The sequence below is a fragment of the Trinickia camelliae genome, assembly GCF_053525655.1.
The window spans coordinates 628,391-743,733 of sequence record NZ_JBCHAA010000001.1; the positions used below are offsets into that span (position 1 = coordinate 628,391).

Annotated in this window: 92 protein-coding genes and 3 tRNA genes (1 of these 95 cut by a window edge); 53 read left to right on the forward strand and 42 right to left on the reverse strand. The window is 64.4% G+C overall.

Annotated elements, in window-relative coordinates:
* Positions 1-25: 25 nt before the first annotated feature.
* The 5 genes from AAHK20_RS02845 to AAHK20_RS02865 all read left to right on the forward strand — a co-directional run bounded on the left by AAHK20_RS02845 (position 26) and on the right by AAHK20_RS02865 (position 4,236).
* Positions 26-880, forward strand: coding sequence for an aspartate/glutamate racemase family protein (locus tag AAHK20_RS02845; protein WP_449179901.1), 855 nt, complete (start codon positions 26-28; stop codon positions 878-880).
* Positions 881-1,088: 208 nt separating this feature from the next.
* The gene (gene puuE / locus AAHK20_RS02850; protein ID WP_449179902.1) at positions 1,089-2,042 is read left to right on the forward strand and encodes an allantoinase PuuE; all 954 of its coding nucleotides are present in this window, start codon (positions 1,089-1,091) and stop codon (positions 2,040-2,042) included.
* Positions 2,039-2,560 carry a 2-oxo-4-hydroxy-4-carboxy-5-ureidoimidazoline decarboxylase gene (gene uraD / locus AAHK20_RS02855; protein WP_449179903.1) on the forward strand — a complete coding sequence of 174 codons (522 nt, stop codon included), beginning with the start codon at positions 2,039-2,041 and terminating at the stop codon, positions 2,558-2,560. Before puuE ends, uraD begins: the two co-directional genes overlap by 4 nt.
* A gap of 145 nt (positions 2,561-2,705) precedes the next feature.
* Positions 2,706-3,716 (forward strand): allantoicase, encoded by a 1,011-nt coding sequence (alc, locus tag AAHK20_RS02860; protein ID WP_449179904.1) that lies wholly within the window; start codon positions 2,706-2,708, stop codon positions 3,714-3,716.
* 7 nt (positions 3,717-3,723) lie between these two features.
* Entirely contained in the window at positions 3,724-4,236 is a 513-nt protein-coding gene (locus AAHK20_RS02865) for an ureidoglycolate lyase (RefSeq protein ID WP_449179905.1), read from the forward strand.
* A 186-nt stretch (positions 4,237-4,422) separates the two neighbouring features.
* Here AAHK20_RS02865 and AAHK20_RS02870 read toward each other — a convergent pair whose 3' ends face one another.
* The 10 genes from AAHK20_RS02870 to uraH form a co-directional block, all read right to left on the reverse strand.
* A complete protein-coding gene (locus tag AAHK20_RS02870; protein ID WP_449179906.1) occupies positions 4,423-5,091 on the reverse strand; it encodes a response regulator in 669 nt (222 codons plus the stop codon).
* A gap of 48 nt (positions 5,092-5,139) precedes the next feature.
* Positions 5,140-7,086 (reverse strand): type IV pili methyl-accepting chemotaxis transducer N-terminal domain-containing protein, encoded by a 1,947-nt coding sequence (locus AAHK20_RS02875; RefSeq protein ID WP_449179907.1) that lies wholly within the window; start codon positions 7,084-7,086, stop codon positions 5,140-5,142.
* 137 nt (positions 7,087-7,223) lie between these two features.
* Positions 7,224-7,907 (reverse strand): respiratory nitrate reductase subunit gamma, encoded by a 684-nt coding sequence (gene narI, locus AAHK20_RS02880; RefSeq protein WP_449179908.1) that lies wholly within the window; start codon positions 7,905-7,907, stop codon positions 7,224-7,226.
* Positions 7,904-8,581, reverse strand: a complete 678-nt coding sequence (narJ, locus tag AAHK20_RS02885; protein WP_449179909.1) for a nitrate reductase molybdenum cofactor assembly chaperone — start codon at positions 8,579-8,581, stop codon at positions 7,904-7,906. Before narJ ends, narI begins: the two co-directional genes overlap by 4 nt.
* A 25-nt stretch (positions 8,582-8,606) precedes the next feature.
* Entirely contained in the window at positions 8,607-10,172 is a 1,566-nt protein-coding gene (gene narH / locus AAHK20_RS02890) for a nitrate reductase subunit beta (protein WP_449179910.1), read from the reverse strand.
* Positions 10,169-13,894 (reverse strand): nitrate reductase subunit alpha, encoded by a 3,726-nt coding sequence (locus AAHK20_RS02895; RefSeq protein ID WP_449179911.1) that lies wholly within the window; start codon positions 13,892-13,894, stop codon positions 10,169-10,171. The genes narH and AAHK20_RS02895 overlap by 4 nt, the downstream gene beginning before the upstream one ends.
* 28 nt (positions 13,895-13,922) lie before the next feature.
* Positions 13,923-15,314 (reverse strand): NarK family nitrate/nitrite MFS transporter, encoded by a 1,392-nt coding sequence (locus AAHK20_RS02900; protein WP_449179912.1) that lies wholly within the window; start codon positions 15,312-15,314, stop codon positions 13,923-13,925.
* A 57-nt stretch (positions 15,315-15,371) separates the two neighbouring features.
* Positions 15,372-16,568 carry an MFS transporter gene (locus tag AAHK20_RS02905; protein ID WP_449180053.1) on the reverse strand — a complete coding sequence of 399 codons (1,197 nt, stop codon included), beginning with the start codon at positions 16,566-16,568 and terminating at the stop codon, positions 15,372-15,374.
* A gap of 388 nt (positions 16,569-16,956) precedes the next feature.
* Positions 16,957-18,147: a urate hydroxylase PuuD gene (locus AAHK20_RS02910; RefSeq protein ID WP_449179913.1), complete on the reverse strand. Its 1,191-nt coding sequence runs from the start codon at positions 18,145-18,147 to the stop codon at positions 16,957-16,959.
* Between the two features lie 81 nt (positions 18,148-18,228).
* The gene (gene uraH, locus AAHK20_RS02915) at positions 18,229-18,582 is read right to left on the reverse strand and encodes a hydroxyisourate hydrolase (RefSeq protein ID WP_449179914.1); all 354 of its coding nucleotides are present in this window, start codon (positions 18,580-18,582) and stop codon (positions 18,229-18,231) included.
* A gap of 550 nt (positions 18,583-19,132) precedes the next feature.
* Between uraH and AAHK20_RS02920 the strand changes: the two genes are divergently transcribed.
* The gene (locus AAHK20_RS02920) at positions 19,133-20,557 is read left to right on the forward strand and encodes an 8-oxoguanine deaminase (RefSeq protein WP_449179915.1); all 1,425 of its coding nucleotides are present in this window, start codon (positions 19,133-19,135) and stop codon (positions 20,555-20,557) included.
* Positions 20,558-20,648: 91 nt separating this feature from the next.
* Here the strand turns inward: AAHK20_RS02920 and AAHK20_RS02925 are convergent, their stop codons facing one another.
* Positions 20,649-21,581 (reverse strand): LysR substrate-binding domain-containing protein, encoded by a 933-nt coding sequence (locus AAHK20_RS02925; protein ID WP_137332571.1) that lies wholly within the window; start codon positions 21,579-21,581, stop codon positions 20,649-20,651.
* A 348-nt stretch (positions 21,582-21,929) separates the two neighbouring features.
* On the opposite strand from AAHK20_RS02925, the gene AAHK20_RS02930 reads away from it, so the two are divergent.
* The 4 genes from AAHK20_RS02930 (at position 21,930) to AAHK20_RS02945 (ending at position 26,920) form a co-directional block, all read left to right on the forward strand.
* Positions 21,930-23,531, forward strand: a complete 1,602-nt coding sequence (locus tag AAHK20_RS02930; RefSeq protein WP_449179916.1) for an ABC transporter ATP-binding protein — start codon at positions 21,930-21,932, stop codon at positions 23,529-23,531.
* 102 nt (positions 23,532-23,633) lie between these two features.
* Positions 23,634-24,737, forward strand: a complete 1,104-nt coding sequence (locus AAHK20_RS02935; protein WP_449179917.1) for an ABC transporter permease — start codon at positions 23,634-23,636, stop codon at positions 24,735-24,737.
* A gap of 68 nt (positions 24,738-24,805) precedes the next feature.
* Entirely contained in the window at positions 24,806-25,735 is a 930-nt protein-coding gene (locus tag AAHK20_RS02940; protein ID WP_449179918.1) for an ABC transporter permease, read from the forward strand.
* Positions 25,736-25,831: 96 nt separating this feature from the next.
* Positions 25,832-26,920, forward strand: coding sequence for a BMP family ABC transporter substrate-binding protein (locus tag AAHK20_RS02945; protein ID WP_449179919.1), 1,089 nt, complete (start codon positions 25,832-25,834; stop codon positions 26,918-26,920).
* 175 nt (positions 26,921-27,095) lie between these two features.
* Here AAHK20_RS02945 and AAHK20_RS02950 read toward each other — a convergent pair whose 3' ends face one another.
* Positions 27,096-27,305 (reverse strand): dodecin, encoded by a 210-nt coding sequence (locus AAHK20_RS02950; protein ID WP_449179920.1) that lies wholly within the window; start codon positions 27,303-27,305, stop codon positions 27,096-27,098.
* 126 nt (positions 27,306-27,431) lie between these two features.
* Between AAHK20_RS02950 and AAHK20_RS02955 the strand changes: the two genes are divergently transcribed.
* Positions 27,432-28,022 (forward strand): flavin reductase family protein, encoded by a 591-nt coding sequence (locus AAHK20_RS02955; protein WP_449179921.1) that lies wholly within the window; start codon positions 27,432-27,434, stop codon positions 28,020-28,022.
* A 103-nt stretch (positions 28,023-28,125) separates the two neighbouring features.
* Positions 28,126-29,010 carry an NAD(P)-dependent oxidoreductase gene (locus AAHK20_RS02960; RefSeq protein ID WP_449179922.1) on the forward strand — a complete coding sequence of 295 codons (885 nt, stop codon included), beginning with the start codon at positions 28,126-28,128 and terminating at the stop codon, positions 29,008-29,010.
* 59 nt (positions 29,011-29,069) lie between these two features.
* Here the strand turns inward: AAHK20_RS02960 and AAHK20_RS02965 are convergent, their stop codons facing one another.
* On the reverse strand, positions 29,070-29,552 hold the full coding sequence (locus AAHK20_RS02965; protein ID WP_449179923.1) for a hypothetical protein: 483 nt from the start codon (positions 29,550-29,552) through the stop codon (positions 29,070-29,072).
* A gap of 418 nt (positions 29,553-29,970) precedes the next feature.
* Here AAHK20_RS02965 and AAHK20_RS02970 point away from each other — a divergent pair, with 418 nt between their 5' ends.
* Both AAHK20_RS02970 and AAHK20_RS02975 read left to right on the forward strand, forming a co-directional pair.
* Positions 29,971-31,695 carry a sensor histidine kinase gene (locus AAHK20_RS02970; RefSeq protein WP_449179924.1) on the forward strand — a complete coding sequence of 575 codons (1,725 nt, stop codon included), beginning with the start codon at positions 29,971-29,973 and terminating at the stop codon, positions 31,693-31,695.
* Positions 31,696-31,738: 43 nt separating this feature from the next.
* Complete coding sequence (locus AAHK20_RS02975) at positions 31,739-33,727, forward strand: hybrid sensor histidine kinase/response regulator (protein ID WP_449180054.1); 1,989 nt, start codon at positions 31,739-31,741, stop codon at positions 33,725-33,727.
* Between the two features lie 34 nt (positions 33,728-33,761).
* Here the strand turns inward: AAHK20_RS02975 and mscL are convergent, their stop codons facing one another.
* Positions 33,762-34,208, reverse strand: coding sequence for a large conductance mechanosensitive channel protein MscL (gene mscL / locus AAHK20_RS02980; RefSeq protein WP_449179925.1), 447 nt, complete (start codon positions 34,206-34,208; stop codon positions 33,762-33,764).
* Between the two features lie 134 nt (positions 34,209-34,342).
* Entirely contained in the window at positions 34,343-35,746 is a 1,404-nt protein-coding gene (locus tag AAHK20_RS02985; RefSeq protein WP_449179926.1) for a methyl-accepting chemotaxis protein, read from the reverse strand.
* A 341-nt stretch (positions 35,747-36,087) separates the two neighbouring features.
* On the opposite strand from AAHK20_RS02985, the gene AAHK20_RS02990 reads away from it, so the two are divergent.
* Together AAHK20_RS02990 and AAHK20_RS02995 are read left to right on the forward strand one after the other, a co-directional pair.
* Positions 36,088-37,686, forward strand: coding sequence for a methyl-accepting chemotaxis protein (locus AAHK20_RS02990; protein WP_449179927.1), 1,599 nt, complete (start codon positions 36,088-36,090; stop codon positions 37,684-37,686).
* A 187-nt stretch (positions 37,687-37,873) separates the two neighbouring features.
* Complete coding sequence (locus tag AAHK20_RS02995; RefSeq protein WP_449179928.1) at positions 37,874-38,641, forward strand: class I SAM-dependent methyltransferase; 768 nt, start codon at positions 37,874-37,876, stop codon at positions 38,639-38,641.
* A 66-nt stretch (positions 38,642-38,707) separates the two neighbouring features.
* Here AAHK20_RS02995 and AAHK20_RS03000 read toward each other — a convergent pair whose 3' ends face one another.
* The 4 genes from AAHK20_RS03000 to AAHK20_RS03015 all read right to left on the reverse strand — a co-directional run bounded on the left by AAHK20_RS03000 (position 38,708) and on the right by AAHK20_RS03015 (position 43,261).
* Positions 38,708-40,213, reverse strand: coding sequence for a flavin-containing monooxygenase (locus AAHK20_RS03000; protein WP_449179929.1), 1,506 nt, complete (start codon positions 40,211-40,213; stop codon positions 38,708-38,710).
* Positions 40,210-41,382, reverse strand: coding sequence for a tetratricopeptide repeat protein (locus tag AAHK20_RS03005; protein ID WP_449179930.1), 1,173 nt, complete (start codon positions 41,380-41,382; stop codon positions 40,210-40,212). Before AAHK20_RS03005 ends, AAHK20_RS03000 begins: the two co-directional genes overlap by 4 nt.
* A gap of 233 nt (positions 41,383-41,615) precedes the next feature.
* Positions 41,616-42,296 (reverse strand): PspA/IM30 family protein, encoded by a 681-nt coding sequence (locus AAHK20_RS03010; protein ID WP_449179931.1) that lies wholly within the window; start codon positions 42,294-42,296, stop codon positions 41,616-41,618.
* A 413-nt stretch (positions 42,297-42,709) separates the two neighbouring features.
* The gene (locus AAHK20_RS03015) at positions 42,710-43,261 is read right to left on the reverse strand and encodes a plasmid mobilization protein (protein ID WP_449179932.1); all 552 of its coding nucleotides are present in this window, start codon (positions 43,259-43,261) and stop codon (positions 42,710-42,712) included.
* A gap of 509 nt (positions 43,262-43,770) precedes the next feature.
* Here AAHK20_RS03015 and AAHK20_RS03020 point away from each other — a divergent pair.
* A complete protein-coding gene (locus tag AAHK20_RS03020; RefSeq protein WP_449179933.1) occupies positions 43,771-46,242 on the forward strand; it encodes a penicillin-binding protein 1A in 2,472 nt (823 codons plus the stop codon).
* A gap of 221 nt (positions 46,243-46,463) precedes the next feature.
* Here AAHK20_RS03020 and AAHK20_RS03025 read toward each other — a convergent pair whose 3' ends face one another.
* From AAHK20_RS03025 to mfd, 3 genes are all read right to left on the reverse strand, one after another.
* Positions 46,464-47,477 (reverse strand): threonine/serine dehydratase family protein, encoded by a 1,014-nt coding sequence (locus tag AAHK20_RS03025; protein WP_449179934.1) that lies wholly within the window; start codon positions 47,475-47,477, stop codon positions 46,464-46,466.
* 61 nt (positions 47,478-47,538) lie between these two features.
* A complete protein-coding gene (gene argE / locus AAHK20_RS03030) occupies positions 47,539-48,795 on the reverse strand; it encodes an acetylornithine deacetylase (RefSeq protein WP_449179935.1) in 1,257 nt (418 codons plus the stop codon).
* Between the two features lie 268 nt (positions 48,796-49,063).
* Positions 49,064-52,552, reverse strand: coding sequence for a transcription-repair coupling factor (mfd, locus tag AAHK20_RS03035; protein WP_449179936.1), 3,489 nt, complete (start codon positions 52,550-52,552; stop codon positions 49,064-49,066).
* 243 nt (positions 52,553-52,795) lie between these two features.
* Here mfd and ispD point away from each other — a divergent pair, with 243 nt between their 5' ends.
* Both ispD and ispF read left to right on the forward strand, forming a co-directional pair.
* Positions 52,796-53,530 (forward strand): 2-C-methyl-D-erythritol 4-phosphate cytidylyltransferase, encoded by a 735-nt coding sequence (gene ispD, locus AAHK20_RS03040; RefSeq protein WP_449179937.1) that lies wholly within the window; start codon positions 52,796-52,798, stop codon positions 53,528-53,530.
* Between the two features lie 52 nt (positions 53,531-53,582).
* Positions 53,583-54,071 carry a 2-C-methyl-D-erythritol 2,4-cyclodiphosphate synthase gene (ispF, locus tag AAHK20_RS03045; RefSeq protein WP_449179938.1) on the forward strand — a complete coding sequence of 163 codons (489 nt, stop codon included), beginning with the start codon at positions 53,583-53,585 and terminating at the stop codon, positions 54,069-54,071.
* Positions 54,072-54,101: 30 nt separating this feature from the next.
* Here ispF and AAHK20_RS03050 read toward each other — a convergent pair whose 3' ends face one another.
* From AAHK20_RS03050 to ompR, 3 genes are all read right to left on the reverse strand, one after another.
* Positions 54,102-54,608 (reverse strand): peroxiredoxin, encoded by a 507-nt coding sequence (locus AAHK20_RS03050; protein ID WP_449179939.1) that lies wholly within the window; start codon positions 54,606-54,608, stop codon positions 54,102-54,104.
* A gap of 148 nt (positions 54,609-54,756) precedes the next feature.
* Positions 54,757-56,106 (reverse strand): ATP-binding protein, encoded by a 1,350-nt coding sequence (locus tag AAHK20_RS03055; protein WP_449179940.1) that lies wholly within the window; start codon positions 56,104-56,106, stop codon positions 54,757-54,759.
* Positions 56,107-56,152: 46 nt separating this feature from the next.
* Complete coding sequence (gene ompR / locus AAHK20_RS03060; RefSeq protein ID WP_449179941.1) at positions 56,153-56,887, reverse strand: osmolarity response regulator transcription factor OmpR; 735 nt, start codon at positions 56,885-56,887, stop codon at positions 56,153-56,155.
* 244 nt (positions 56,888-57,131) lie between these two features.
* Between ompR and AAHK20_RS03065 the strand changes: the two genes are divergently transcribed.
* The 3 genes from AAHK20_RS03065 to AAHK20_RS03075 all read left to right on the forward strand — a co-directional run bounded on the left by AAHK20_RS03065 (position 57,132) and on the right by AAHK20_RS03075 (position 60,711).
* A complete protein-coding gene (locus tag AAHK20_RS03065; protein ID WP_449179942.1) occupies positions 57,132-57,467 on the forward strand; it encodes a hypothetical protein in 336 nt (111 codons plus the stop codon).
* Between the two features lie 211 nt (positions 57,468-57,678).
* Positions 57,679-59,367, forward strand: a complete 1,689-nt coding sequence (locus AAHK20_RS03070) for a DUF1800 domain-containing protein (protein WP_449179943.1) — start codon at positions 57,679-57,681, stop codon at positions 59,365-59,367.
* Between the two features lie 105 nt (positions 59,368-59,472).
* On the forward strand, positions 59,473-60,711 hold the full coding sequence (locus AAHK20_RS03075; RefSeq protein WP_449179944.1) for a DUF1501 domain-containing protein: 1,239 nt from the start codon (positions 59,473-59,475) through the stop codon (positions 60,709-60,711).
* Between the two features lie 38 nt (positions 60,712-60,749).
* On the opposite strand, the gene AAHK20_RS03080 is transcribed toward AAHK20_RS03075, so the two are convergent.
* Positions 60,750-61,583, reverse strand: coding sequence for a squalene/phytoene synthase family protein (locus tag AAHK20_RS03080; RefSeq protein ID WP_449179945.1), 834 nt, complete (start codon positions 61,581-61,583; stop codon positions 60,750-60,752).
* Positions 61,584-61,834: 251 nt separating this feature from the next.
* Between AAHK20_RS03080 and AAHK20_RS03085 the strand changes: the two genes are divergently transcribed.
* The 3 genes from AAHK20_RS03085 (at position 61,835) to AAHK20_RS03095 (ending at position 63,974) form a co-directional block, all read left to right on the forward strand.
* Positions 61,835-61,921 (forward strand) — tRNA-Leu (locus tag AAHK20_RS03085).
* Between the two features lie 296 nt (positions 61,922-62,217).
* Positions 62,218-62,973 (forward strand): class II aldolase/adducin family protein, encoded by a 756-nt coding sequence (locus AAHK20_RS03090; RefSeq protein WP_449179946.1) that lies wholly within the window; start codon positions 62,218-62,220, stop codon positions 62,971-62,973.
* 5 nt (positions 62,974-62,978) lie between these two features.
* Entirely contained in the window at positions 62,979-63,974 is a 996-nt protein-coding gene (locus AAHK20_RS03095) for a 2-dehydropantoate 2-reductase (protein ID WP_449179947.1), read from the forward strand.
* 171 nt (positions 63,975-64,145) lie between these two features.
* On the opposite strand, the gene AAHK20_RS03100 is transcribed toward AAHK20_RS03095, so the two are convergent.
* Both AAHK20_RS03100 and AAHK20_RS03105 read right to left on the reverse strand, forming a co-directional pair.
* Entirely contained in the window at positions 64,146-64,598 is a 453-nt protein-coding gene (locus AAHK20_RS03100) for a MarR family winged helix-turn-helix transcriptional regulator (RefSeq protein ID WP_449179948.1), read from the reverse strand.
* Between the two features lie 99 nt (positions 64,599-64,697).
* Entirely contained in the window at positions 64,698-65,840 is a 1,143-nt protein-coding gene (locus tag AAHK20_RS03105; protein ID WP_449179949.1) for a glycerate kinase, read from the reverse strand.
* 607 nt (positions 65,841-66,447) lie between these two features.
* Here AAHK20_RS03105 and tig point away from each other — a divergent pair.
* The 8 genes from tig (at position 66,448) to AAHK20_RS03145 (ending at position 75,777) form a co-directional block, all read left to right on the forward strand.
* Positions 66,448-67,800, forward strand: coding sequence for a trigger factor (gene tig / locus AAHK20_RS03110; RefSeq protein WP_449179950.1), 1,353 nt, complete (start codon positions 66,448-66,450; stop codon positions 67,798-67,800).
* A gap of 145 nt (positions 67,801-67,945) precedes the next feature.
* Positions 67,946-68,599, forward strand: coding sequence for an ATP-dependent Clp endopeptidase proteolytic subunit ClpP (gene clpP / locus AAHK20_RS03115; protein ID WP_136896416.1), 654 nt, complete (start codon positions 67,946-67,948; stop codon positions 68,597-68,599).
* A 193-nt stretch (positions 68,600-68,792) separates the two neighbouring features.
* A complete protein-coding gene (gene clpX / locus AAHK20_RS03120; protein ID WP_449179951.1) occupies positions 68,793-70,064 on the forward strand; it encodes an ATP-dependent Clp protease ATP-binding subunit ClpX in 1,272 nt (423 codons plus the stop codon).
* 185 nt (positions 70,065-70,249) lie between these two features.
* Positions 70,250-72,667, forward strand: a complete 2,418-nt coding sequence (gene lon / locus AAHK20_RS03125; protein WP_449179952.1) for an endopeptidase La — start codon at positions 70,250-70,252, stop codon at positions 72,665-72,667.
* 267 nt (positions 72,668-72,934) lie between these two features.
* The gene (locus AAHK20_RS03130) at positions 72,935-73,207 is read left to right on the forward strand and encodes an HU family DNA-binding protein (RefSeq protein WP_007585907.1); all 273 of its coding nucleotides are present in this window, start codon (positions 72,935-72,937) and stop codon (positions 73,205-73,207) included.
* Positions 73,208-73,276: 69 nt separating this feature from the next.
* Positions 73,277-73,352, forward strand: a tRNA-Val gene (locus tag AAHK20_RS03135).
* Between the two features lie 322 nt (positions 73,353-73,674).
* Positions 73,675-73,751, forward strand: a tRNA-Asp gene (locus tag AAHK20_RS03140).
* Between the two features lie 94 nt (positions 73,752-73,845).
* Positions 73,846-75,777: a SurA N-terminal domain-containing protein gene (locus AAHK20_RS03145; RefSeq protein WP_449179953.1), complete on the forward strand. Its 1,932-nt coding sequence runs from the start codon at positions 73,846-73,848 to the stop codon at positions 75,775-75,777.
* 121 nt (positions 75,778-75,898) lie between these two features.
* Here the strand turns inward: AAHK20_RS03145 and AAHK20_RS03150 are convergent, their stop codons facing one another.
* Complete coding sequence (locus AAHK20_RS03150; protein WP_449179954.1) at positions 75,899-76,240, reverse strand: hypothetical protein; 342 nt, start codon at positions 76,238-76,240, stop codon at positions 75,899-75,901.
* A 135-nt stretch (positions 76,241-76,375) separates the two neighbouring features.
* Positions 76,376-77,005 (reverse strand): arylesterase, encoded by a 630-nt coding sequence (locus tag AAHK20_RS03155; protein ID WP_449179955.1) that lies wholly within the window; start codon positions 77,003-77,005, stop codon positions 76,376-76,378.
* A gap of 85 nt (positions 77,006-77,090) precedes the next feature.
* Here AAHK20_RS03155 and AAHK20_RS03160 point away from each other — a divergent pair, with 85 nt between their 5' ends.
* On the forward strand, positions 77,091-77,777 hold the full coding sequence (locus AAHK20_RS03160) for an ABC transporter ATP-binding protein (protein ID WP_449179956.1): 687 nt from the start codon (positions 77,091-77,093) through the stop codon (positions 77,775-77,777).
* A 96-nt stretch (positions 77,778-77,873) separates the two neighbouring features.
* Here AAHK20_RS03160 and pgi read toward each other — a convergent pair whose 3' ends face one another.
* The 3 genes from pgi to AAHK20_RS03175 form a co-directional block, all read right to left on the reverse strand.
* A complete protein-coding gene (pgi, locus tag AAHK20_RS03165; RefSeq protein WP_449179957.1) occupies positions 77,874-79,496 on the reverse strand; it encodes a glucose-6-phosphate isomerase in 1,623 nt (540 codons plus the stop codon).
* Between the two features lie 289 nt (positions 79,497-79,785).
* The gene (locus AAHK20_RS03170; protein ID WP_449179958.1) at positions 79,786-81,375 is read right to left on the reverse strand and encodes an NAD(P)H-hydrate dehydratase; all 1,590 of its coding nucleotides are present in this window, start codon (positions 81,373-81,375) and stop codon (positions 79,786-79,788) included.
* Between the two features lie 134 nt (positions 81,376-81,509).
* Positions 81,510-82,811, reverse strand: coding sequence for an FAD-dependent oxidoreductase (locus AAHK20_RS03175; protein ID WP_449179959.1), 1,302 nt, complete (start codon positions 82,809-82,811; stop codon positions 81,510-81,512).
* A 379-nt stretch (positions 82,812-83,190) separates the two neighbouring features.
* On the opposite strand from AAHK20_RS03175, the gene purL reads away from it, so the two are divergent.
* Together purL and AAHK20_RS03185 are read left to right on the forward strand one after the other, a co-directional pair.
* Complete coding sequence (purL, locus tag AAHK20_RS03180; RefSeq protein ID WP_449179960.1) at positions 83,191-87,261, forward strand: phosphoribosylformylglycinamidine synthase; 4,071 nt, start codon at positions 83,191-83,193, stop codon at positions 87,259-87,261.
* 5 nt (positions 87,262-87,266) lie between these two features.
* Positions 87,267-87,803: a GNAT family N-acetyltransferase gene (locus tag AAHK20_RS03185; RefSeq protein WP_449180055.1), complete on the forward strand. Its 537-nt coding sequence runs from the start codon at positions 87,267-87,269 to the stop codon at positions 87,801-87,803.
* A gap of 80 nt (positions 87,804-87,883) precedes the next feature.
* Here the strand turns inward: AAHK20_RS03185 and AAHK20_RS03190 are convergent, their stop codons facing one another.
* The 5 genes from AAHK20_RS03190 to AAHK20_RS03210 form a co-directional block, all read right to left on the reverse strand.
* On the reverse strand, positions 87,884-88,663 hold the full coding sequence (locus AAHK20_RS03190; RefSeq protein ID WP_449179961.1) for a peptidylprolyl isomerase: 780 nt from the start codon (positions 88,661-88,663) through the stop codon (positions 87,884-87,886).
* 81 nt (positions 88,664-88,744) lie between these two features.
* Positions 88,745-89,059 carry a BolA family protein gene (locus tag AAHK20_RS03195; RefSeq protein ID WP_449179962.1) on the reverse strand — a complete coding sequence of 105 codons (315 nt, stop codon included), beginning with the start codon at positions 89,057-89,059 and terminating at the stop codon, positions 88,745-88,747.
* Positions 89,060-89,062: 3 nt separating this feature from the next.
* Entirely contained in the window at positions 89,063-89,593 is a 531-nt protein-coding gene (locus AAHK20_RS03200; RefSeq protein ID WP_449179963.1) for a septation protein A, read from the reverse strand.
* 88 nt (positions 89,594-89,681) lie between these two features.
* A complete protein-coding gene (gene msrB, locus AAHK20_RS03205) occupies positions 89,682-90,110 on the reverse strand; it encodes a peptide-methionine (R)-S-oxide reductase MsrB (RefSeq protein ID WP_449179964.1) in 429 nt (142 codons plus the stop codon).
* A gap of 144 nt (positions 90,111-90,254) precedes the next feature.
* Positions 90,255-91,811 carry a protein adenylyltransferase SelO gene (locus tag AAHK20_RS03210; protein WP_498063343.1) on the reverse strand — a complete coding sequence of 519 codons (1,557 nt, stop codon included), beginning with the start codon at positions 91,809-91,811 and terminating at the stop codon, positions 90,255-90,257.
* 105 nt (positions 91,812-91,916) lie between these two features.
* Between AAHK20_RS03210 and AAHK20_RS03215 the strand changes: the two genes are divergently transcribed.
* The 5 genes from AAHK20_RS03215 (at position 91,917) to AAHK20_RS03235 (ending at position 99,398) form a co-directional block, all read left to right on the forward strand.
* A complete protein-coding gene (locus AAHK20_RS03215) occupies positions 91,917-93,563 on the forward strand; it encodes a 3-(methylthio)propionyl-CoA ligase (RefSeq protein ID WP_449179965.1) in 1,647 nt (548 codons plus the stop codon).
* Positions 93,564-93,772: 209 nt separating this feature from the next.
* Positions 93,773-95,869: a 3-hydroxyacyl-CoA dehydrogenase NAD-binding domain-containing protein gene (locus AAHK20_RS03220; RefSeq protein WP_449179966.1), complete on the forward strand. Its 2,097-nt coding sequence runs from the start codon at positions 93,773-93,775 to the stop codon at positions 95,867-95,869.
* 59 nt (positions 95,870-95,928) lie between these two features.
* Positions 95,929-96,558 (forward strand): bifunctional nicotinamidase/pyrazinamidase, encoded by a 630-nt coding sequence (pncA, locus tag AAHK20_RS03225; RefSeq protein ID WP_449179967.1) that lies wholly within the window; start codon positions 95,929-95,931, stop codon positions 96,556-96,558.
* Positions 96,559-96,663: 105 nt separating this feature from the next.
* Complete coding sequence (locus tag AAHK20_RS03230; RefSeq protein ID WP_449179968.1) at positions 96,664-97,842, forward strand: acetyl-CoA C-acyltransferase; 1,179 nt, start codon at positions 96,664-96,666, stop codon at positions 97,840-97,842.
* A 224-nt stretch (positions 97,843-98,066) separates the two neighbouring features.
* Positions 98,067-99,398 carry a hypothetical protein gene (locus AAHK20_RS03235; protein WP_449179969.1) on the forward strand — a complete coding sequence of 444 codons (1,332 nt, stop codon included), beginning with the start codon at positions 98,067-98,069 and terminating at the stop codon, positions 99,396-99,398.
* Here the strand turns inward: AAHK20_RS03235 and AAHK20_RS03240 are convergent.
* Positions 99,382-101,352 (reverse strand): APC family permease, encoded by a 1,971-nt coding sequence (locus AAHK20_RS03240; RefSeq protein ID WP_449179970.1) that lies wholly within the window; start codon positions 101,350-101,352, stop codon positions 99,382-99,384. The genes AAHK20_RS03235 and AAHK20_RS03240 overlap by 17 nt on opposite strands.
* A gap of 390 nt (positions 101,353-101,742) precedes the next feature.
* On the opposite strand from AAHK20_RS03240, the gene AAHK20_RS03245 reads away from it, so the two are divergent.
* The 3 genes from AAHK20_RS03245 (at position 101,743) to AAHK20_RS03255 (ending at position 104,310) form a co-directional block, all read left to right on the forward strand.
* Complete coding sequence (locus tag AAHK20_RS03245; RefSeq protein WP_449179971.1) at positions 101,743-102,696, forward strand: patatin-like phospholipase family protein; 954 nt, start codon at positions 101,743-101,745, stop codon at positions 102,694-102,696.
* 87 nt (positions 102,697-102,783) lie between these two features.
* A complete protein-coding gene (locus AAHK20_RS03250) occupies positions 102,784-103,281 on the forward strand; it encodes a PaaI family thioesterase (protein WP_449179972.1) in 498 nt (165 codons plus the stop codon).
* A 30-nt stretch (positions 103,282-103,311) separates the two neighbouring features.
* Positions 103,312-104,310 (forward strand): NADP-dependent oxidoreductase, encoded by a 999-nt coding sequence (locus AAHK20_RS03255; protein ID WP_449179973.1) that lies wholly within the window; start codon positions 103,312-103,314, stop codon positions 104,308-104,310.
* Here the strand turns inward: AAHK20_RS03255 and arcD are convergent, their stop codons facing one another.
* Positions 104,311-105,762, reverse strand: coding sequence for an arginine-ornithine antiporter (arcD, locus tag AAHK20_RS03260; RefSeq protein WP_449179974.1), 1,452 nt, complete (start codon positions 105,760-105,762; stop codon positions 104,311-104,313).
* Between the two features lie 192 nt (positions 105,763-105,954).
* On the opposite strand from arcD, the gene AAHK20_RS03265 reads away from it, so the two are divergent.
* The 3 genes from AAHK20_RS03265 to AAHK20_RS03275 are packed head-to-tail and all read left to right on the forward strand — an operon-like array spanning position 105,955 to position 108,291.
* Complete coding sequence (locus tag AAHK20_RS03265; protein ID WP_449179975.1) at positions 105,955-106,818, forward strand: SDR family oxidoreductase; 864 nt, start codon at positions 105,955-105,957, stop codon at positions 106,816-106,818.
* Positions 106,819-106,820: 2 nt separating this feature from the next.
* Complete coding sequence (locus AAHK20_RS03270; protein WP_449179976.1) at positions 106,821-107,780, forward strand: alpha/beta hydrolase; 960 nt, start codon at positions 106,821-106,823, stop codon at positions 107,778-107,780.
* Positions 107,781-107,835: 55 nt separating this feature from the next.
* Positions 107,836-108,291 (forward strand): GNAT family N-acetyltransferase, encoded by a 456-nt coding sequence (locus tag AAHK20_RS03275; RefSeq protein WP_449179977.1) that lies wholly within the window; start codon positions 107,836-107,838, stop codon positions 108,289-108,291.
* A gap of 38 nt (positions 108,292-108,329) precedes the next feature.
* Here the strand turns inward: AAHK20_RS03275 and AAHK20_RS03280 are convergent, their stop codons facing one another.
* Both AAHK20_RS03280 and ygfZ read right to left on the reverse strand, forming a co-directional pair.
* Positions 108,330-109,154, reverse strand: coding sequence for an NRDE family protein (locus AAHK20_RS03280; protein ID WP_449179978.1), 825 nt, complete (start codon positions 109,152-109,154; stop codon positions 108,330-108,332).
* Between the two features lie 10 nt (positions 109,155-109,164).
* Positions 109,165-110,253, reverse strand: a complete 1,089-nt coding sequence (ygfZ, locus tag AAHK20_RS03285) for a CAF17-like 4Fe-4S cluster assembly/insertion protein YgfZ (protein WP_449179979.1) — start codon at positions 110,251-110,253, stop codon at positions 109,165-109,167.
* A gap of 78 nt (positions 110,254-110,331) precedes the next feature.
* Here ygfZ and mltG point away from each other — a divergent pair, with 78 nt between their 5' ends.
* The 6 genes from mltG to AAHK20_RS03315 form a co-directional block, all read left to right on the forward strand.
* Positions 110,332-111,342, forward strand: a complete 1,011-nt coding sequence (mltG, locus tag AAHK20_RS03290) for an endolytic transglycosylase MltG (protein WP_449179980.1) — start codon at positions 110,332-110,334, stop codon at positions 111,340-111,342.
* A gap of 3 nt (positions 111,343-111,345) precedes the next feature.
* Positions 111,346-111,972 (forward strand): dTMP kinase, encoded by a 627-nt coding sequence (tmk, locus tag AAHK20_RS03295; RefSeq protein ID WP_449179981.1) that lies wholly within the window; start codon positions 111,346-111,348, stop codon positions 111,970-111,972.
* Between the two features lie 49 nt (positions 111,973-112,021).
* Complete coding sequence (locus AAHK20_RS03300; RefSeq protein WP_449179982.1) at positions 112,022-113,062, forward strand: DNA polymerase III subunit delta'; 1,041 nt, start codon at positions 112,022-112,024, stop codon at positions 113,060-113,062.
* Between the two features lie 96 nt (positions 113,063-113,158).
* Positions 113,159-113,677, forward strand: coding sequence for a GNAT family N-acetyltransferase (locus tag AAHK20_RS03305; protein ID WP_449179983.1), 519 nt, complete (start codon positions 113,159-113,161; stop codon positions 113,675-113,677).
* Between the two features lie 73 nt (positions 113,678-113,750).
* Complete coding sequence (locus AAHK20_RS03310; RefSeq protein WP_449179984.1) at positions 113,751-114,542, forward strand: TatD family hydrolase; 792 nt, start codon at positions 113,751-113,753, stop codon at positions 114,540-114,542.
* A 51-nt stretch (positions 114,543-114,593) separates the two neighbouring features.
* On the forward strand, positions 114,594-115,343 hold the 5' portion of the coding sequence (locus AAHK20_RS03315; RefSeq protein ID WP_449179985.1) for an ankyrin repeat domain-containing protein. It continues 30 nt past the right edge of the window; the window shows 750 of its 780 coding nt (coding positions 1-750); its start codon is at positions 114,594-114,596; its stop codon lies off the right edge, out of view.

Genomic DNA, 115,343 nt, shown 5'->3' on the forward strand with positions numbered 1-115,343 from the left:
ATTCACAGTCAAGCAGAGAACGGACATGCGAATCAAACTGATCAACCCCAATACCACCCAGCGGATGACCGAGGCGATGGGGCGCTGCGCCGCGAGCGTCGCGGCGAGCGGCACCGAGGTCGTGGCGGTGAGCCCGACGATGGGGCCGCCATCGATCGAAGGCTACTACGACGAGGCGCTCGCCACGCCGGGCCTGCTGGCCGAAATCAGCGCGGGCGAACGCGAGGGCTTCGACGGCTACGTGATTGCGTGCTTCGGCGACCCGGGGCTGTACGCGGCGCGCGAAACGGCGCGCGGGCCGGTGATCGGCATCGCCGAGGCGGCGATGCACGCGGCGAGCGTGCTGGCGCCGGGTTTCTCGGTCGTGACGACGCTTGCCCGCACCTGCGGGATGGCGTGGCATCTTGCCGAGCGCTATGGGATGGAGCGGTTTTGCCGCAACGTCCGCGCCACCGACGTGGCCGTGCTCGATCTCGACCGCCCCGGCTCGTCCGCGCGTCGGATCATCACCGACGAGTGCCGCCGCGCGCTCGACGAGGACGGCTCGGACGCGATCGTGCTCGGCTGCGCCGGCATGGCGGAGTTGTGCGCGGAAATCGAGGATGCGATCGGCGCGCCGGTCGTGGAGGGCGTGACGGCGGCGGTCAAATGGGTCGAGGCGCTCGTCGCGCTGAAGCTCTTCACGGCGAAGCGCGGCGACTACGCCCGGCCGCTGCCGAAGCGCTACGACGGCGCGTTCGAGCGCTTCAGCCCGGCGCCCGCGATCACGCGCCCGAAGGCAGTCGCGCATCGGGCCGCGCCGGTGGCGAAACCTGGGGAAAACCCGGCCTCAGGCCCAGCCGACAAGGCCGTTGCTGCGCCGCACATACACTCAGTCTGACCCGCACTATCCGTCCGGGTGTATGGGCGCACCCGGACCTTTTCGCTACACTGCCTCAATCCTGGTGCACCTCGAAAATGCCTGGATTTCCGCACATTTTCGAGGTGCACAAGCCCAGTTACACGGCCCTGGATTCCTGCGCGTCTCCCGTCCCGTGCGTATATCTGCAGTAAGTCTGCACTCAGCCCGCACTAAGGTTTTTCGAACCATGCCACTCGATCCCAACTATCCCCGCGACCTGATCGGCTACGGCCGCTATCCGGTGCAGGCCAATTGGCCCGGCCGCGCGCGCGTGGCCGTCCAATTCGTGCTCAATTACGAAGAGGGCGGCGAAAACTGCGTGCTGCACGGCGATCCGGGGTCCGAGCAATTCCTCTCCGAGATCGTCGGCGCGGCGTCTTATCCGGCGCGGCACATGAGCATGGAATCGATCTATGAGTACGGTTCGCGTGCGGGCGTCTGGCGCATTCTGCGCGAGTTCGAAAAGCGCAAGCTGCCGCTGACGGTATTCGGCGTCGGCATGGCGATGGAGCGTCATCCGGAACTCTCCCGCGCGTTCGTCGAACTGGGCCACGAGATCGCGTGCCACGGGCACCGCTGGATTCACTACCAGGACATGTCGCCGGAGCGTGAGGCGGAACTGATGCGCGTCGGCATGGAAACGATCGAGCGCGTGACCGGCGTGCGGCCGCTCGGCTGGTACACCGGGCGCGACAGCCCCAACACGCATCGCCTCGTCGCGGAATACGGCGGCTTCCTCTACGACTCCGATTACTACGGCGACGATCTGCCGTTCTGGATGGACGTCGAAGTGACGGGCGGCGAGAACAAGCCGCAACTGATCGTGCCGTACACGCTCGACACCAACGACATGCGCTTCGCCTCGCCGCAAGGCTTCAACACGGCGGACCACTTTTTCACGTACCTGCGCGACGCGTTCGACGTGCTCTACGAAGAGGGCGACGAAGCGCCGAAGATGCTGTCGATCGGCATGCACTGCCGGCTGCTCGGCCGTCCCGGCCGCTTCCGCGCGCTGCAGCGCTTCCTCGATCACATCGAAAAGCACGACCGCGTGTGGGTCACGCGGCGTGTCGATATCGCCAAGCACTGGCGCGAACATCATCCCTATCAATCCCAGACGAACGGCGGGGCAGCCGCATGAAAGCGATGCGATACACCTTGGAACAACTGAACACGATGTCGACCGACGCCTTTACGGCGGCGCTCTCGGGCATCTTCGAGCACTCGCCGTGGGTGGCGGTCGAAGCGGCGGGCAAGCGCCCGTACGCGAGTGTCGACACGCTGCACAAGACCATGTCGGGCATCGTCGAAGCGGCGGGTGAGGACAAGCAGCTCGCGCTCATCAACGCTCACCCGGAATTGGCGGGCAAGGCTGCGGTACGTGGCGAATTGACTGAGGAGTCGACGCGCGAGCAAAGCGGCGCCGGTCTCGCGCAATGCACGCAGGAAGAGTTCGACAAGCTGCAGAACCTGAACCGCGCGTATCGCGAGAAGTTCGGCTTTCCGTTCATTCTCGCGGTGCGCGGCTATGACCGTCACGGGATCATCGCCAACTTCGAATCGCGCGTGAACAACAGCCGCGCCGACGAAATGCGTGCGAGCCTGGACCAGATTTACCGCATCGCGCGTTTCCGGCTCGACGATCTGGCCGGCGCTTGACGACGCTTATTGACGTTTAACGACAGACGCTTAACGACGCTTGGATCGCCGCGCGGACTCGCGCGGCATTCACCGCGCCGGCTTCGCAGGACCCGCTCCACGCGGGTGTTTTCTCAAAGATAAACAGACTGGAAGGACGACAACAATGGCTCTCCCGACTCTCGACCCCAACGCTCCCGATTTCACGCGCCGCTATGTGAACCTGGCGGACCCGCGTCTCGGGGCACAGGCGCTCGAAGCAAGTGACGATTTCTTCGCGCCGAAAGACCGCATGCTGAACCCGGAGCCGGCTGTGTTCATCCCCGGCAAGTACGACGACCACGGCAAGTGGATGGACGGCTGGGAAACGCGCCGCAAGCGTACGACCGGCTACGACTGGTGCGTCGTGAAGCTCGCGCGTCCGGGCGTCATCAAGGGTCTCGACCTCGACACGAGCCACTTCACCGGCAACTTCCCGCCGGCCGCTTCGGTCGAGGCGGCGCGCGTCGTGGACGGCGCACCGAACGCGTCGACGCAATGGGTCGAGATCGTTCCGTCGACGACGCTCCAAGGCAATAGCCACCACTACGTGGACGTGACCGACACGGGCGCCTACACGCACCTGCGCGTGAACATCTACCCGGACGGCGGCATCGCGCGTCTGCGCGTCTACGGCCAGCCGCAAGTCGATTGGGCCGGCGCGAGCCGCAGCGAGCAGTTCGATCTGGCCGCGATGGAAAACGGCGCCTACGTGGTCGCCGCGAACAACCAGCACTTCGGCGTGGCGTCGAACATCCTGATGCCGGGCCGCGGCGTGAACATGGGCGACGGCTGGGAAACGCGACGCCGCCGCGAGCCGGGCAACGACTGGGCGATCATCGCGCTCGCGCAGCCGGGCATCATCAAGAAGATCGAAGTCGACACCGCGCACTTCAAGGGCAACTATCCGGACCGCTGCTCGGTCCAGGCGGCCTACGTGCAAGGTGGCACCGACAGCTCGCTCATCACGCAGGCGATGTTCTGGCCGGTTCTGCTTGGCGAACAGAAGCTGCAGATGGACAAGCAGCACTACTTCGAAAGCGAAGTCGCGGCGCTCGGCCCGGTTACGCACGTGCGACTGAACATCATCCCGGACGGCGGCGTATCGCGCCTGCGTCTGTGGGGCACGTTGGACTGAGGTGGACATGAAATCGCTCGCAATCGAACCGCTCACGCGCGAGGCGTTTGCGCCCTTCGGCGACGTCGTCGAACTGGAAGGCGCGAAGCAGATTCCGATCAATCTCGGCACGACGATCCGCTATCACGATCTCGCGAAAGTGGATGTCAACGACGAAGGTGGCCGCACGCTCGTGAACCTGTTTCGCGGGCAGCCGCGCACGCTGCCGTTCGAAATCAAGATGCTCGAGCGCCATCCGCTCGGCAGCCAAGCCTTCGTGCCGCTCAACGACAAGCCGTATCTCGTCGTCGTCGCGCCTGCGGGCGATCTCGATCCGGCCAAGATCCGCGCGTTTGTGACGAGCGGCTGGCAGGGCGTGAACTACGCGAAGGGTGTCTGGCACCATCCGCTGATTGCGCTTGGCGACGTGAGCGATTTCATCGTCGTCGATCGTGGTGGCGATGGGCTCAACCTGAACGAGCAGGATTTGGCCGAGTCGCTGTGGCTGACTGAAGATGCGTTGAGTGCGGTGACGGCTTGAGGCTCGTTAGCGGGCTGATGGCCCGCGTGTGAAGGATGAAGAGGCAGACGGCTTGCCTTCTTCTATAGCAGTGCGATCGACGCCCACGGTATGCCGTGGGCGTTTTTCATTGCTTCGCCGGTTCCTTATCGTCCTGGCTTGTCCCCGCATCGAGCGGATGCGCAGTGCGCGGCGCTCGCCTCGCCCTCAAGGTTGCGCATTGGCAGGCGCCAATTCGTGCTCGACGGCATAAAGCGCCACCTGAACCCGGCTAGTCAGCTGCAGTTTGCGCAGAATGTTGCGGACGTGAATCTTGACGGTGCTCTCGGCGACGTCGAGCTCACGTGCAATCTCCTTGTTGCTTGCGCCGCGAGCGAGGCCGCGCATGATGTCGCGCTCGCGAGGCGTGAGCGTATCGGCCGCGTTTTCCGGTGGCGTGGGAGGCGAGGCAGCGGGGCGGCGCATTTGCGCGACGAGCTTCGCCGTCATGTCGTCGGCGATGACCGCCTGCCCGCTCGCGGCCTTGCGAATCGCATCGGCAAGCGTCTCGGCTTCGATGCTCTTCAGCAGATAGCCGTGCGCGCCCTCCTGAAGCGCCATGGTCAGTTCGTCGATGTCCTCGGACACGGTCAGCATCACGACTGCGGATTCGGGCACGTCCTGCCTCAGCAACTGCAAGGTTTGGCGTCCGGAAAGCCCCGGCATGTTGAGGTCGAGCAGGATGACATCCGGGCGATGCTGCTTGGCGCGCTTGACGCCTTCGAGTCCATCCGCGGCTTCGTCGACGACACTGAAGTCCGCCTGCCGCTGCAGCAAGGCGCGCACGCCGGAGCGAAACAGCGTGTGGTCGTCGATCAGAAGAATGCGAATGGTCATGCTACCGCCTGCAAACGATGAATGAATGGGTTGAAGAAAGTCGCGAATCTAAGCGGCGTGACGCCGGCTCGCGGGTAACAACAGTTCGACGCGCGCCCCGCGCCCAGGCGTGCTGTCGAGACGCAGCGTCGCGTTCAGACGGCTCGCGCGTTCGCGCATGATGTGGAAGCCCACATGCGTCTCGCCGCGCGCCGCGATTTCGGACGGGTCGTAGCCTTGCCCGTCGTCCTCGACGACAAGCAGAAAATCGCGCGCGTTGACGATCTTCACGTCCACGTGTTGCGCCTCCGCATGCTTGCGCACGTTCGACAAGGTCTCTTGCAGAATGAACAGAACCTGTAATTGCAGATCGGGCGCAAGCGGCGGGCCGCCGCCTTCGTCGTAGTCGAGCTTCACCGCGAGGCCGGATTGGCGCTCGAAACGCGCCAGCGTATCCAGCACGGCAGGTTTCAATTCGCCGTTGGCGAGGCGGCTGCGGAAATTGAGCAGCAACTCGCGCACATCGTCGTAGCTTTCATCGAGGCCGCCGCGCAGAAGCGGAACGATTTCCCGTGTCTCGTCCAGATCCCCGCTGGTCACAGCGGCGTCGAGCAGATGAAGCTGCATTTTGAGGAAATTGAGCCCTTGGGCAATGCTGTCGTGCAAGCCCTGGGCAACGAGGTTGCGTTCCTCGGCGACCGCCAGCTGGCGCGCCACCGCGACGAGCCTGCGGTACTGCAAGGCGATGCCGAGGTGCTGCCCGAGCGTTTCGAGAAGTTGGCGCTCCGACGCGGGGATTGGTCGCTCGCGCCGGAAATGCAGCGAGAACGAGCCCAGTTGGTTCTCTTGGTACGCGATGCCGAACGCAGCGACGCTGACAAACCCCTCGTCGCGGCAATTCCGTGTGAGCCGAGCCGGTCGCGGTGGGGGAGTCCGGCGCATATCGTGAACGATCGCGACGCCGTTGTCGGCGGCTTCGCCGCACGTGCACGTACCCGCGGGCAGGCAATGTTCCACTTCGGCGAGTGCGTTCGAGAAGCCTTCCGAGGCGATCAGGTGCAGCCGTTTGTCGTCGGCCGAAACAATGCGCACCGAGCCCGCGTCCGCGTTGAACTGGTGCATCAGGCGTGTCAGGAACCCGCGGCACATCGCGTCGGCTTCGTGTGGGAGGCTGAGGAACGCAGTCATCTCATAAAGGGTCGTGAGTTCCCGGTTTTGGGCTTCGAGCTCGATGGTTTTGGCGTCGACGCGTGCTTCGAGGTCCTGATAGAAGGCCTGCAGGTCTTCGGCCATGCGATTGAAGCCATAGGCGAGATGGCCGAATTCATCGCGTGTGTCGACTGGCAGACGGACGCCGAATTGCCGCGCTTCGATCGACGAGAGCCCCGCCTGCAGGCGCTGCACCGGCATGATGAACCATAGGTACAGCAGGTAGACGATCGCGACGGTGCCGATGCACGACAACGCGGCCAGCGTGATCTGCGACATCCGCAACAGCGCGGTTTTCTGCGCGTTGTCGTGCTCGATCAGGCTGACGAGGGAATTGGCTTCGTCGATGAAGCCGCGGACCTCGGCGAGATAGCGTGACTCGGCGGTACGCTGGCTCAGGTCGGCGGCAATGGCCGGTTTGAGCTGCTGCTCCCATGAACGCACGACGCGTTCGAACTGCTCCTGAATGCGGCGGCTGCCCGGCAGGAGCAGAGGGCGCGCCGGGTCGCCGCGACGGAGGTGGACGAGCGTCGCGTCGACCTGCGCGATCTGCTCGCTCAGCTTGAATGCGTGTCCTGCGGCGGCATCGTCGAGCGCGAGCGCGATGATGCCTGCCCGCATGCGCAGACTGCCCGCGTCGTTGATGGCGGCTGCCGCGCCTTCGAGCTTCCACGAGAGCCAGAGCGTGCCGCCGATCATCGTCAAAACGAGCGCCAGTACGCATGTGGAAAGCGTGATGACGCGCGTCGAGAGCCGCTGTCGGAACGGAGGCGAAAAAGGCACATCGACGGGCGCAGGAGGGGACACGATCGGCTCACGCTCAGTTATCTGGCATATCGGTCCCCATTATGAGATGCCATATGCGTATGCGTAGAAGGTGGCCCCCAATTAACTTGATGTGAATCAAGGATTGGCGGCCTTGCTCAGGGGAGGCGCCGAGCGCCTTATCGGCTGCGCACGAGCTGCCACGCACGCGCCAGATAGGTCACCGATGCGAATCCGCTCCAGATATGCACGAGCCGCGTGAACGGGAAGATCACGAAGAGCGTCATGCCCATGAACAGGTGCAACCGGAACACGAGCGGCGCCTCGCTGACGTAGCTCGCCGCATCACCCCGGAACGTGACGACATGCTGGGCCCAGGTCATGAGCTGCACCATCATGTGACCGTCCATATGCCCGGCGGACGACGCGATCGTCGACAAGCCGAGCAGCAGCGTCAGAAAAATCCACAGCAGGAGCACCTTGTCGCCGACGCTGGTCATCGCGCGCAAGCGTGGGCTCGACAGCCTCCGGTGCAGCAGGATCAGGAGACCCGCAAGGCAGAGCGTGCCTATGACGCCGCCCGCGATCATCGCGACCGCTTGCTTGAAGCTGTGCTCGACGCCGAGCCAGTCCCACACCGCGACGGGCGTCAGGAGCCCGGCCAGATGCCCGAAAAAGAGCCCGAGGATGCCGATATGGAACAGGATGTTGCCAAGCCGCAGGTTGCCGCGTTCGACGAGCTGGGTGCTGTCGGTTTTCCACGTGTACTGCTCGCGCTCGAAGCGCGCGAGGCTGCCGAACAGAAAGATGGCGGCCGCGATATACGGATAGATGCCGAAGAAGAATTGATTGAGCGTGTTCATCGCGATTCCTTTTCGAGACGCGTGCGGTTTGCGTTGTTCGCACGCGGATAGAAGTGCAGGGTTTGCGCGGTGTTGGCGTTCAGGCCGGTTTTCAAGAGCGGTTCGATGCCGTCTGCACCAGGGCCGAAATGTTCGAGCGCTTCGTCCATGCTGCGGATCGGCGCGACGGGAGCGGGGCGCGGTTCGACGCGGCTCGCCGCGCGCAGCACGGCGAACACTGAGGCATACGGGCTTTCGTTGCGCTCCAGCCGCTCGCCGATGGCCGCAAGAATGTGGATCGCGTCGTCGAGCAGCGCGAGCGCGGCGGCTTCGTCGAGCGCACCGAGCACTTCGAGAAAGAGCGGCACGTAGTCGGGCAACTCGTTCGTCGCCATGTCGAAGCCGTGACGGCGGTACTCGTCGAGCAGGTCGACCATCGCCTGCCCGCGATCGCGGCTCTCGCCGTGGACGTGCTCGAACAGATGCAGCGAATGCGCGGGATTGCGGTCGAAGGTCGCGACGTAGTTCTGCTGCAATTCGATGAGCCGCTCGTCGCGCAACAGGGCGATGAGCGGCGCAAGCGTGCGCTTCGCATCGGGATAACCTTCAAGCGCCGCGTCGATTTCCGGCAGCGCGTCCACAAGCGGCGCTTCCGGGTAGGTGAGCAGCGCGGAGAGGATGGAATAGATCTGCATGGTGAATGCGTCCTGTATCGAGTGTTCAGCGGTCCGATCCATCGCCGCCCGCGACGGCCTTGCGCGATTTCGGCAAGTCCGCGTAGACGACGTCTGCGCGTTCCTTCTTGCCGAACAGCGACCCTGGCGATGTGCCGCCCGAGCAGCCGTTGCCGAACGTGAAGCCGCAGCTTCCTTTCTCGTCGAAGCTGTCTTCCGCCATCTCCTTATGCGATGACGGCACGACGAAGCGGTCCTCGTAATTGGCGATCGCCATGATCTGGTACATGTCCTCGACTTGCGCGGGCGTGAGGCCGGCGGCATGCAAAGGTGCTTCGTCCGCCTTGCCGTGAACGGTTTGCGCGCGCTTGTAGGCGCGCATCGTCAGCATGCGGCGCAGGGCGGAGCGCACCGGCGCCTCGTCGCCCGCCGTCAGCAGGTTCGCCAGATAGCGCAGCGGAATGCGCAGGCTATCGACGTCGGGAATGACGCCGTCCATGCCGATGTGCCCGGCGTCCGCGGCGGACTGGATCGGCGAGAGCGGCGGGATGTACCAGACCATCGGCAGAGTTCGGTACTCGGGATGCAGCGGGAACGCCACTTTCCATTCGCAGGCCATCTTGTAGACGGGCGAAGCGATGGCCGCATCGATCCAGCTTTGCGGGATCCCTTGGCTCAGCGCTTCCGCGCGGACCTTGGGGTCGTGCGGATCGAGAAAGAGATCGAGTTGGGCGCGGTAGAGGTCTGTCGTCTGCTCGGCCGATGCTGCGGCTTCGATCTTGTCGGCGTCGTACAGCATCACGCCGAGATAGCGGATGCGCCCGACGCACGTTTCCGAGCAGACCGTCGGCTGTCCAGCCTCGATGCGCGGATAGCAGAAGATGCACTTCTCGGCCTTGCCGCTCTTCCAGTTGAAGTAGATCTTCTTGTACGGGCACCCCGACATGCACATGCGCCAGCCGCGGCACTTGTCCTGATCGACGAGCACGACGCCGTCTTCCTCGCGCTTGTAGATCGAGCCGGACGGGCACGACGCGACGCACGTCGGGTTCAGGCAGTGCTCGCACAAGCGTGGCAAATACATCATGAAGGTGTTCTCGAACGTCGAGTACATCTCTTTCTGCACGTTCTCGAACAGCATGTCGCGGCTGCGCGAGCTGAATTCGCCGCCGAGGTCGTCTTCCCAATTCGGACCCCATTCGATTTTCGGCATCTTCTTGCCGGTCAGGAGCGATACCGGGCGTGCGGTCGGCGGTGTTTCGGAGAGCGGCGCCTTTTGCAGATGCTCGTAGTCGAATGTGAACGGCTCGTAGTATTCGTCGATGCCGGGCAGGTTCGGGTTGGCGAACAGGTTCGCGAGAATCTTGAGCTTCGGGCCTTGGCGCGGGGCGATCTTGCCGTCGGGGTTGCGTACCCAGCCGCCGTTCCATTTGTCCTGGTTCTCCCATTCCTTCGGATAGCCGATGCCGGGCTTGGTCTCGACGTTGTTGAACCATGCGTACTCGACGCCGTCGCGCGAGGTCCAGACGTTCTTGCAGGTGACCGAGCAGGTATGGCAGCCGATGCACTTGTCGAGATTCAAGACCATCGCGATTTGCGCGCGGATTTTCATGATTTCACCTCTTCGTTGAGCGGGCCTTCGAGCCACTCGACTTTTTTCATCTTGCGCACGATCACGAACTCGTCGCGATTGCTGCCGATGGTCCCGTAGTAGTTGAACCCGTACGCCTGCTGCGCGTAGCCGCCGATCATGTGCGTGGGCTTGAGCACGGCGCGCGTCACCGAGTTGTGAATGCCGCCGCGCATGCCGCTCGTTTCCGCGCCGGGCACGTTTACGATCTTTTCCTGCGCGTGATACATGAGGCACATGCCGCGCGGCACGCGCTGGCTCACGACCACGCGCGCCGTCAGCGTGCCGTTCACGTTGAACACTTCGACCCAGTCGTTGTCGACGAGGCCCGCTTCCTTCGCTTCGGCCTCGGACACCCACACGTGCGGGCCGCCGCGCGAGAGCGTGAGCATGCGCAGGTTGTCGCTATAGGTCGAGTGGATGCCCCATTTCTGATGCGGCGTGATCCAGTTCAGCACGAGCTCGCGCTCGCCGTTCGGCTTGAAGCCCTTCATCGGCTCGATCGTCTTCGTATCGATGGCCGGCTTGTAGCTGCACGAGCCTTCGCCGAAATCGAGCATCCAGCGATGGTCTTGATAGAACTGCTGGCGGCCGGTCAGCGTGCGCCAGGGGATCAGCTCGTGGACGTTGGTATAGCCCGCGTTGTAGCTCACTTCTTCGGATTCGAGGCCGGACCAGGTCGGCGCGGAGATGATCTTGCGCGGCTGTGCCTGCACGTCGCGGAAACGGATCTTCTCGTGCTCGCGGCCTTCGGCCAGGTGGGTGTGCTCGCGGCCCGTGATCTTCGAGAGCGCTTCCCATGCCTTCACGGCGACGTGACCGTTGGTCTCGGGCGCGAAGGTAAGGATCATCTCGGCGGCGTCGATCGCGGTGTTCAAACGCGGGCGGCCTTCGCTCACGCCGGGTTCGGTCACCGTGTGAGACAAGCAACCGAGTTCCGCAACTTCATGCTCGGTGTTCCAGTTGATGCCCTTGCCGCCGTTGCCGAGCTTGTCGAGCAGCGGCCCCACCGAGGTGAATTTCTTATAGACGTCGGCGTAGTTACGCTCGACAAGCGTCATCGCGGGCGCGGTCTTGCCCGGGATCAGCTCGCATTCGCCATGCTTCCAGTCCTTCGGCTCGAACGGCTGGCCAAGTTCGCCCGGCGTGTCGTGCATGAGCGGCGTGCAGACAAGGTCGGTACGCGTGCCGAGATAGGGGCCCGCGATCTCGGAGAATTTCTTCGCAATCGCTTTGTAGATTTCCCAATCGCTCTTGCTTTCCCACAGCGGCTGCACCGCTTCCGACAACGGATGGATGAACGGGTGCATGTCGGACGTGTTCAAGTCGTCCTTTTCGTACCACGTCGCGGTGGGCAGCACGACGTCGCCGTAGAGACACGTCGTGCTCATCCGGAAGTCGAGCACCGTCAAGAGATCGAGCTTGCCTTCGGCCGCGTCGCGCAGCTTCACTTCGGACGGCTTGATCGCATCGCCTTCGTCGCTGAAGAGCGCGTTCTGCGTGCCGAGCAGGTACTTGAGGAAGTACTCGTGGCCTTTGCCCGAGCTCCCAAGGATGTTCGAGCGCCAGACGAACATGTTGCGCGGGAAGTTCGCCGGGTTGTCGGGATCGTCGCAGGCGAAGTTCAGCGCACCGGACTTCAACTGATCGACGACGTAGTCGACAGGCGCCTTGCCCGCGCGCTTGGCCGCATCGACGACGTCGAGCGGGTTCGCGCCGAGCTGCGGCGCGGACGGCAGCCAGCCCATGCGTTCGGATTTCGCGTTGAGATCGAGCATCGACAAGCCTTCGTAGCGCGACTTGTCGGCGGTCGGCGCGAGGATCTCGTCGACGCCGATCTTCTCGTGACGCCATTGGCTCGTGTGGTTGTAGAAGAACGATGTGCCGTTCATCTGGCGCGGCGGACGCGACCAGTCGAGCGCGAAGGCCAGCGGCGCCCAACCGAATTGCGGACGCAGCTTTTCCTGGCCGACGTAGTGCGCCCAGCCGCCGCCGCTCTGACCGACGCAGCCGCACATCATCAACAGATTGATGATGCCGCGGTAAATCATGTCGTTGTGGTACCAGTGATTCAGCGCCGCGCCGACGATCACCATGCTCTTGCCGTGCGTGCGGTCCGCGTTGTCGGCGAACTCGCGCGCGACCTGGATCACGAGCTTGCGCGGCACGCTCGTGTGCTTTTCCTGCCAGGCGGGCGTGCAGGGCACGTCGTCGTCGAACGAGGCGGCGACGTTCGGGCCGCCGAGGCCCTGATCGACGCCGTAGTTCGCCATCTGCAAGTCGTAGACCGTCGCGACGAGCGCACGCGTGCCGTCGGCGAGCGTGATGCGCTTGGCCGGCACGCGCCGCGCAAGCAGCGCGTCGTGTTCGCCGCCGAAGTAGGCGAAGCCGACGTCGACGACTTCGTCATGCGCTTCGATGAGCGACAACCGGGGATCGATCGTGCGGCCGCTGCCTCCGTCCTTCATTTCGAGGTTCCAGCGCCCGGTTTGCTTGCCGTCGCCGTGATTCGCCTCGCCCCAGCGATAGCCGATCGTGCCGTTGGGCGTGACGAGCTCGTTCGTCGCGGCGTCGATCGCGAGCGTTTTCCACTGCGCGTTGTTTTCATCGCAGAACGGCGCGCCAAGCTGCGATGCGCGCAGGAACTGGTCGGGCACGCGCACGCCGTCCTGCTCGCGAAGCAATACGAGCATCGGCATGTCGGTGTACTGCTTCACGTAGTCTCGAAAGTAGGCCGATTTGCCGTTCGCGTGAAACTCCTTGAGCACGACATGGCCCATCGCCATCGCGAGCGCTGCGTCGGTGCCTTGCTTCGGCGCGAGCCAGATGTCGCCGAATTTGACCATCTCGCCGAAGTCCGACGACACCGCCACCGTCTTCGTGCCCTTGTAGCGGACCTCGGTGTAGAAATGCGCGTCGGGCGTGCGCGTTTGCGGGACGTTCGAACCCCACACCATCAGGTAGGTGGAGTTGTACCAGTCGGCGGATTCGGGCACGTCGGTCTGCTCGCCCCAAATTTGCGGCGAGGCGGGAGGCAAGTCGCAGTACCAGTCGTAGAACGACAAGCAGGCGCCGCCGATCAGGCTCAGGTAGCGCGCGCCCGCGGCATACGACACCATCGACATCGCCGGAATCGGCGAGAAGCCGATCACGCGGTCCGGGCCGTAGCGCTTGATCGTGTAGGCGTTGGCCGCGGCGACGATCTCGGTAGCGGTATCCCAGTCGGCGCGCACGAAGCCGCCGAGGCCGCGCACGCTCTTGTAGCGCTGCGCCTTTTCCGGGTCCTGGCTGATCGATGCCCACGCGGCCACCGGATCGAGCGTCTTGCGCGCCTCGCGCCACATCTCCATCAGCCGGCCCCGAATCATCGGATACTTCACGCGCTGCGCAGAGTAGACGTACCAGCTATACGACGCGCCTCGCGGGCAGCCGCGCGGCTCGTGGTTGGGCAGATCCGGACGCGTGCGCGGATAGTCGGTCTGCTGGGTCTCCCAGGTGATCAGGCCGTTCTTGACGTAGACCTTCCACGAGCACGAGCCCGTGCAGTTCACGCCGTGCGTCGAGCGCACGACCTTGTCGTGCTGCCAGCGGTTGCGGTAAGCGTCTTCCCATTTGCGGTCTTCGTTGACGACCGCGCCATGTCCGTTCGAGTAAGTCGACTTGATGCGGGACATGAATTTCAGCCGGTCGAGGAAATGACTCATTGATTTTCTCCAGGCAAGCGTTGCGCGATCAGCAGGGCATAGGCGCGTTGCGGCGCGCGTAGAAGAACCACGTGATCGCGACGCACGTGACGTAGAACACGATGAAGCAGACGAGCGCGCCGACGGGCGAACCCGTGAGGTCGAGCGAGGTGCCGAAGCTCTTCGGAATGAAGAAGCCGCCGTAGGCGCCGAGCGCGGCGGAGAAGCCGAGCACGGCGGCCGATTCCTTGCCTGCCTCGTGCTGCGCGTGCTTGCGGGCTGCTTCGTCCTTGCCGGCGGCTTCACGCTGCTTGAGTGTCGCGAAGATCACGGGAATCATCCGGAACGTCGAGCCGTTGCCGATGCCGGTCAGTGCGAAGAGCGCGATGAACATCGCGAGGAAGCCGGCAAAACTACCGCCCGTGCCGTTCGCGGGCAGGCACAGGATCACGCCGATCACGGCTGCGATCATCGCGATGAAGGTCCACAGCGTGACGCGGGCGCCGCCGAGCTTGTCGGAGATCCAGCCGCCGATCGGACGCATCAGCGCGCCGGCCAGGGGCCCGAGGAACGCGTAGGCGGTCGGATTGATCGAGGGGAACTGCGATTGCGTCAGAAGGGCGAGGCCCGCGGAAAAACCGATGAACGAGCCGAACGTGCCGACATAGAGCCAACACATGAGCCAGTTGTCCTTGCGCTTGAAAATGACGGCCTGCTCGGCGAACGACGCCTTTGCGTCGGCGATGTCGTTCATGCCGAACCAGGCGGCAATTGCCGACAGCGCAATGAACGGCACCCAGATGAAACCCGCGTTCTGCAACCAGAGGCTCTTGGTCACGCCGTCGGCGACGTAGGTCTGCGCGTCGCCCGCAAACGAGAACGCGCCGAATACCGCCGACGAAATCACGAGCGGCGTGACGAACTGCACGACCGACACGCCGAGGTTGCCGATGCCGGCGTTCAGGCCGGTGGCGAGCCCCTTCTGCGCCTTCGGAAAGAAGAAGCTGATGTTCGCCATCGACGAGCTGAAGTTGGCCCCGCCGAAACCGCACAGGAGCGCGAGCACGAGCAGCGTCGGATAGCCCGTGGACGGATCGCGCAGCGCGAAGCCCATGCCGATCGCGGGCACCAGCAGCGTTGCCGTGGAGATCGCTGTGAAGCGGCGTCCGCCGAAGATCGGCACGAGGAACGAATAGAAGATACGCAGCGTTGCGCCCGACAGCGCAGGCAGCGCGGTGAGCCAGAAGAGCTGGTTCTTGGTGAGATGGAAGCCGGCTTTGCCGAGGCTCACGACAACCACGCTCCACAGCGACCAGACCGCGAACGCGAGCATCAGCGCGGGGATCGAGATCCATAGATTGCGATTGGCGATCGACTGACCGCGCGATTGCCAGAAAGACTTGCTTTCGGGTTCCCAGGTAGTGAGGACGTATTTGGACATGAGGGTTCTCTGAGAGTGGCGCCGCGCGCGAATCCGGCACGCGCGGCGCGCATGAATTCAGTTCGCGGGTTCCTTCAGAGCGAGCTTGCCGGGCTTGCTTTGCGCGTGAGCGGCCGCCTCGGCGCGAAACGAGAAGTGCATCCAGACGAGCGCGATCGCGGTCGCGCCGAACATCAGCATGAAACAGGTGGTGCGCACGCCGGTCGCGTCGACGAGCAGGCCGAACAGGATCGGCAGCGCGAAGCCCGCGAGGCCGCCAGCCAGCCCGACCATGCCGGAGGCCGCGCCGATGTTGCCGGCGAACTCGTCGGAGACGAACTTGAACACCGACGCCTTGCCGATCGCCATCGCAATGCCGACGACGAACATCAGCACCGTGAACAGCACCGGTCCGATGGCGATATGAAGCGAGAGCGGACCGTGGGCCGCTTGCACGACGAAGTCGGTGTCGGGATAGCTGAGCAGGAAGAACGCGGCGAGCGAGACCCACATCACGGCCCAGGTGATTTGATACGCGCCGAAGCGGTCGGAAAGCCAGCCGCCGAGCGCGCGCAACACGCCGCCGGGCAGCGAGAAGCAGGCCGCGAGGAACGCCGCGGACTCCAGCGAGAAGTGGTACTGGTTCACGTAGTACTGCGGGAGCCACAGCGAGAGGCCGACGTAGCCGCCGAATACAACGGAGTAGTACTGCGAATAGCGCCAGACGGCCGGCTTCTTGAGCACGGCAAGCTGCGCGGCGAAGCTCGCGGAGCCTTGGCTCGCGTGCGAGGGATCGGTTGCGGTGCACAGCCAGAAGACGATCGCCGTGACGAGCATCGCGACGGCGTAGACGTGCGGCACGATGGTCCAGGTGCCGGCCGCGACGATCAGCACGGGTGCGACGAACTTGTTGATCGCGGCGCCCGAGTTGCCCGCGCCGAAGATGCCCATCGCGAAGCCCTGGCGCGCCTTCGGGAACCAGCGCGCGACATAGGGCGTGCCGACCGAGAACGACGCGCCCGCGATCCCGACGAAGAGGCCGAGCACGAGAAACTGCCAGAGCTGCGTGGCGTACGAGATGAGCCAGATCGGCACGATTGTGACGATCATCGTCAGGAAGAACACGATGCGGCCGCCGTAGCGGTCGGTCCAGATGCCGAGCGGCACGCGGGCGAGCGAGCCGGTCAGCACGGGCATGGCGGCGACGAGGCCGAACTCGGTGTCGGTCAAGCCGAGCTGGCGCTTGAGCGGAATGCCGAGGATCGCGAACGTCATCCAGATCGCGAAGCAGATCGTGAAGGCGAACGTGCTGGCGCCGAGCACGCGCCAGGCACGCGCGGTGGCGGTTGGGGGCGCGGTTGCCGGGCTGCTGATCGAGCCGCTGGGGGGCGTGGGAGGCGCGGTGGTCATGGCGCTTAACCTTGTTATCGGATAGGCACCAAGAGTAAAAAGCGCGATGCGAACTGACTATTCGCCGAACGGGAGGGGGTGACGAGGTGTCGCTCGTCTATTGGGAGTAGTTCGAACGGAGTAGTCCCGGCGGCATGAGTGCTCACCGAGCGGTGCGTATCAAACGAAAAGGCCCGCTACGAGAGCGGGCCTTGCATACCAGACATCAGCAACAACGGAGGGAGTTCAGCCCCCTCCGCACAACACATCGCGCTTACTTCGCGCCTTCCTGGAACCACGCGGCGATCTTCATGCGCTCGTCGTCGGTCATGTGCGTGACGTTGCCGAGCGGCATCGCCTTCAGCGTCACAGCCTGCTGATAGATGCGCTGCGCGTTCTTCGAGATCTCGTCAGGCGTATCGAGCAGCACGCCGGCGGGTGCGGCGCCCATCAGCGTCGGGTGTGCCGAGTGGCAGGCCACGCAGCGCTGCTGCAGCACGGGCTGGATATCGGCGACCTTGACGGTCGGCGCGTTCGCAGCTTGCGCTTCGGGCGTGATCGGGCGCGGCATCATCCACACGAGCGCGGCAGCCATCAGCGCGACGCCGCCCGCCGGCAGGTACCAGAGCACCTGGCCGCGGTGACGCATCACGAAGAACTGACGGATCATCGCGCCCGCAGCCATGATGATCGCGAGGATCGCCCAGTTGAACGGATGCGTGTACGTCATCGCGTAGTGGTTCGACAGCATCGCGAACACCACCGGCAGCGTGAAGTAGGTGTTGTGCACCGAGCGCTGCTTGCCGCGCTTGCCGTAGATCGGGTTCGGCTCTTCGCCCTTGAGCATCTTGTCGACCATCTTGCGCTGGCCGGGGATGATCACGAAGAACACGTTCGCCGACATGATCGTCGCCATCATCGCGCCGGTGATCAGGTAAGCCGCGCGGCCCGCGAAGATGTGGCACGCGAGCCAGATGGCGATCAGGACATACGTGGCGACGCAGACGCCGAGGATCTTGTCCTTGCCGACCAGCAGGCGGCACAGCGAGTCGTAGACGATCCAGCCGCCCATCAGGAAGCCGAGCGCCGAGAAGATCGCGACGACCGGGCCCATGTCGAGCACGTTCTTGTCGATGAGGTAGGTTTCCGGCGACAACAGATACAGCACGGTGAAGAGCCCGAAGCCCGACATCCACGTCGTGTACGAGGGCCACTTCGACCAGTGCAGGTCTTCCGGCATCTCGGGCGGCGCGACCGTGTACTTTTGCATGTTGTAGAAGCCGCCGCCGTGGACGTGCCACAGCTCGCCGAACACGCCGCGCTTGCGCAGGTTCGGGTCGGTCGGCGGTTTGAGACTGTTGTCGAGCGCGACGAAGTAGAACGATTCGCCGATCCACGCGATTGCGGCGACGACGTGCAGCCAGCGAAGGACCAGATTCAGTCCGTCAGTGATAAAGCCTTCCATTTAATGCCTCCAAACTCCTGATTTGTTATCTGCGCTCAATTGGAAAAAGGGGAGATGAGCGCCGTAAACAGCTGGTCTGTGTCAGCTGCCGCGATACGTGCTGTACGCCCACGGAGAAACCAGGAGCGGCACGTGATAGTGGGCGTTGGCATCGGCGATGCCGAAGCGCAGCGCGACGCGGTCGACGAAGCGCGGCTCGGGCACTTTCACGCCGATAGCGGCGAAGTAGTCGCCGGCGTGGAATACGAGTTCGTATTCGCCGGGGACGAGCGCGGCGCCTTCGAGCAGGGGCGCGTCGCAGCGACCGTCGTCGTTGGTGGTGGTGGTTTTGAGCGCGCGGCGCGCGTCGCCGTCAAGCGCAAAGAGTTCGACCTTGATGCCCGCGCCAGGGCGGCCATGCGAGGTGTCGAGCACGTGGGTAGTCAGCTTGCCCATTCGCAATTTTCCTTGTGATGAATGCGAGGTTTCGGCGGCGTCTCGATCCAATGACGATGTGCGGCGGATCGAGGCTCCACATCAGCTGTGGCTACATACCCGTCGGCGAATTGAAGCGAGCGCCGTGGGGGCAATTGTAGGAATTTGCAGCCGCCTGTGCGTGACCGATAAGAAAGATAATAGGCCGCGCATGACAGGGTGTCGAAAGCCTTGGCGGGCAAGGCGCCCGGGGGTGCCGGAGACATGGTAAACCCGCCCGTTTTCGATCCGTTCCTGATCCTATTCACGCCAAAATTCGATGAATATATTGAGGATGTGAGGGCGGGTATCGCACCGGCGCGCATTGTCATCGGTATTTTGGCTTCAGATCGTAGCGACATGCGCAGCAGCAGCACGGCTGCGCATCCCGAAGACGGCGCAGCACGCTGGGTAACCGGGCCAGTGCGTTCGAACGACACGAACGCGAGGGCACGGCAGGCGTGCTCTCGCTAATCGCGTTCGGACGGCTTTGCTTACCGCCTAGACAGGCACCTTTGAAGCGGAGACACGAATGACGATGGAGCAGCAAACCGGCGCGACGGCCGTTCACAACGGCGGCATTTCCGGAAAGAGTCGCGGCAAGACGATGCTCGTCAAGCACGCCGACGTGCTCGTGACGATGGACGGCGCGCGTCGCGAATTGCGCGACGCGGGCCTTTATATCGAGGACAACCGGATCGTCGCGGTCGGCCCCACGGCCGAGCTGCCGCAGACGGCCGACGAAGTGCTGGACTTGCGCGGGCATCTGGTGATTCCCGGGCTCGTCAACACGCACCACCACATGTACCAAAGCCTGACGCGCGCGATTCCCGCCGCGCAGGACGCCGAGCTGTTCGGCTGGCTGACCAACCTGTACCGGGTCTGGGCGAACCTGACGCCCGAGATGATCGAAGTCTCGACGCTCACCGCGATGGCCGAGCTATTGCTCTCGGGCTGCACGACCTCGAGCGATCATCTGTACATCTACCCGAACGGCAGCCGGCTCGACGACAGCATCGCGGCGGCGCAACGCATCGGCATGCGCTTTCACGCAAGCCGCGGCAGCATGAGCGTCGGACAGAAGGATGGCGGGCTGCCACCCGATTCCGTCGTCGAGCGCGAGGCCGACATTCTGAAGGACACGCAGCGCCTGATCGAGACGTACCACGACGAAGGGCGCTACGCGATGCTGCGCGTCGTGGTGGCGCCGTGCTCGCCGTTTTCGGTAAGCCGCGATCTGATGCGCGAGGCGGCGGTGCTCGCGCGCCAGTACGGCGTGTCGCTGCACACGCACCTGGCCGAGAACGTCAACGATATCGCCTACAGCCGCGAGAAGTTCGGCATGACGCCCGCCGAATATGCCGAGGATCTGGGCTGGGTCGGGCACGACGTCTGGCACGCGCACTGTGTGCAGCTCGACGAGCCCGGCATCGCGCTCTTCGCGCGCACCGGCACGGGCGTCGCGCATTGTCCGTGCTCGAACATGCGGCTCGCGTCCGGCATCGCGCCGATCCGCAAGATGCGCCTGGCGGGCGTGCCGGTGGGGCTGGGCGTCGACGGCTCGGCATCGAACGACGGCGCGCAGATGGTCGCCGAAGTGCGGCAGGCGCTGCTGTTGCAGCGGGTCGGCTTCGGTCCCGATGCGATGACGGCGCGCGAGGCGCTCGAAATCGCGACGCTCGGCGGCGCCAAGGTGCTCAATCGCGATGACATCGGCGCGCTCGCGCCCGGCATGGCGGCCGATTTCGTCGCGTTCGACCTGCGCCAGCCGCTCTTTGCGGGTGCGTTGCACGATCCGGTCGCGGCACTCGTGTTCTGTGCGCCGTCGCAGGTGGCGTATAGCGTGATCGGCGGGAAGGTGGTGGTGCGGGAAGGGCAGCTCGCGACGGTCGATCTGGGGCCGGTCATCGAGCGGCACAACCGCTTGGCGAAGGACTTGTTCGAAGCGGCGCGCTGAGAGCGAGTTGAAGACGCGTTGAGAGCGATTCGACGCCGGCGGCCCATGTGAGCCGCCGGCGTCGAACGCGAGCGGCTGGCCGCGGCTCGCGTCAGGGGCGATCGATCAGCGTCTTGGTCGCATCGGCGACGAGGCTGCGCAGCCAGCGCACTTCGTCGGAGTAGTGGCAGCGCTCGTGCCACAACTGGTAGTACTGCATCGGCGGAAAATCGAGCGGCGCCGGGACAACCGTCAACGGAAGGAACTTCGCGTAATGGTCGGCAAAGAGGCGGGTGGTCGTGAAGATCAGATCGGATTTGACGAGCACGTACGGCGCCAAATTGAAGTACGGCAGCGTCACGACCACATGGCGCTTGAGCCGCTCGCGCGCGAGGTGGACGTCGATCGCGCCACGCTGGCCGACCGAGTAGGGCGTCGGCGCGAGATGCGGGGCGTTCAGGTATTGGTCGAGCGTGAGGCTGCCGCGCTTCGCGAACGGATGCGTGTTGCTCATGAGGCACACGATCTGGTCGACGAACAGGTTCGACAAGTGCAGCTGCTCGGGCGGCTCGGGCCAGTTGCCGACGACAATGTCGAGCTTGCCGTCCTCGAGCGCGAGTTCGTAATCGAACGCCGGCCCGAGCGAATGAAATTCGAGCGTCGCGTTCGGCGCGGCTTGGCGGAAACGTTCGACGACCGTCGGCACGAACAGCACGTTCAGGTAGTCGGGGCAGCCGATCCGATAGCAGCGGATCGACGTGGCCGGATCGAAGTTGTGTTGCTGGAACTTGATGCGCTCGATTTCGCGCAGCGCGTTCTGCACGGGCTCGAGCAGACGCAGGCCGTATTCGGTCGGCACCATGCCGGATTTGCCGCGCACGAGCAGCGGGTCGCCGGTGATGTCGCGCAGGCGCCGCAGCGCCGCGCTGATTGCGGGTTGCGACTGATTGAGCTTGACGGCCGCGCGCGTCACGCTGCGTTCCATCAATAGGGTGTGCAAGACGCGCAGTAAATAAGTGTCGATCGCCTCGCGTTGCTGACTCATGATTTCTCCGGTTTATATATTTGGGCTGATCGAACAGGGGCGGGGGTATATCGTTTTTAATATGTTTATAAAGATGCGTCAAGGGAGGGATACCCGCAGAGCACGGCCGGGCGCGGCTCGGCGCGTTTTCCTCTGAGAATTTTGATGGCTCGACGGTATGGCCCGATTTGGGTATCGTCACCCGGCAATTGCGCCTGATGGCCACGCATGGCGGGGCGCGGCGGGATATTCGAGTCGATATTGGCTATTTCTTACTGTCTCATTTCATTTTCGATTCAAAGGCATTTCGCTTTGACTTGGATTCGTTGAATTACTCGAGTTGGTTTTAAGGCTAAACGACTGAATCACATGGGCGACTCTTCCACTCTCGACGGCCATACGGCGGCGCCAAGCGCGAATTCCGCCGTGCCGCGCCTCGCGCTCGCGGGCATCAGCAAGCAATACCCGGCCGTGCGCGCCAACGACAAAGTGAACCTCGTCGTCGCGCCTGGGGAAATCCACGCGGTGCTCGGCGAGAACGGCGCGGGCAAGAGCACGCTGATGAAGATCATCTATGGCGCGGTGCGGCCCGATGAGGGCGAGATCCGCTGGGAAGGGCAGGTCGTCGACATCGCGAATCCGGCCGCCGCGCGCAAGCTCGGCATCGGCATGGTGTTCCAGCACTTCTCGCTGTTCGAGACGCTGACCGTCGGCGAGAACATCGCGCTCGCGCTCGACGAGAAGTTCGACATGAAGGCGCTCGGCAAGCGCATCAAGGAAGTGTCGGCCGAGTACGGGCTCGATATCGATCCGCAGCGCCACGTGCACAGCCTGACGGTCGGCGAGCGGCAGCGCGTCGAGATCGTGCGCTGCCTGCTGCAGAACCCGCGCCTTTTGATCATGGACGAGCCCACTTCAGTGCTCACGCCGCAAGCGGTGCGGAAGCTCTTCGAGACGCTCCGGCGGCTCGCGGCGGAAGGCTGCAGCATCCTCTACATCAGCCACAAGCTCGACGAGATTCAAGAGCTTTGCGATACGGCTACGGTGATGCGCGGCGGACGCGTGACCGGCAACGTGAAGCCGCGCAACGAGACGCATGCGTCGCTCGCGCAGCTGATGGTCGGGCACTCGCTGCCCGACTACACACGCCGTCCGCATCAGCCGGGCGACGTGCTGTTGAGCGTGAAGCAGCTGTCGGTCGCAAGCGACGATCCGTTCGGTACGTCGCTCGATAACGTTTCGTTCGATGTCCACGCGGGCGAGATCTTCGGCATCGCGGGTGTGTCGGGCAACGGGCAGGCGGAATTGCTCGCGGCGCTGTCGGGCGAAAAACACGGCGGGGCGAACGCCGATGCCGTGACGATCTGCGGCAAGCCCGCAGGCAAGCTCGGCGCGGGCGGCCGGCGCAAGCTCGGCTTCGCGTTCGTGCCGGAAGAGCGCCTGGGGCGCGGCGCGGTGCCCGCGATGTCGCTGGCCGAGAACGCGTTGCTCACGGGACACCGCCAGCAGATGGTGCGCTCCGGCTGGATCAGCGCGAAGGCGATGCGCGGCTTTGCCGAGCGCTGCATTCAGGCGTTCGACGTGCGCTGCGGCGGGCCCGATGCGCTCGCGCAGTCGCTGTCAGGCGGCAACCTGCAGAAGTTCATCGTCGGGCGCGAGATGCTGCAGGCACCGAAGGTGCTCGTCGTCGCGCAGCCGACCTGGGGCGTCGACGTAGGCGCGTCGGCGTTCATTCGGCAGCAGCTGCTCGACTTGTCGGCGCGTGGCGTCGCGGTGCTTGTGATCTCCGAAGAACTCGACGAACTGTTCGACATCTGCGACCGGATCGCCGTGCTCGCGCGCGGCCGCCTGTCGCCGTCGCGCAAGACCGGCGAGACGAATGCCGAGGAAATCGGCCTGTGGATGGCGGGCCTGTTCGACGGCAAGGGCGGGGCCGTGCCGCCGCCTGCGGAAGAACCGGCGCATGCGTAGCGCTTGTCGCTACACATCACGCAGATGCACGGCGGCGAATGCCAAGGCGGTAAACGCCAACGCGCCTCGACACAGATAACGACACGCTACCTAGACCGAACCATGCACTTCCCCTATCAACTCGAAGCGCGCACCACGCCGTCCCGCAAGATGCAGCTCGCGGTGCCGCTGATCGCCGCGCTTTTGACGCTCGCGATCGGCTTTCTGATCTTCGGCCTCGTCGGCAAGGATCCAGTCGCTGCGATGCGCGCGTTCTTCATCGATCCGCTGTCGAACGTGAACGGCTGGTCCGAGCTGCTGCTCAAGGCGTCGCCGCTGTGCCTGATCGGCCTGGGTCTGGCGATCGGCTACCGCGCGAACGTCTGGAACATCGGCGCCGAAGGACAGATGCTGCTCGGCGGCATCGCGGCGAGCGGCGTCGCGATCTACTTCGATCAAGCGACCGGCTGGTGGATTCTCGCGCTGATGATGCTGGCGGGCATCGTCGGCGGCATGGTGTGGGCCGCGATTCCCGCGTTCCTGAAAAGCCGCTTCAACACGAGCGAAATCCTGACGAGCCTGATGCTCACCTACGTCGCGACGCAGCTCCTGATCTACCTCGTGAGCGGCCCGTGGCGCGATCCGCAAGGGATGAACTTCCCGCTCTCCGAAATGTTTTCCGGGGACGCGCTCTACCCGACGTTCGGCGGCGACTGGCATTGGCACTTCCTGCGCGGCACGCGTCTGAACGCGTCGATCTTCCTCACGATGATCGCGATCCCGCTGGTGTGGATCTTCATTCGCAAGAGCTTCGCCGGGTACCGGATGAACGTGGGCGGTCTCGCGCCGCTCGCCGCGCGCTACGCGGGCTTCTCGGACAAGAAGACGATCTGGACGTCGCTCCTCATCAGCGGCGGCTTCGCGGGTCTCGCGGGCATGGGCGAGATCGCGGGGCCCATCGGCCAGTTGCAGGCGACGTGGTCGCCGGGCTACGGCTTCACAGCGATCATCGTCGTGTTTGTCGGGCGGCTGCATCCGGTCGGCATCGTGCTCGCGAGCCTCTTGATGGCGCTCCTGTATCTCGGCGGCGAATCGGTGCAGACCTCGCTGCAATTGCCGCAAGCATTGAGCGGCGTGTTCCAGGGTCTCTTGCTGTTTTGCCTGCTCGGCGCGGACTTGTTCGTCAACTATCGCGTGCGGCGCAGAACGACTGCTGCAGCCCACTGACGCAACTCACGCGCAACGACCACCGTTCACCGCACCCGACACGACCAAGAAAGAACCCGATTCTCAATATGGACATTCAACAAGCCAGCACGCTCGCCTCGACCGCCGTCATCGCCGCAATTCCGCTGATGCTCGCCGGTGTCGGCGAACTCATCACCGAAAAATCCGGTGTGCTCAATTTGGGCGTCGAAGGGATGATGCTGATGGGCGCCGTCAGCGGCTATGCGGTTACCGCGATCACGGGCAGCCCGTGGCTCGGGGTCGTCGCGGCCATCGTGGCGGGCGTCGCGATGGCGCTCCTGTTCGCCTTCCTCACGCTCACGATGCTCGCCAATCAGGTCGCCACGGGCCTGTCGCTGACGATCTTCGGCATCGGCTTGTCGGCGTACGTCGGCAAGCCTTATACGTCGGCAGCGGTGCGCGCGACGATCGACGTCTGGCCGATTCCGGGTCTCTCGCACATTCCCGTGCTCGGGCCCGCGTTCTTCAGCCTGACGCCGCTCGGCTATCTCGCGTTCGCGATGTTCGGCGTGGTCGGCTGGTTTCTCTATCGCACGCGTGCCGGGCTCGTGTTGCGCAGCGTCGGCGAGTCGCCGCAGGTCGCGCATTCGGTCGGCTTTCCCGTGATCGGCGTGCGCTACGGCGCGGTGCTGTTCGGCGGCGGCATGGCGGGGCTCGCGGGCGGCTATTACTCGATCGTCTACCTGCATCTGTGGCAGGAGCAGTTGACGGCGGGCTACGGCTGGATCGCGCTCGCGCTCGTCGTGTTCTCGACGTGGCGGCCCGGGCGCCTCTTGATCGGCTCGCTCCTGTTCGGCGCGGTGATGGGCCTGCAGTTTTACGCGCAAGCGATCGGCGTGCCGGTGCCGACGCAGTTTCTCGCGATGCTGCCGTACCTCGCGACCGTCGTCGTGCTCGCCGTGATTTCGCGCAATCCGAACACGATCAAGCTGAATGCGCCGGCGTCGCTCGGCAAGCCGTTCTTTGCGACGAGCTGAGCTTGCTTGAGACATCGAGACGAGCTTCGCGTCGCTGAGTTTTTCAACCGTTTCGCATTTCATTTCGCACATCAATCACACGACTGGAGAATCCCAATGAGAAGAAAAGTGCTGACCACGTTCGCCGCGGCTGCGGTGCTCGCCTTCGGCGGTGCCCTTGCGCAGAGCGCACAAGCCGCCGACGCGCCGGGCGTCGCATTCGTCTACCTCGGCAACCCGGGCGACGCGGGCTGGACCTTCGCGCACGACGCCGGTTCGAAGGAAGCCGAGGCGAAGTTCGGCAACAAGATCAAGATCACGCGCGTCGAGAACGTGCCGGAATCGGCCGACTCCGAGCGTGTGTTCCGCGATCTCGCGAGCAAGGGCAACAAGATCATCATCGGCTCGAGCTTCGGCTATCAGGACTTCGAGCTGAAGGTCGCGAAGGATTTCCCCGACACCGTGTTCCTGCATGCGACCGGCTACAAGAAGGCCGCGAACTTCGGCACCTACGACGTGCGCATGTACCAGGGCGCGTATCTCGCGGGCGTCGCTGCTGGCTACGTGACGAAGACGAACACGCTCGGCTTCGTCGCATCGGTGCCGATCCCCGAGGTCGTGCGCAACATCAACGCGTACACGCTCGGCGCGCGCTCGGTGAATCCGAAGATCCATACGAAGGTCATCTGGATCAACAGCTGGTTCGATCCGGGCAAGGAAAAGCAGGCCGCCGAGACGCTGATCGGCCAGGGCGCCGACGTGCTCTTGCAGAACACCGATTCGAGCGCCACGCTCGCGACCGCATCCGAGAAGCACGTGCACGCGTTCGGCTGGGATTCGGACATGAAGAAGTTCGGGCCTGACGCGCACCTCGGTTCGGTGGTCGCGCATTGGGGCGTCTATTACGACGCTGCGATTCAGCAAGTGCTCGATGGCAAGTGGACGAACGCGCCGGTGTGGTGGGGCATTCCGCAGAAGGCCGTCAATCTCGAGGATCTGAACACGGCAGCGATTCCGGCGAATGCGCAGCAGGCGGTGGCCGCCAAGCGCGATGACCTCGCAAGCGGCAAGTGGGACGTGTTCACGGGCCCGATCAAGGATCAGACGGGCGCCGTGAAGGTGCCGGCCGGCAAGACGCTTGCCGATCCGGAATTGCAGCGGCTCAACTGGTATGTCGAAGGTGTAGACGGCGCGCTGCCGAAGTAAGCGCGCTTAGTTACCCTCGCGGCGTCGTTCACAACGGCGCCGCGCAGTTTTACCATTGCCGATGGCAACGGCTCATCCAAGGGCTGCGTCTTGAAGGGCGCGGCCCTTTTATGTTGCTCGTCAGTCATCGTGCGCGCTTGCCGCTCGATTTGCCGCACGCGCACGCGATGTGACGCTAATCGTCGATGCGCAGACCGACTTTGATCGTCACCTGCCAGTGAACGACTTTGTCGTTCTCGACATGGCCACGGGTGTCCGTCACCTGGAACCAATGCAGGTTGTGCAGCGTCTTCGACGCCTTCGCAATCGCGCAACGAATCGCGTCGTCGCTCGATTGCGTGGACGAGCCGGTGAGTTCGATCTGCTTGTAGACGTGGTCGCTCATGGTTGCCTCCTCCGTGTAGTGGTCATTTTAGAATGCCCCTCGAAGGGCTGCGGACTTTGTTCGACGGCCCGCAGATCGGTAACAATGCATACCGTTTCGAATGGCTTTCTTTCTGGAAAAAATGGCATGGATAGCTACATCGTTCCGGTCGAGCTGAAAAAAGCCCATCGGCTGATCAATCACGGCCCGACCGTGCTCGTGTCCGCCCGCTATGACGGCGTGGACAACGTGATGGCGGCGGCATGGGCGTGCGCGCTGGATTTCTCGCCGCCCAAGCTGACGGTCGTGCTCGACAAGACGGCGAAAACGCGCGAACTGGTCGAGAAAAGCGGCACGTTCGTGATCCAGGTGCCGACGGCCGCGCAACTGCAGCTGACGCACGAGGTGGGCACCGCGAGTCTCGCCGACGAGCCCGGCAAGCTCGCGCGCGCCGGCGTGGAGCTGTTCGGCATCGACGGCCATGACTTGCCGTTCGTCGCGGGATGCTCGGCGTGGCTCGCGTGCAAGCTCATTTCCGAACCCCACAACCAGCAGACGTATGACCTGTTTATCGGCGAAGTCGTCGGGGCGTGGTCCGATACGCGCGTGTTCGCGTCGGGTCATTGGCACTTCGAGAGCGCGGACCCTGCGTGGCGCAGTCTTCACTACGTCGCCGGCGGCCACTTCTACGCGATCGGCAATCCGCTGACGGCTCGCGGAAGCGAGCCGGTCGAATGAGCGAGATGGTGGCCCGTCGAGCGAAATCCGTCTCGAGGTATGTCCGATAGCGACCGGTACGATCGGCTCCGGTCATAGACGTTTACGAAGTCGAGGAGTGGGAATGGAAATTGGATTTTGCGGCCCCGGGCTCATGGGCGCGCCGATGATTCGGCACTTGCTGCGCGCGGGTCATACCGTGTGGGTCTGGAACCGGACCCGCGCGAAGGCCGAGGCGCTGGCTGCCGACGGCGCGCATGTCGTCGATACGCCGCGCGAGCTGGTGTCGCGCGTGGAAGCGGTGTTCCTGTGCCTGACCGACGCGCATGCGGTCGAGGAAGTCGTGTTCGGCATCGGCGGCGTGATCGGCGAGGACACGGCGGACGCCGGTGCGAGCCGCGTGCGCTGGATCGTCGACCATTCGAGCATTCCGCCGTCGGCCACGCGCGCGTATGCCGAACGCGCCGCAATCGCGGGCGTGGGCTGGGTCGACGCGCCGGTATCGGGCGGCGTCCCGGGCGCCGAGGCGGGCACGCTCGCGGTGATGGCGGGCGGCCGCGCGGACGATGTCGCGGCGCTCACGCCGGCCATTCGCGCCTACGCCGCGCGCGTCACGCACATGGGCGAGGCCGGCGCCGGCCAGACGACCAAGCTGTGCAATCAGGCGATCGTCTCCGCGACGATCGCGGCGATCGCCGAAGCGGTGAACCTCGCGCAACTCTCCGGCATCGACGCCGCACGTCTCGCCGAAGCGCTCGCGGGCGGATGGGCCGATTCGACGCTACTGCAGACGTTCGTGCCGCGCATGACGGGCACGGGCTTTGCGCCGATCGGCGCGCTGAAGACGTATCAGAAGGATGTCGACACGGTGGCCGATGCCGCGCGCGAAGTCGGCGCGGCGATGCCGGTGTCGGGGGCGGTGCAGCAGGTGCTGCGGCTCGCGGGGGCGATGGGTCTGTCGGACGCGGACTTCGCCGCGTTCATCGACGTGGTGCGGCCCAAGCGCTGAGCCGGCCGGTGAAGCGTTTCTAGCGATGCCTGGTTAACGGAGCGAACTACCAGAACGAACTACCGGAACGAACGCGGCGCCGCGTCTCCCGCATCCTGGCGCCGTGTGCCGCGCCGCACGGCGCCTGCACCGAACTCGGGCAAAATCCGCGCCCGCGCGCGGCTCGCGAACACGAGAAAACCGAATCCGTTGGCTTCGTACCAGTACCCGCCGTTTTCGAGCCCGTCGAGCGGCTGCTCGAGCGCGTTCGCAATCGATTCGATGCAGCGCCGGTGTAATTCGTCGATGGCCGGATAGGGCGGTTGCGCGCCGCGCACGCTACAGAGCAGCACATCCAGACCGGGCAGCACGTGGGCATAGAGAACTGGTTCGTCCTGGGCTCGCGCACGCGCGATCTTCGTATCGAGCTGGCCGAACGGCTTGAAATGACGCAGCACAGCGAGGAACGATTCCTCGTTGTCCACTCGCGCGCGCCTACGCTTTTTCGGGAAGGACATAAAAATTCGCCTGAAAAAGGATTGCAAGAAACACAGCGTCCTCATGCGACCACTCCCGGCTTCGCGCGCCGCACGTCGATCTTTTATAGCATACGAGAATGGCGGATTCACGGTGATTCGATGTCTCGCCCGTGCTCCCCGGATGCTCGCACGCTGCCTGCCGAATCGCCGCGGATCGCGCTCCCTGCTGTATTCGGCGTGTGTCTCAATAATAGGCCTGAGTTTCGTCCGCGTGCGCTTTCACGACATAAAAAAGCCATCTTTCTGTGCGGAGTCGCTTCTATTGGCTCCGTAGTAATATCTCAAAACTGCATCGATAATAGGCCGGTCCGGGCTCACGCGCGCCTGGTGCGCCGCCATGCCCGCGCGCGATCAGCGCCTTGCGGCTTCTTGGCTCAACTTCCGTATCGGCCAGCGGGCGGCTCATGCGTTGCGTGCGCGTCAAGAGGGTTGCCGAGGGCACATGAAACTGTTCACCAAAGGTTTGTTGCTGATTGCCGTGCCGAGCATCGTCGAGCTTGCGTTGCTCGGCGTATTGTTCGAGACGCAGGGGCAGGCAGCGCAGGCCGCGCTGTGGGCGTCGCGCAGCAAACAGGTGCTCTATCAGGCTTCCACGATCATGGATCCGCTGTTGCGCCAGGCATCGCGCCTGCGCGCGGCGATCATCGTCGACGATGCGTCGTTCATCGACCAGCACGCCGTCTGGATCGACTTGAATGACCGGCTCGCGCAACTGCAAAGCCTGGTCGCCGACAATCCGCTGCAGCTCGATCGCGTGCGCCGCATGCGCGAGGCGGTCGACGTCTACCGCGCACAGACCAATCAGGTTTACGAGGCCCTCTCCGACGGCGAGCGTCCGATCGTGCTCGCGGCCTTCGAAGGCACGCCGCTGCCGCCGCAAATCCAGGAGTTTCGCCAGCAGCTCGATGCGTTCATCGTCGAGGAATCGCGTCTCGACGGCGAGCGCAGCCAGGCGCTCGCAGCCACGCGCGACGAGCAGCGCAATGCGCTGATCGCGGCCGTCGCGGGCTCGATGCTGATCTGGGGGCTGGCGGCGCTCGCGCTCGCGGGCAATATCGGGCGGCGGCTCGGGGCGTTAACGGCCAAGGCGGAGCGCCTGGGGCGCGGCCAATCGCTCGGCACGCCGGCCTCGGGCGACGACGAGATCGCGCAGCTCGATGCGGTGCTGCACCAGACCAGCGAGCGGCTGCGCCAGGCCGAGGGCGAGCAGGCCGCGCTGAAAGACAAGTTGGAGGCGCGCGCCGAGGAGCTGACGCGTCTGAACGACGACCTGCGGCAGCAGACGCAGGACAACGAGATGTTCATCTACAGCGTGTCCCACGATTTGCGCTCGCCGCTCGTGAACCTGCAGGGTTTCTCGCGCGAGCTGCAGGTATCGTGCGATGAATTGCGCACGACGCTCGACGGCGCGCACGTGAGCGCGTCCGACCGTGCGCGCCTGGCGGAGGTGCTCGACGGCGACTTGAGCGAATCGCTGCACTATCTGCGCACCGCTGTGGCGCGCTCGGCGTCGATCATCGACGCGCTGTTGCGCATTTCGCGCGCCGGCCGCCTCGAATACCAGTGGCAGCGCGTCAACGTGGGGCGTGTGGTGGAGCGCATCGTCGAGCGGCTGCAGCCGACGCTCGACGAGCGCGGCGCGGCGCTCGAAGTGGCCGAGCTGCCACCGGCCTGGGGCGATGCGGGCGCGGTCGAGCAGATCTTCAGTCACCTGATCGGCAACGCCGTCAATTATCTCGATCCTGATCGGCCCGGCCGCATCGAGATCGGCACGCTTGACGCGCCCGAGGGCGAGGAGCCGGTCGAAGGCGGTGCGCAAGAGGCCGGCGCCGCGGTATTGACCGCCACAGCTCCGGCTGCCGCGGCGACGGCCGCCGTGGCATTGGCTGCGTCAGGGACGACTGCGTCGACGCCCGACGGCCCGCCGATGCGGACCTACTATGTGCGCGACAACGGGCTCGGCATTCCGGCCGCCTGCATGCCGAAGATGTTCAACGCATTCCAGCGGCTGCACGGCGACGTCGCGAAAGGGGACGGCATCGGCCTCGCGCTCGTGCGGCGCATGACCGAGCGGCATGGCGGGCGTGTCTGGGTCGAATCGGCCGAAGGCGCCGGCGCGACGTTCTTCGTCTCGCTGCCCGAGCAGCCGATGCGCGCGCCGTCATGACGAGCGCGCCGTGAAGACAAGAAGACGCAACGACAAGACCAACATGACCGACGAAGTCTCGTTTCCCGAACCGGCCCATGTGCTCGTCGTCGATGACGACGAGGGCATTCTGCGGCTCGCCCGTAAATCGCTCGAACGCGCGGGCTGCCGCGTGTTCGCGTGCGCGACCGTGAACGCCGCGCGCGAGTGCATCACGAACGACGCGCCCGATCTGCTCGTGCTCGATTATCAGTTGGGCGGCGCCGAAACGGGGCTCGATTTCTTCCGCCGTCTGCGCACCGAGGGGGTACGGCTGCCGGCGATTCTCGTCACCGGCTTCGCCGACGAATCGCGCGTGATCGAAGCGCTGCGCGCCGGTATCTCCGACGTCGTGCCGAAGTCCCAGGGCTATCTCGACTATCTGCCCGAGGCGGTCGAGCGTGTGCTGTCGCAAGTGCGGCTGCAGCGCGCGTCGGCGGAAGCGGCGCTGTTGCGCGAGCGCGAGCTGTTTTACCGCAGCTTGTCGGAGGCGCTGCCGCACCTCGTGATGACGTTCGACGCGAACGGCGATTGCGATTTCCAGTCGACCCAGTGGTACGAGTACACGGGCTTGGACGTCGACCTGTCGCGCGGTCTTGCATGGCTCGACGCGGTGCATCCCGACGACCGCGAGGAGATCCGCCGCACCTGGCTCGAGACGGTCCGCATGGACGCGTCCGACTACCGCCACGAGTTGCGCGTTCGCTCGCGCGACGGTAAATACCGCTGGTTCGACGCGCGCATCGTCGCGGTGCGCAACGCGGCCGGCCGCGTGAACAAATGGTTCGGTAGTTGCACCGATATTCATTCGCAGCGCGAGACGATCGAGGACCGCGAGCGGCTGCTCGCGGCCGAGCAAAGCGCGCGCCAATCCGCGGAAGAGGCGAATCGCGCGAAGGACCGCTTCCTCGCGATGCTCTCGCACGAGCTGCGCACGCCGCTCACGCCGGTGCTGGCCGGCACGCGCCTCTTGGAGCTCATGGGCGACTTGTCCGAGGCGGCGCGCTCGAACGTCAAGATGATTCGCCGCAACATCGAACTCGAGGCGCGGCTCATCGACGACTTGCTCGACTTGACTCGGGTCGCGAACGGCAAGCTGCGGCTCTCGCTCGAAACGGTCGACGTGCATGAGGTCATCGACTCAGTGCTCGATCTGTTCCGCAGCGAAATCCAGGTCAAGCAGCAGGACGTCCATATCGACAAACGCGCGGCGAATCACCATGTGCTCGCCGACCGCGCGCGTTTGCAGCAGATGTTCTGGAACCTCGTGCGCAACGCCGCGAAATTCACGCCGGACGGCGGCCACATCTACGTGCGCACGCGCGATTCGCGCATGCAGGTGGAGATCGAGATCGAAGACACCGGCATCGGCATCGCACCGGAGCAGATCGGCAAGCTGTTCAAAGCGTTCGAGCAGGGCAGCCAGACGATGACGCAGCAGTTCGGCGGCCTCGGGCTCGGCCTGGCGATCACGAAGGCGCTGACCGACGTGCACGGCGGCACGGTCAGCGCCGCGAGCCCGGGGGCGCACTGCGGCGCGACCTTCACGATCATGCTGCCGACCGCGCCCGAGCCGCCGCGCGAACCGGCGCCGGCCGTAGCCGCCGAGCGCCGCGCGGAAGAGCGGCTCGCGATCCTGTTGATCGAGGACCATGAGGACACGGCCGAGGTCATGGCGCAATTGATCCGCGGGCTCGGCCACGACGTGACCGTCGCCGGACGCGTGGCCGACGCGCTCGCGGCGGCGCACGCCGCGGTGTTCGACCTGATCGTGAGCGACGTGGGCTTGCCGGATGGCACGGGGCTCGATTTCATCGGTGCGTTCCGCGAGCGCTCGCAAGTGCCGGCGGTCGCGCTGACCGGCTTCGGCACCGACGACGACGTGCGTCGCTGCCTTGCTGCGGGCTTTACGTCGCATCTGACGAAGCCCGTGAACTTCAGTCAGCTCGAAGAGGTGATCCAGAGCACGGCGAGCGCGAAGGCGCAGGGGATGAGCGGCGCGGCGCCTGCGTGACGCCGCGCGCGTCAGTCTCGGATGTGAGTCGCAGTCAGCGCGGCGAATTTTTCAGCGAATCGCGGATCTCGCGCAGCAGCAGCACGTCTTCCGGCGTGGCCGGCGGCTCGGCCGGGGCAGCCTCGGCCGGTTTGCGCAGGTTGTTGATGAACTTCACCATCATGAAAATGATGAACGCGAGGATGATGAAGTTGATCAACACCGTGATGAACGAGCCATAGCCGAACACGGCGACGCCGGCCGTCTGCAGATCCTTGTACGACTCCGGACTGCCCTTGAAGCTCGCGGGGATGTCGCCCAGGCGGATGAACTTGTTGGAGAAGTCGAGCCCGCCGGTGGCCACGCCGACGATCGGCATGATCAGGTCTTTGACGATCGAGTTGACGATGGTCGAAAACGCGCCGCCGATGATGACGCCGACCGCCAGGTCCATCACGTTGCCCTTGAGGGCGAATTCCTTAAATTCTTTGACGATGCTCATAGGTGGCTTCCTCCGTGATGATGAACCGCACGCGGCAGCGCCCGGCAGGCCGCCCGTGCGTTGGCGGTCATGATAGCGAAGGGAGGCGGCGCAGGCGAAAACTTTTTTCGAATAAGCCGCCAGGGCAGGAGAGTCTATCCTCGGTAGCCGATCCGCACGCCGCCCCAATGCCGCCCGGCGACGAGAATCGGCGCTGAGGCATCTTTCATCATCGCGAAGACGCCGCCGCCCATGTCGCGGCGGTACGTCTGCAGCAGGAATGGCTTCGTATGCGAGCCGGCGGCGAGGCCCGTGCGGTCGTTGAAGAGGCGGCGGTTGCGGCAGTTCGCGGCGTTCCACACCGGGTCCGGACCTTGCGGTTGCGAGAACTTGCGGTTGTGCGTGGGCAGGTAGCCGCGCACGTCGACGGCCGCGCAGAACGCGACCCGTTCGTCGAGCGCGAGAAGCGGCTCCTGGATCGCGGGCAGCACGCGGTCGGTGAACGCGGTGAAACGCGTGAGGAACTGCGGCGGGTTCGTGTTCGGGATCGGCGCGTAGGTCTCGTCGAAGAGATCGCTCAGCATGATCTCGCCGCGCTCCACGGCGCGCTCGAAGACCTTCGCGATGGCTGCTGCCGTCTCTTGCGCGGCGGCGATGAAGCGCGAGTCGGGCGTCTCGACGCCGGTCGCGGCGGTCAGCTCGATCAGCGTCTCCGAAACCGACAGCAGGCTGCCCAAGCGGTCTTTCGCGCGCGCGAAGTTCTCGCTCGAATCCTCGACGCCGCTCGCCATCTCCAGCACCTGGGCTTCGAGGCCGTTGCATTGCGATTCGATTTCGCCGGTGAGCGTCGCGATCTCTTCGGCCTGCCCATGAAGCTGTGTGATCGCGTGGCCGGTCGCCTGCACGACGTCGCCGATCATCCGCGTGCCGTCCTTCACGCGATGCGCGCGCGCCGTGTTCTCGGTGCCTTCGGCGATCAGGCGATCGGTCTGCTGCGTGAGTTGCGCGAGCGTCGTTTCGATTTGCGCGGTGGCCTGCGCCGTCTTGCTCGACAGATTTTTCACTTCGGCCGCGACCACCGCGAAGCTCTTGCCCGAGTCGCCGGCACGCGCCGCTTCGATCGCGGCGTTCAGCGCGAGCAGGTGAGTCTGGCGGGCGATCAGCGAAATTTCTTCTGACACCTTGCTCACGTGCGCGAGCGCGGCGCGCAGCGAGCCGATCTGGCTCTCGATGACCGTCACGCCTTCCACGAGCCCATGAATGTCGGCGAGCGCGGCGTCCAGCGTCGCTTGCGACGCGCCGACTTCGGACGATGCCTCGGCGCTCACGACGCGCACCTGCCGCGCCGCTGCGGCGATCCGGTGGTTGCCCTCCATCGTCACCGCCGCGGATTCGCGCAAGGTCCGGCAGACCTGCGCCTGACCCGCGACGCGCGCGGCGACTTCGTCGACGTGCCCGGACACGTCGCAGATCTCGATCGAGAGCTTGCCCGCCTGCGCGGCGATGTCGCCGACGAGCGAGTTCGACTTGGCAGGGCGGAGAAAGCTGAAGCGCCGCATGGTGAGTAGTCTCCTTGGTGGCCTGGCGGGCCCGCTTGTTGTCATGTTTTCGTGCTTTTTCACGGTGGATGCGGGCTCTCTACATCGTATTTACGGCAGCTTTTTGCATGACTTGAGGGCGCTGAAACGCTAGAGACTTTCGTGCATTGCGCAATCGCGTGGAAACGCATAGATTGGGCGCCGCAAACATGCTCGCACGCACGACGCCGCCCATCAAACCGCTCGCAGCAGGCCGTGTCCGCCAACCCAGACGCTCCGTCAGAGAGCGCCCCGTGCGCGCAGACCACTACGGAGGGGAACGTGCGCCGCCTCGCTCAGGGCGCGGCCGCACGCCGATTGCCATGTTCAAACGCTTCACGATACGCGGCGGGCTCACGCTCACGATTGCGGGCTATACGCTCGCGCTGATTGCCACGATGGCGGTCAGCATGCTCGGACTCCAGCAAAGCAACGGGGCGCTCGAGCAGATGTACGCCACCGACACAGCCGCGCTCACGCATCTCAAGACGAGTTCCGAGCGCATGCTCCAGGTGCGCCTCGCGCTTGGCAACTTCGAGACGCTGTTTTCGATGGGGCGCGCGAGCGACGATTTGTTGCCGAAGGCGCACGGCGTGCTGAAGGACAGCGACGACAACTGGGCTGCGTATCTGTCCAAGTCGCGCACGGGTGAAGAGGCGCATCTGTCCGACGCGGTGCAGGCCGCGCGCGCCGCGCTCGTCTCGCAGGCAATCGAACCCGAGTTCCAAGCGCTCCAGCAAAACGACTTCAACACGTTCCGCACCATTCAGGCGCAGACCGCCGATGCGCTCTACGCCCGCTACGCTCAAGCGATGACGGCGCTCGAAGCGCTGCAGGTCGCGCATCAAAAAGCACGCTATGACGACGCGCAGACGCAGTTCCATCGGCTTTTGATCGCCGCGGCCGCGATCGCCGTGGCGGCGTTCGTGATCGGCGTGTTTGCGCGCGCGGCGCTCGTTGCGGCCGTCGTGCGGCCGATCGACGGGGCCGTGCGCCACTTCGAGCGCATCGCGGCCGGCGACCTGACGGGCGCGGTCAACGTGGCGCGCAACAACGAAATGAGCCGCTTGTTCTCGGGTATCGCGAGCATGCAGACCGCGCTTTCTTCGACCGTCGCGCAAGTGCGCGGCGGGTCGGCGGCGATCACGCACGGCGCGCGCGAAATCGCGTCCGGCAACGCCGATCTGTCGCAACGCACCGAGGAGCAGGCGGCGTCGCTGCAGCAGACCGCATCGAGCATGGAGCAATTGACGTCGACGGTGAAGCAGAACGCCGATCACGCGAAGCAGGCGAGCGAGCTGGCGTCCGATGCGTCTCAGACCGCCGCGCGCGGCGGCGAAGTGGTCGGCGAAGTCGTGCGCACGATGAACGAGATCGCCACGAGCTCGAATCAGATCGGCGATATCATCGGCGTGATCGAAGGGATCGCGTTCCAGACCAACATCCTCGCGTTGAATGCCGCGGTCGAAGCGGCGCGCGCAGGCGAGCAAGGGCGCGGCTTCGCGGTCGTCGCGGGCGAGGTGCGCAGTCTCGCGCAGCGCAGCGCGAGCGCCGCGAAGGAGATCAAGGCGCTGATCGTCGCGTCGGCGGACCGGGTGGAGGCGGGCGGAGCGCTCGTCGCGCGCGCCGGTTCGACGATGGACGAGGTCGTCGCGTCGGTGCGGCGTGTGACCGACATCATCGGCCAAATCAGCTCGGCGTCGACCGAGCAATCGACAGGGATCGAACAAATCAATCGTGCAGTCGCGCAAATGGACCAAGTAACGCAACAGAACGCCGCGCTCGTCGAGCAAGCGGCAGCGGCCGCGGCCTCGCTCGAGGAGCAGGCGGCGCAATTGGATGCGGCGGTGGCCGTGTTTCACGTAGGCGAGCACGCGGCCGATCCGCCGCGCTTGGCCGCGCCTCGCCGCCTGCTCGCGTGATCGATCCGCCAAGCGCCACAGGCTGGGATCAGCTCGTCAAGTTGTGGGAGCTGATCGTGCTGGTGATCCGGTTTCTGTGGCGCTTGCTGCAGCTTTTGGGGGGACGTTGATCCTCGCTGCAGATCCAGACCGCTTGCGGTAACGTTCCTCGTCAGCACCCAGATCCAGCCGACCGAGGACCCCGCCGATGACCAACGACTCCACCCAACGCTTCACCGACCGCGTCGCCGACTACGTCAAATACCGGCCGACCTATCCGCGCGAGATCGTCGAATTCGTGCGCGACACCTGCCAGCTCGCGGCTGACGCGCGCATCGCCGATATCGGCGCGGGCACCGGCATCTCGGCGAAGCTCTTTCTTGACGCGGGCCATCCGGTCGTCGCCGTCGAGCCGAACGATGCGATGCGCCAGGCCGCCGATCGGTGGCTCGCCGGCTTCATCGGTTATCGCAGCGTGTCCGGCACAGGCGAAGCGACGACGCTGCCCGATGCGAGCGTCGATCTCGTCATCGCCGCGCAGGCGTTTCACTGGTTCGATCCGCCGGCCGCCAAACGCGAGTTCGCGCGGATTCTGAAACCGGGCGGCTCGATCGCCTTGATCTGGAATTTCCGGCGCGTGACGGGCACCCCGTTTCTCGAAGACTACGAAGCGCTGCTGCGCCGCTATTCGCTCGACTACGCGCAAGTCGCTGACCGCTATCCGGGCGATGAGCCGATGTCAAAGTGGTTCGGTGAGGATTTCGTGAAGAAGGGCATGTTCGACAACGTCCAGCGGCTCGACTTCGACGGACTCAAGGGGCGGCTCGCCTCGTCGTCGTATGCGCCGAAACCTGGGCATGCGAACTACGAGCCGATGCTCGCGGCACTGCGCGAGCTGTTCGACAAGGATGCGAAAGACGGCTTCGTCGATTTTGTCTACGACACGCTCGTGTACGTGGGACGCAAACCGGCTTGAGCGGCGAGCGGGCACAGGGCGCGGCGTGTCGATCATCGCGTTCGTTACTTCATCGCGAGGCCGCGCTCACTGCCCGAATCGATCGAAGTGATAATCGGCCGCGCGCACGCGCCGCGTGCGCCGCCGGAACGTGAACGTGAAGCCGGGCCATAGCTGGGTGTTCTTGCCGCTTGTCGACAGATACCAGCTATGACAGCCGGTGGCCCACACCGAGCGTCGCGTGTCGTGCTGCAGCCGCTCGTTGAACGCGCGCTGCACTTCGTGCTTGAGCGACATCGTGCGCGCGCCGCGCCGGCGCATCGCGCGCAGGCAATCGGCGATGTACGCGATTTGCGACTCGATCATGTAGATCAACGAGTTGTGTCCAAGGCCCGTGTTCGGGCCCGTCAGCATGAAGAAGTTCGGAAAGCCCGCAATGCTCGTGCCGAGATACGCCTCGGGGCCGTGCTGCCGCCATAGCGCATCCAGATCCGCGCCTTGCGCGCCGATCACTTCAAATGGCGCGCCGCCGGCCTCGCCCATCTGAAAACCCGTGCCGCAGATGATGGCGTCGACGGGGTAGTGCAGGCCGTCATCGGTCACGACGCCGTCGGCGACGATCTCGCGTATCGGCGTAGTCACGACATCGACGTTGGGCTGGCTCACGGCCGGATAGTAGTCGCGCGACAACAGCACGCGCTTGCAGCCGAACGTGTAGTTCGGCGTGAGCTTCGCGCGCAGCACCGGGTCGGGGACGCGCCGCTCCAGGTAGCTCAGGCTGAACTTCGTCGGCCACTTCATCAGCTTCGGATGCGCGACGAAAGCTAGCGCGCGCGACTCGTGCTGCCAGTAGAGCGCATGGCGCACCAGACGCTGCGTGAACGGCAGGCGCTTGAAAAGCTGCTGCATGCGTTCGGTGAGCGCGCGATCGGGCTTCGGCATGATCCACGGCGCGGTGCGCTGGAACAGATGCAAGCGCGCGACGAGCGGCTGGATCTTCGGCACGAACTGAATCGCGCTCGCGCCGGTGCCGATCACGGCGACCGTCTTGCCTTCGAGCGGATAGTCGTGATCCCAGCGCGCGGAATGAAAGAGCTTGCCTTCGAAACGCTCGATGCCATCGATGCGCGGCAACGCCGGACGCGAGAACGCGCCGCTCGCGCATATCACGATGTCCGCTTCGATACTCGCCGGTTCCTGAGCTCCGCCGCCACTTCGTAGTTCAAGCAGTTCAAGTTGCCACACGCCTCGCGCGTCATTGAAGCGGGCCGAATTCACACGGGTGTTGCAGCGAATGAACGGCTCGATCCCGTACTTGCGGGCGCAGCCTTTGAGGTAGGCGAGGATTTCGTGCTGTTGCCCGAACGCGCGCGACCACGACGGGTTCGGCTCGAACGAAAACGAATAGAGATGCGAAGGAATATCGCAGGCGGTACCGGGATAGGTGTTGTCGCGCCAGGTACCGCCGATGTCGCCGGCCGCCTCGTAGACCTTAAACGACGTGATGCCGAGGCGTTTCAAGCGGATCGCCATGCCGATGCCGGCAAAGCCGCTGCCGACGATCGCAATGCGCGGCGATGGATGCTGCTTCACGTATCGGACCAGCCGCCCGAATCGTCGTTGCTGCCCATGTCGACGCCGCCGCCGCTGTTGTCGTCCCAGTTGTTCGAGCCCGTGCCGAAGTCGACGCCGCCATCGCCGCCTTGGTTGCCGCTGGCTTCGCGACGGCGCGTTTCGTCGTCGACGATCACGTCGCGCTCGACCACGCGGTCACGGTTGCCCGACAGCGCTTCGCCAAGCAGCACGCCGGTGAGCAGGCCGCCCATGCCGCCGCCGAAGCCGCCACCTTGCTGCACGACCACTTGCGGCTGTTGTTGCGGGGGATACTGAGGCGGATAGGGCGGCTGTTGCGACTGGCCGAAGCGCTCGGCTTCCTGCGCATAGGCGGACTGTCCGGGCGCGGGCGCCGCGTTCGGATCGGGCCGTCCTTCGGCGCGCGCCTTGAGGCTCGCCACCTGCTTTTCGAGGTCTTCGATCTGGTACGGCGGCACCGGGTTCTTGCTGTTCGAGAGCGCTTCGACGAGATCGCGCAACTGGTTCTCCGCGCCTTCGACTTCATTCGTGAGCGCCTCATGCCCCGGCGCCGTCGAAAGACGCACGTCGAGCTTGAGCGAGCGCACCGCGTTCAGCAACTCGGTCGCGCGCTTCAGTTGGGCGCGGCGATCGTCGTCGGCTCGGCCGTCTTCGGTCGAGCGGGCGCGGCGCAGCGTCCAGCGCAGCACGAGCGCGATCACCACGAACAGCAGCACGATGCCGATCCAAGCCGCCATCGACGGACCATGCCGCTCGCTCGTTTGCGGCAGCGCTTGCGTTTGCGTGAACGGATTCGACGTGCTCGACGTCACCGAGGAACGCGGCTGCGTCGTCACGCTGCCTGCGTTCGCGTGTGCCTGGATGCGAGCCTCGACCTGCGCGAAATTCGTCGGATTCGTGAACCGGATTTGCGGATCGAGCGTCTTCGCCTGCTGGATTTGCGCGAGCGCGTCGGCGTAGCGTCCCTCGCGATCGAGCACTTGACCGTAGAGGTAGTGCGCGTGCGCGTTGTTCGGATGCGCTTCGAGCACCTGGCTCAGTTCCGTATCGGCTTGCTGCCAGTTGCCCTGCGCCATCGCGCGCTCGACCTGCTGCGCGCTCGGCACGGCAAACGCCGCGGCCGATACCAGCATCAGCGACATTCCAGCGGCTGCGAGAAATTTCTTCATGATGCGGACCGGGCGCGAGCGCCCGTCTCCATGTCAGTGCGTGCCGGGCCGCCCCAAGCGCACTGACTGCCCCCTCGGGGGGAGCGAACGTAGCGAGCGTGGGGGCAGTTCCATTTCAATCGACATATTCATGCGACGGGCATCGCGTGCGAAAGTTCTGCGAGGCCGATGCCCGGAGGTAAATCGGCTGACGCATGCAGCGTCAGCGATGACGGCATGACGTCAGTGCGGCGTCATTCCGCCGGCGTATTCAACTGCTTTTTCAGCGCTTCGAGACGATCTTCCACCGACGGGCCGTGGTTCAGCGCGGCGAGCTTGTCGTCGAGCGCCTTGCCGCTGGCCGTATCGGCCGAATTCAGACGCGCATCGGAGCGCGCGTTTTGCAGCGTGACCTTGTCTTCGAGCTTCTGAAAGTCTTCCGACAGGTTCTTGCCACCGATGCCGCCAAGCGCGGTCGCGGCGACGTCCTTCGCCTGCGCGATTTCCTGCTTCGCCTGGAGGATGTTCGAGCGCGCGTTCAAATCGTTGCGGCGCTGGCGCATGTCGGCGATCTGCGACTTCAATTGATCGACCGACGGTTCGAGCTTGGCGAGTTCGCCCGCGAGCGCGTCGCGCTCGGCTTCGGCATTCGACTGCGCCGCGAGCGCTTCGCGAGCCAGACCTTCATCGCCCGATTGCAGCGCGCGCTTCGCGCCGTCTTCGTACTTCTTCGCCTTTTCAGCCGCGACATCGCGCTTGCTTTGCTGCGTGGCGACCTGCGCTTCGATCTCGATCAGCGAGTTTTCCGCCTTGGCGATGCTCTCGTCGAGCTCGCGCACGATCTGGCGCGCATCGCGCGACGGGTCCTGCACGGAATCGGCAGCGTCGTTCAAAAGACCTTTGACCGTGCGCGAAATGCTATCGAAAAGCGACATGAATTCCTCCGTGGATTGAAATCGGCCCCTAAGCCGAATAGCGCTGCGAGCAATCGATACTCTACGCGGGGTGCCCGTGCGACGCGGATGTCGGGGCAGGCGGGCGAATTGCAATAGTCATGTATCCATTTTATGAGGATGCCGTGACTGTTGCGCGTGAGTCCTGTGCGCAAGCGCCTACGCTATGGGTGCTTTACGCGGCGGATATTACAGCATGCGCTCGCTTAAAGAACGCTTAAACACATGTTGCGAATCGATTTCAGCGGATGACGAAATGCTGGAGTTTTTGTGTCGCGTAAATAAGCCAGGGGAGCGGGGAAAATACGCGACGCAATCAAGCATGAAAAACGAATGCTTTAACGAATTGCGGCTTAAGTGTGTTGCCGATGCTTTCGATTCTGAAAGGATGTGTGTCAAGCGAACCCGCCGCCATCGCCGGCGGAGCCTGCACCGTCATCGTCAGCCGAATTAGAGGTCACTTCGGAGCCGGAACCATCGGCATTGACCGGCGCTTTTGGCGTCGCCGCTTTCGCTCGTGAACGCGTCTGCTCCGCTGCTTTTTTCGACGTCACTCTTTCGACCGCCTCCTGTGTGAAGCGGGTGTCGTCGTTGGCCTTGGCGAGCGCTTGCGCGACCGACGCGCCAACCGATGTGCGCGGCGGCTTGCCGTCGCCAGGCGTCTCGCCCCGCATCTCGCCCGAAGCCGTCGGCACGACATGACGCCCGGCAGGCGCGGCGTTCGCCACGCGCCGCAGCGTCTCGTTCAGCGCATTCGGGGCTTGAGGGACATGAAGACGATCGACGATGCTCGCCGCCTTGACCTGATCGCCGGTCGCATCGAACTCGAGCACGGCGCGCCGGATCAATTCACTGACGCTGATTCCAAGCCGCTGCGCGCTCGTCGAGATAGCAAGTTTCTGCGCAGGCGTGACGAAGATGACGATGCGTTCACTGGACTTATTCATGGGCGGCTCGCTGGCATTCGTTCGAGACGGAAGCGCTTGACGTCATGCGCCTGGGGGCGGGCGGCGCAGAACCGTTTCCATCATAAGGCGAGAACCGGAGGCGCGAAACGTGCAGCCCTTGAAATGTCTGCACGATCAATGAGTTGATGACGTTGTCTGACTTTTTTCCACAGGGCTTTCAACATATTCTGTTGATAACTTAGGCCGATTTCGCGGCTATGTGCGCCATCTAGCGATTGGACGGCACAGGGTCCGAACGCTAGGGAATTCTTACAAAAAAAGTTCGTTGTCAACCTTCGGGTTTTATTAAAATGCGCTGTTGCATTGCACAGCTTGGCGTGGTGCAGCGGCTTTGCCGGGGGGCGGGCGCTGCGGGGCAGTCTCGAAAACGCGACCGGCCAAGCCTGACAGACACGCCACGCACGACGCCATGACGTCACGATCACGATCCACACGCGCGAGATACCGGCGCGCAACCGGCGCGGCACGCCGCGTCCACCTTTCCAGTCATGCCTATCATTAAACGACCGCAATCCTCGCACGAATCGGCAGACGACCGAGATTCCAACCGACGCAACACCGAACGCTCATCCGCGCCTCGCGGCCGCTCACTCGGCGCGAGCATCGCGCTCACGTTCATGGGTCTGTTCGCGACGCTCGCCGTGGTCGGCGCGCTGATCGTCGGCTATGCGCTCGTCGTGATGGCGCCGCAGCTGCCGTCGCTCGATGCCTTGACTGACTATCGGCCGAAGGTGCCGTTGCGCGTCTACACCGCGGACCACGTGCTGATCGGCGAGTTCGGCGAAGAGCGCCGCAGCCTCGTGCGCTTCCAGGACATTCCGGATCTTCAAAAGAAAGCGGTGCTGGCGATCGAGGACTACCGTTTCTACGAGCACGGCGGCGTCGACTTCATCGGCATTCTGCGCGCGGGCCTCACCGATTTCATGCACGGCGGCGCTTCACAGGGCGCGAGCACGATCACGATGCAGGTCGCGCGCAACTTCTTCTTGTCGAGCGAGAAGACGTACACGCGCAAGATCTACGAAATGATGCTGGCGTACAAGATCGAAAGCGCGCTCACGAAGGATCAGATTCTCGAGCTGTACATGAATCAGATCTATCTCGGCGAGCGCGCGTACGGCTTCGCCGCCGCGGCGCGCGTCTACTTCGGCAAGGACCTGAAGGACATCTCGCTCGCTCAGGCGGCGATGCTTGCGGGCTTGCCGAAGGCGCCGTCGGCGTACAACCCGATCGTCAATCCGAAGCGCGCGAAAATCCGTCAGGAATACATCCTGAAGCGCATGCTCGATCTGAACTACATCACGCAGGCTCAGTACGACGAAGCGGTCAAGGAGCCGATCCATACGAAGGCTTCGGGCAACGAGTACAGCGTGCATGCCGAGTACGTCGCTGAAATGGTCCGTCAGCTCATGTACGCGCAATACAAGGATGAGACCTACACGCGCGGCCTGACGGTCGTGACGACCATCGATTCGGGCGATCAGGACGCCGCCTATCGCGCGGTCCGCAAGGGCGTGATGGACTACGAGCGGCGCCACGGCTATCGCGGCCCTGAAGGCTTCATCCAGCTGCCGGGCGACGCCGACGACCGCGATCAGGCGATCGACGATGCGCTCGCCGATCACCCCGACAACGGCGAAATCGTCGCGGCCGTCGTGACCGAGGCGAGCCCGACTGCGGTGACCGCGCAGTTCGTCGACGGCACGTCGGCGACGGTGAAGGGCGATGGCCTCAAGTTCGTCGCCTCGGCACTGAGCCCGCGGGCGAACCAGGCGCAGCGCATCAAGCCCGGTTCGATCGTTCGCATGATGCCGGGGGCGAAGGACGGCGATTGGCAGATCACGCAATTGCCGCAAGTGGAGGGCGCGCTGGTGTCGCTGACGCCGCAAGACGGCGCGATCCGCGCGCTCGTCGGCGGCTTCGACTTCAACAAGAACAAGTTCAACCACGTGACGCAGGCATGGCGCCAGCCGGGCTCGAGCTTCAAGCCGTTCATCTATTCGGCCGCGCTCGACAAGGGGCTCGGGCCGGCGACGATCATCAACGACGCGCCGTTGTTCTTCCCGCCGAGCACGCCGGGTGGTGACGCGTGGGAGCCGAAGGACGACGATCAGCCTGACGGTCCGATGCCGATGCGCGTCGCGCTCGAGAAGTCGAAGAACCTCGTGTCGATTCGCATCCTCTCGTACATCGGCACGAAGTACGCGCAGGACTACGTGACGCAGAAGTTCGGCTTCGACGCGGACAAGACGCCGCCGTACTTGCCGATGGCGCTCGGCGCGGGTCTCGTGACGCCACTGCAGTCGGCGGGCGCGTATAGCGTATTCGCGAACGGCGGCTATCGGATCAACCCGTATCTGATCGCCGAAGTCGACGACGCGCGCGGCCAGCCGATCTCGAAGGCGCAGCCGATCGTCGCCGGACAGAACGCGCCGCGCACGATCAGCGCCGCGAACGACTACATCATGAACAGCCTCCTGCATTCGGTCGCGACGTCCGGTACGGGCGCAGGCACGAACGTGCTGAAGCGCTCGGATCTCTCGGGCAAGACGGGTACGACCAACGACGCGAAGGACGGCTGGTTCGCAGGCTATCAACCGACGCTCGTCGCAGTCGCCTGGATGGGCTACGACCAGCCGAAGAGCCTTGGCAGCCGCGAATTCGGCGCGCAGCTCGCGCTGCCGATCTGGGTCGACTACATGGGACGCGCGCTGCGCGGCGTGCCGCAGCAGCCGATGCCGATGCCCGATGGCGTGACGACCGTCGAAGGCGAGCTGTATTTCGCGGACATGGTGCCGGGCAACGGCTTCGTCGCGAGCATCGGTCTCGACTCGGGCAATGCGCTGGCGGCGGCGAGCGATGCGGTGGGCAGCATCGGGCCGGCGGGGCTTCAGACGCCGTCGGTCTCGCAAGGCGAAAAGCAGCAGATCATGAATATGTTCGAGGACAACAAGCCTTGATCTGAGCGCGCGGAGAGAATCCGCGCCAGGGAATGGGGAATAGGAAAAGGCCCGCGATGCGCACGCTTTTGCGCATCGCGGGCCTTTTGTTTGTCAGGGGAAGAATTCGTTGCGCGCTCAACCACTTACGCAGTTAGCCCAGAGCTTATCAACAGCCCTGTCAACAAAATCTGTGGATAAGGGGAAAACTCGTGCGCCGCTGTGCTGCGCGCAATCGCGCGTCAGGGCTTGGCGCTTTCGATCTGCGCCGCGAACGTCACGGGGTCCGTATTGGTCCCGCACAACAGCACGCCGACACGCTTGCCTTGCAGCGTCTCGCGCAGCGGCCCGAGCAAGGCCGCCGTGGCCGCCGCGCACGCGGGTTCCACCGCGAGCTTGAGATTCGCGAAGAGCTTGAGCATCGCCGAGCGCAGCTCGTCGTCCGATACGGTCACGAGGCGGTCGATGTGCCGCCGGCATAGCTCGTAGCTGTATTGCTCGGTGTACGGCGCCATCAGCGAATCGGCGATCGTGTGCATCGGCCCCATCTTGACCGTGTGATTGGCGGCGAAGCTCTTGCCCATCGCATCGGCGCCCTCGGGCTCGACGCCATACACGTGCACGCGCGGATTCGCGAGGCGCAGCGCCGTCGAGACGCCGGCCGCGAGACCGCCGCCGCCGATCGGCAGAATCACCGCGTCGAGATCGGGCGTTTGCGTGGCCCATTCGTAGCCGAGCGTCGCTGTGCCGAGCACGGTGCGGTAGCCGTTGAACGGATGCACGTAATAGCGGCCTTCTTCGGCTTCGATACGGCGCACGAGTTCGAATGCCTCGGCGGGCGTATCGGCCGTCACGACTTCCGCGCGATATTGCTTGCACAACGCGATGCGCGAGGAGCTCGCCGTGCGGAAGGTCACGACTTTCGCGCTGATGCCGAGGCGCATGGCAGCGTACGCCACGGCCGCCGCGTGATTGCCGCCCGAGACGCAGGTGACGCCGGCGCTGCGTTGCGCGGCGTCGAGCGCCAGCAGGTTCGTGAACGCGCCGCGGGCCTTGAAGCTGCCGCTTGCCTGGAGCAGTTCGAACTTGAAGTTGACGTGCGTCCCTTCGAGCGACGGAAAGTCCTGACGTTCGAACACCGGCGTGCGCGTGACCCAGGGTGTGAGCGCGAAGTGCTGCGTGGCGATCGCATCCAACGTGGGGATCGGTTCGCCGTCTATCGTGTGATTCGTGTGCTGCGGCGTGGCGGTGGACATGGGCGTGGGCGTGTCTCGATTCGTGGGAGATCGGCGGTGCTCGGTCTAACCCGCGCACGCGTTACGCGTGCGCCTCCACCGACATGCTGTGGATGAACTTGCGCAAGAAATTCTCGCAGGCGACCAGTTGCTCGAGTTCGACGTACTCGTTGGGCTTGTGCGCCTGTTCGATGTTGCCGGGGCCGCAGACGATGCTCGGCACGCCGGCTAGCGCGAAGAGGCCCGCTTCGGTCCCGTAGGCCACCTTGCGCTTCTCTTGATTCGCGGTGAGCGCACGCACGAGCTGCGTGATCGCGGCTTGTTCCGACGCGTCGAGACCAGGGGCCGCGGCGATCTTCGAAAACTCGATTGCAGCGTTCGGATGCTCGCGCTGCATCTGCGGCAGCAGCGTGCTCTTCGCGTAGTCTTCGATGCGCTTGAAGATCGGCTCGGGGTCGAGCGTCGGCAGATTGCGGAATTCGAACGCGAAGCGGCACTCGGCGGGCACGGTGTTGAGCGCGTTGCCGCCTTCGATCGTGCTGGTCTGCGCGGTCGTGAACGGCACGTCGTATTGGTCGTCGAACGGACCTTCCGCGCGGAAGCGATCGGCCATGTCGCGGATGTAGCAGATCAGGCGCGCGGCGTATTCGATGGCGTTCAATCCCTTCGGCGTCAGCGACGAATGCGCCGCGTGGCCGCGCACGCAGCATTGGTACGCGTTGATGCCCTTGTGCGCGATGATCGGGCGCATGCTCGTGGGCTCGCCGACGATGCAGCCGTCGGGCCTCACGCCGCGTTTTTGCAGATCGGCAATCAGGAGCGGCGCGCCGGCGCAGCCGATTTCCTCGTCGAACGACAGCGCGAAGTGAATCGGCTTCGCGAGCTTCGTCGCCTGCATCTCGGGCAGGAGCGCGAGTGCGGCGCCGATGAAGCCTTTCATGTCGCAGGTGCCGCGGCCATAGAGCCTGCCGTCGCGCGTTTCCGGCTTGAAAGGGTCGCTGTCCCATTGCTGGCCGTCGACCGGCACCACGTCCGTATGCCCCGACAGCACGATGCCGCCGTTCGTTTCGCCGTCGTGCGCGGGCACGGTGGCGAACAGGTTCGCCCATTGGCCGCGTGCGTCGTGCGTGAGCGTCGCTTGGATTCCGCGCTCGCGCAAGGCGTCGCGCACCGTTTCGATCAGGCCCAGGTTCGGCAGGCGGCTCGTTGTATTCATCGATACGAGACGCTCGACCCAAGGCAGGCTGACGGGCGACGAATCGGAAGAGGCGGGGGAGGAGGGCTGCGGATGCGAGGAAGCGGGGGAGACGAGATGCGCCGTTTCAGCGATCTGTGACATGAGGGGACTCCAGCTCATTAGTCTTTCGATCATACCGAAAAATCAGTGCGCGCCAAAGCGGTGGCGAGGCGCTTGCGCGCGGTGGCGAACGCTCCTTGCGCGGCGAGCGAGGTATAACGTTTGCGGGCAGCTGGGAGTTTGCGTCGGGCGGCGATCCGTGGGGCGGCCATCCGTAAGGCGAACTGGGCCGCGGGGCGGTGCGGCAACGCGCAAACAAGCCCCTTCCACGCACGCGGCTGACGGAAGGGGCCCGAGGTTGGCAGCGCGCTCAGCGCGCCGCGGCAGCCGCTTGCGCGCCTTGCTTTGTCGGCGTGCCGAGCGCGCGCAGCGTCTCCTTGACAGTCGAAACGCGCACCGCGAGATCGGGGCTGCGCGTTTCGATGCGCAGCTTGTCCTGGCCGGCGAGCTTGATGTGCTTGTGCTTCTGCACCATCTCGATGATCCGCATCGCGTCGATCGGCGGGTTCGGGATGAACTGCAAGCCGATCACGGTTTCGCCCGCGTCGATCTTCGAAATGCCGAGCGGCTTGGCCGCCAGCCGCAACCGGTGCGTTTCGATCAGCGCGTGCGCCTGTTGCGGCATCTTGCCGAAGCGGTCGATCAGCTCTTCCTGGATATTGTCGATCGCATCGTTGTGCTCGCAATTCGCGAGACGCTTGTAGAGCGACAAACGCTCCTGCACGTCGCCGCAGTAATCGGCGGGAAGGATCGCCGGCGCATGCAGGTTGATTTCGGTGGTGGCGGCGAGCGGCGCCGTCAAATCGGGCTCGCGGCCCTCCTTGAGTGCCCGCACGGCGTCGTTGAGCATGTCGGTGTAGAGCTGGAAGCCGATCTCCTGGATCTCGCCCGATTGCTTGTCGCCGAGCACTTCGCCGGTACCGCGAATTTCCAGGTCGTGCATCGCCAGATAGAAGCCCGAACCGAGCTCCTCCATCTGCTGAATCGCTTCGAGCCGGCGCTGCGCCTGCTTCGTGAGCGCCTGCGGATCGTGCACGAGCAGGTACGCGTACGCCTGGTGGTGCGAGCGCCCGACGCGCCCGCGCAATTGGTGCAATTGCGCGAGACCGAACTTGTCGGAGCGATGAATCAGGATCGTGTTCGAGCTCGGCACGTCGATGCCGGTCTCGATGATGGTCGTGCACAACAGCACGTTGGCGCGCTGCGCCACGAAATCGCGCATCACGCGCTCGAGCTCGCGCTCGTGCATCTGCCCGTGCGCGACGGCAATGCGCGCTTCGGGCACGAGTTCTTCGAGCATCGCGCGGCGGTTCTCGATCGTCTCGACCTCGTTGTGCAGGAAGTAGACCTGGCCGCCGCGCTTCAATTCGCGCAGCATGGCCTCGCGGATGACGCTCTCTTCCTCGCGCCGCACGAAGGTCTTGATCGCGAGCCGCTTTTGGGGCGCCGTGGCGATCACCGAGAAGTCGCGCAGCCCTTCGAGCGCCATGCCGAGCGTGCGCGGAATCGGCGTCGCGGTCAGCGTGAGCACGTCGACTTCGGCGCGCAGCGCTTTGAGCGCCTCTTTCTGGCGTACCCCGAAGCGATGTTCCTCGTCGATGATGACGAGGCCGAGCCGCTTGAACTGCACCTCCGACGACAGCAGCTTGTGCGTGCCGATCACGATGTCGACGCTGCCCTCGTTGATCTGCGAGATCGCCTGGTTCACTTCCTTGCCCGACTTGAAGCGCGACAGTTCGGCGACGCGCACCGGCCAATCGGCGAAGCGGTCGGAGAAGGTTTGCGTGTGCTGTTCGGCGAGCAGCGTCGTCGGCGAAAGAAGCGCGACTTGCTTGCCGCCCATCACGGCGATGAACGCGGCGCGCAGCGCGACCTCGGTCTTGCCGAAGCCGACGTCGCCGCAGACGAGCCGGTCCATCGGCTTGCCGCTCGTCATGTCGCCGATCACGGCGGCGATCGCCGCCGCCTGATCGGGCGTTTCCTCGAAGCCGAAGCTCTCGGCGAACTTCACGTAGTCGCGCGGATCGAGCTTGAACGCGTGACCTTCGCGCGCCGCGCGGCGTGCGTACAGGTTCAGCAGTTCGGCTGCCGTATCTCGAATCTGTTGAGCGGCTTTGCGCTTCGCTTTTTCCCACTGGCCCGAGCCGAGCGAGTGCAGCGGCGCGCTTTCCGGATCGGCGCCGCTGTAGCGCGAGATCACGTGGAGTTGCGCGACCGGCACGTAGAGCTTGCTGTCGCCCGCGTATTCGAGGTGCAGGAACTCGGTGTCGCCTTCGCCGAGGTCCATCGTCACGAGACCCATGTAGCGGCCGATGCCGTGCTGCGAATGGACGACCGGGTCGCCGACTTTCAGCTCCGACAGATCGCGCACCATCGAGTCGACGTTGCTCGCCTGCTCCTGGCGGCGCCGTCCGGCGCGCCGCGCGAGCGGGCCGTACAGTTCGGTCTCGGTGATGATCGCGTAGCCTTCGCCCGGCAGTGCGAAGCCGTTGGCGAGCGGCGCGACGCCGAGCGCGAAACGCTCGTCGCTGGTCAGCCAGTTTTCGAAGCTGTCGCTCGACGTGGGGCGCAGATGGTTTTCGGCAAGCAACTGCGCGATGGTCTCGCGGCGGCCGGCGGATTCGGCCGCGAACAGCACGCGGTTCGGCGTCGTGTCCAGATAGGCGCGCAGCGCGAGAACCGGATCGTCCGCGTGGCGGTCGATCGCGAGATTCGGCAAGGGGGTCGCCCATGCGCCGTCGCCGCTCGCGGGCAGCACGAGGCGCCCGAACGGCTTCGCCAGCGTGTAGAAATCGTCGTCGGTCAGGAACAGGCGCTGCGGCTCGAGGATCGGCCGCTCGCGGTCGTGCGACAGGAAGTTGAAGCGCTGTTTTGTATCGGCGGTGAAGCGCCGAATCGCGCTATCGAGATCGCCGACGAACGCGAGCTGCGCGCGTTCCGGCAAATAGTGAAAGAGGGTGGCCGTTTCGTCGAAGAAAAGCGGCAGGTAATACTCGATGCCCGCCGACGGCACGCCATTGCCGATGTCCTTGTAGATCGTCGAGCGGCTCGGGTCGCCTTCGAACTCCTCACGCCAGCGGCTGCGAAACGCCGTGCGCGCCGCTTCGTCGAACGGGAATTCGCGGCCGGGCAGCAGGCGCACGTCGCCGACCGGATAGAGGCTGCGCTGCGTGTCGGGATCGAACGCGCGGATCGAGTCGACCTGGTCGTCGAACAGGTCGATCCGGTACGGCAGCGGCGAGCCCATCGGATAGAGGTCGATCAGCGAGCCGCGCACGCAGTACTCGCCGGGGCGCACGACCTGGCTCACGTGCTCGTAGCCCGCGAGCGTCAGTTGCGCCTTGAGCTTCGTCTCGTCGAGCCGTTCGCCCTGGGTGAACGAAAACGTATACGCGGCGAGAAACGCCGCCGGCGGCATCCGGTAGAGCGCGGTCGTGGCGGGCACCAGCAGGATGTCACAGCGCCCCTCGCCGAGATCGTGCAGCGTCGCGAGCCGTTCGGACACGAGGTCCTGGTGCGGCGAGAACGTGTCGTACGGCAGCGTCTCCCAATCGGGCAGCACGCGGATGCGCGCGTTCGGCGCGAAATAGGCGATTTCCTGCGCGAGCCGCTGCGCGTCGACGGCGCTCGCGCAGACAACTGCGAGAAGCGGCACCTCTTCACGCCAGCTCAGGTGATAGCGGGCGATCAAGAGCGCGTCGGACGAGCCATGCGTGCCATCGAAGGCGAAACGCGTGCCGGCCTTGACGAGCGCCACGGGCGAGGAAGACGACGAAGACGGTGCGGCGTTTGGGGACATAGATGAAGAGGTGCGGCCGTTAATACTGGCAAAACTCACAGACGAAACTCGCAAGCGAACTCACGCGCAAAACGCTCGCTGGCGATCCGAGGGCGCTGGAGCTCGCGACCCCCGGCACCACCTGGCACAAGCGAAACCGGGAAGTCTACGCCGGTCTCAAGCAATCAGGCGAACGCCTATTATAAAATCCGTCCTTTAATTTTGACTTCGCGGCGCGCATCCCCTGCGGCCGCCTCGACCTCAGTGACCTCCGCAACCCCGCGTCTTTTCGCCCTGATTCCCTGCGCGGGCACCGGCAGCCGTTCCGGCGCGCCGATGCCCAAGCAATACCGGACCGTCGCCGGCCGCGACTTGCTGCACTACACGCTGGCCGCGTTCGACGCCTGCAGCGAATTTGCGCAGACACTCGTCGTCATCGCTCCCGACGACCAGCATTTCGACGCCCGCCGCTTCGCCGGCCTGCGCTTCGCGGTGCGCCGCTGCGGCGGGGCCTCGCGCCAGGCGTCGGTGCTCAACGGCCTGACCGCGCTCGCCGACTTCGGCGCAACCGACGCCGACTGGGTGCTCGTGCACGACGCCGCGCGCCCCGGCATTACGCCGGCGCTGATCCGTTCGCTGATCGCCGCGCTGAAGGACGATCCGGTCGGCGGCATCATGGCGCTGCCGGTCGCCGATACGCTGAAGCGCGTCGACGTCGAAACCGGCGAGCACATCGCCCGCACGGAGTCGCGCAACGGTTTGTGGCAGGCGCAGACGCCGCAGATGTTCCGCGTCGGCATGCTGCGCGAGGCGATCCTGCGCGCGCAGCAGGACGGCCACGACCTCACCGACGAAGCGAGCGCGATCGAATGGCTCGGCCACGCGCCGCGTCTCGTGCAGGGAAGCCTGCGCAACTTCAAGGTCACGTATCCGGAAGACTTCGATCTCGCGGACGCGATCCTCAACCGCTCCGCAAGCCACCACCCAACTGGCGGCTGAGCGCGTTTCCCGCCTCATTTTCCGCAACTCACTCGAATAAACGGACTCACGGATGGATTTCAGAATCGGACAAGGCTACGACGTGCACGCGCTGGTGCCGGGACGCCCGCTCATCATCGGCGGCGTGACGGTGCCTTACGACCGGGGGCTGCTCGGCCACTCGGACGCGGACGTGCTGCTGCACGCGATCACCGATGCGCTCTTCGGCGCGGCTGCGCTCGGCGACATCGGCCGCCACTTTCCGGACACCGACACGCGTTTTGCCGGCGCGAACAGCCGCGTGCTGTTGCGCGAGTGCGCGAAGCGCATCGCCGAGGCGGGTTTCGCGATCCAGAACGTCGACAGCACCGTGATCGCGCAGGCGCCGAAGCTCGCGCCGCACATCGACGCGATGCGCGCGAACATCGCCGAAGATCTCGGCTTGCCGCTCGATCGCGTGAACGTGAAGGCGAAGACCAACGAGAAGCTCGGTTATCTGGGCCGAGGCGAGGGGATCGAGGCTCAGGCGGCGGTGCTGCTTTTGCGGGCCTCGAAGGGGTGAGTTATCGCGGCTGATTGTTGCGGCGGACTGCTAGTCCGCTTGCAGGCCGCCCAGAATCCGCAGGATCTCTCTTGGGTTGCTGCCGACGCTCAGCGTGTTCACCGAAACGTGCTGGATGGTGTTATCCGGGTCGACGATGAACGTCGCGCGCAGGGCCACGCCGGCTTCCTTGTCGCGCACGCCGAGCTGGTCGATCAGTTCGCCTTTTACGTCGCCGAACGCGTAGTGGTTCAGCTTGTTCAGATCCTTGTGCTCGCGGCGCCAGGCCAGCTTCACGAACTCGTTGTCGACGCTGCCGCCGAGCAGCACGGCGTCGCGCTCAGCGAAGTCCTTCTGCAGCTTCGCAAACTCGATGATTTCCGTCGGGCAGTCGACCGCGAAATCCTTCGGGTAGAAATAGATGACCTTCCACTTGTCCGGGAACGACGTTTCCGTGATTTCTTCGAACGCCGATTGGCCGTTTTCTTCGTCGTGGTTAAAGCCGGGCTTGGCGGCCGTCACGGTGAAAGCTTCGAGTTTGTCGCCCACGGTCTTCATGCAAATGCTCCTGTGTGACGCTGAGGAAACTACCGAATCAAGCTAGGGGCACGTTATAACGGCAGCGGCAGATCGGTTGATCGCTGACTCTATTGAATTTCCCAATTGGTAGCTTTTATCTACCGATCTCCCAGCTCCGGACAGAGGCTCAGCCGCCTCGGGCGAGCGGGAACTCGATCGTGACTTCGAGTCCCGGGCCCGGCGACCGGTTGCGCAGCCGCAGCGCACCTCGGTGGCGGCCCACGAGCCGCTGCACGATCGCCATGCCGAGGCCGGTGCCGCTCGCCTGCGTGCGGGCCGTATCGACGCGGTAAAACGGACGGGTAACGAGCGGCAGCTGATCTTCGGGGATACCCGGGCCCTCGTCGAGCACCGACAGCTCCACGCGCGAATGCGACACGCGCGTCTCGAGCATGATGTGCGGGATGCCGTCGTTCTCGCTATGCCCGTACTTGCGGGCGTTTTCCAGCAGATTGCCGACCACGCGCCGCACATCGGTCGCATCGGCCTCGATGACCGCCGACGGCGCGAGCCGCGTGATCAGCCGCACGCCGTCTTCGCCTGCCAGGCGCGAGGCCATTTCGCCTGCGATCAGCGAAAGGTCGACAGGTTCCGGCGTGCGCTGCACCGGACGCGCGTAATCGAGGAAGCGGCCGATGATCATGTCCATCTGCTCGATGTCGTCGATCATCGCGTTCTTCGTCGCCTGGTCGGACGGGCTCATCTCCGTCTCCAGACGCAGACGCGCGAGCGGCGTGCGCAGGTCGTGCGAAATACCCGCCAACATCAAGGCGCGATCGGCGTCGAGCTGCTCGAGGTCGCGCACCATCTGGTTGAAGCTGCGGTTGGTTTCGGCCGCCACGCCCATGCCTCTTTCGGGCAGCGCCTCGGGCGATTGCCCCGAGCCGACTTTGCGCGCCGCGATCGCAAGACGCGCGAACGGCCGGTTCACGAGACTCGTGATGAACGCCGCGCCGAACAGCGACAGCGCGAGGGCAAAAATACCCCAGCCGGCCCATTGCAAGCCGGTGACGTTATCGAGCTGATCGCGGTCGAGGGCCACCCAGTAGTCGTCGTCGTCGATCTTGAAGCTGATCCACACGCCGGGGATGTCGTTGACCGATTGCGCGATGATCGTGTCTTCGCCCAGGCGCCCGCGGATGTCATGCTCGATCAGCCGGTTGAGCGACTCGTCGGGCTGCAGCTTGTACTTGTCGGTGGTTTCGCGCGGATAGACGCGCACGCCTTCATTGCTCTCCAGATCCTGCAGCAGCGCGCGCCGCAGATCGGGATCGGAATAGAGGAGTGCGGTGCGCGTGAGCTTGACGACCGCAACGAGCTGCAACGCGACGCGCTGGGCGCGCGGTTCGCGCTCGATTACACGAAAGCTCTGAAACCACGCGGCCAGGCTGACCGAGATCAGCAGTGCGATCAGCAGGAAGGTTCGCCAGAAGAGCCCGCCGAACGCGTGCGTCATAAGGCGCCGGTCGATGCGCATGGGCCCTTCTTATTGAGTGAGTGCGGCGAGTACGACGGGGAGCGCCTCAAGCCGCGCCGTCGGGAATGAAGACGTAGCCAAGGCCCCAGACGGTCTGGATGAAGCGCGGGCTGCTCGGATCGGGCTCGATCAGCTTGCGCAGACGCGAGATCTGCACGTCCAGGCTGCGGTCGAACACTTCGTACTCACGGCCGCGCGCAAGCTCCATCAGCTTTTCGCGTGACAGCGGCTGACGCGGATGGCGCGCGAATACCTTGAGCACCGAGAACTCGCCCGTGGTGAGCGGAATCTCCTGGCCGGACTTCGTGAGCGTGCGCGTGGCGAGATTCAAGGCGAATTCGCCGAACTCGAAGACTTCGGTCGTCTCCGACGGCGCACCCGGCAGCTCCGACGGCGACTGGCGACGCAGTACCGCGTGAATGCGCGCGACGAGCTCGCGAGGATTGAAAGGCTTTGGCAGGTAATCGTCAGCGCCCATTTCGAGGCCGACGATGCGATCGACGTCCTCGCCCTTGGCGGTCAGCATGATGATCGGCGTGCGGTCGTTGCTGCCGCGCAGACGCCGGCAGATCGACAGCCCGTCTTCGCCGGGCAGCATCAGGTCTAGCACGAGCAGATCGAAACGCTCGCGAACCCAAAGTTTGTTCATCGCCGGCGCGTTTTCGGCGACGTAGACGTTGAAGCCTTGTTCGCCGAGATAGCGCCGCAGCAAGTCGCGCAGGCGCGGATCGTCGTCGACTACAAGGATTTTCGAGGGGTTTTTGGTTTCCATGGTCGGCATCTTAGCGCGATTAGAAAGGTGAGCGCGGGCGCGGGATTTCTCGGGTTACAGTCAGTTACAAAATTTACCCGGCATATGGCACGGCGTAAAGCATGCTTGCGTACACTCCTTTACGGAACCCGGCCGTTCGGTAGATACTTCAATCCATATCACCCAATTCACATCATCCGATACACCCGACTTTCTCAGCGGGTTCGCACAAGTAATTCGAGGTAGCCGGTTGCCGCACGACGAAGGGAACAAGATGACCGGAGGGGTTTGGCCGAATGCGCGCATCAAAATGGTCGCGCTAGCTTTGGCCGGCGGACTCGCCAGCGCGGCCAGCCCGATCTGCGTCCACGCCGAGTCGTTCAGCGAACATCCTTCCCAATGGCATCAGGCATATCGCCGCAAAGTGGCTCAGCCTGTCCGTGCGGATCATCCCGCAGCGCCTGATCACCCCGCATCCGACGCCATCGTGCGCGCGGCCGTTCCGCCCGATCTCGATCGACAGCGCCGCGACGGCCACATGACGCCCGAAGAGCGCCGCCTGCTGCGCCAGCACATTGAAGACGCCGTGCGCGAGCTTTACAAGCGCTGATTCGATCCATCGGATATTGCGCAATTCAACTCCGAAAATTTCAATTCGCAAACGTTTAACTCCGCGAATTGCATGCCTGTAATCAGAGAAAAATTTCGTAGCAATTTCATCGTCAACTCGACGGCGAAACGCGCCGTTGAGTAGCACAATTCCCGTAGCGATTCGTGCGAGCCGGGCCAGACAATCAATCAGATGTTCTGAGCGACAGACGATGAAAATCCAATCCGCTTTGACGATCAGGCTATCGATCAGCGTATGTGTCCTGGCGCTCGCGGCCGGACTATCGGTGCTGGCGGTGCGCGACGCGCAAGCGCAAGCCGCGAGCGCCGTCCATCCGCTCAAGGCGAAGCGCCACAAAGCGCACGTCGTCGCGCCCGACGGCCCCGATCAGACGCTCCTCGATGCGAACGACGCACGCTTTTTCCTGACGCGCGTCGGCTTTGCTCCCGACGCCAACGAAGTCGCGCAATACGTCGGCCTTTCGCGCGAGCAGGCCGTCGACAAGGTGCTCGCAGGTGCGCGCACGCAAGCTGTCACGCCACTGCCGGTCTGGGCCAACGAGCCGATTCCGACGCGTGCCGAGCAGAAGGAATGGACGCCCGACGAGCGCCGCGCCGAGCAGCAGACGCGCAGCCAGCGCTACGAAGAACTGCGTGCGTGGTGGGTGCGCGAGATGGTGGTCACGCCGTCGCCGCTCACCGAACGGATGACGCTCTTCTGGCACAACCACTTCACGTCGGGCCAGGATAAGGTCGGCTACCCACAGGTAATGCTCGCGCAGGACGAGCTGTTGCGGCGCGAAGCGCTCGGCAACTTCGGCGTGATGCTGCACGACGTCGCGAAGGACCCGGCGATGCTGCTCTATCTCGATGGCGCGAGCAATCGCAAAGGACGGCCGAACGAAAACTTCGCGCGCGAGGTGATGGAGCTCTTCACGCTCGGCGAAGGCCATTACTCGCAGCGCGATGTGTCGGAAGCGGCGCGCGCGTACACCGGCTGGGGCGTCGATCCCGACACGCAAGCCTTCGTCTTCCGGCCGCAGTTGCATGACGACGGCTTGAAGACGGTGCTCGGCCAAACTGGCCCGCTCGACGGCGACCAAGTGCTCGACATCCTGCTCGCACAGCCCGAGACGGCGACGCTCGTGACCACCGAGCTTTGGCGCGAGTTCGTCTCCGAGACGCCCGATGCGGCGCAGATCGAGCCGATCGCCGATCGCTTCAGGACGAGCCACTACGACATCAAAGTGGCGCTGCGCGGGCTGTTCCTTTCCGACGCCTTCTGGAACGAGGACAACCGCGGTGTGCTGGTGAAGTCGCCGGTTGAGTTCGTCGTCGGGACGCTGCGCGAATTCGACGTGGCTTATGACGGTACCGAACCGTTCGCCGGCGCCATTCGCAATTTTGGCGAGAACCTGTTCTATCCGCCGAACGTGAAGGGCTGGCCGGGCGGGCAGACGTGGATCAACAGCTCGACGCTCCTCGCGCGCAAGCAATTTGTCGAGCAGCTGTTTCGCGCAACAGAAGCGGGGAAACCGCATCCGATGAAGATAGGCACGGCCGGTCTAGGCACGGCCGGCGTAGGTGGGGTCGCCTCAGGCACTGGCGGCATGAGCATGGCCGGTGGCGGCATGCTTGCCGCAAGCCGGACCACGGCGGCAGCCAACACGCAGGCGCAGAAGGCGATGGCGAAAGCCGGGCAGGGCGGCATGCGCTTCGACCTGGACGGCTGGCTCGCGCAGTTCGGCGCCGCGCCGAGCGGCAAGCCTGGCCTCTCGGCCGAATTGCAATTGCAGCATGCGGTTTTGCCGATTCCGCCTGTCGATGCGATCGATACCGATTCGACCGGCAGCGCCTATCTGGAGGCGTTGTTGATGGACCCGGCATATCAGCTGAAATAAGCCCGAGTGTGCGCTCGGCGCGCACGCACACAAAAACAACGATGGAAGCGCCGCGGCTGAATGTGGGCAGGCCGCGTGCGATGCAACGATCGAACGAGGTGCAGCATGAAGAGACGCGATTTTTTGGCGACAGCCGCCGCGACTGGCGCATCGCTCTGGTTGCCTAAGTCCTTCGCGGGTGAGCCGCCGCGCAATGCCGCGTTCGCGGCGCCGCGAACGTACCGCAACCTGCTGATCCTCGTCGAGCTCAAGGGCGGCAACGACGGGCTGAACACCGTCATTCCCTACGCCGATCCCGCCTACCGGACGCTACGCAAGAACATCGGCATCAAGCGCGAGCAGCTGATTCAGCTCGACGATCGCACGGCGCTCCATCCGTCGCTGCAAACGTTGATGCCGCTATGGCAGGCCAAGCAATTGGCGATCGTTCAAGGCGTCAGCTATCCGCAACCGAACCTGTCACATTTCCGGTCGATCGAGATCTGGGACACGGCCTCGCGCTCCGACGAATATCTGCGGGAAGGTTGGCTGACGCGCGCATTTGCGCAGGCGCCGGTGCCGTCGACGTTCGCGGCCGACGGCGTGGTGATCGGCAGCGCCGAAATGGGCCCGATGGCAAACGGCTCGCGCGCGATTGCGCTCGTGAATCCGACGCAGTTCGTGCGCGCCTCGCGTCTCGCCACGCCCGTCTCGCTACACGAGCGCAACCCCGAGCTCGAGCACATTCTCGACGTCGAGAACGACATCGTGAAAGCCGCCGACCGCTTGCGGCCCGCCGTCAACGGCGCGGCGCGCGACGGCGAGTATCAATTGAAGACTGCCTTTCCCGGCGGCGCATTCGGGACGTCGATCAAGACGGCGATGCAGGTGCTCGCTGCCTGCGATACGCCGCAGGGACGGCCGAAGGCCGGGCAGGGCGTCGCGGTGATCCGGCTGACGTTGAACGGTTTCGACACGCACCAGAATCAGCCCGGTCAACAAGCGGCCTTGCTCAAGCAACTGGCGGACGGCTTCGCGTCGATGCGCGCGGCGCTGGTCGAGCTCGGGCGCTGGGACAACACGCTCGTCGTGACCTACGCCGAATTCGGCCGGCGCCCGCGCGAGAACGAGAGCAACGGCACGGATCACGGGACCGTCGCGCCGCACTTCGTGATGGGCGGACTCGTGCGCGGCGGACTTTACGGCGTGGCGCCCGATCTCGCCCGGCTTGATGGAAACGGCAATCTGCCCGTCGGGGTGGACTTCCGGCAGATCTATGCGACCGTGCTCGGTCCGTGGTGGGGGCTCGACGCGCCGAGCGTGCTCGGAGAGCGCTTCGAGCCGCTGCCGTTGCTGCGGGTCTAGCGCGCTGGGCGAACGCGTTGTCGCAGGGCCCGCGACGGCTAGCGTTTGCGCGCCGCGCGCCACGCGATCCACAGCTTGCGGATCGGCGTCAACGCGATGCGCTGGTGCAGCACCTGGTAGCTGTCGCGTTCGATTTCGTCGAGCACGGACAGCGCAAGCGCGACTTGCGCACGCAGCGTGCGCTGGGTGTCGCGCTCGGCAATAGGGATCCCGGCCAGCGCCGCCTTCAGCGCGTCGCGCGCGCGGCTCGTCTGGAAGCGCATCAGTTCGGTGAACGCCGAGCTGTATTTCCGGTTGATCAGATCGGCCGCCGTCACCTGATAGCGCTGCAATTCGTCGATCGGAATATAGATGCGGCCATGGCGCGCGTCATTGCCCAGTTCCTGCACGAACTGCGCGAGCATCAGCGCATTGCCGACCGGCTTGGCCCATTGCTCGGCGCCTTGCGGATCGCGCGCGGTGGCACGCGCGACCGTCCCGGCGAAGGTCCCGCCGACCTGCTCGATGTAGCGGCGCAGATTCGGAAAATCGAGGTAACGCGCCTGATCGAGATCCATCTCGAAGCCGGCGACGAGCGTCTGCAGCGCGCCTTCTTCGACCCGCACGTCGCCGCAGTGCGCGGCGAGCGCGAGCGACACCGGATGCGAGGGCTGCCCCGCGACCAGCGCCGCCGTCTCCTTTTGCCACCATGCGAGCTTGGTGCGGCCGATGGTCGGGTCGCTCGTTTCCTTCACGGTTTCTTCGAGCTCGCGGCGCAACGCAAAGAGCGCGGTGAGAAGCGGCTGGCGCGCGAGCGGCGCCTGGCGTAGCGCGTAGTACGCGCTCGAGCCGGGCGGCGCCGCTTTTTGCTGGCAATATTCGTCGAAATTCACTTGAGCGGGGACTTGGAGGATGCGGATTGCGCCGCAAGGGGCACGATGTGGCTTAGCGGGCAGTCGAGGATTCTAGCATCGAGGCGTGTCGAGAGTTGCAGACAACGCCGTGTGAATCAGTTAGAATCTCGCGCTTGCACTTTTCGATGTGAGGGTTTGTCCGACCCGTTGTCCGGCCCGCGAGGGGCGGGCGGGAGCAGCGAAAAGCGCGCCATACAGCGGGAGCCGCGTGCAATGCGTGGCATCCGGTTGCGAGGGTGGCGAAATTGGTAGACGCACCAGGTTTAGGTCCTGACGCCCGCAAGGGTGTAGGGGTTCGAGTCCCCTCCCTCGCACCACGACTTTTGTCGGTCGAAATACTCCGCTAGTACTCCCGCTTGTCCCGATTTGCACGGCCCGCGCGCATGATGCGCGTGTGTCCAGTGCTTTCTGCCTTCTCCTAATATTCCGGTTGGCGAACGTGATCCGCGAGGTTTTTCCGAGCGGCACGGTCTCGCGTCAAATTAGTTGCGCGCACAACTAATTTGACCTATTCTGCTCCGATCGAAGCGCTGTTTCCACGTGCTGCACGCGACGCGTGCGAGCTTTGCATGGGACCCGAGTAAGCGCTAACTCGGATCGACAGGAGATCGAGATGGATATTGCGGAACCCGCGAACCAGGCCGCCGTCGAGCGCGCATTGCGCGTGCAATTGGCAGGCACCTACCGCATCTTCGCGATGCTCGGCTGGACCGAGCTGATCTACAACCACATCACCTTGCGCGTGCCCGGCCCCGACACGCACTTCCTGATCAATCCCTTTGGCCTGCACTACACGGAAGTCACCGCGTCGAATCTCGTCAAGATCGATCTCGACGGGCGCGTGGTCGGCGAATCGACGCATCGCGTGAATCCAGCGGGTTTCGTCGTGCATGCGGCGATTCATCGGGCGCTGCCGGATGCACATTGCGTCATGCACACGCATACCACCGCGGGGCTCGCCGTCGCATGCTCGGACGGGGGCCTCGATAATTCGAACTTCTATTCCGCGCAGCTCGAAGGGATGGTCGCGTATCACGACTTCGAGGGCATCACTGTGCGAGCCGACGAAGGTCCGCGACTCGTCGCCAACCTTGGCGACAAACGGCTTCTGATCTTGCGTAACCATGGTCTGTTGGCGATCGGCACGACGATCGCGCAGGCGTTTGCGCGGCTGTGGACGCTCAATCGCGCGTGCGAGATTCAGCTTGCGACCGCGGCGCTGGGTCCGGCACGGCACATCACGGCGGAGATCGCCTCGCGCTGCACGCGCGACTCGCTGCAATTCGATCCGAAATACGGCGCCGGCCAGGACGTGTTGGATGCACTGCTGCGCCAGGTCGAGCGGATCGACCCGTCTTACAAGGAGTGACACTCATGACGCCACAAGCAGGTCATGCAATGCGGACGACCGTGGTCGGAGCCGGGGCGATCGGCGGATTGCTCGCCGCTGCGCTCGCGCGCGCAGGGCACGATGTCAGCGTGCTCGCACGCGGCAAGACGCTCGCCGCGATACGCGCAAACGGTATTCGTATCGTCGACGGCGACAACGACACGAGCGTCGCAGTCAACGCGAGCGACGATGCCGCCACGCTGGGCGTGCAGGACTGCGTGGTCATCGCGCTCAAGGCGCAGGCGTTGCCGGACATCGCGGCAAATCTGCGTCCGCTCGTGGGTCCGCGCACGACGATCGTTGCGGCGATGAACGGCTTGCCGTGGTGGTTTTTCGACGGCGTCGACGAGCCGCTTGCGGGGCAGACGATCGACGCTGTCGATCCGAACGGCGTGGTGTCGGCGGCCTTGCCCTGTGCGCAATCGATCGGTTGCGTCGTGCACTTGTCGTCGTCTTCGGATGCGCCTGGCGTGATCCGGCGCGGCCGCGGCAATCGGCTGATCGTCGGCGCGTCGCGCGAGTCGCTGGCCGAGCGAACGCGGGAGCTGACTTCGGCGCTCGCGACCGGTGGCTTCGACGCGGTCCAGTCGGACGACATCCGCACCGAGATCTGGGCGAAGCTATGGGGCAACATGAACATGAACCCGCTCTCCGCATTGACCGGGTCGACGGCCGATCGCCTTTTGGACGATCCGCTCACGCATGCGCTGGTGCTGCGGATGATGGAGGAGGCCGAGGCGATCGGCGCGCGGCTGGGTTTGTCGACGGGCATGACGCCGCCTGAGCGCGTCGCGGTGACGCGCAAGCTCGGTGCGTTCAAGACTTCGATGCTGCAAGACATGGAGGCCGGGCGGCCGCTCGAAATCGAGCCGATACTCGGTGTGTTTCCGGAATTGGGTCGCAAGCTCGGCGTTCCGACGCCGTACTGCGACGCCGTGCTCGGCCTGCTGCGGCAACGCGTGGCGAATAGCGGCTTGTGACCGGCTGACCACGCTTGAACGATCTCGCTGTGGTTGCCCGAAGTAAGCGCTAAAGCGCTAACAGCTCTGCATGAGACCGGACTAGGCGCTAAAGCGCCAAGTCCGGATCGACATCGGGCCGACAAAGAAAAAGCGCGCCGAGGCGCGCTTTTCTATTGTTCGAGCGCCGCGTCACTCGTCATTGGCCAACGCTCGAGCGATCACCTTGTTGAGCGCGTGTCCGAATGCTTCGCGTTCTTTCTCGTCGAGGCAATCAAACAAATCGGCGTTCCATTTGCGTGCGATCGGCATGACCTTGCGATAGAGCGCGCGGCCTTCTTCCGTCAGCGAAATGAGCACGACTCGGCCGTCTTCGGCGCTCGTTTCCCGCTCGACCAACCCACGCTTGATCAGCGCCTCGGCGGCCCGGCTTGCCTGACTCTTGTCGAGGTTCGCATGCTTCGCGAGGTCCATGATCGAGAACGGGCCGAACGAACCGACCGATGCAATGACGCGTGCTTCCGGAAGCGTGATGTCGAGCTTGGTCTGATAGAGCTCACTGATACCGCGATCGGACAGCTTGTTCAGCACATGCATGCGATAGGTCAAGAACTGATCGAGCCCGGCTTTGGCGGCGGCCTTCATAGTGCTCCCGTTGGTCGTCTTGGTGGATGCGGCTAGCGGTGGAATTGTTGCTGCATCCGGTTGGCCGGTCAACGCACTATTTCACTAACGTCTTGAGCCTCATGAACCGTACTTCAAGCGCGTGAGCTGCTCGGCCTCGTTCGCAAGCAGCCGAGCGGCGTCGCGAATCGCGAACTCGAGCGTGATCGGGCCGGGCGCCGGCGAGAAGCAGCCGGTGAAATGCTCCGACAGCCGCGGCAGCGCGGCTGCATCGACTGCGCCCGACAACAGCGTTGCCGGCACGCCCGCCGCGCGCGCATGGCGGCAGGCGATGTAGGGCGCCTTGCCGTGCAGGGTCTGCACATCGGAGCGGCCTTCGCCGGTGATGAGCCAGTTCGCGCCTTCGAGGGCGGCGTCGAGCCCGACCTGCGTCGCGACGACCTCCGCGCCTGGCTCGAAGTGCGCGCCGAGCAGATGCAGCGCGAAGCCTAGCCCGCCCGCTGCGCCCGCGCCGGCCTGATCGCGCACGGTGCGCCCGAGCGCGGGCTCGATCAGATCGGCGAAGCGGGCGAGGACGTCGTCGATCGGCCCTACCTGTTCGGGCTTGACGCCTTTCTGCGGACCAAAGATGGCAGTGGCGCCGTGCTCACCCGTCAGGGGATTGTCGACGTCGGACATACCCACGAACGACGCCTGCGCCAGCCGCGGATCGAGCTGCAACACATCGACGCGTGCGAGGCCGGCCAGCTGCTCGGGCGTAGGAGCGAGTTCGCGATCGTTCGCGTCGAAGAACTTCACGCCGAGGCCGGCCAGGAGACCCGCGCCGCCGTCGTTGGTGCTGCTGCCGCCGAGCGCGACGAAGAACTTGCGCACGCCGGCATCGAGCAGCGCGCGAATCGCTTCGCCCATGCCGCGCGAGTCGCGCGCCTCGACCGGCACGCTCATGCCGACTTCGTCGGTAATGCCGACGATCTCGGCCGTCTCGACGATCGCGCTGCCGTCGGGCAAGAGCCCGGTAGCGGCGTCGCGCGCTGCGTCCGACGCGCCGCGCACGCGCAGCACGCGGCGTTCGCCGCCGCGCGCGAGCATCGCGTCGAGCGTACCTTCGCCGCCGTCGGCCATCGGGCACAAGCGCACCACGGCGTCCGGACGCGCGCGCCGGATGCCGTCGGCGATGGCTTGCGCGACTTGCTCTGCGGAGAGCGAGCCCTTGAAGGAATCGGGAGCGATGACGACGACGGGCGAGGGCGTTGGATTCGACATGGTGTCTCAGGATTGATTGGGATCGTTGCAAAACAAGGCCGGCGTGGCGTTGGACGCGGTTGCGACCATGTGCGCTAGCTTATCAGCCGCACATGCATCCACGAATAAGCCGGACGGCATAGCCGAGATTGCCGCTATATTGCGCGCCGCCTGCCGATTTGATTAGCCCGCAAGATGTAAAAACAGTCGGAACAACGCTCAATTCCGAGCGCGGGAGATGCGAGAACTCTGAATCTGGGCTTGCCGGATAAATAGTTTGCTAGAATATTTGATTCTTCCGATCCAAACCGTGCTGCCGTCAGCAAGGGAAGCGGGCGAAAAGCCGGTGACGGGTCCGATTAGTCCAAGACTACGCGGTAACCGTCAAAGGTAAATGGCAGGAAGGCGGCGAGAACGCCGCCCGCTAGAAACTAGCCCGAGCGATAGACGCAGACGTTGGGTAAAAGCCCGGCCGGCGGATTTGCGGCGCGTGCGGCGCACCAGGTTTTGCCCGGTGGCCCGACGCACATGCGAACGCTCCGCCACCGCGCAAAACTTGGCGCGACACATCAGCACGGCGCGGTATAGATAACTGATTCGCTTGAATAATTTTAGGACGATTGAAGCCATGGCTAACGTAGTAGAAAACCTCGGCAAGCTCGAACGCCGCGTAACGATTTCTCTGCCGAAAGAAGTCGTGCAGAAAGAAGTCGATTCGCGTATCCGCCAACTCGCGAAGAACGTTCGCATGCCGGGTTTCCGCCCTGGCAAGGTCCCGCTCAAGATGGTGACGCAACAGTATTCGGGCCAGGTCGAGGCCGAAGTGCTGAGCGACAAGGTCGGCAAGCAATTCTTCGACATCAGCCGCGCCGAGAATCTGCGCGTCGCTGGCCAGCCGAGCTTCAGCCCGAAGGAAGGCGCTGGCGACGAAGCGTTCGCGTTCGACGCCACCTTCGAGGTCTATCCGGAAGTGAAGCTGGGCGATGTGGCCGCAGCGGAAATCGAGCGCACCGTGACGACGATCACGGAAGCCGAAGTCGACCGCACGCTGGACATCCTGCGTAAGCAGCGCGTGCACTTCCACGCGCGCGGCGAAGCCGGCGAGCACGGTGACGGTGGCGCGGACGTCGCGGCAAAAGAGGGCGATCGTGTGACGGTCGACTTTGTCGGCAAGATCGACGACGTCGCATTCCAAGGCGGCAGCGCCGAAGACTTCAGCTTCGTGCTGGGCGAAGGCCGCATGCTGCCGGAGTTCGAAAAGGCGGCAACGGGCCTGAAGGCTGGCGAAGCGCGCGAATTCGACCTGACGTTCCCCGAGGACTACCACGGCAAGGAAGTGGCGGGCAAGACGGCGAAATTCACGATCACGATGAAGAAGATCGAGTGGCCGCATCTGCCGGAGATCAACGAAGAATTCGCGAAGTCGCTTGGCATCGTCGACGGCGATCTGACGAAGATGCGCGCCGAGATCAAGGAAAACCTCGAGCGCGAAGCGAAGCGCCGCACGCAAGCCATCGTCAAGAATCAAGTGATGGACGCGCTCCTGAAGATTGCGGAGCTCGACGTGCCGAACGCACTGATCGAGCAAGATCAAGAGCGTCTCGTCGAGATGGCGCGCCAGGACCTCGCGCAGCGCGGCGTGCCGAACGCAGCCAGCGCGCCGATTCCGGCGGAAATGTTCAAGGAACAAGCTGAGCGCCGCGTGAAGCTCGGCCTCGTGCTCGCCGAGCTCGTGAGGGAGAACAAGCTCGAAGCGAAGCCTGAGCAGATTCGTGCCGAAGTCGACGAATTCGCGAAAAGCTACGAAGACCCGAAGGAAGTCGTCCGCTGGTATTATTCCAACCAGCAACGCCTGGCCGAAATGGAAGCGTACGTCGTTGAGAGCAACGTCGTCGAATTCGTGCTCGGCAAGGCCAAGGTGACGGACAAGGAAGTGAGCTTCGAAGCACTGGCAAGCGCAACGGCGCAAGCGCAAGCTTAAGCGTCGATGCAACGGCGTGCCGGCTGTCGGAGCGACGGCCCGCACGCCATTTTTTTCTGTTGTGGCGTGGCGCGCAGTGTCTGCCGCAGAGTCGCTCGCCGCTTTGCTTGGCCGTCTAGACTAATTCCGAACAAGGACACATTGCATGACCTCACGCGCTCAATTGCTGGACACGTTGGCCTCCCACGCGCCGCGGGATCTGGAAGCGCAGGCGCTCGGGCTCGTTCCGATCGTCGTGGAAACGAGCGGCCGAGGCGAGCGTTCGTACGACATCTACTCGCGGCTCCTGAAAGAGCGCATCGTCTTCATGGTCGGTGAAGTGAACGACCAGACCGCGAATCTCGTGGTTGCGCAGTTGCTGTTCCTCGAAAGCGAAAATCCGGACAAGGACATCAACCTGTACATCAACAGCCCGGGTGGTTCGGTTTCGGCCGGGATGGCGATCTACGACACGATGCAGTTCATCAAGCCCGACGTGTCCACGCTGTGTATGGGCCTTGCCGCGAGCATGGGCGCGTTCCTGCTGGCAGCGGGCGCGAAGGGCAAGCGCTTCGCGTTGCCGAATGCGCGCGTCATGATCCACCAGCCGCTGGGTGGCGCACGCGGTCAGGCGTCGGACATCGAAATTCAGGCGCGTGAGATTCTGTATTTGAAGGAAAGGCTGAACCAGTTGCTCGCGCACCACACCGGGCAGCCGGTCGAGCGCATTGCGCGCGATACCGATCGCGATAACTTCATGTCAGGCGACGACGCGCAGGCTTATGGGCTCGTCGACCAGGTGATGCACAAACGCCCTTGATCCAGTCGACATTCGTCCCTAAATAGGGCGAATGCCGACTCAAGCGGCGCCATGAAATAGTCGATAATAGGTCTGAGCGCCGGCGGCAAGACGCCGTCATACGCACGTTTCGCCAATATGTACCGACCCCGAATTTGGAGAGGTCGGGAAACGGCGTACCAAGTCATTCGAGTGTCCGGAGGCTCATATATCCATGGCGGACAAGAAAGGTTCGAACAGCGAGAAGCTGTTGTATTGCTCGTTTTGCGGCAAGAGCCAGCATGAAGTCAAGAAACTGATTGCAGGCCCGTCGGTCTTCATCTGCGATGAATGTATCGATCTGTGCAACGAGATCATTCGCGACGAAGCAGCGGGCGCGGGTACCGACACGGGCCTGTCCAAATCGGACTTGCCGAGTCCGCAGGAAATTCGCGACATCCTCGATCAATATGTGATCGGGCAGGAACGCGCGAAGAAGATTCTCGCTGTGGCGGTGTACAACCACTACAAGCGGCTCAAGCACCTCGACAAGAAAGACGACATCGAGCTGTCGAAGAGCAATATTCTTCTGATCGGCCCGACCGGTTCGGGCAAGACGTTGCTTGCGCAGACGCTCGCGCGCCTTCTGAACGTGCCGTTCGTGATCGCGGATGCGACGACGCTGACCGAAGCCGGTTATGTCGGCGAGGACGTCGAGAACATCATTCAGAAGCTGCTCCAGAATTGCAATTACGAAGTCGACAAGGCGCAGCGCGGTATTGTCTACATCGACGAAATCGACAAGATCAGCCGGAAGTCCGATAACCCGTCTATCACCCGCGACGTGTCGGGTGAGGGCGTGCAGCAGGCGCTCCTGAAGCTCGTCGAGGGCACGATGGCGTCGGTGCCGCCGCAGGGCGGCCGCAAGCACCCGAACCAGGATTTCATTCAGGTCGATACGACCAACATCCTGTTCGTCTGCGGTGGTGCGTTCGACGGTCTGGAAAAAGTCATTACCGATCGTACGGAAAAGACCGGCATCGGCTTCGGCGCAACGGTGAAAAGCAAACAGGATCGCGACGCGGGCGAAGTGCTTCGTGAAGTCGAGCCCGAAGACCTGATCAAATTCGGTCTGATCCCCGAATTGATCGGCCGTCTACCGGTCGTCGCGACGCTCGGCAAGCTCGATGAAGCGGCGTTGATGAAAATTCTCGTCGAGCCGAAGAACGCGCTCGTCAAGCAATATCACAAGCTGTTTGCGATGGAGCGCGTCGAGCTCGAGATTCGGCCGGCGGCGCTGCAGGCCGTGGCGCGCAAGGCGATTCGCCGCAAAACCGGCGCGCGCGGGTTGCGCTCCATTCTGGAACAGGCATTGCTCGACGTGATGTACGAGTTGCCGACGATGAAAGGGGTCAGCAAGGTCATCATCGATGACAATGTCATCGACGGCGACGGTAAACCGTTATTGATCTATGAGGATGCGCCGAAGGTGGCGGGTTCTAACTGATCGGCTTTCGGTGAGTTTCATAAAAAAGCCGTTCATGGCAACGTGGACGGCTTTTTTCGTTTATCTTGTGGGTAACACTGACTGTTTGTTGACTGCACTGAACTTTTCCCACTCGCGATGGCTTGCAATACGTAGCGCTGGCCTCAACTACTGAAAGAACTTGATTCCACTCATGGGGAAATGAAATGTCAGGAACCCAACTCCTTCCTTCGGAGCGCACCACGCTCCCGCTGCTGCCGCTGCGCGATGTAGTCGTTTTCCCGCACATGGTGATACCGCTCTTCGTCGGCCGCCCGAAGTCGATTAAGGCGCTCGAAGTGGCGATGGAGGGCGGCAAGCACATCATGCTTGTTGCACAAAAGACGGCGGCCAAGGATGAGCCGACCGAAAAAGACATGTACGAAGTGGGATGTATCGCGAACATCCTGCAAATGCTGAAGCTGCCCGACGGTACGGTGAAAGTGCTCGTCGAGGGTCTGCAGCGTGCGAAGACGTTGTCGATCGAAGAGCAAGAGACGCAGTTCTCTTGCGAAGTGATGCCGCTCGAACCCGACCACGCCGACAGCGCTGAAACAGAAGCGTTGCGCCGTGCGATCGTGTCGCAGTTCGATCAATACGTGAAGCTGAACAAGAAGATCCCGCCGGAGATTCTGACGTCCCTGTCGGGCATCGATGAGGCCGGCCGCCTGGCGGATACGATCGCCGCGCACCTGCCGCTCAAGCTCGATCAAAAGCAGCACATCCTCGAAATGTTCCCGGTCATCGAGCGCCTCGAGCATCTGCTCGCACAGCTCGAAGCCGAGATCGACATTCTCCAGGTGGAAAAGCGCATCCGCGGACGCGTGAAGCGTCAGATGGAGAAGAGCCAGCGCGAGTACTACCTGAACGAGCAGGTCAAGGCGATTCAGAAGGAACTGGGCGAAGGCGAAGAGGGCGCGGATCTCGAAGAGCTCGAGAAGCGCATCAGCGCCGCGCGCATGCCGAAGGAAGCCAAGAAGAAAGCCGATGCCGAGCTGAAGAAGCTGAAGCTGATGTCGCCGATGTCGGCCGAAGCGACGGTTGTGCGCAACTACATCGATACGCTGATCGGCCTGCCGTGGCGTAAGAAGAGCAAGGTCAACAACGACCTTTCGAATGCGGAACGCGTGCTCGACGAAGATCACTTCGGTCTCGAGAAGGTGAAGGAACGCATTCTCGAATACCTCGCGGTGCAGCAGCGCGTCGACAAGGTCAAGGCTCCGATCCTGTGCCTCGTTGGGCCTCCGGGCGTCGGCAAGACATCGCTTGGTCAATCGATTGCGCGCGCAACCAATCGCAAGTTCGTGCGCATGGCGCTCGGCGGCGTGCGGGACGAAGCCGAGATTCGCGGCCACCGTCGTACTTACATCGGTTCGATGCCGGGCAAGATTCTGCAGAGCCTGACCAAAGTGGGCGTACGCAATCCGCTCTTCCTGCTCGACGAAGTCGACAAGATGGGTATGGATTTCCGCGGCGATCCGTCGTCGGCACTGCTGGAAGTGCTCGATCCGGAACAGAACCATACGTTCGCCGATCACTACGTCGAGGTCGATTTCGATCTGTCGGACGTGATGTTCGTCGCAACTTCGAATTCGCTGAACATCCCGCCGCCGTTGCTCGACCGGATGGAAGTCATCCGCTTGTCGGGCTACACGGAAGACGAGAAGGTCAGCATTGCGCAGCGCTACCTGCTGCCGAAGCAGAAGAAGAACAACGGTCTGAAGGAAGGCGAGATCGATGTCGCGGAACAGGCGATTCGCGACATCATTCGTTACTACACGCGTGAAGCGGGCGTCCGTTCGCTCGAGCGTGAAATCTCGAAGATCTGCCGCAAGGTCGTGAAGATGCTTCTGCTGAAGAAGGCCGAAGGCGCGGTGAAGGTCGATGGCAGCAATCTCGACACGTTCCTTGGCGTGCGCAAGTACGACTTCGGTCTCGCGGCGAAGGAAAACCAGATCGGTCAGGTCACGGGTCTCGCTTGGACGGAAGTCGGCGGCGATCTGCTGACGATCGAAGCGGCCGTGATGCCGGGCAAGGGCAACGTGATCCGCACCGGTTCCCTCGGCGACGTGATGAAGGAGTCGGTCGAGGCTGCGCGCTCCGTGGTGCGCTCGCGCTCGCGCCGTCTGGGCGTGAAGGATGAGGCGTTCGAGAAGCAGGACATCCACATCCACGTGCCGGAAGGCGCCACGCCGAAAGATGGTCCGTCGGCCGGTATCGCGATGACAACGGCGCTGGTGTCGGTGTTGACGGGCATCCCGGTGCGAGCCGATGTCGCGATGACGGGCGAAATCACGCTGCGCGGCGAAGTGCTGCCGATTGGCGGCTTGAAAGAAAAGCTGCTCGCAGCGCACCGCGGCGGTATCAAGCTCGTGCTGATCCCGGAGGAAAACGTCAAGGATTTGACGGAGATTCCGGACAACGTGAAGAACGCGATCGAAATCGTGCCAGTCCGTTGGATCGACAAGGTGCTCGAACTCGCGCTCGAGCGGGTGCCTGAGGCGTTGCCCGAAGAGGAGCCGAAAGCGACGCCCGTCGCCGAAGCTGCTACGGATGCCGGCGCTGCCGAAGTCGTGAAGCACTGATCGACAGTCGTTCTGGATGGAAAGCCCGGGGCTTGGCCCCGGGCTTTTTTTATTCTGTCAGCGAGAGCTATGCAGAGCATGACTTGCGTCCCGTGCAACGCTGTCAAACAAATCTAAAATAGGTATTCCAAATCCGGCGCAACCCTTGTTGACAGGGGTGTTTCGTCCACTTCTAATGGGCAAGCTCAGCGCCTGCTGTGCTCTATTCTCCCGCGCCTGATGGCGCTTTTTTCATGATTGCCCAACAACCATTCTCGGGGGCTTGGAATGAATAAGACGGAATTAATCGACCACATCGCGCAACAAGCCGACATTTCGAAAGCGGCAGCGGGACGTGCGCTCGATGCGGTGATAGGAGGAGTCAAAGGCACGTTGAAGAAGGGCGGCTCGGTGACGCTCGTCGGTTTCGGTACGTTCGCTGTCGGCAAACGCACGGCGCGCACCGGCCGCAATCCTCGCACTGGCGCGGCGATCAAGATCAAGGCAGCGAAAGTTCCGAAGTTTAGGCCTGGCAAAGCGCTGAAAGATGCGCTAAACTAGCGGGCTAGCTGGTTGACGGGGTAGCGTGGTTTGCTTCGATCGTCAGCCAGTGCTTGCGAAACACGGGATGGGTGCTTAGCTCAGTTGGTAGAGCGGCGCCCTTACAAGGCGTAGGTCGGGAGTTCGAGCCTCTCAGCACCCACCATTCTGTTTCGCCCGCGACGGTCCTGCGCGTCGTCGGTCATGCTAGAAACCCGCAAGGCTATTGGCTCTGCGGGTTTTTTATTTGCCGTCGTAATCGAGAGTGGCGCGTCCAATCACAGCAAACACTTCGTTCTACGTGGCAATGCGTTGATCCAACTCATGGATCGGATAGTTTGGTCGGCCAGCGCGGCACGGAGCTGACAAAGGCTTCGACGCAGTCCTCTTTTCGTCGTATACTGCTTGTTTCCTCGAGCGAATGCCTTGAAAAAAGGCTAAACGCAGAGGGCGACTCGCTCAAGTTGCAACGCAGCGCGCAAGTTCAAGGAGTGGTAGTTCAGTCGGTTAGAATACCGGCCTGTCACGCCGGGGGTCGCGGGTTCGAGTCCCGTCCACTCCGCCAGTCTGTTCAGAAGGTAGAAGGCGAACTTCGGTTCGCCTTTTTTTCTGCCCGCTGTTGTAATATCGGGCGTTTTGTCAATCGCATTCCTTCACGCATGCTCGATTTCTTCCGCAATCACAAGCGCCTGATGATGTTCATGCTCATCCTCGTCATCGTGCCGGGGCTGGGTTTCGTGGGCATCCAGGGTTTCCGTGGGTTCTTCGACGAAAGCGCGAATGTCGCGAGTGTCAACGGACACAAGATCACGCGTGTCGAGTACGACAACACGTTGCGCCAACAAGTCGATCAGGCGCGACAGGTTCTTGGCGCTCAGTTCGACATGAAAATGATCGATACGCCCGAGCGTCGCAAACAGATTTTGGATAGCTTGATTCAGCAGCGCTCGCTCGCCGACGAGGCGCAACGCGAGCATCTGACTGCGTCCGACGATGCCGTGCGCCGTGCGCTGCTCGCCGACCCGGTGATTTCGTCGCTGCGTAAGCCGGACGGTTCGATCGACGTCGACCGCTACAAGCAATTGCTCGCGATGCAAGGCATGACGCCGGAGCAATACGACGAGCGTGTGCGCTATGGCCTGTCGATGGAGCAGATCCCCGACAGCATCCAAGCGAGCGCATTCACGCCGAAGAGCCTCGCTCAGCATCTGGCTGACATCGCATCGCAGCAGCGTGCCGTGCAGGGTTTGGTGCTGCGCTCGAGTGACTATGCATCGAAGGTGCAGCCGACCGACGCTCAACTCGCGTCCTACTACGACAGCCATCGCAACGATTTCGCGACGCCGGAAACGGCGACGGTTCAGTATCTCGTGCTGTCGCCGGCGACGCTCGCAGCGTCGGTCCAGCCGAGCGACGCCGACGTGAAGAAGTACTACGACGACAACATCGCCCATTACCAGACTCAGCCGCAAATGCGTGCGAGCCTGATCCTGATCGCAGCGCCGCAAGGCGTGAGCGCGGACGACAAGGCAAAGGCCAAGCAAAAGGCTGACGCCTTGCTCACCGAAGTCAAGGCGCATCCCGACCAGTTCGCGAAGATTGCTGAACAGAATTCGCAAGATCCGCTGTCGGCCGCGAAGGGTGGCGATCTCGGTTACTTCGGCCCGAAGATGATGGCGGGCGGCGCCGCGTTCGACAATGCCGCATTCAAGCTGAAGAAGGATGAGATCAGCGATGTGGTAACGACCGACGTCGGCTACCTCATCCTGAAGGCGACGGACGTCAAGCCGTCCGTGACAAAGCCGTTCGATTCGGTAAAGGACGACATCGCGAAGGACCTGAAGACGCAACTCGCTGCCAAATCTTTCTCGGACGACTCCGACGGCTTCACGTCGACTGTCTACGAGCAGGCAAAGAGCCTTCAGCCCGCTGCTGACAAGTACAAGCTGACGATCCAGACGGCGACCGTATCGCCGAAGCCGAACGCCACGCTGCCGCCGGATAGCCCGTTGAACAATGCGAAGTTCCTGGCCGCCGTGTTCGCGAGCGATTCTGTGAAGGACAAGAACAACACGCAGGCAATCGATGTCGGCAACACCACGTTGATTGCCGCGCGCGTGACCGACTACAAACCGGCCGCAGTACCGGCGCTCGACACGATCAAGGACGCGGTGCGGCAGAAGTACATCGCCGAACAGTCGGTGGAATTGGCGCGCAAGGACGGCGCAGCGAAGCTCGCCGACTTGCAGAAGTCGAAGTCGACCGCGGGTTTCTCGTCCGAGGTGAAGGTGTCGCGTGCGGACGCGCAAGGCGTGCCGCCTACCGTGTTGAGCGCCGTATTCAAGGCCGATGCGCAGAAGTTGCCGGCGTATGTCGGCGTCGATCTCGGTGCCGACGGCTATGCGATCTATCGTGTTAACGCGGTGCTGCCGGGTCCGGCGATCGATCCGCAAAAGCTCGCGGCTGCCCAGCAGCAGATTGCGCAAGCGAACGCGCAATTGGAGATGCAGGCGTATATCGATTCGCTGCGCGCGCGCTCGAAGGTCAAGCTGTACGGCAATCTGGGTGCGTCGCAGAACAGCGACGAATGATCTTCCGGTCCAAGCGCTTCGTTAGAAGCGCTTGCGATCGCGGCACCCTATAAAAAAAGGTTCTTCACGACACTACGTGAAGAACCTTTTTTATTGCCGGTTTAGCGAATCGGATCAGGCGTTACAGGCACGCGCTAATGGCGCTGGTTGCGTCACCGCCAGCGGCGCCGCCCGAGCGGTAGCCCACCCATGTGCCCTTGCCGCTATTCGATGGACGGACCACGGCCGCTGCGCCCGACGGTGGCTGCTGGCCAGGCGCATAAACGTCCACGGCCATGTTGTTGGCAAGCGTGGCTTGCGAAATCACCTGCTGCTGCGAATTGTCGGCCCATTTCTTTGCGATGCATTGAGCGACGGCCTGTGGGGCTTGCTGGCTTTGTCCGACCGATTGAATGCCGGCCGGCGATTGAGCAAAGGCGGATACCGTGGCGGCCAGTGCGATGAGGGGAAGGTATTTCTTCACGCTTTCTCCTTTCTAAAACAAGCTCGTTCGAGCAGAAAAACAAGTCATACGAAAGTGAGAGCGTCGAATGAAAAGCGATGTTCCCCCGGATTTCGAAACAAAATGTTAGCGTCTCGTAATCCTGCTTAACGGGACTTAACGAGCCGCCGGGTGCAATAACGGCTTGAGCGTCGGCCATACGTTATTCAGCAACGCCGGTTGCGCCTGCTGCGTTGGATGAATCTGGTCGGCTTGGAACATCTCCGGTTTGTTCTCGATGCCGGCAAGCAAAAACGGCACGAGTGGCACGTGCATTTCCTTCGATAACGTGCCGTAGAGTCCGTGGAACTTCTGCGTATAGTCCGGGCCGTAATTTGGCGGGACGTACATCCCGATCAGCACGACTTTCGCGTGCCCTTGGCGCGCCTGCTCGATGATCGTGCGCAGGTTGTCTTCAGTCGTCGATAGCGGGACGCCGCGCAGCGCGTCGTTGGCGCCGAGCTCGACGATCACGATCGAAGGCTTCAGCCGCTCCATCAATTCGGGCATGCGCGCGCGTCCGCCGCTCGTGGTGTCGCCGCTGATGCTCGCGTTCGCGACGCTATAATCGATTCGCTCATCCGCAAGACGCTGGCGCATCAGCGCCACCCAGCCGGTGTCGCGCGGCAGCCCGTATTCGGCGGAGATGCTGTCGCCGAGCACGACGATGACAGGCTTGGCGGGCGCGGCATTGGCGGCGAGCGCGGCATGCGCCGCTGCCGGGCCGAACGCGATGCCGGCAAGCATGGTACAAAGCGTGGCGCACAATGCACGGCACGCGGAACGCCGCTTGCTCGATGAGCGGGGGCGCAAATCCAATCGACGCTTCTTCATGCTGAAAAATACCGATCCGATCATTGAAGTACGGGGTTTGTCCAAGAGGGTCAAGGATGCCACCGGCGAGCTGACGATTCTCGATGATATCGACTTGTCGATCATGCCGGGCAGCAGCGTGGCGATCGTCGGCGCGTCGGGCTCGGGGAAGTCGACGTTGCTCGGCCTGCTCGCGGGGTTGGACAGCGCGAGCTCGGGCTCGGTTCGGCTGCTCGGCCACGAACTGACGACGCTCTCGGAGGACGAACGAGCGGGCTTGAGAAACGGCTCGGTCGGCTTCGTGTTCCAATCGTTCCAACTCATGCCGCACCTCACGGCGCTCGAGAACGTGATGCTGCCGCTCGAATTGCAAAGCGGGATGTCGGCCCGCGATGCGTCGTCGCGCGCGCGCGAGTTGCTCGAGCACGTCGGCTTAGGGAAACGGACGACGCATTATCCAAAGCTGTTGTCGGGAGGCGAGCAGCAGCGCGTGGCGCTCGCGCGCGCATTCGTCACGCATCCGGCGATTCTCTTCGCCGACGAACCGACAGGTAGTCTCGATGCCGCGACCGGTCACGCCGTGATCGATTTGATGTTCAAGATGAACCGGGCGAACGGTGCGACGCTCGTGCTGGTGACGCATGACGTCGAACTCGCGCGCCGCTGCGATACGACGGTGACGATCGACGCTGGCCGCATCGTTTGAGCGACAAACACAACTCACCGCTCTCGACGAGCGCCGATAGAAAACGGGCGAGGGCCACAAGGCTGCCTCGCCCGTTGTGCTTCTCGCGCTAGAACTTCAGCGCTTGAGCGCCGCGCGAGCGCGCGCGATCAGCGCCGACGTCGACGAATCGTGTTTCTTCTCGTCGACCGAGGCGGCAGTCAGGTCCGCTTCGACGACCTTGCCCAAAATCTTCCCGAGCTCCACGCCCCACTGATCGAATGGGTTGATGTTCCAGACCGATGCCTGCACGAGCACCTTGTGCTCGTAGAGCGCGATCAGCGCGCCGAGCGAGCGGGCAGTCAGCGCGTCGAGCAGCAGGGTTGTCGTCGGGCGGTTGCCGGGGAAGACGAGGTGGGGCACGAGTTCAGGCTTGTCCGGGCCGGCCACCTTTTGCGCTTCCTCGACCGTGCGTCCGAGCATCAGCGCTTCGCTTTGCGCGAAGCAGTTCGCGAGCAGCTTCGGATGATGACTCGCGAGCGGATGCTCCGGCGTGAGCACGGCGATGAAGTCGATCGGCACGATCGTCGGACCCTGGTGCAGCATCTGGAAAAACGCATGCTGGCCGTTGGTGCCCGGCTCACCCCAGGTGACTGCGGAGGTTGGGTAGTCGACGAATGCGCCGTCGAGCCGCGCGGACTTGCCGTTGCTCTCCATCTCGAGCTGCTGCAAATACGACGGCAGAAAGTGCAGCGCTTCGGAGTAGGGTGCCACCAGATAGCTCTGCGAACCGAAAAAGTTCCGATACCAAATGCCGATCAGGCCCATGAGCACCGGCAGGTTGCGTTCGAGGGGCGCGTTCCTGAAGTGCTCGTCCATGTCGTTGGCGCCGGCCAGCAGTTCGTCGAACTGATCAGGGCCGATCGCGATCATGATCGACAAGCCGACCGCCGACCACAGCGAATAGCGTCCACCGACCCAGTCCCACATTTCGAACACGTTCTCCTTCGCGATGCCGAACTTGACCACCTCGGCCGGGTTCGCCGACACGCCGACGAAGTGCTTCGCAAGCGCGCTCTCCGGACAGCCGTTGGCAATGAACCAGTCGCGCAGCGAAAGCGCGTTGGTCATGGTTTCGAGCGTCGTGAACGTCTTCGAGACGATGATCGCGAGCGTTTCCTCCGGGTCGACTTGTTCGAGCACGCGCGCGAGGTCGGCGCCGTCGACGTTCGAGACGAAGTGCGTGGCGATCTCGGGCGTCGCCAGATGATGCAGCGCGTGCACGACCATCTTCGGCCCAAGGTCCGAGCCGCCGATGCCGATGTTGACGATGTGTCGAATGCGCTTGCCGGTGTAGCCGGTCCAGCGCCCGTCGCGCACCTGGTTCGCGAACGCGGCCATCTTCGCACGCTCGGCAGCGATTTCCGCGTGGAACGGGGCGCTTGCGCTCGTCGCGCGCAGCGCGGTGTGGAGTGCCGCGCGGCCTTCGGTCGGGTTGACGATTTCGCCCGCGAACATCGCGTCGCGGCGCGCCTCGACGCCCGCTTCGCGCGCGAGCGTCACCAGGAGGCGCAGGGTTTCGTCGGTGATGCGGTTCTTCGAGAAGTCGGCGGCAAGGCCCGCGCCTTCGATCGTGAAGCGCTCGGAGCGCGTCGGGGAGGCGTCCTGGCCGGCCGCGAACCAGTCGCGCAGGCGCGCGTCGCGAATCTGTTCGTAGTGTGCTTGCAGCGAGGACCAGGAGGGAAGCGTATTCAGCGTCATAAACTGTCCGTCTTGCGAAGGGGCTCGAAGGGAAGGCCGCGCATCCGGCTTGGCACGCGGTCCGTCGTCGTGAAGCAGCGCTGCGCCGCGCACGCTCTCGTGCTTCGATTGTGCTTGGATGGATCGTGCGTCCGAAGCGCAGGCTCGGGACGCGGTCGATGTACGGCGCAGTCGGTCAGTATAGCGGCGTCGTGTGTCGGCGCGTATGCCTTGATGGTGAACGGCGTGCGCTTGGCGCGTGCAGCATGGGCCGTGCCACTGCGTTCACAACGATCGAAAAGCGCGATCGTCAAGCGCGCCGCGAATAGATCAGCCGATTGAGCAGTTCGCGCACCACTGGCGCGAGTTCGCCCGCCGTGAGGCCCGCCGGGCCTTGACCGCGGTCAGTCAGGGTATCGGCGGCAAGGCCGTGCAGATAGACGCCCGCGAGTGCGGCCTCGTACTGAGGCAGCCGTTGCGCGAGCAGCGCGCCGATGATGCCGCCGAGCACGTCGCCCGTGCCGCCCGTCGCGAGCGCCGCGCTGCCCGTCGGATTGATCGCGACGCGGCCGTCCGGCGCGGCGATCACCGTGCCCGCGCCTTTGAGGACGATCACGCTCGAAAAGCGCGTCGCGAGCGCGCGTGCGGCGGCGAGCCGGTCTTTTTGGATCGTCGCGGCGTCGCATCCCAGCAAGCGCGCGGCTTCGAGCGGATGCGGCGTCAGCACGCAGACGTCGCGGGCCTTGCCGCGTGCGGCAACGGCTGCGGCCAACTCCGCTTCGCGCGCGACGAGGTTCAGCGCATCGGCGTCGATCAGCGTCGGTACATTGAGACGCAGCGCGCGGGCTAGCGCTTCGGCCGCGCGTTGTGTGTCGCCCATGCCGCAGCCGATCGCGAGGGCGTCCATCGCGTCGAGCCGCAGCGCGTCGGCCGAGTGCAGCATCAACTCCGGATGCGGCGGATCGTACGCCGGGCCGCCGGCGCCGATGAACGCGACGTGTACCTTGCCCGCGCCGGTATAAAGCGCGGCGCGCGCAGCGAGGATCGGCGCACCGCACATGCCGGTGTCGCCGCCGACGACGGCCAGGCTGCCGAACGTGCCCTTGTGGGTGGCGTGCGAGCGGGCGGGGAAAGCGGGGGTGAAAAGCGCCGGCGCATTCAGGCGGATCGGGCCGGGCGCGGCCGTGTTCATGTCGACGTCGAGGCTGAGCGGCGCCACGGTAACCGCACCCGCGAAATCGCGGCCTGAGCCCGTATAGAGCCCCGGCTTCGCGCCGATGAACGTGAGGGTCTCAGTGGCCGTCACGACCGTGCCTGGGCCGACTGCGTTGCCGGTGTCGCTGTCAAGGCCGCTGGGGACGTCCAGCGCCAGCACGCGACCGGCGTTGCGCGCACGTTCGCTCAGGCGCTCAGCCACTTGCGCAAATACGCCATCGAGCGGCCGAGCGAGGCCGATGCCGAACATCCCGTCGACGAGCCAGCCATAGGCATCGAAAGACGCAGGCGGCGCGGCCGATATCGTCACCCCGGACGTGCGCGCGACGCCCAGCGCCCAGCGCGCGTCGTCCGGTTTGACTTCGAACGGCATGAACACTTCGACGGCGATGCCCATGCGATGCAGCTCGGCCGCGGCAACGAGCGCGTCGCCGCCGTTGTTGCCCGGCCCGGCGATGATCCAGATGGGGCGATGCTCGGCCGACGAGCCGTCGTGCGTCGCGCGATCGGCGAGAAAACGCGCGGTGGCCGCACCGGCGCGCGCCATCAGCGTGTGCGCGGGAAGCCCCGCTTCGGCTGCCTTTTCGAGCGCGCGAAGTTCGGCGACGGTGTAGAGCGGCAGGGGACGGTCGTGAGGGGAGAGGAGCGGCTGGGAAGCTGAATCGAGCGGAGCGGTAGCGGTCATGTCGGGCGGCGCAAGCGAGGGCAAGTGCGAAACGCGCCTCCGGCTAGGCGCAGATGGCGCGGGGCGCCAGGACCTGGCTGATACATCAGGTCCGCGAGCCCGGCCGCCATGGAACCCGGCCGCAAACCGCGCGGTCAGCTCGCGAAACGATCGGGGCGGAGCGCCGCGAGCGTATCGGGCGGCACGCTGGGCGCGTTGCCGGAAACAAGATCTGCCACCACTTTAGCAGACCCGCACGCGAGCCCCCAGCCAGCCGGCCCGTGGCCGAAATTGACGAAAAGGCGCGGATGCGCCGCTTGTCCGACCACCGGCAGGCCGTCCGGTGAGAGCAGCTTCACGCCTTCCCACGCGAGCGCTGCCGAAATCTTGGCGGCGCCGGGAATCCAGTCGTGAGTGGCCTGGCCGAGCAGTGTCAGGGCGGCTTTCCTGAGCGGTTCGCCAAGCGGTTTCGTGCTCTCCCGCACGCCTTGCATCACGGCGCCGCCCGCGATGCGCAGGCGCTGGTTCATGCGCGACATGGTGATGCGCTTGATCACGTCGACCACGGCCAGATGCGGCGCGCGTTCTTCGTAGGCGATCGGCGCGGTCAGCGCGTGCAGCCGCAACGGGTGCAGCGGCAGATCGAGCCCGAGCCGCTGGATGAGCGGCAGACTGCCCGCGCCGGCGGCGACGACGACGGCATCCGCGGCGATCACGTCGACCTCGCGGGAGCGTGTGGACTCGCCTTCGCTGGGCGCGAGTTCGACGGCAGCGCGCTGATTGTCGACACGGATCGCCGTGACGCTGCGGCCGAACTTGAACTCGACGCCGCCGTTTTCGTCGAGCACCTGCTTGACGAGCTTGGCGAAGAGCGGGCAGTTAGCCGTGCGCTCGGTTTCGAACAGCACGCCGCCCGCGAACTCGGGCTCGGTCGGCACCGAGTGCTCGACGGCCGCGCATTCGGCCGGCGTCAGTACATGGTGTTGCATTTCGAATTCGCGCAGCAGGTCGAGCGCGCTTTGCAACTGTTCCCATTCACGCTGATGGCGCACCACGTGGAGCACGCCGCTTTGCTGTTCGAATTCGAGTTTGAAACGGTTCTCGATGTCGGCGATCGCCTCGCGCGATGCGTCGATGAGCGGCTTCAACCGCAGGCAATGCTCGCGGAACGCATCGGGCGCTTGCAATTGATCGAGCCGGCGCATGAACCTGCGCGCGCCCGAGTTGAGGCCAGGCTTGAACACGATGCCGCTTTTCGGGGCACGCCGGCTTTGCATGAAGGTCGGACCGAACCAGACGTCGAGCGGCGTCGGCAGCATCGCGCCGCCGTGCCCGAAGGTCGCGCCTTGCGCGACGGTCGCGTGGCGCTCGACGACGCACACGCGGTGCCCGGCCGCGCGCAGCTGATATGCGGTGGCGACCCCGACGATCCCGCCGCCAATGACAATGACATCCATGACTGATTCGATGCGAAGGAGCGCGAGGGGCGCTCCCTGATTCCCGTGTTCGCGTGACGTGCGGCGCTGTGCGAGGTGGCGCGCCGACGGATGAAGCCGTGCATGATACCGCCAAACGTGCCCAGCCGGTCGCGCGGACGGCGGCGGGCGTGGCGCGCACGCGTCGCCTCGGGCGGAGGCGCGCATCTTGAAATTGGGGCGAGCTAGCGGCGCCGGCGTGTTCTCCGCGCGCTCTAAACCGCCCGGCAAGCCGCGTCGCGCCACGCGCCCTAGGCCATTCGGCCAGCTTTTCGGGGGCCAACTCCAGGTATAATCTCGGTCTTCCTTTCGCCTCATGTCGCCGCCCCCACGCGCGACTCATCGACGTCACGTCTAGTCCATGGCCCACTTCTCGTGTTTCCCCGGCGCTTCGGCCCTTTCTGATTTCCGTCAAACCCGTCTGCTCGACACGCTCGCGAAAATCGACAGCAATATCGTCGGCGTTCGCGGCCAATATCTGCACTTCGTCAATTCGTCCGAGACGCTCACGAGCGAAGACAGCGCGAAGATCGAGGCGCTGATGCACTACGGCGCGCCGGTCGAAGCGGGCAGCGAGCGCGGCGCGGCTGAAACGTTCCTGGTGGTGCCGCGCTTCGGCACGGTGTCGCCGTGGGCGAGCAAGGCGACCGACATCGCCCATCACTGCGGCCTCACGCATTTGCGCCGTATCGAGCGCGGCATCGAGTACACCGTCGTTCTGAAAAGCGGCTTGCTCGGCGGCAAGAAGGCGCTCTCCGAGGAGGCGCGCGCGGCCGTCGCTACAGCACTGCACGACCGCATGACTGAAAGCGTGGTGCGCTCGCGCGACGATGCCCAGCACCTGTTCGACGAACTGCCGGCCAAGCCGCTTTCGAGCGTCGATACCCTGGCGCACGGACGCGCTGCGCTCGAAGCGGCGAACGCCGAGCTCGGCCTCGCGCTCGCGGACGACGAAATCGACTACCTCGTCGATGCGTTCGGCAAGCTCGGCCGCAATCCGACCGACGTCGAGCTGATGATGTTCGCGCAGGCCAACAGCGAACACTGCCGCCACAAGATCTTCAACGCGCAATGGACGATCGACGGCGAGCCGCAGGACATCTCGCTGTTCCAGATGATCAAGAACACCGAGAAGCTGAACCCGCAAGGCACCATCGTCGCCTATTCGGACAACTCGGCGATCATGGCGGGCGGCATGGCGGAACGCTGGTTCCCGCGCCCGGCCGCCGCGAATGGCGCAGCCGGCGAACCAGGCGAGCGCTATGGCCGCCACGTCGAGCTCACGCACACGCTGATGAAGGTCGAGACGCACAATCACCCGACTGCAATTTCGCCGTTCCCGGGCGCCGCAACCGGCGCGGGCGGCGAGATCCGCGACGAAGGCGCGACGGGCCGTGGCGCGCGTCCGAAAGCGGGCCTCACGGGCTTCTCGGTCTCGAATCTCGAGCTTCCCGACGCACGCCAGGCATGGGAAAACGCGCGCGATGCGGCAGTGCCGCCGGCGCAGCGCAATCCTGCCGATCAGCACGACGCCTACGGCCGTCCGGACCGCATCGCCTCGCCGCTGCAAATCATGATCGACGGCCCGCTCGGCGGCGCCGCGTTCAACAACGAATTCGGCCGGCCGAATCTCGGCGGTTATTTCCGTGTCTACGAGCAGAACGTCGGCGGCCAGGTGCGCGGCTATCACAAGCCGATCATGATCGCGGGCGGCATCGGCAATATCTCCGATCAGCACACGCACAAGCACGACCTGCCTGCCGGCTCGCTTCTGATCCAGATCGGCGGCCCCGGCATGCGCATCGGCATGGGCGGCGGCGCCGCGAGCTCGATGGCGACCGGCACGAACACCGCCGAACTCGACTTCGATTCGGTCCAGCGCGGCAACCCGGAGATCGAGCGCCGCGCGCAGGAAGTGATCAACTCGTGCTGGCAGCTTGGCGAGAAGAATCCGATTCTGAGCATCCACGATGTCGGCGCGGGCGGCTTGTCGAACGCGTTCCCGGAGCTCGTCGATGGGGCGAACAAGGGCGCGCGCTTCGAGCTGCGCAAGGTTCAGCTCGAAGAGAGCGGTCTGTCGCCGCGCGAGATCTGGTCGAATGAAGCGCAGGAGCGCTACGTGCTCGCGATTGCGCCCGCCGATCTGCCGATGTTCGAAGCGATCTGCGAACGCGAGCGCTGTCCGCTGGCCGTCGTGGGCGTGGCGACCGACGCCCGGCAATTGCAACTGATCGATGCCGACGCCGAGGGTAAGCAGGAACCCGTCGACATGCCGATGGAAGTGCTGCTCGGTAAGGCGCCGCGCATGCATCGCGACGTGAAGCGCGTGGCCGCCACGCGTGAGGCGGTCGACGTGACGGGCCTCGCGCTGTCGGAAGTCGCACTGTCCGTCTTGAAGCACCCGACCGTCGCCAGCAAGTCGTTCCTGATCACGATCGGCGACCGTTCGGTGGGCGGTACGACCGCGCGCGACCAGATGGTCGGTCCGTGGCAGGTGCCGGTCGCGGATTGCGCGATCACGGCCGCCGACTACGTCGGCTTCCGCGGTGAAGCGATGACGATGGCCGAGCGCACGCCGCTCGCCGTGATCGACGCGCCCGCTTCGGGCCGCATGGCGGTCGGCGAGGCGGTGACGAACATCGCGTCGGCGCCGATCGCATCTCTCGACAAGCTCAAGCTCTCGGCGAACTGGATGGCCGCGTGCGGCACCGCCGGCGAGGACGCCGCGCTGTTCGATACCGTGAAGGCGATCGGCATGGAGCTGTGCCCGGCGCTCGGCATCAGCATTCCGGTCGGCAAGGATTCGCTGTCGATGAAAACGAAGTGGGACGATCGCGGCGTCGCGAAAGAGGTCGTCGCGCCCGTTTCGCTGATCATCTCGGCCTTCGCGCCGGTCGAAGACGTACGCCGTCATTTGACGCCGCAATTGCAGAGCGCGAGCGTTGCCGGCGATACGACACTGATCGCGATCGACCTCGGACGCGGCAAGCATCGCTTGGGCGGCAGCATTCTTGCGCAGGTCACGCAGCAGGTCGGCGACCGTGTGCCGGATGTCGACGATGCCGAAGACCTCAAGCGCTTCTTTGCGGCGATCCAGGCGCTCAACGCCGACGGCAAGCTGCTCGCCTATCACGACCGGTCGGATGGCGGGCTGTGGGCGACGGTCTGCGAAATGGCGTTCGCGGGGCACGTCGGCGTGTCGCTCAACGTCGACATGCTCACGCTCGATTCGCAGCACGAGTTCGACTACGGCGATGCGAAGGATTGGGCGAAGCAGACGAGCGGCCGTCGCGAGGATCTGACGGTTCGCGCGCTCTTCACCGAAGAGTTGGGTGCCGTCGTTCAGGTCCGCGCAGCGGATCGCGACGCCGTGCTCGGAGTGCTGCGCGAGCATGGCCTCGGCGCCTGCTCGCACGTGATCGGCAAGCTGAACGAGCGCGACGCGATCGAGATCTACCGCGATGCGAAGAAGATCTACGAAGCACCGCGTACGGAACTGCATCGCGCGTGGAGCGAGGTGAGCTGGCGTATCGCGCGTCTGCGCGACAACCCGGCCTGTGCCGACTCCGAATACGACGTACTGCTCGAAGCGGACGACCCCGGCATCGCGCCGCATTTGACGTTCGACGCGAATGAAGATGTCGCCGCGCCGTTCATTGGCAAGGGTGCCCGCCCGCGTGTCGCGATCCTGCGCGAGCAAGGCGTGAACTCGCACTTGGAGACGGCCTACGCGTTCGATCGCGCCGGCTTCGACGCCCACGACGTCCACATGAGCGACTTGCTGTCCGGCCGTGCGACGCTCGCCGACTTCGCGGGCGCGGTCGCGTGCGGCGGCTTCTCATACGGCGACGTGCTGGGCGCGGGCGAGGGCTGGGCGAAGACGATCCGATTCAACCCGATGCTCGCTGATATGTTCGCCGCCTTCTTCGATCGCAAGGACACATTCGCGCTCGGTATCTGCAACGGCTGCCAGATGATGAGCAGCCTCGCGTCGATCATCCCGGGCGCCGAAGCGTGGCCGAAGTTCACGCGCAACAAGTCCGAGCAGTTCGAGGCGCGCTTTTCTTTGGTCGAAGTCCAGAAGTCGCCGTCGATCTTCTTTGCCGGCATGGAAGGCTCGCGCATTCCGGTTGCGATCGCGCACGGCGAAGGCTACGCCGACTTCTCGCAGCAGGGCGATGCCGCGCGTGTCGATATCGCGATGCGCTTCGTCGATCATCGCGGTCAGGCAACCGAGCGTTATCCGTTCAACCCGAACGGATCGCCGGCCGGCATTACGTCGGTGACGACCCCGGACGGTCGCTTCAGCGTGCTGATGCCGCACATGGAGCGCGTGCACCGCACGTTGCAGATGAGCTGGCATCCGGAAGGCTGGGGTGAGGCGAGCCCGTGGATGCGCGCGTTCCAGAACGCGCGCCGCTGGATCGGCTGAGCGGCATGCCGAATCAGGACACGCTGCAAATCCGCGCGGAGCGTGTCGCTGACGCAGCCGAGCGCGCGGCAATCTCGGAGGTGGTGCGCACCGCCTTCGAGAACGAACCGCATAGCGATCAGCGCGAGCATCTGCTGGTCAACGTGTTGCGCGACGATGGCGCGCTGACGGTTTCGCTCGTCGCCGAGTTGGCCGGGAAGATCGTTGGCTACCTTGCGTTTTCGCCGGTTCAGATCGGCTCGCGCGATGAGGGCAAGTGGGTCGGGCTCGCGCCGGTGGCCGTCGCCCCCGAGTGTCAGGGGCAAGGCATCGGCAGCGCCTTGATTCATGCGGGTCTTGCAGCGATTCGGGAGCAGGGCGCTCGAGGCTGCGTCGTGCTTGGGGATCCGGCGTACTACACGCGATTCGGCTTTCACCACGAACCGGGTATCGTGTTTCCCGGCGTGCTCGCTGAGTACTTCATGGCGATGAGCCTCGTAGGCGGGGATGCTTCGTTGCCGAAGGGTGAAGCGCGCTATCACCGGGAGTTCTATCCGGATTGAAAGCGTCACTTCGATTCGTCAGCGCATAGAAAAAGCCACCCTCGGGTGGCTTTTTCTGTTCCAGCAGCGAACAAAGCGCGTTATTGAACCTTCGCTTGCTTGCGCAAGCCTTCTTCGAACGCCTGCAGCTTTTCCTGCTGAATTTGCTGGACGATCTGCGTCTTCACCGAATCGAGCGGCGGCGGGGCGATGTCGCGAATATCGTCGACGCGAATGATGTGCCAACCGAACTGTGTATGCACCGGCTCGTCGGTCATCTGGCCTTTCTGCAGCTTTTGCGCCGCTGCCGCGAATTCCGGCACGTAGGACTTCGGATTCGCCCAGTCGAGGTCGCCGCCGTTCTTGCCCGAGCCCGGGTCCTTCGAATATTGCTTCGCGAGGTCTTCGAAGCTCGCGCCGGCCTTGATCTTCGCGATCAGGTCTTTCGCCTGCTGCTCGTTGTCGACGAGGATGTGGTGCAGGTGGTATTCGCGTCCGCCAGCTTGCTTCACGAGGTCGTCATAGCGCGCTTTGACTTCCGCGTCGCTCGGCGTGTTGTCCTTCACGAATTTCTCGATCAGCGCGCGCAGCACGACTGTCTGCTGGGCGACTGCGACTTGCGCCTTGACGTCCGCCTGTGAGGGCACGCCTTCGCGGATCGCTTCTTGCATCAGGATTTCGCGGTTGATCAGTTCTTCGCGCACGGCCTGCTGCAGTTGCGGCGAGTCTTGCTGACCCTGCTTGACGAGCTGGCTGACGAGCGCATCGGCGCGCGATTTGGGGATCGGCGTGCCATTCACGACGGCGATGTTCTGTGCGAAAGCAGGCGCGGCCGCAAAGGCGGCGAGCAGTACCCAGAGATGGGTTTTCTTCAAGGTCATCGGAAGTTCCTAACGTTCCTAATGGGGCCACTGAGAGGGCAACTGAGCGAACAACGGAGCGAGCAAAATCGGGGGCGGCATCTACGACGACGTCGAGGACAAGGCTGCGAATTCCTCGGGCGTATAAGCCATGATGGCAAGCGCATGGATGCCGCGCTGCATCGCATCGGCCAGCGCATCATACACCAAGCGGTGCCGCGCCACGCGGGCCTTGCCGGCGAACGCCGCGGCGACGATCGTCACCGTGAAGTGGCCGCCGGCCGAGGCGCCGGCATGGCCGGCGTGCTGCGCGCTATCGTCGCGCACGCTGATGGAAACCGGCGCGAGGGCGGCCGTCAAGCGCGTTTCGATCAGCGCGATGCGTTCGGTAGGAGACGCGTTCAGAAAGTCGCTCATCAGTCACTCTTCCTTCAAATACTTCGCGAGCCACAGGCTTTGCGCGACGATGAACACGACCATCGCGCCCGTCGTGCCGAATAGCTTGAAGTTGACCCATTGCGATTCGGTGAAATTGGCGACGACGTACAAGTTCGCGACGCCGAGCGCGACGAAGAAGAGCGCCCACGCGACGTTCAGCTTGTCCCAGATTGCTATGGGCAGCGAGAGCTGCTTGCCCATCATCTTCTCGATCAGGTTCTTCTGAAATGCGTAGCGCGCGACGATCAAGCCAACCGCGAAGAGCCAGTAGAGCGCAGTCGGCTTCCACTGGATGAACTTCTGGTTGTGCAGCACGAGTGTCGCGCCGCCGAACACGACGATCACGCCCAGACTTACCCAGAGCATCGTGTCCACCTTGCGGTGCCGGAACGCGACCCATGCCACCTGCAGCAACGTCGCGACGATCGCCACGGCCGTGGCGGTAAAGATCCCCCACAGCTTGAACGCGACGAAAAACAGGATGATCGGGAACAGATCGAACAGAAATTTCATTGATAGTCGGAACGTCGATGAGCGGCGCCTGCCGGCAAGCAGGCGCCGCGGATGACTGTGGGGCGTAAGCCTCGGCGAAGGCGCTACGTTACTTGGGGTCGAATTGTAGCGCAGCCGAATTGATGCAGTACCGAAGGCCGGTCGGCGCGGGACCGTCTTCGAAAACGTGCCCGAGATGCGCGCCGCAATTCTTGCAGCGGACTTCGATGCGCAGCATGCCGTGCGAGCGGTCGGTGAGTTCTTCGATCACTTCGCCGTTGATCGGCTTGAAGTAGCTCGGCCAGCCGCAGCCGGCGTCGAATTTGGTGTCCGATTCAAAGAGTTGGGTGCCGCAGCAGACGCAGTCGTAGATGCCGCGGTCCCAATGATCCCAGTAACGGCCGGTAAACGGAGGTTCGGTCGCGGCGTGGCGGGTCACCTGGTATTCGATGTTGGAGAGCTGGCTGCGGTATTCGGCGTCGGTTTTTTGCTCCGGATGCGTGGGCTGGCTTCGATCGTCGTCGAGGGGGCGGTTCATGGTCGGTTTGTCTCCGTGGAGTGAGGCGTCGCGGCGGGGCGTCGGGAAACGTTCCGTCGATGCGGCGCCAAGTCGAGTTCGTATGTACGTATCAGCAGAGCGTTCGGTTTCGATTTCGGGGGCAGGGGGGCAACGCCCACGATCTCATGACGAGCAACTCACTTCGAGCGACCCCGCCCAATCGGGCGGCAATGCGGCATAAGCCTCGTATTCCGGCTGCTCGTCGAATGGACGACGCAGCACGGCCGCCAGCCGCTCGAGCTCCGAAAAGTCCTTTTCCTTCGCGCGGCGAATCGCCGTTTCGGCGAGGTGGTTGCGCAATACGTACTTCGGATTCACGCGGTTCATCGCTTCGCGCCGTGCGGTGTCGTCGCGTGTTTCTTCGGACAGCCGCGCACGATAGTCGTTCGCCCAGAGATCGAACGCGGCGCGATCGAGGAACAGGTCGCGCGCGGGCGCGTCACCGCGAGCGTCGTGTTTCGACATGCGCGAAAGATGGCGGAAGGTCAGCGTGAAGTCGGCGCGGTTCGCGTGCATGATTTCGAGCAGCTTGTTCGCAAGCGCGTCGTCGCCGGGGCGTTCGGTTGTCAAGCCGAGCTTGTTGCGCAAGCGTTGTTCGAGCGCCGGCGCGAAGCGGTCTCTGAAGCCTTCGAGCACACGTTGCGCGTCTTCGACCGAGCGCTCGCCGCGCGACGCCTCGTCGTAGCGCGCGCCGAACAGCGGCAGCAGTGCCTGCGCCAGGCAGAAGCAGTTCCAGTACGCGACCTGCGGCTGCATCCGGTAGGCGTAGCGGCCGGCGGTGTCGGAGTGATTGCAGATGTGATTGGCGTCGAACCCGTCGACGAAGCCGAACGGACCGTAGTCGATCGTGACGCCGAGAATCGACATGTTGTCCGTGTTCATCACGCCGTGGCAAAAGCCGACTGCCTGCCATTGCGCGATCAGATCCGCGGTACGCCGCACGCTTTCGCCCAGCAGCGCGAGGTAGGGATCGTCCGCCTCGCGGCATTGCGGAAAGAAGCGGTCGATCACGTGATCGGCGAGCGCTTGCAACGCGTCCACTCGATCGTTCGAATAGAAGTGCTCGAAATGCCCGAAGCGCACGAAGCTCGGCGCGACGCGCGTGACGACCGCCGCTGTCTCGACCTCTTCGCGGCGCACCGGCTGGTCGGAGCCGATCACGCAAAGCGCGCGCGTCGTCGGAATGCCGAGGTGGTGCATGGCCTCCGAGCACAGGAACTCGCGGATCGACGAGCGCAATACCGCGCGCCCATCGCCCATGCGCGAATAGGGCGTGCGGCCGCTGCCCTTCAATTGCAGCTCGTAGCGGGCGCCGCCATGCTCGACTTCGCCGAGCCCGAGCGCGCGTCCGTCGCCGAGCTGGCCGGCCCACACGCCGAACTGGTGCCCCGAGTAGACGGAGGCATAGGGCAGCGCTTGCGACGGCCACTCGCGTGTGGTGTTGCCGCAGAAGTATTCGGCGAACGCGGGGTCGTCAGCGATCGATGGATCGAAGCCGAGCATGCGCGCCGTGTCGGCCGAGAAACCGACCGTGTAGGGAGCGCTAAGCGTCGCCGCCGGCAGGCGGGTCAGAAAAGCGCTGCCGAGCTGGGAGAACGAGCCGTCGCGTGGGTTGCCGATCGCGTCCGCGACCGACGACATCCGCTCCGACAGCCCGGTACTGAGTGGGGAAAACGACATATTGAGCGCCTCGGAATTAGCCGATATTGTAAGGCCGCGCCCTCAGGCGCGCTGGCGCCGACCAATACCGACCGATACCGCCCAAGAACAAGGAGACAAACGGAAATGACAACGCCGTTGCTGGGTCAAATGATGGACGTGCCGCTCAATGTGTCGTCGCTGTTGAAGCATGCCGCGACTTACGCGGGCGATACCGAGATCGTGTCGCGGCGCGTCGAGGGTGACATCCATCGCTATACGTACCGGGATTGCGAACAGCGAGCCAAGCGGCTCGCGCAGGCGCTGATCCGGCTTGGCGTGACGCCCGGCGAGCGCATCGCCACGCTGGCCTGGAACGGCTATCGCCATCTCGAGGCGTACTACGGCGTGACCGGTTTCGGCGCGGTGTGCCACACGATCAATCCGCGTCTCTTTCCCGAGCAGATCGCCTACATCGTCAACCATGCCGACGACCGCTACGTCCTGTTCGACACGACGTTTGCCGCGCTCATCGACGTCATCGCGCCGCAATGTCCGAACGTCAAAGGCTGGATCGCGCTCGCCGACGAGGCGCATCTACCGTCGATGGGCACCCCTGCCTTCAGCTACGAAACGCTGCTCGCCGCTGAAGACGGCGGCTTCGACTGGCCCGTGCTCGACGAGCGCTGGGCCTCCAACCTCTGCTACACGTCGGGCACGACCGGCAACCCGAAGGGCGCGCTGTACTCGCACCGCTCGTCGGTGCTGCATGCGTATGGCGCGGCGCTGCCGGACGCGATGGGCGTGTCCGCGCGCGATGCCGTGCTGCCCGTCGTGCCGATGTTCCATGTGAACGCGTGGGGCATCCCGCACGCCGTGCCGCTGACCGGCGCGAAGCTCGTGCTGCCCGGCAAGGATTTAGACGGCAAGTCGCTCCACGAGCTGATGGAGGCGGAACGCGTGACGTTCTCGGCCGGCGTGCCGACCGTCTGGATGTGCCTGCTCCAGTACCTGCGCGAAACAGGCCAGCGCTTTTCGTCGCTCGAGCGCACGGTGATCGGCGGCTCCGCGTGCCCGCCCGCGATGATTCGCGAGTTCGAGGACGTGTACGGCGTGCGCGTGATCCATGCCTGGGGCATGACGGAGATGTCGCCGCTCGGCACGCTCGTGCGGCTGAATTGGGAGCAGTCGCAACGTCCGCTCGACGAGCAGCACCGGCTGACGGAGAAGCAGGGCGTCCCGATCTTCGGCGTCGACATGAAGATCGTCGGCGACGAAGGGCGCGAGCTGCCGCGCGACGGCGTCGCGTTCGGCGACCTGCACGTGCGCGGCCCGTGGGTCATCGACCGTTATTTCCGCAGCGACGCGTCGCCGCTCGTCGACGGCTGGTTTCCGACCGGCGATGTCGCCACGCTCGACCCCGATGGCTTCCTGCATATCACCGATCGCAGCAAGGACGTCATCAAATCAGGCGGCGAGTGGATCAGCTCGATCGACGTCGAGAACGTCGCGGTCGCGCACCCGGCTGTGGCCGAGGCGGCCTGCATCGCGTGCGCGCATCCAAAGTGGACTGAGCGGCCGCTGCTTGTCGTCGTGAAGCGCGCGGGCGAGAACGTGACGCGCGAGGAACTGCTCGCGTTTTACGAAGGCAAGGTCGCGAAGTGGTGGATTCCGGACGACGTCGTCTTCCTCGAACAGTTGCCGCACACGGCGACCGGCAAACTCCAGAAGCTCAAGCTGCGCGAGATGTTGCGCGATCACGTGTTGCCGACGGCGAATGCGGGGGCGGTGTAGCGACGCTTTCCAGAGGTGGTCGGCGCGCCTTCAGGCACCCTGCGTTCGACGCAAGAACCGCGTGAAAACCCTAAAAGGCGCGAATATTTTTACAAATTGAACGACCGTTCGTTTTTGTGTATTCTAGCCTCCACTCGCCGGTACGCGGACAATCATCCGCGTACCCGGACGCATTCGGGCGCGCCTGCGCCCTCACTGGAGGCAGACAGATGTCAGTGGACTACACGACTCGCGACGGCGTCGCCGTCATCACGCTGAACAATCCGCCGGTAAATGGACTCGGACTGTCCACGCGTACCGGCATCATGGACGGCCTCGCGCGCGCCGAGCGCGATCCTGCCGTCGTCGCAATCGTGTTGACGGGCGCCGGCAAAGCGTTCTCGGGCGGCGCCGACATCACCGAATTCAATACCCCGAAAGCCATGCAAGAGCCGACGCTCGCGACGGTGATTCGCACCGTCGAAGCCAGCGCCAAACCGGTGGTCGCGGCGATTCACAGCGTGGCGATGGGCGGCGGTCTGGAACTGGCGCTCGGCGCGCACTATCGCGTGGCGGCGCCGGGCGCGCAGATTGCGCTGCCCGAAGTGAAGCTCGGCATCTTGCCGGGCGCAGGGGGCACGCAGCGTTTGCCGCGCGCGATCGGTCTCGAAGCGGCGCTCAACATGATCGTGTCGGGCACGCCCGTGATGTCGGAGAAGCTTGCGCAAAGCGGCCTCTTCGACGAGATGGCCGAAGGCGACGTGCTCGAAGCCGCGCTCGCTTTTGCGCGTCGCGTGGCGGCCAAGGACATGGGCGCGAGCGGTACGCATCCGCGCGTGCGCGATCGCAAGATTCAGCACGACAACGCGGCCGGCTTTATCCAGTTCGCGCGCAACAGCGTCGCGGCGGTTGCAAAAAATTTCCCCGCGCCGGGCAAGTGCATCGACGCGATCGAAGCGGGCGTGTTGAAGGGTTTCGACCAGGGCCTCGCGTTCGAGCGCGAATGCTTCATGGCGCTCGTGCAGACGCCCGAGAGCCGCGCATTGCGTCACGCATTCTTCGGTGAGCGGGCCGCGAGCAAGATCCCTGATGTGCCCTCGGACACCCCCGTGCGCGCGATCAAGCAAGTCGCGGTGATCGGCGCGGGCACGATGGGCGGCGGCATCGCGATGAACTTCGTGAACGCCGGGCTGCCGGTGACGCTCCTGGAGACGAAGCAGGAGGCGCTCGAGCGCGGCCTGGCGACGATCCGCAAGAACTACGAAACGAGCGTCAAGAAGGGCAAGCTGACGCAGGAAGCGCTCGAGTCGCGCATGGCGCTGATCAAGCCGACACTTTCCTACGACGACCTCGCGAGCGTCGATCTCATCATCGAAGCGGTGTTCGAGGAGCTTGGCGTGAAGGAGCAGGTGTTCCGGCGTCTCGACGAAGTCGCGAAGCCCGGCGCGATCCTCGCATCGAACACGTCGACGCTCGATTTGAACAAGATCGCGGCGTTCACGAAGCGTCCCGCGGATGTCGTCGGCATGCACTTCTTCAGCCCCGCGAACGTGATGAAGCTGCTCGAAGTCGTGCGCGGCAAAGACACGGCGAAGGACGTGCTCGCCACCGTCATGCAAATCGCCAAGCAGATCAAGAAGACTGCGGTCGTGTCGGGTGTCTGTGACGGCTTCATCGGCAACCGGATGATCGAGCAGTACGTGCGTCAGGCGCTCTTCATGCTGGAGGAAGGCGCGTTGCCCGGGCAAATCGACCGCGCGATCGAGCGCTTCGGGTTCGCGATGGGACCGTTCCGCATGAGCGATCTCGCGGGTAACGACATCGGCTGGGCGATCCGCAAGCGCCGTTATCAAGAGCAGCCCGACATGCACTACTCGAAGATCGCCGATCGCCTCTGCGAGACGGGGCGCTTCGGGCAGAAAACCGGCGGCGGCTGGTACGACTACGTGGCCGGCGACCGCAACGCGCGTCCTTCGGCGCTCGTCGACGAGATGATCGTCGCGCATTCGAACGAGATCGGCCACGCGCGGCGCAAGATCGGCGACGACGAGATCGTCGAGCGGCTCGTGTTCGCGCTCGTCAACGAAGGCGCGAAGATCCTGGCGGAAGGGATCGCGTCGAAGGCGTCCGACATCGACATGGTTTATCTGACCGGCTACGGCTTTCCGCTTTGGCGCGGCGGCCCGATGCTGTACGCGGACACGGTGGGTCTCTATAACGTCGAGCGCGCGATGGCACGTTACGCGTCGCAGCCTAATGGCGACGCATGGGACATTGCGCCGCTCGTCACGGAACTGGCGGCAGCGGGCAGGGGCTTCAACGCTTGAGCCGCTGATCGGCGAACGGCGTGGCGGTTCGACGCGCCGATATTTAGCGAGGTGACACGATGAAAAGCGCAGACCAAGTGCTGCTCGTTGTCGACGTGCAGAACGACTTCATGCCGGGCGGTGCGTTGGCCGTGACCGGCGGCGATCAGGTCGTGCCGGTGATCAACCGGCTCGCGAAGGGCTTCGAGCACGTGGTGCTGACGCAGGATTGGCATCCGGCCGATCACATCTCGTTCGCCGTGCATCACCCGCCACACCAGCCGTTCGAGACGATCGCGCTGCCGTACGGGCAGCAGGTGCTGTGGCCGGTGCATTGCGTGCAGGGCACGCCGGGCGCCGCGCTACATCGCGATCTCGACATTGGGCACGCGCGCCTCGTGATCCGCAAGGGTCATCACCGCGACATCGACAGCTACTCGGCGTTTCTCGAAGCCGACGGCACGACACGCACGGGCCTCGCCGGCTATCTGCGTGATCTCGGCGTGACGCGCGTCTTTTGCTGCGGGCTTGCCACCGACTACTGCGTGGCGTGGACCGCGCTCGATGCGCGTCTGGCCGGTTTCGAAGTCGCGGTGATCGAGGACGCCTGTCGCGCGATCGATCTCGACGGTTCGCTCGATAAAGCATGGAGCGAGATGCGCGCGGCCGGTATCGCAAGGGTGAACGCCGACGAAGTGCTCGCCGCGTAGGCGGCACGTGCGGACCTCAATCAGACACACAACCCATTTCGATCGCTGTGCATGGGATGGGAATAGGCGCCAAAGCGCCAACTTCCATCGACATTGGAGAGACATATGACGGACGCTGTAATCGTATCGACCGCACGCACCGGCCTCGCGAAATCGTGGCGCGGCGCCTTCAACATGACGCATGGTGCGACGCTGGGCGGCCATGTCACGCAGGCCGCGGTCGCGCGCGCCGGGATCGATCCCGCGCGCGTCGAGGACGTGGTGATGGGATGCGCGAATCCCGAGGGCGCGACGGGCGGCAACATCGCGCGGCAGATCGCACTGCGCGCTGGACTGCCGGTCAGCGTGCCGGGCATGACGGTCAACCGCTTCTGCTCGTCGGGCCTGCAGACGATCGCGCTCGCCGCGCAGCGCGTGATCGCGGGGGAAGGCGAGGTGTACGTGGCGGGCGGCGTCGAGTCGATCTCGTGCGTGCAGAACGAGATGAATCGCCACATGATGGCCGAAGGCTGGCTGCAGAAGAACAAGCCCGAGATTTACTGGTCGATGCTGCAGACGGCCGAGAACGTCGCGCAGCGCTACGGCATCTCGAAGGAGCGGCAGGACGAGTACGGCGTGCAATCGCAACTACGCGCCGCGGCGGCGCAGGAGGCGGGCAAGTTCAACGACGAGATCGTGCCTATGACGGTGCTGGCCGGCGTCGCCGACAAGGCGACCGGACGTCTCTATACCAAGGAAGTGACGATTGCCGCCGATGAAGGCATCCGAGCCGATACGACGCTCGAAGGCGTCTCGAAGATCCGTACCGCGTTGCCCGGCGGCGTGATCACTGCGGGCAACGCGAGCCAGTTTTCGGACGGTGCGTCGGCATGCGTCGTGATGAACGCGAAAGTGGCCGAACGAGAAGGCTTGCAGCCGCTCGGCATCTTCCGCGGCTTTGCGGTGGCGGGTTGCGAGCCCGACGAAATGGGCATTGGCCCGGTGTTCGCGGTGCCGAAGTTGCTGAAGCAAGCCGGCCTGAAAGTCGAGGACATCGACTTGTGGGAGCTCAACGAAGCGTTCGCGGTGCAAGTGCTCTACTGCCGCGATACGCTCGGGATTCCGAACGAGCGCCTGAACGTGAACGGCGGGGCGATCGCGGTCGGGCATCCGTACGGCGTATCGGGTGCGCGGCTCACGGGGCACGCGCTGATCGAAGGGCGTCGCCGCGGCGCGAAGCATGTGGTCGTGACGATGTGCATCGGTGGCGGCCAGGGCGCGGCGGGGCTGTTCGAAATCGTCTAACGGCGCGAGCTTGAGCCAGATCAGCAACGCGGGAAAAAAGCGCGGCATGTCGCGGGAACGTTGAGATAGGCCGCATGAGGCGGGGCAATTCCGAGATTGAGTAAGCGTTTGGCAAGTTACGATTGGGACCCGTGAAAATCGTGCCCTATCGTGGCCTATTGCAATCGCTTATGAGACCGCTGCCGTTCCTGTCCCGCGCCGGATCGAATCCGCGCATTGATATCTTGAAACGCATCGTGGGTCCGATCGGGCTCGCGAGTGCGTTTGTGCTGTCCGGATGCGCGACGGCTCCAAAACCTGCCCCAGTGGACCAATTTGGCGCAGCCAGGACCGACGCCGCCCACTACCGGCGCATCGCCTTGCTTCCGATGGACGGCAACGTCGGCGCCGAGGCGACCGACGATTTCCAGCGCATGCTCGCGTCGGTCCGCTACGAAGGGCGCCAGTATTTCACCATTTACGAATGGCGCGAGATGGACCCGGCGGTCGTGGACTTGATGCAGCAGTCGCTATCGCGCGGCAGCTTGCCGTCGGTGTCTGGCCTTGATCCGCAGTCGCTGGCTGGTTTCGATCCGAAATCGCTTGCGAACCTCGATCCGAAAACGCTGGCGAATCTCGATCCGAAATCCGTCGCGAACCTGGCGTCGGACTCGCTTTCGAGCCTCAACCCGTTGGATGCGGCAAACGTCGATGTGCCGTCGGCTTCAAGCCTCGCCCCCAATGTGAGTGCGCCATCGGTGCCAAGCGTTCCATCGGTCCCGAGCGTTCCCACGTCCTTACCAGATGCGGTTGGAGCCATTCCGGGCGTTCCCTCTGCCGTCCCGAAGGTGATGGGAGCGCTCTCGAGCCTTGCTCCCAAAACGGCTCCGAAGGGGGACGCGAGGTCCGTGCCGACATACGGCGCAATGACGCGCGCCGATGCGATCTATAGCGGCTCGGCCAACATCCCTCCGATCGTCACGGCGAGTTCCACCGCGGCGCGCACGTTCTGCCCATCGGGCAAGTCCTCGGATTGCGCCACGAAAGAGGTCCGCTGCACCACCAAGACGCTGACGTTCAAGCTGAATCCGCGCCTGGTTGAGTTCGGGAGCGGCAAAGTCGTCTATAACGAAACCAAAACCACGTCGGCGAGTTCGACGTGGTGTGACGATGCGGGTGTCGAAGCCTCGGATCAGGCGCTGAAGGCTCAGGCGATGAGCGAAGCATGGCAGCAGGTGCGCGAGGATATCGCGCCCTACGTGCACAAGACTGCGATCAAGTACAAGGACGACAAGGCAGGGCTCGATCCGCGGTCCGTCGAGCCTTTCAACCGCGCATTGGAATTTGCGCGAGCGGGTCGCTTCGATCAGGCGTGTCCGCTGTGGTCGTCGTTTGTAGCGTCGAATCCGGCCAATACGTCGGTCGCATTCAACGTGGCCGCGTGCGAGGAACGTTCCGGAAATCTCGACGCCGCGTTGAAGCGCTATCAGCAAGTGGACGAGGCCACGGGCAAATCCGATCCGGATGTACGCGAGGCAATCGCGCGGGTGAGCGAACAGCTCACCCCACGTTCATAGGCAGCAACACCATCTGCTTGCCCTGCAGATGCAAGCGTGTCTGAATTTCGACTGGCGTCTGGTTGTGCAGCCACGCCGTCAGGAAGTTGACGCGCTTGAAGATCAACTTGCTCGCAAAGCAGACGCTGTTTGGATACTCGTCCATGGTCGTTTCGGCGAGCTTCATGAATTCGCCGATCGGATGCGTGCCGAACGCGATCCGATAATCCGACGCCATGTCGTTGCGGCGGCAGTGCGCCACGTAATACTCGAGCGCCGTCGAGATCGTCTTCTGCAAGCGCTCCAAATGCTCTGCGCCTTCGTAGGCCTTCGCATCGACTTCGCCGACCGCCAGAAAGATCACATTCTTGAAGTGCCCCGGAAAGAGCCGGTTCACCCATAGGAGCGCGTGCATGCTCGCGCCGCGATGCTTGCCGACCAGCAGGATCGCGGTCGGCAGCGACGGGTCCGGCTTGCCCGGGCCAGGCTCGGCGACGGTGGGCGCGGCGCCGGCGAAGAGCGCATCTTCCTTTGCAAGTTGCGCGCGCGTATCCGTGTAGTGACGCTTGATGAGAAAGCACAGCGCGATCACCGCGCTCGTGACCAGCACCGTCAGCCAACCACCCGCCGTGAATTTCTCGATCAGCGTGATGACGAGCACCGTGGCCGTCACCGACAAGCCGAGCGCCGAGAGCGCAAAGTGCGTGAGCCAATGCTTGCCGTCGCGGCGGTGCTGCCACCAATACGTACACAAGCCGAGCAGCGACAAGCTGAACGTGAGGAACACGTTGATGCTGTAGAGCACGACGAGCACGTCGACGTTGCCGTGAGTCCAGCCGAGAATCAACAGGCTCGCGACACCCATCACGATGATGCCGTTCTGCCGCACGAGCCGCGTCGACAGATCGCGGAAGTGGCGCGGCACCCACGAATCCGACGCCATGTTCGACAGCACCGCGGGCCCGTCGAGGAAGCCGGTTTGCGCGCCGACGAGCAGCAAGCCCGCCTCGAACGCGAGGACCGCCGCGAGCAGCGCCTGCCGCGCGAACGACGAGCCAAGTCCCATATGATCGATCACGCTGCCGAAGACCACCGCGTTGAGCGTCTGTCCTTCGACCGGCTGCGCATTCCACAGCATGTAAAGCAGGATGATGCCGCCGGCGGTGAACGCGAGCGAGGTTGCCATGTAGAACATCGTCCACTTGCCGTTCGGCACGCGCGGCTCGGCGAGCATGTTGACGTTGTTCGACACGGCTTCGAGACCGGTATAGGTCCCGCCGCCGAGCGAGAACGCGCGCATCAGCAGCGCCAGCATCACGAGCGGACCGAACGCGTGCGACATGCTGTGCGCTTCGCTGAACGCGCCCGGCACGACCCCGCCCAGATGATTGCCGTGCACCGCCACGCCGTACACGATGAGCCCGAGATGCAGCACCACGAAGCCCATGAAGATCGGCAGCAGCACGAGGATCGATTCCTTCATCCCGCGGAAGTTGAGCCCCGTCATGAGCACGATGAGGATTAATTCGGTGGCGAGCTTGAACTCTTGAGCGCCGACTGGCAAAAGGCTGAAGAATGCATCGACGCCGCTCGCCAGCGAGGTCGCCACCGTCAGCACGTAGTCGACGAGCAGCGCCGCGCCCGACACGAGCCCGGGGCGCGGCCCCAAGAGCGCGGTGGCGACGCGATAGCCGCCGCCTCCGGTGGGGAACAGTTCGATGACCTGGTTGTAGCCGAGCGCGATGATGAAGACGGTTGCCGCCGTGGCGACCGCGAGAAAGAGCGCGAGTGGCGTGTGATGGCCGAGCGCGAGAAATGCCTCCTCGGGGCCGTAGCACGACGACGAGAGGCCGTCCGCGCCGAGCCCGACCCAGGCGAGGATCGGCGTCACGGCGATCGCATGGCGTGTGCGGGGATCGAGCGGATCGAGGGGTTTGCCGACGAGCAACTGCCACATCTTGCCGAAGGTGGCCATGGGATCTCCCGGTTTTGCCTCGAAATGTAGGGCAGTTCGGTAACGCTTGCCAGTCGGCGATACCCGGTCTTCGGAAGCTGACGAATTGAAAGCCGCGAGACCGTGACGAGCCGGCTTCCGGCGCCGGATTAGTAGCGCAGTTCGAGGCAGCCCATGAATCGTTTGTGTACGATTTCGAGCGGCAAGGATGGCAGTCGCCGCGAGCGGTTGGCACGCGCACATCGGGCATGCATCGAGCCGCATCGTATGTGCGGCAGCCAGCGCATCGCCGCGACAAGCGGCAGCGCGTATCGATATCCAGCGTCACAATACGGACATAACGATGAGTTTGAGCCTGTCATGCGTTTCTTTTCCCGACTTGGGGGTGATGAGCAGGCGGGAGGGCGCGGTATGCGACGTCTGACCCGCGCGCCCCGCATCGGACTTGTCTTGGGCGGCGGCGCCGCGCGAGGCTGGGCCCATATCGGCGCGATTCGCGCGCTGCTCGAAGCCGGCATACGGCCGGATGTCGTGTGCGGCACCTCGATCGGCGCGCTCGTCGGCGCCGTGTACGCGAACGGCGACCTCGACTGGCTCGAGGAGTGGGTGTCGCGCCTGACTTGGCAGACCGTCGTGCGGCTTCTGGATCTGCAGATTTCGGGCGGTCTGCTGGGCGGCAAGAAGGTGATTCAGGTCTTCGCGAATCGATTCAACGGATGCAAAATCGCCGAGCTGAAGATGCCGTATGCGGCCGTCGCGACCGAGCTCGATACCGGCCGCGAGATCTGGTTGCAGGACGGCAGCGTCGTGGACGCCGTGCGCGCGTCGATCGCGATTCCGGGGCTGTTTACGCCGGTGTGGCACGAGGGCGTGTGGCTCGTTGACGGCGGCTTGTCCAATCCGGTGCCGGTTTCCGCCGCGCGCGCGATGCGCGCCGATTTCGTGATCGCCATCGATCTGACCAACGACCTTCTGAACGGGCGCGATCTGGGCGGCATGATCGCCGAGCCGCCGGTAATCGATCCCGAGGCGCCGCCGCCGGGCAGCCTGCGGCGCAACGGCAGGCCGTGGCCGAAGTGGTTGCAGCCCAATCCGGACTATGTCGACGGCGACGTGGGAACGTCGCCCGAGCCGAACGCGCGCGCGCCGTCAGTGTTGAGCTCGATGGCGCAGAGCATCGACATCATGCAGGTGCGCATCACGCGCAGCCGCCTTGCGGGCGAGCCGGCCGACATCCTGATTCAGCCGCGCTTGGGCGGCATGAGCATCTTCGATTTTCATCGCGCGGCGCCGGCCATCGCGGAGGGTCGCGCGGCCGTCGAGCGGATGATGCCGGCGATCCGGGCGCACTTGGGGTTGGACTGAATTCGCCTGCGTTCCCCGCATGGGGATGCGGTTATCATTTGGCGAGTTGTTGAAACCATCACCCAGACAAAGCCTGACGATCCCGCGATGAGCGATCCGCACAACCCCGCCGAGCCCAAAATCCCGCAGCCGCCGCCTGCCATCGAAAGCCCGTTCGTCGATCACCTCGGCGTGCGTCTCGTTTCAGCGGCGAACGGCGCGAGCGAACTAGTGCTGCCGCTCGCCGGCACGCACTTGAACAGCTGGGACGTCGCGCACGGCGGGATCACGATGACCCTCGCCGACGTCGCGCTCGCCACCGCGGCGCGCAGTCTCGCGGACGAGGGCGTCGGCGTCGTCACCGTGGAAATGAAAGTGAACTTCATGCAGCCGGGCCGCGGCGAGTTGCGCGCGTTCGGCCGCGTGCTGCACCGTTCGACCACCATGGCCTATTGCGAAGGCGAAGTCCGCGACAGCGAAGGCCATTTCGTCGCGAAGGCGCTCGGCACGTTCAAGTACATGCGCCGGCTCGCGGTGGGCCGCGACGTCGTCCAACAGCGCCGGCGCCGCGCACCACCCGTCAAGCCCGGTCCGAGCGACGGCTGACACCAAAGAGGATGAAGGAGGAAGACTGCAATGACCCAAACCAATCGCCAGATTCTGCTCGTATCGCGCCCGCAAGGCGCGGTCACGCCCGACAACTTCAAGCTCGTCGAAACGCCCCTTGGCGCGCTCGGTCCCGGTCAGGTCCGCGTGCGCAATCACTTCCTGTCGCTCGACCCGTACATGCGTGGACGCATGAGCGATGCGAAGTCGTATGCCGAGCCGCAGCCGCTCAACGAAGTGATGATCGGCGGCACGGTGGGCGAAGTGGTCGAATCGAACAACCCTGCGTTCGCCGTCGGCGACAAAGTGGTTGGGGCGCTCGGCTGGCAGGAGTACGGCACGTCGGACGGCGTCGGCCTGCATAAAGTCGACGACACGCACGTGCCGCTTTCCGCCTATCTCGGCGTGGTCGGCATGCCGGGCGTGACGGCCTGGTACGGCCTGAACAAGATCATCGCGGCGCGCGCCGGGCAGACGATCGTCGTGAGCGCGGCGAGCGGCGCGGTCGGCGGCGTCGTCGGGCAGTTGGCGAAGCTGGAGGGCTGCCGCGCGGTCGGCATCGCGGGCGGGCCCGACAAATGCCGCTACGTGGTCGAGACGCTCGGCTTCGACGCCTGCGTCGATTACAAGGCCGGCAATCTGTACCAGGACCTGAAGGCCGCGACGCCGGACGGTGTCGACGGGTGCTTCGAGAACGTCGGCGGCGAAGTGTTCAACGCCACGGTCGCGCGCATGAATGCGTTCGGCCGGATCGCGCTCTGCGGGTGGATCGCGGGCTACAACGGCGAGCCCACGCCGATCACGCAGCCGTCCACCCTCCTGCGTTCGCGCCTCTTGATGCAGGGCTTCATCATCCTCGAGCACCTCGACATCTGGCCTGAAGCACTGCGCGAACTCGGCGGGCTCGTCGCGCAAAAGAAGCTGCAGTATCGCGAGACGATTTCGCAAGGTCTTGAGAGCACGCCGGAAGCATTCATGGGGCTCTTGACGGGCAAGAACTTCGGCAAGCAGCTCGTCAAGCTGATTTGATCAGAGCGTCAGGAATCCGCTGTAGAGACCATATGCCGCCGCGATGGCGGCGATCACCACGGCGGCGCAAATCGGCTTTTCCAGGCGGGTAAAAACGGGCCGGCCGTTTTCCCGCTTGGCGCGCGCGAACAGAATGGTGCCGGGCGCGTAGAGCAGCGCCGACAGCATCAAGTACTTGATCCCGCCCGCGTAGAGCAGCCAGAGCGCGTAGAGGACGGCGAGGGCCGCGATGGCGAGATCCTTAGCGCGGTCCTGCGGGTCGCGCTGGTAGGTCTCGCCGCGCGCGGCGAGCAAGAGACCATAGGCCGCCGACCAGAAGTAGGGAATGAGGATCATCGAAGTCGCGAGATAGATCAGCGACAGATAGGTGCCTTGCGAGAACAGCGTGACGATCAGAAAGACTTGCGTCATCGCGTTGGTGAGCCACACCGCGTTCGCCGGAACGCTGTTCTGATTTTCCTTGCGCAGAAACGCGGGCATCGTGCGATCCCGCGCGGCCGAGAAGAGGATTTCCGCGCACAGCAGCACCCACGACAACAGCGCGCCCGCCAGCGAGATCGCGAGACCGACGGCGATCAGAACCGCGCCCCAGTGGCCGACCACGTGCTCGAGCACGCCCGCCATCGATGGGTTCTTCAGCTTCGCGAGGTTCGGTTGCGTCATGATGCCGAGCGACAGCACGTTCACCAGCACGAGCACGAGCAGCACGACGCAAAAGCCGAGCACGGTGGCGCGGCCGACGTCGCTGCGTTTTTCCGCGCGAGCCGAGAAGATGCTCGCGCCTTCGACGCCGATGAACGCCCATACGGTCACGAGCATCATGTTGCGGACCTGATTCATCACGCTGCCGAGCGAGACGTTATGACGGCCCCAGATGTCCGCCGTGAAGATGTCGAGCCGGAAGGCGAAGGCGCAGATCGCGATGAAGAGGGCGATCGGCACGATCTTGGCGACGGTCGTGATTTCGTTCACGCGCGCCGCTTCCTTGATCCCTCGCAGCACGAGAAAGTGCAGGCCCCACAGCACCGCCGACGCGCACGCGATCGCAAGCGGCGTGTTGCCCTCGCCGAACGCCGGGAAGAACAGCCCAAGCGTGGAAAAGAGCAACACGAAATAGCCGACATTGGCGAGCACCGCGCTGACCCAGTATCCCCAAGCGGACGCGAAGCCCATGTAGTCGCCGAAGCCGGCCTGCGCGTAGGCGTAGATGCCGCCGTCGAGCCGCGGCTTGCGATTGGCGAGCGTTTGGAACACGAACGCGAGCATCAACATGCCGATGCCCGAGATGACCCAGCCGAGCAAAACGGCGCCGACATCGGCGGTGGCCGCCATGTTTTGCGGCAGCGAAAAAACGCCGCCGCCGATCATCGAGCCCACGACCAGCCCAGTCAACGCGCCGAGCCGCAATGTGTTCGTCTTTTCAGTCGCGGCGCGCTGCGTGAGTTCTGCCATGTTTGAATGGGATAGTCGGCGGGAGGGGTTGGAATTTTAACTTTGCGCCACCGATAAATCAGCGATTCCCATTCATTTTCACAGCAGAGACGCAATCGAAAAGCGCTTATCGACGACCATAGTTTCACCCGTTGAAATAAAGGATCGGCGTATCATTTGCGCCTTTACGAAACGAAACCGCTAGGAGACGAAATGGAGCACTTCGCAGGCAAGGTCGCGGTCATTACCGGCGCGGCGAGCGGTTTCGGTCGCGCATTCGCGGCGAAGGGCGCTGCGCTCGGCATGAAGCTCGTGCTGGCGGATGTCGATGCGAACGCGCTTGCCGAGGTCGTCGACGCGCTCAGCGCGCAGGGCGTCGAAGCGATCGGCGTGCCGACCGACGTCTCGAACGGCGACGCCGTCGAAGCGCTCGCGCAGCGCGCGCTCGACGCCTTCGGCAAGGTGCATTTGCTCTTCAACAACGCGGGCGTCGGCGCAGGCGGCTTCCTGTGGGAAAGCAGCGCGAAGGACTGGGCCTGGGTGTTCGGCGTCAACGTGATGGGCGTCGCGCACGGCGTACGCGTCTTCACGCCGATCATGCTGCGGCAGAACGAGCCGGCGCATATCGTCAACACGGCGTCGGTGGCGGGCTTGCTGTCGCCGCCGTCGATGGGCATCTACAACGCGTCGAAGCATGCGGTCGTCTCGTTGACCGAGACGCTCTTTCACGACTTGCGCAATGCGGGCGGTCCCGTGGGCTGCTCGCTGCTGTGCCCGGCCTTCGTGCCGACCGGCATCGCCGATGCGGAGCGCGCGCGTCCCTCCGAGTTGCGCAACGATGCGCCCGCGACGGCCTCGCAGGTCCTCGCCGGAAGGCAACTTCAGAAGGCGGTGCGCGGCGGCAAGCTGTCGGCCGACGATGTCGCCGAGCTCACGTTCGACGCGATTCGCGAGCGACGTTTCTACATCGTCACGCACCCGAGCATTTTGGAGAGCGTGCGGCTGCGTCATGAGGACATCGAACAGATGCGCGCGCCGACCGATCCGTATTCCCTCAAACCCGAAGTCCGCGATTAACGATGCCGCTGAACCGCAAGGTCGAGCAGGTGCTCGACATGATTGCGCGCGCCAAGCGTCCCGCCTATCACGACCTGACGCCGCAGGCCGCGCGCGCGTCCTATGAGAAGAGCGCGCCGATTCTCGAAATCGCCGCCGCAAAGATGTTTTCCGTCGACGATCTCGAGGTGCCGACGCGCGACGGTGCGCACATCCGTGCGCGTCTTTATCTGCCCACCGAGCCGAGCTGGGCGGAACCGTTGCCCGCGCTCGTCTACTTCCACGGCGGCGGCTTCACGGTCGGCAGCGTGGACACGCACGACGCGCTGTGCCGCATGTTCGCGCGCGATGCGCGTTGCGCTGTGCTGTCGGTCGACTATCGCCTGGCGCCCGAGCACAAGTTTCCGACCGCTGTCGACGATGCCTTCGACGCGCTCAGCTGGCTCGCCGAGAACGCGCTCACGTACGGCGTGGATGCGGCGCGCCTCGCCGTCGGCGGCGACAGCGCGGGCGGCACGCTGGCGACGGTGTGCGCCGTGCTCGCCCGCGACGCCGGGCTCGATCTGGCGCTGCAGCTCCTGATCTATCCCGGCACGACCGGGCACCAGGCGACGGATTCGCATCTGCGTCTCGGCGACGGTTTTTTATTGTCCGGCGAGACGATTCAGTGGTTTTTCGGGCAGTATCTGCGCGATGCGTCCGACCGCGACGACTGGCGCTTCGCGCCGCTCGACGGCACGCGCGATGCGCCGTCGTTTGGCGGCCTGGCTCCCGCGTGGATCGCGACGGCCGAATACGATCCGCTGTCGGACGAAGGCGAGGCGTACGCGGCCAAGCTTTCGGCGCTGGGCAACGTCGTGACGCTCAAGCGCTACGCCGGAATGATTCACGAGTTCTTCAAGATGGGCGGCTTCGTGCCGGAGGTGGCGCGCGCGCATGCCGAAGCGGCAGCGGCGCTGCGCATCGCGTTCGAGACGGATTGACGTTGGCAAAGACGGCGTTTGCCGCGCGTAGCGCGCGCGAGCCGGGGAGAGGTCGATGAGCAAAATCATCCTGCACGTAGGCGACTGGGCGACGCTCGGTCTCGACGCCGCGCGCGTGCGCGACGCCGTCTTCGTGCGCGAGCAGCAAATTCCAGCGGACCTCGAATGGGATTCGGCCGACACCGATGCGCTGCATGCCGTCGCGTACAGCGAACGGCTCGGTGAGCGTCATGCGGTCGGCACAGGGCGCTTGCTGCCGACGGGTGCGATCGGCCGCATGGCGGTGCTGCGCGAGGCGCGGCGCGGCGGCGTCGGTTCGCGCGTGCTCGAAACGCTGATCGGCCATGCTCAGCAGCGCGGCGACGGGCATGTCGAGCTTTACGCGCAGCGTTCAGCGGTGTCGTTTTATCTACGGCACGGCTTCGCGGTTATCGGGGAGGAGTTCGTGGAGGCCGGCATACCGCACGTGCAGATGCTGCGCGTGTTGCGCGGGCCCGAAGCGGAGGCTTGAGGGTTTCGAGCTCGGGTTTTGCCCTGCGCGAGCGCACTTTAATCGAGTGCGTTTCGCTCGATCTCGAACGCAAACGACCGCTCGAAGTTGCCGGGCCGCACGAGTTGGTGCGTGCCGTCGTCGTCGCTGCGCTCGGTGATATCAACCGAGAATCCTGCCTCGCGGGCATTCACCCGCAGCGCCGTCGTGCCGCGCGTGCCGTATTCCGGCGTCTCGATGAACGCGGCCGACAGCGCGCGCTCCCGCTCCAGCGGGAGGCCCGTGGACGGCAATTCGTCGTCGTGAGCGGTGCGCGGATCGCGCATCAATTCAATCAGCGCAGCAAGTGGCGGTGCCGCATCGCGCTCGAGCAGCTGGCGCAATTCATCGCGTTTCCTCACGAGCTTCGGCCACGGTGTATCGAGCACCGCGTTCGAGATCGCGTGCACGCCGGTATCGAGCAGGATCGGCGCGGCGGACGAGCGGTTGCAATACCAGCCCAGTTCGCGGCGCGTGAAATCGCCGGCGAGCAGATTGAATCCGTTGTAGGCCGCGCCGTTTTCGGCGACGCGATGGAGGTAGTCGAGCGGCGCGAGCGGGGCGCCCTGCAGATACGCCGACACGAGCGTGCCGCGCGTCGGCGCGTCCGGGAGCATGTCGTTCGGCGCGCGGTAGTTGGTCAGCGCCGCGAAGCGCCCGTCGCGCGACACGCCCAGCCAAGTGCCGCCCGCCGTGAGATCGCGCCCGGCGAGCAGAGCGGGCACGTCCGCCCACCACGCGAGCGGGTCGGCCGTGCGCCGAAGGTATTCGTCGCGATTGGCGCTCAGCGTGAAGAGCGGGCCGTGAACGGCGGCGGGGCGCCAGTCGAAGACGATCAGGCACATGGCGCTGATCTCAAACTTCGGCCGGCAACGAATACGGCAACGGCAGGAAACGCAGCGCGGGGCCGTCCGCCGCGCCCAGATGCACCGAGCCGCCTTCGAGCGCCGCGAGCTTGATCTCGACGAGCGCATCGACGCCGCCTTCGGGCGCCGACGCCGCATTGACGATCTGCCCGCACGGCTGGCTCGGGTCGTCCGAGTGGAAGAGTTCGCTGCCTGCGCGGATATCGGCCAATTCCCCGGCGACGTTCGCGAGCGCCATGCGCCGCTTGATCGTGCCCCGGTACTGGCTGCGCGCGACGATCTCTTGCCCGGGATAGCAGCCCTTGCGGAAATTGACGCCGCCGAGCACGTCGAAATTGACCATCTGCGGGACGAACTGCTCGATCACCGGTTGAGTGATGCGCGGTTCGCCCGCGCGAATGTCGAGCCAATCCCACACGGCAGGCGACACTTGTGTCAGCGCGCCCGCGAGCTTCGGCAGACTTGCAGCGACTTCCGCCTGAGGCCCGATCCAGAGGTAGCGCGGCCGGCCGGCCGCATCGGGCACGCGAATCAGCGATCCGGCAGGGCCGTCGACCTGAACGTGCACGGAGTCGGGCAACGCGTCGAAAACGTGCGACAGCGCCTTGCGGACGTCGCCCGCGAGGCCGACCACCGTCAGCTGCCCGCTCGCGTCCGCGAGCTTGGCTTTCGCGCGCAGCACGAACATCGACAGGCGCTTTTGCACCGACGTTTGCAGATCCTTCGAAATCAGGAGGCGAATCGTGTCGCCCGTGCGCCAGCTCAGGAACGACGCGAGCAGGCGTCCCTTCGGCGAGCAATAGCCGGCAAGGCGCGCCGTGGCGGCATCGAGGTGCTGGACGTCGTTCGTGAGCTGGCTATGCAGGAAGCTCGCGGCATCGTCGCCATGCACGTCGATCACGCCGAACTGCGTAAGCGTCGTGTAGGCGCCGCGTTCGAGGACCGCCTCGAATTCGGCGTCCGCGGGCCGGGGCAGGAGCGGCAACGGAGCGGCGGCCGCGTGGGTGGCTGCAGGGGTTGCTGCGTTAGGTGCCGTCACGGCCGGCGCGGGTGTCGCTGAAGCGTTGGGGAGATTCATGGAATCGGTGAGCAGTCAATCCTGACTTTGGCGTAGGCGAGCAGTTATTATATGAGGTCCACCTGAGTCACGTTCCGCATGTCCCTTCTGAAGAAATGCCTCGCTCTCGGGGCAGCCGTTGTCGTGCTTGCCGCCGCGGCCACCGCCGGCGGCTATTATTGGGCGGTGAACCCGCTCACGCTCGCACAGCCCCAGCTCGACGTCACGATCAAGCCGCACAGCACGGTGCGCAGCGTCACGCTGCAGCTCAATCGCGGCGGCGTGCCGGTCGAGCCCGAGCTGTTCATCGCGATGACGCGCGTTCTGGGCCTCCAAAGCGAGCTCAAATCGGGCAACTACGAATTCAAGACCGGCATCACCCCGTACGATCTGCTGCAAAAAATGGTGCGCGGAGACGTCAACGAGTACGTCGCGACGATCATAGAAGGCTGGTCGTTCAAGCGCATGCGCGCCGAGATCGACTCGAACCCCGCCATCAGGCACGACACCGTGGGCATGAGCGATGCCGACCTGCTCGCGACGATCGGCGCGACCGAAACGGGGCTGACGAACGCCGACGGTTTGTTTTTTCCCGATACGTATCTGTTCGACAAGGACACGAGCGACATCGACATCTATCGCCGCGCCTACAAGCTCATGAAGCTGCGCTTGAACGAGGCATGGTCGGGGCGCGCGGCGGGCCTGCCTTACAAGACGCCTTACGAGGCGCTGATCATGGCGTCGCTGATCGAAAAGGAAACGGGCAAGGCGGGCGACCGGCCGCTCGTCGCGGCGGTGTTCGACAACCGGCTGCGCATGGGCATGCCGCTGCAGACCGATCCGACGGTGATCTACGGCATGGGCGACGCCTATGCCGGCCACTTGAAGAAGCGCGATCTGCAGACCGACACTCCCTACAATACGTACACCCGCACCGGCCTGCCGCCGACGCCGATCGCCTTGCCGGGCGCCGCGTCGCTGCAGGCGGCGATGAATCCGGCGCCGAGCAGCGCGCTCTACTTCGTATCGCGCGGCGACGGCAGCAGCCAATTCTCAGACACGCTCGACGACCACAACAAGGCCGTCGACAAATACATTCGAGGTCAATAAACGATGGCGCGCGGGAAATTCATCACGTTCGAAGGCATCGATGGTGCGGGCAAGACCACGCATCTGAGTTGGTTTCGCGAGCGCCTCGACGCGTTGCTGGCGCCTTCGGGGCGCGCGGTGGTCGTGACTCGCGAGCCGGGCGGCACGCCGCTTGGCGAAGCGCTGCGCGAGATGCTGCTGCATCAGTCGATGACGCTGGAGACCGAGGCGCTGCTGATGTTCGCGGCGCGCAGCGAACACATGGCGCAAGTGATCGAGCCGGCGCTCGCACGCGGCGATTGGGTGCTCTCGGACCGCTTCACCGACGCGACCTTCGCCTACCAGGGCGGTGGCCGCGGCTTGCCGCGCGACAAGCTCGAAGCGCTCGAGCGCTGGGTGCAGGGCGGTTTCGGTCCGGATTTGACCGTGCTGTTCGACGTGCCGACCGAGACCGCGAGCGAGCGGCGCGGTGCGGCGCGCGCGCCCGACAAGTTCGAGAGCGAATCGGAAGCGTTCTTCACCCGAACGCGTGCCGAATACCTGCGGCGCGCGGAAGAGGCGCCGCACCGGTTTGCGATCGTCGACGCGACGCAGAGCATCCCGCGCATCCAGGAGACCCTCGAAGGCATCATCGCGAGCCTCGCGGCGTGATCCGCGGCCGTATTCCCCCGACCAACCGTCAAGCGAACGAAAGCCAAACATGATTTACCCGTGGCAAACCGACGACTGGAACCGCCTGCAACAGCTGCGCGCGCAGTGGCCGCATGCGCTCTTGCTCTACGGCCAAGCCGGCATCGGCAAGCTGCGCTTCGCGCAGCATCTCGCGCAAGGGCTCTTGTGCGAGGCGCCGACTGCGAACGGCGAGCCTTGCGGCACGTGCGTCGCATGCAACTGGTTCGCGCAGGGCAATCACCCGGACTACCGGATCTTGCTGCCGGAAGCGCTGGCCGCCGAGGCGGGCCCGGCCGCCGCTGCCGCTGCTGAAGAAAAAGCGGACGCGGACGACGGCAAGAAAACCAAGACGCCGAGCAAGGAGATCAAGATCGAGCAGGTGCGCGCGCTGCTCGATTTCGTCGGCGTCGGGTCGCATCGCGGCGGGGCGCGCGTGGTCGTCGTGTATCCAGCCGAAGCGCTGAACGTCGCGGCGTCGAATGCGCTGCTGAAGACGCTGGAGGAGCCGCCCGCTGGGGTCGTGTTCCTGATGGTGTCGGCGCGTGTCGACCGGCTGCTGCCGACGATCGTGAGCCGCTGCCGTCAATGGCCGATGTCGACGCCGGCTGCCGACGCGGCGGCGCAATGGCTCGCGGCGCAAGGCGTCGAAGATGCCGCCGCGCTCCTCGCGGAAGCGGGCGGTGCGCCACTCACGGCGCTCGCGCTCGCAGCCGACGAAAACCGCGTGCTGCGCGACTGGACCTTGAAGCAGCTCGCCGCCGGCGCCGATTGCGACGCCTTCGCGTGCGGCGAGACGCTGCAAAAGCTGCCGGTGCCGGTCGTGCTCGGCTGGATGCAGCGCTGGCTCTACGATTTGCTCGCCGAGCGCACGGCGGGCGCGCCGCGCTATTTCCCGGCGGCGTCGACCGCGCTCGCGCGTTGCTCGGCGCAGGTCGATGCGAATGCGTTCGCGCGCTTCATACGGACGGTCACGCGTCAGCGCGCGGTCGAGAACCATCCGCTGAACGCGCGCCTCGTCTTCGAAGAGCTGTTTATCGGCTACCGCGAGCTGTTTGCAGAACGCGCTTGAGCGGGCCTGGCAGCCGGCCGAGGCCGGCGCTGATTCGCCGGTCGCTTGAAGCCGCCACGACGCCGTTCCTCGTTACATTTTCAGAACCGTTTCCCCATGAGCCATTTCTACCGCGACGCCACGCTCGACGATTTGCCCGCCATCGTCGCCATCTACAATTCGACCGTGGCAGGACGCCAGGTGACGGCCGATCTCGAACCGGTCACGCTCGACAGCCGCGTCGCCTGGTTTCACGCGCATGGGCCGCAAGCGCGCCCGCTGTGGGTCGTCGAGGAAGCAGGGCGGGTCATCGCGTGGCTCAGCTTCTCCGATTTCTACGGGCGTCCCGCGTACTCGCGCACGGCCGAAGTGAGCATCTATCTGGACGAAAGCGCACGCGGCAAAGGGCTCGGCAAGAAGTTGCTCGCCGCTTCGCTCGATGTGGCCCCGAGACTCTCCATCGATACCGTGCTCGGCTTTATCTTCGGCCACAATGCACCGAGTCTCGCGCTGTTTCGCCATTTCGGCTTCGACGAGTGGGGGCGCTTGCCGCGCGTGGCGGTGCTCGACGGCGTCGAGCGCGATCTCGTGATCCTAGGGCGGCGGCTGACGGACGCCACCTCGGCGGCGGTCTGACCCTCTCGATCGAAGCGCGCGTTTTTTAGTCTCACCCCTCAGTCTCATCGTTATCGCAGCACAGGAACTCACGATGTTTGTCGACTCGCACTGCCACATCAACTTCGAAGGTCTCGGCGACCGCTTGCCCCAAGTGCTCGAAAACATGCGCGCGCACTCGGTATCGCATGCGCTGTGCGTATCGGTCGATCTCGAGACGCTGCCTTCGGTGCTCGATATCGCGCGCTCATATGACAACGTGTTCGCCTCGGTCGGCGTGCATCCCGATCACGAGGATGCGAAAGAGCCGAGCGTCGCCGAGCTGGTGGAGCTGGCCGAGCATCCGAAGGTCGTCGCGATCGGCGAGACCGGTCTCGACTACTACCGCCTCGAAGGCCGCACCATCGACGACATGGAGTGGCAGCGCGAGCGCTTTCGCACTCACATCCGGGCCGCGCACGCGACGATGAAGCCGCTCATCATCCATACGCGTTCGTCGTCCGACGACACGCTACGGATCATGGAGGAGGAGCGCGCAGGCGTGCCGGGCGGCGTGATGCATTGCTTCACCGAGCCGTGGGCGATTGCCGAACGCGCGCTCGCGCAGAATTTTTACATTTCGCTGTCGGGCATCGTCACCTTCAAGAGCGCGACCGATGTGCAGGACGTCGCGCGGCGCGTGCCGCTCGAGCGTCTTTTGATCGAAACCGACTCGCCGTACCTTGCGCCAGTGCCGTATCGCGGCAAACCCAATGAACCTGCGTACGTAAGTTATGTCGGACGCTTCATCGCGCAGCAGCGCGAGATAGCGGAAGCGGAGCTGGCGGCTGCCACGACGCAGAACTTCTTCCGCCTGTTCAAGAGCGCGGCGCCTGCCGCGTCTTGATTAAAAATGTCATTATTATCAAAGCACTGGGGAATGGAATTAAAGTTGAACATGAACAATATCACGACTGAATCGCAACCTGTCGCCACCCTTTCGAACCGCTCAGGCGCGCAGCGCCCCGGAATCGGCCGCCGCGCCGGACGCCTGACGCTCGCGCTCGCGGGCGGCCTGATGTGCGCGGCGCTCGCGTCGCCGAGCGCGTTTGCGACGCCGGCCGATACGATGATCAAGGCGGTCAAGTTCGACGACGTCAGCGAGGTCAACAAGCAGCTCGCGAACGGCATGGACCCGAACCTCGTCGACCAATACGGCATGCCGATTCTCGTGATCGCCGCGCGCGAAAAGTCCGACAAGGTCGCGGCCGCGCTGATCGCGAACCCGAAGACGGACATCGAAAAGCTCGACTCGGCCGGTGAAAACGCGATGATGCTCGCCGCGCTGAACGGCGACGCGGACCTCGTCAAGCTCCTGATCAGCAAGGGCGCCGAGGTCAACAAGAAGGGCTGGGCGCCGCTGCACTACGCCGCGACGAACGGCCAGGACGAAGTCGCGCAGGTCCTGATCGACCACTCGGCCTACATCGACGCCGGCTCGCCGAACGGCACGACGCCGCTGATGATGGCCGCGCGCGGCAACCACATCACGACGGTCAAGGTGCTGCTCGACGCGGGCGCCGATCCGACCGTCAAGAACCAGCTCGGCCTGACCGCGCTCGATTTCGCGAAGCAATATCACGCGAAGGACGTGGCCGAGGGCCTGACGGCGCGGCTGCAGAACATGCAGACCACCCCGTCCGGAGCC

Excerpts from the sequence above, each read along its gene's own strand:
- AAHK20_RS03145 (WP_449179953.1), top strand. The coding sequence starts at position 73,846 with ATGCTCGATTTCTTCCGCAATCACAAGCGCCTGATGATGTTCATGCTC.
- AAHK20_RS03090 (WP_449179946.1), top strand. The coding sequence starts at position 62,218 with ATGGATATTGCGGAACCCGCGAACCAGGCCGCCGTCGAGCGCGCATTG.
- AAHK20_RS03050 (WP_449179939.1), bottom strand. The coding sequence starts at position 54,608 with ATGAAGACCGTGGGCGACAAACTCGAAGCTTTCACCGTGACGGCCGCC.
- AAHK20_RS03280 (WP_449179978.1), bottom strand. The coding sequence starts at position 109,154 with ATGTGCCTGATCGTCTTCGACTGGCGCCCCGCCGCCGTTCACGGCCCG.
- AAHK20_RS02955 (WP_449179921.1), top strand. The coding sequence starts at position 27,432 with ATGGATAGCTACATCGTTCCGGTCGAGCTGAAAAAAGCCCATCGGCTG.
- AAHK20_RS02940 (WP_449179918.1), top strand. The coding sequence starts at position 24,806 with ATGGACATTCAACAAGCCAGCACGCTCGCCTCGACCGCCGTCATCGCC.
- AAHK20_RS03195 (WP_449179962.1), bottom strand. The coding sequence starts at position 89,059 with ATGAGCGACTTTCTGAACGCGTCTCCTACCGAACGCATCGCGCTGATC.
- pncA (WP_449179967.1), top strand. The coding sequence starts at position 95,929 with ATGAAAAGCGCAGACCAAGTGCTGCTCGTTGTCGACGTGCAGAACGAC.
- AAHK20_RS03250 (WP_449179972.1), top strand. The coding sequence starts at position 102,784 with ATGAGCGATCCGCACAACCCCGCCGAGCCCAAAATCCCGCAGCCGCCG.
- narH (WP_449179910.1), bottom strand. The coding sequence starts at position 10,172 with ATGAAAATCCGCGCGCAAATCGCGATGGTCTTGAATCTCGACAAGTGC.
- AAHK20_RS03065 (WP_449179942.1), top strand. The coding sequence starts at position 57,132 with ATGACCGGAGGGGTTTGGCCGAATGCGCGCATCAAAATGGTCGCGCTA.
- AAHK20_RS02865 (WP_449179905.1), top strand. The coding sequence starts at position 3,724 with ATGAAATCGCTCGCAATCGAACCGCTCACGCGCGAGGCGTTTGCGCCC.
- AAHK20_RS03095 (WP_449179947.1), top strand. The coding sequence starts at position 62,979 with ATGACGCCACAAGCAGGTCATGCAATGCGGACGACCGTGGTCGGAGCC.
- AAHK20_RS03190 (WP_449179961.1), bottom strand. The coding sequence starts at position 88,663 with ATGACCTTGAAGAAAACCCATCTCTGGGTACTGCTCGCCGCCTTTGCG.
- purL (WP_449179960.1), top strand. The coding sequence starts at position 83,191 with ATGGCCCACTTCTCGTGTTTCCCCGGCGCTTCGGCCCTTTCTGATTTC.
- AAHK20_RS02945 (WP_449179919.1), top strand. The coding sequence starts at position 25,832 with ATGAGAAGAAAAGTGCTGACCACGTTCGCCGCGGCTGCGGTGCTCGCC.
- pgi (WP_449179957.1), bottom strand. The coding sequence starts at position 79,496 with ATGACGCTGAATACGCTTCCCTCCTGGTCCTCGCTGCAAGCACACTAC.
- AAHK20_RS02970 (WP_449179924.1), top strand. The coding sequence starts at position 29,971 with ATGAAACTGTTCACCAAAGGTTTGTTGCTGATTGCCGTGCCGAGCATC.
- tig (WP_449179950.1), top strand. The coding sequence starts at position 66,448 with ATGGCTAACGTAGTAGAAAACCTCGGCAAGCTCGAACGCCGCGTAACG.
- AAHK20_RS02975 (WP_449180054.1), top strand. The coding sequence starts at position 31,739 with ATGACCGACGAAGTCTCGTTTCCCGAACCGGCCCATGTGCTCGTCGTC.
- AAHK20_RS02965 (WP_449179923.1), bottom strand. The coding sequence starts at position 29,552 with ATGAGGACGCTGTGTTTCTTGCAATCCTTTTTCAGGCGAATTTTTATG.
- narJ (WP_449179909.1), bottom strand. The coding sequence starts at position 8,581 with ATGCAGATCTATTCCATCCTCTCCGCGCTGCTCACCTACCCGGAAGCG.
- ispF (WP_449179938.1), top strand. The coding sequence starts at position 53,583 with ATGGATTTCAGAATCGGACAAGGCTACGACGTGCACGCGCTGGTGCCG.
- AAHK20_RS03305 (WP_449179983.1), top strand. The coding sequence starts at position 113,159 with ATGAGCCATTTCTACCGCGACGCCACGCTCGACGATTTGCCCGCCATC.
- AAHK20_RS03240 (WP_449179970.1), bottom strand. The coding sequence starts at position 101,352 with ATGGCCACCTTCGGCAAGATGTGGCAGTTGCTCGTCGGCAAACCCCTC.
- AAHK20_RS02925 (WP_137332571.1), bottom strand. The coding sequence starts at position 21,581 with ATGAGTCAGCAACGCGAGGCGATCGACACTTATTTACTGCGCGTCTTG.
- AAHK20_RS03070 (WP_449179943.1), top strand. The coding sequence starts at position 57,679 with ATGAAAATCCAATCCGCTTTGACGATCAGGCTATCGATCAGCGTATGT.
- AAHK20_RS03300 (WP_449179982.1), top strand. The coding sequence starts at position 112,022 with ATGATTTACCCGTGGCAAACCGACGACTGGAACCGCCTGCAACAGCTG.
- AAHK20_RS03265 (WP_449179975.1), top strand. The coding sequence starts at position 105,955 with ATGGAGCACTTCGCAGGCAAGGTCGCGGTCATTACCGGCGCGGCGAGC.
- AAHK20_RS03025 (WP_449179934.1), bottom strand. The coding sequence starts at position 47,477 with ATGTCCACCGCCACGCCGCAGCACACGAATCACACGATAGACGGCGAA.
- lon (WP_449179952.1), top strand. The coding sequence starts at position 70,250 with ATGTCAGGAACCCAACTCCTTCCTTCGGAGCGCACCACGCTCCCGCTG.
- argE (WP_449179935.1), bottom strand. The coding sequence starts at position 48,795 with ATGTCACAGATCGCTGAAACGGCGCATCTCGTCTCCCCCGCTTCCTCG.
- narI (WP_449179908.1), bottom strand. The coding sequence starts at position 7,907 with ATGAACACGCTCAATCAATTCTTCTTCGGCATCTATCCGTATATCGCG.
- mscL (WP_449179925.1), bottom strand. The coding sequence starts at position 34,208 with ATGAGCATCGTCAAAGAATTTAAGGAATTCGCCCTCAAGGGCAACGTG.
- AAHK20_RS02985 (WP_449179926.1), bottom strand. The coding sequence starts at position 35,746 with ATGCGGCGCTTCAGCTTTCTCCGCCCTGCCAAGTCGAACTCGCTCGTC.
- AAHK20_RS03170 (WP_449179958.1), bottom strand. The coding sequence starts at position 81,375 with ATGACCGCTACCGCTCCGCTCGATTCAGCTTCCCAGCCGCTCCTCTCC.
- mltG (WP_449179980.1), top strand. The coding sequence starts at position 110,332 with ATGTCCCTTCTGAAGAAATGCCTCGCTCTCGGGGCAGCCGTTGTCGTG.
- AAHK20_RS02900 (WP_449179912.1), bottom strand. The coding sequence starts at position 15,314 with ATGTCCAAATACGTCCTCACTACCTGGGAACCCGAAAGCAAGTCTTTC.
- AAHK20_RS03160 (WP_449179956.1), top strand. The coding sequence starts at position 77,091 with ATGCTGAAAAATACCGATCCGATCATTGAAGTACGGGGTTTGTCCAAG.
- AAHK20_RS03155 (WP_449179955.1), bottom strand. The coding sequence starts at position 77,005 with ATGCTTGCCGGCATCGCGTTCGGCCCGGCAGCGGCGCATGCCGCGCTC.
- clpX (WP_449179951.1), top strand. The coding sequence starts at position 68,793 with ATGGCGGACAAGAAAGGTTCGAACAGCGAGAAGCTGTTGTATTGCTCG.
- AAHK20_RS02960 (WP_449179922.1), top strand. The coding sequence starts at position 28,126 with ATGGAAATTGGATTTTGCGGCCCCGGGCTCATGGGCGCGCCGATGATT.
- tmk (WP_449179981.1), top strand. The coding sequence starts at position 111,346 with ATGGCGCGCGGGAAATTCATCACGTTCGAAGGCATCGATGGTGCGGGC.
- AAHK20_RS03310 (WP_449179984.1), top strand. The coding sequence starts at position 113,751 with ATGTTTGTCGACTCGCACTGCCACATCAACTTCGAAGGTCTCGGCGAC.
- ompR (WP_449179941.1), bottom strand. The coding sequence starts at position 56,887 with ATGCCGACCATGGAAACCAAAAACCCCTCGAAAATCCTTGTAGTCGAC.
- AAHK20_RS03055 (WP_449179940.1), bottom strand. The coding sequence starts at position 56,106 with ATGCGCATCGACCGGCGCCTTATGACGCACGCGTTCGGCGGGCTCTTC.
- AAHK20_RS02950 (WP_449179920.1), bottom strand. The coding sequence starts at position 27,305 with ATGAGCGACCACGTCTACAAGCAGATCGAACTCACCGGCTCGTCCACG.
- msrB (WP_449179964.1), bottom strand. The coding sequence starts at position 90,110 with ATGAACCGCCCCCTCGACGACGATCGAAGCCAGCCCACGCATCCGGAG.
- AAHK20_RS02920 (WP_449179915.1), top strand. The coding sequence starts at position 19,133 with ATGACGATGGAGCAGCAAACCGGCGCGACGGCCGTTCACAACGGCGGC.
- AAHK20_RS03255 (WP_449179973.1), top strand. The coding sequence starts at position 103,312 with ATGACCCAAACCAATCGCCAGATTCTGCTCGTATCGCGCCCGCAAGGC.
- AAHK20_RS03215 (WP_449179965.1), top strand. The coding sequence starts at position 91,917 with ATGACAACGCCGTTGCTGGGTCAAATGATGGACGTGCCGCTCAATGTG.
- AAHK20_RS02935 (WP_449179917.1), top strand. The coding sequence starts at position 23,634 with ATGCACTTCCCCTATCAACTCGAAGCGCGCACCACGCCGTCCCGCAAG.
- AAHK20_RS02995 (WP_449179928.1), top strand. The coding sequence starts at position 37,874 with ATGACCAACGACTCCACCCAACGCTTCACCGACCGCGTCGCCGACTAC.
- ygfZ (WP_449179979.1), bottom strand. The coding sequence starts at position 110,253 with ATGAATCTCCCCAACGCTTCAGCGACACCCGCGCCGGCCGTGACGGCA.
- AAHK20_RS03185 (WP_449180055.1), top strand. The coding sequence starts at position 87,267 with ATGCCGAATCAGGACACGCTGCAAATCCGCGCGGAGCGTGTCGCTGAC.
- AAHK20_RS03015 (WP_449179932.1), bottom strand. The coding sequence starts at position 43,261 with ATGAATAAGTCCAGTGAACGCATCGTCATCTTCGTCACGCCTGCGCAG.
- alc (WP_449179904.1), top strand. The coding sequence starts at position 2,706 with ATGGCTCTCCCGACTCTCGACCCCAACGCTCCCGATTTCACGCGCCGC.
- AAHK20_RS02910 (WP_449179913.1), bottom strand. The coding sequence starts at position 18,147 with ATGGAAGGCTTTATCACTGACGGACTGAATCTGGTCCTTCGCTGGCTG.
- AAHK20_RS03275 (WP_449179977.1), top strand. The coding sequence starts at position 107,836 with ATGAGCAAAATCATCCTGCACGTAGGCGACTGGGCGACGCTCGGTCTC.
- AAHK20_RS02845 (WP_449179901.1), top strand. The coding sequence starts at position 26 with ATGCGAATCAAACTGATCAACCCCAATACCACCCAGCGGATGACCGAG.
- puuE (WP_449179902.1), top strand. The coding sequence starts at position 1,089 with ATGCCACTCGATCCCAACTATCCCCGCGACCTGATCGGCTACGGCCGC.
- uraD (WP_449179903.1), top strand. The coding sequence starts at position 2,039 with ATGAAAGCGATGCGATACACCTTGGAACAACTGAACACGATGTCGACC.
- AAHK20_RS02870 (WP_449179906.1), bottom strand. The coding sequence starts at position 5,091 with ATGACCATTCGCATTCTTCTGATCGACGACCACACGCTGTTTCGCTCC.
- arcD (WP_449179974.1), bottom strand. The coding sequence starts at position 105,762 with ATGGCAGAACTCACGCAGCGCGCCGCGACTGAAAAGACGAACACATTG.
- AAHK20_RS03200 (WP_449179963.1), bottom strand. The coding sequence starts at position 89,593 with ATGAAATTTCTGTTCGATCTGTTCCCGATCATCCTGTTTTTCGTCGCG.
- AAHK20_RS03010 (WP_449179931.1), bottom strand. The coding sequence starts at position 42,296 with ATGTCGCTTTTCGATAGCATTTCGCGCACGGTCAAAGGTCTTTTGAAC.
- mfd (WP_449179936.1), bottom strand. The coding sequence starts at position 52,552 with ATGTCCCCAAACGCCGCACCGTCTTCGTCGTCTTCCTCGCCCGTGGCG.
- AAHK20_RS03220 (WP_449179966.1), top strand. The coding sequence starts at position 93,773 with ATGTCAGTGGACTACACGACTCGCGACGGCGTCGCCGTCATCACGCTG.
- AAHK20_RS02990 (WP_449179927.1), top strand. The coding sequence starts at position 36,088 with ATGTTCAAACGCTTCACGATACGCGGCGGGCTCACGCTCACGATTGCG.
- AAHK20_RS02895 (WP_449179911.1), bottom strand. The coding sequence starts at position 13,894 with ATGAGTCATTTCCTCGACCGGCTGAAATTCATGTCCCGCATCAAGTCG.
- AAHK20_RS03005 (WP_449179930.1), bottom strand. The coding sequence starts at position 41,382 with ATGAAGAAATTTCTCGCAGCCGCTGGAATGTCGCTGATGCTGGTATCG.
- clpP (WP_136896416.1), top strand. The coding sequence starts at position 67,946 with ATGACCTCACGCGCTCAATTGCTGGACACGTTGGCCTCCCACGCGCCG.
- AAHK20_RS02930 (WP_449179916.1), top strand. The coding sequence starts at position 21,930 with ATGGGCGACTCTTCCACTCTCGACGGCCATACGGCGGCGCCAAGCGCG.
- AAHK20_RS03230 (WP_449179968.1), top strand. The coding sequence starts at position 96,664 with ATGACGGACGCTGTAATCGTATCGACCGCACGCACCGGCCTCGCGAAA.
- AAHK20_RS03075 (WP_449179944.1), top strand. The coding sequence starts at position 59,473 with ATGAAGAGACGCGATTTTTTGGCGACAGCCGCCGCGACTGGCGCATCG.
- AAHK20_RS03245 (WP_449179971.1), top strand. The coding sequence starts at position 101,743 with ATGCGACGTCTGACCCGCGCGCCCCGCATCGGACTTGTCTTGGGCGGC.
- AAHK20_RS03270 (WP_449179976.1), top strand. The coding sequence starts at position 106,821 with ATGCCGCTGAACCGCAAGGTCGAGCAGGTGCTCGACATGATTGCGCGC.
- AAHK20_RS03020 (WP_449179933.1), top strand. The coding sequence starts at position 43,771 with ATGCCTATCATTAAACGACCGCAATCCTCGCACGAATCGGCAGACGAC.
- AAHK20_RS03100 (WP_449179948.1), bottom strand. The coding sequence starts at position 64,598 with ATGAAGGCCGCCGCCAAAGCCGGGCTCGATCAGTTCTTGACCTATCGC.
- AAHK20_RS03130 (WP_007585907.1), top strand. The coding sequence starts at position 72,935 with ATGAATAAGACGGAATTAATCGACCACATCGCGCAACAAGCCGACATT.
- AAHK20_RS03210 (WP_498063343.1), bottom strand. The coding sequence starts at position 91,811 with ATGTCGTTTTCCCCACTCAGTACCGGGCTGTCGGAGCGGATGTCGTCG.
- AAHK20_RS03175 (WP_449179959.1), bottom strand. The coding sequence starts at position 82,811 with ATGGATGTCATTGTCATTGGCGGCGGGATCGTCGGGGTCGCCACCGCA.
- AAHK20_RS02905 (WP_449180053.1), bottom strand. The coding sequence starts at position 16,568 with ATGACGTTCGCGATCCTCGGCATTCCGCTCAAGCGCCAGCTCGGCTTG.
- AAHK20_RS03105 (WP_449179949.1), bottom strand. The coding sequence starts at position 65,840 with ATGTCGAATCCAACGCCCTCGCCCGTCGTCGTCATCGCTCCCGATTCC.
- uraH (WP_449179914.1), bottom strand. The coding sequence starts at position 18,582 with ATGGGCAAGCTGACTACCCACGTGCTCGACACCTCGCATGGCCGCCCT.